Annotated in this window: 102 protein-coding genes, 3 tRNA genes and 1 pseudogene (2 of these 106 only partly in view); 59 read left to right on the plus strand and 47 right to left on the minus strand. The window is 71.5% G+C overall.

Translation table 11 applies throughout. The features are described from left to right. From rplI to rpsF, 4 genes are all read right to left on the minus strand, one after another. On the minus strand, positions 1-100 hold the start of the coding sequence (gene rplI / locus IG86_RS0100845; protein WP_030647419.1) for a 50S ribosomal protein L9. Its footprint begins 347 nt before the window's first position; the window shows 100 of its 447 coding nt (coding positions 1-100); it begins with the start codon at positions 98-100; its stop codon lies off the left edge, out of view. Positions 101-118: 18 nt separating this feature from the next. Next, on the minus strand, positions 119-355 hold the full coding sequence (rpsR, locus tag IG86_RS0100850; protein WP_005315025.1) for a 30S ribosomal protein S18: 237 nt from the start codon (positions 353-355) through the stop codon (positions 119-121). Between the two features lie 42 nt (positions 356-397). Continuing rightward, on the minus strand, positions 398-991 hold the full coding sequence (locus IG86_RS0100855; RefSeq protein ID WP_030817051.1) for a single-stranded DNA-binding protein: 594 nt from the start codon (positions 989-991) through the stop codon (positions 398-400). A 72-nt stretch (positions 992-1,063) separates the two neighbouring features. Then, positions 1,064-1,354 (minus strand): 30S ribosomal protein S6, encoded by a 291-nt coding sequence (gene rpsF, locus IG86_RS0100860; protein WP_004950685.1) that lies wholly within the window; start codon positions 1,352-1,354, stop codon positions 1,064-1,066. 250 nt (positions 1,355-1,604) lie between these two features. Here rpsF and IG86_RS0100865 point away from each other — a divergent pair, with 250 nt between their 5' ends. The 3 genes from IG86_RS0100865 (at position 1,605) to IG86_RS0100875 (ending at position 4,272) form a co-directional block, all read left to right on the plus strand. Beyond that, positions 1,605-1,907: a hypothetical protein gene (locus IG86_RS0100865; RefSeq protein WP_030817052.1), complete on the plus strand. Its 303-nt coding sequence runs from the start codon at positions 1,605-1,607 to the stop codon at positions 1,905-1,907. Between the two features lie 141 nt (positions 1,908-2,048). Beyond that, positions 2,049-3,167 (plus strand): lipid II:glycine glycyltransferase FemX, encoded by a 1,119-nt coding sequence (locus IG86_RS0100870; protein ID WP_030025757.1) that lies wholly within the window; start codon positions 2,049-2,051, stop codon positions 3,165-3,167. A gap of 73 nt (positions 3,168-3,240) precedes the next feature. After that, on the plus strand, positions 3,241-4,272 hold the full coding sequence (locus IG86_RS0100875; protein WP_030817053.1) for an alanine racemase: 1,032 nt from the start codon (positions 3,241-3,243) through the stop codon (positions 4,270-4,272). 10 nt (positions 4,273-4,282) lie between these two features. Here the strand turns inward: IG86_RS0100875 and IG86_RS0100880 are convergent, their stop codons facing one another. Next, positions 4,283-5,743, minus strand: coding sequence for a glycosyltransferase family 87 protein (locus tag IG86_RS0100880; protein ID WP_030817055.1), 1,461 nt, complete (start codon positions 5,741-5,743; stop codon positions 4,283-4,285). 94 nt (positions 5,744-5,837) lie between these two features. Then, positions 5,838-8,429: a transglycosylase domain-containing protein gene (locus IG86_RS0100885; RefSeq protein ID WP_078905758.1), complete on the minus strand. Its 2,592-nt coding sequence runs from the start codon at positions 8,427-8,429 to the stop codon at positions 5,838-5,840. A 275-nt stretch (positions 8,430-8,704) separates the two neighbouring features. Here IG86_RS0100885 and IG86_RS0100890 point away from each other — a divergent pair, with 275 nt between their 5' ends. From IG86_RS0100890 to IG86_RS0100900, 3 genes are all read left to right on the plus strand, one after another. After that, the gene (locus IG86_RS0100890; protein WP_030025751.1) at positions 8,705-9,307 is read left to right on the plus strand and encodes a PadR family transcriptional regulator; all 603 of its coding nucleotides are present in this window, start codon (positions 8,705-8,707) and stop codon (positions 9,305-9,307) included. Between the two features lie 49 nt (positions 9,308-9,356). Further along, positions 9,357-10,439 carry an inositol-3-phosphate synthase gene (locus tag IG86_RS0100895; RefSeq protein ID WP_030817058.1) on the plus strand — a complete coding sequence of 361 codons (1,083 nt, stop codon included), beginning with the start codon at positions 9,357-9,359 and terminating at the stop codon, positions 10,437-10,439. A gap of 105 nt (positions 10,440-10,544) precedes the next feature. After that, positions 10,545-11,813 (plus strand): MFS transporter, encoded by a 1,269-nt coding sequence (locus tag IG86_RS0100900; RefSeq protein WP_030817059.1) that lies wholly within the window; start codon positions 10,545-10,547, stop codon positions 11,811-11,813. Positions 11,814-11,881: 68 nt separating this feature from the next. Here the strand turns inward: IG86_RS0100900 and IG86_RS0100905 are convergent, their stop codons facing one another. Then, on the minus strand, positions 11,882-13,348 hold the full coding sequence (locus IG86_RS0100905) for a CCA tRNA nucleotidyltransferase (protein ID WP_030893984.1): 1,467 nt from the start codon (positions 13,346-13,348) through the stop codon (positions 11,882-11,884). A gap of 186 nt (positions 13,349-13,534) precedes the next feature. Between IG86_RS0100905 and IG86_RS0100910 the strand changes: the two genes are divergently transcribed. The 7 genes from IG86_RS0100910 to trxA all read left to right on the plus strand — a co-directional run bounded on the left by IG86_RS0100910 (position 13,535) and on the right by trxA (position 23,116). Beyond that, on the plus strand, positions 13,535-15,799 hold the full coding sequence (locus IG86_RS0100910) for a DUF6049 family protein (RefSeq protein ID WP_030817061.1): 2,265 nt from the start codon (positions 13,535-13,537) through the stop codon (positions 15,797-15,799). A 46-nt stretch (positions 15,800-15,845) separates the two neighbouring features. Further along, positions 15,846-18,020 carry a murein biosynthesis integral membrane protein MurJ gene (gene murJ, locus IG86_RS0100915; protein ID WP_030893986.1) on the plus strand — a complete coding sequence of 725 codons (2,175 nt, stop codon included), beginning with the start codon at positions 15,846-15,848 and terminating at the stop codon, positions 18,018-18,020. A 117-nt stretch (positions 18,021-18,137) separates the two neighbouring features. Further along, positions 18,138-19,871, plus strand: coding sequence for a protein kinase family protein (locus IG86_RS0100920; RefSeq protein WP_030893988.1), 1,734 nt, complete (start codon positions 18,138-18,140; stop codon positions 19,869-19,871). A 136-nt stretch (positions 19,872-20,007) separates the two neighbouring features. After that, positions 20,008-20,709, plus strand: a complete 702-nt coding sequence (gene sigM / locus IG86_RS0100925) for an RNA polymerase sigma factor SigM (protein ID WP_030893990.1) — start codon at positions 20,008-20,010, stop codon at positions 20,707-20,709. After that, a complete protein-coding gene (locus IG86_RS0100930; RefSeq protein ID WP_037941783.1) occupies positions 20,706-21,629 on the plus strand; it encodes a hypothetical protein in 924 nt (307 codons plus the stop codon). The genes sigM and IG86_RS0100930 overlap by 4 nt, the downstream gene beginning before the upstream one ends. 124 nt (positions 21,630-21,753) lie before the next feature. Beyond that, positions 21,754-22,716: a thioredoxin-disulfide reductase gene (gene trxB / locus IG86_RS0100935; protein ID WP_030647464.1), complete on the plus strand. Its 963-nt coding sequence runs from the start codon at positions 21,754-21,756 to the stop codon at positions 22,714-22,716. A 58-nt stretch (positions 22,717-22,774) separates the two neighbouring features. After that, a complete protein-coding gene (gene trxA / locus IG86_RS0100940) occupies positions 22,775-23,116 on the plus strand; it encodes a thioredoxin (protein WP_030817070.1) in 342 nt (113 codons plus the stop codon). A 69-nt stretch (positions 23,117-23,185) separates the two neighbouring features. Here trxA and IG86_RS0100945 read toward each other — a convergent pair whose 3' ends face one another. The 9 genes from IG86_RS0100945 to rpmH form a co-directional block, all read right to left on the minus strand. Next, on the minus strand, positions 23,186-23,803 hold the full coding sequence (locus tag IG86_RS0100945; protein WP_030647469.1) for a GNAT family N-acetyltransferase: 618 nt from the start codon (positions 23,801-23,803) through the stop codon (positions 23,186-23,188). Between the two features lie 101 nt (positions 23,804-23,904). Continuing rightward, on the minus strand, positions 23,905-25,011 hold the full coding sequence (locus tag IG86_RS0100950) for a ParB/RepB/Spo0J family partition protein (RefSeq protein WP_030893996.1): 1,107 nt from the start codon (positions 25,009-25,011) through the stop codon (positions 23,905-23,907). Continuing rightward, the gene (locus IG86_RS0100955; protein ID WP_078905759.1) at positions 25,008-26,096 is read right to left on the minus strand and encodes a ParA family protein; all 1,089 of its coding nucleotides are present in this window, start codon (positions 26,094-26,096) and stop codon (positions 25,008-25,010) included. Before IG86_RS0100955 ends, IG86_RS0100950 begins: the two co-directional genes overlap by 4 nt. A 265-nt stretch (positions 26,097-26,361) precedes the next feature. Continuing rightward, positions 26,362-27,078 carry a 16S rRNA (guanine(527)-N(7))-methyltransferase RsmG gene (rsmG, locus tag IG86_RS0100960; protein ID WP_030817076.1) on the minus strand — a complete coding sequence of 239 codons (717 nt, stop codon included), beginning with the start codon at positions 27,076-27,078 and terminating at the stop codon, positions 26,362-26,364. Positions 27,079-27,207: 129 nt separating this feature from the next. Then, positions 27,208-27,720: a Jag family protein gene (locus tag IG86_RS0100965; protein ID WP_030025736.1), complete on the minus strand. Its 513-nt coding sequence runs from the start codon at positions 27,718-27,720 to the stop codon at positions 27,208-27,210. A gap of 15 nt (positions 27,721-27,735) precedes the next feature. Next, positions 27,736-28,839, minus strand: a complete 1,104-nt coding sequence (yidC, locus tag IG86_RS0100970) for a membrane protein insertase YidC (protein ID WP_030647479.1) — start codon at positions 28,837-28,839, stop codon at positions 27,736-27,738. 3 nt (positions 28,840-28,842) lie between these two features. Then, positions 28,843-29,124: a membrane protein insertion efficiency factor YidD gene (yidD, locus tag IG86_RS40710; protein ID WP_076043740.1), complete on the minus strand. Its 282-nt coding sequence runs from the start codon at positions 29,122-29,124 to the stop codon at positions 28,843-28,845. Further along, the gene (rnpA, locus tag IG86_RS40715) at positions 29,121-29,495 is read right to left on the minus strand and encodes a ribonuclease P protein component (protein ID WP_078848045.1); all 375 of its coding nucleotides are present in this window, start codon (positions 29,493-29,495) and stop codon (positions 29,121-29,123) included. Before rnpA ends, yidD begins: the two co-directional genes overlap by 4 nt. 21 nt (positions 29,496-29,516) lie before the next feature. Further along, positions 29,517-29,654 carry a 50S ribosomal protein L34 gene (gene rpmH, locus IG86_RS0100975; protein WP_018547628.1) on the minus strand — a complete coding sequence of 46 codons (138 nt, stop codon included), beginning with the start codon at positions 29,652-29,654 and terminating at the stop codon, positions 29,517-29,519. A 355-nt stretch (positions 29,655-30,009) separates the two neighbouring features. Here rpmH and dnaA point away from each other — a divergent pair, with 355 nt between their 5' ends. The 11 genes from dnaA (at position 30,010) to IG86_RS0101030 (ending at position 44,184) form a co-directional block, all read left to right on the plus strand. Continuing rightward, positions 30,010-31,815 (plus strand): chromosomal replication initiator protein DnaA, encoded by a 1,806-nt coding sequence (gene dnaA / locus IG86_RS0100980; protein WP_078905760.1) that lies wholly within the window; start codon positions 30,010-30,012, stop codon positions 31,813-31,815. Between the two features lie 841 nt (positions 31,816-32,656). Beyond that, a complete protein-coding gene (dnaN, locus tag IG86_RS0100985; protein ID WP_030647489.1) occupies positions 32,657-33,787 on the plus strand; it encodes a DNA polymerase III subunit beta in 1,131 nt (376 codons plus the stop codon). Positions 33,788-34,033: 246 nt separating this feature from the next. Further along, positions 34,034-34,909, plus strand: a complete 876-nt coding sequence (gene gnd, locus IG86_RS0100990) for a phosphogluconate dehydrogenase (NAD(+)-dependent, decarboxylating) (protein ID WP_030817087.1) — start codon at positions 34,034-34,036, stop codon at positions 34,907-34,909. A gap of 57 nt (positions 34,910-34,966) precedes the next feature. Beyond that, positions 34,967-36,103, plus strand: a complete 1,137-nt coding sequence (recF, locus tag IG86_RS0100995) for a DNA replication/repair protein RecF (protein ID WP_030647495.1) — start codon at positions 34,967-34,969, stop codon at positions 36,101-36,103. Then, positions 36,100-36,654, plus strand: coding sequence for a DciA family protein (locus IG86_RS0101000; RefSeq protein ID WP_030894010.1), 555 nt, complete (start codon positions 36,100-36,102; stop codon positions 36,652-36,654). Before recF ends, IG86_RS0101000 begins: the two co-directional genes overlap by 4 nt. Before the next feature lie 305 nt (positions 36,655-36,959). After that, positions 36,960-38,981 carry a DNA topoisomerase (ATP-hydrolyzing) subunit B gene (gyrB, locus tag IG86_RS0101005; protein WP_030817092.1) on the plus strand — a complete coding sequence of 674 codons (2,022 nt, stop codon included), beginning with the start codon at positions 36,960-36,962 and terminating at the stop codon, positions 38,979-38,981. A 43-nt stretch (positions 38,982-39,024) separates the two neighbouring features. Continuing rightward, entirely contained in the window at positions 39,025-41,631 is a 2,607-nt protein-coding gene (gene gyrA / locus IG86_RS0101010) for a DNA gyrase subunit A (RefSeq protein ID WP_030647504.1), read from the plus strand. An 87-nt stretch (positions 41,632-41,718) separates the two neighbouring features. Beyond that, entirely contained in the window at positions 41,719-42,279 is a 561-nt protein-coding gene (locus tag IG86_RS0101015; protein ID WP_030894020.1) for a DUF3566 domain-containing protein, read from the plus strand. A 118-nt stretch (positions 42,280-42,397) separates the two neighbouring features. Continuing rightward, a tRNA-Ile gene (locus IG86_RS0101020) sits at positions 42,398-42,471 on the plus strand. A gap of 145 nt (positions 42,472-42,616) precedes the next feature. Continuing rightward, a complete protein-coding gene (locus IG86_RS43860) occupies positions 42,617-42,751 on the plus strand; it encodes a DLW-39 family protein (RefSeq protein WP_208809277.1) in 135 nt (44 codons plus the stop codon). A 122-nt stretch (positions 42,752-42,873) separates the two neighbouring features. Continuing rightward, complete coding sequence (locus IG86_RS0101030; RefSeq protein ID WP_030894022.1) at positions 42,874-44,184, plus strand: hypothetical protein; 1,311 nt, start codon at positions 42,874-42,876, stop codon at positions 44,182-44,184. On the opposite strand, the gene IG86_RS0101035 is transcribed toward IG86_RS0101030, so the two are convergent. Beyond that, a complete protein-coding gene (locus IG86_RS0101035) occupies positions 44,171-45,523 on the minus strand; it encodes a serine/threonine-protein kinase (protein WP_030894024.1) in 1,353 nt (450 codons plus the stop codon). The two genes, IG86_RS0101030 and IG86_RS0101035, sit on opposite strands and share 14 nt — an antisense overlap. A 44-nt stretch (positions 45,524-45,567) precedes the next feature. Continuing rightward, complete coding sequence (locus tag IG86_RS0101040; protein WP_030647515.1) at positions 45,568-46,116, minus strand: helix-turn-helix domain-containing protein; 549 nt, start codon at positions 46,114-46,116, stop codon at positions 45,568-45,570. Positions 46,117-46,278: 162 nt separating this feature from the next. On the opposite strand from IG86_RS0101040, the gene IG86_RS0101045 reads away from it, so the two are divergent. The 4 genes from IG86_RS0101045 to IG86_RS0101060 all read left to right on the plus strand — a co-directional run bounded on the left by IG86_RS0101045 (position 46,279) and on the right by IG86_RS0101060 (position 49,727). Beyond that, a tRNA-Ala gene (locus tag IG86_RS0101045) sits at positions 46,279-46,351 on the plus strand. A 427-nt stretch (positions 46,352-46,778) separates the two neighbouring features. Further along, positions 46,779-47,792 carry a ScbA/BarX family gamma-butyrolactone biosynthesis protein gene (locus tag IG86_RS0101050; RefSeq protein ID WP_030894026.1) on the plus strand — a complete coding sequence of 338 codons (1,014 nt, stop codon included), beginning with the start codon at positions 46,779-46,781 and terminating at the stop codon, positions 47,790-47,792. 42 nt (positions 47,793-47,834) lie between these two features. Continuing rightward, positions 47,835-48,491 carry an HAD family hydrolase gene (locus IG86_RS0101055; RefSeq protein ID WP_234308634.1) on the plus strand — a complete coding sequence of 219 codons (657 nt, stop codon included), beginning with the start codon at positions 47,835-47,837 and terminating at the stop codon, positions 48,489-48,491. Between the two features lie 27 nt (positions 48,492-48,518). Then, on the plus strand, positions 48,519-49,727 hold the full coding sequence (locus IG86_RS0101060; RefSeq protein ID WP_030817106.1) for a cytochrome P450: 1,209 nt from the start codon (positions 48,519-48,521) through the stop codon (positions 49,725-49,727). 89 nt (positions 49,728-49,816) lie between these two features. On the opposite strand, the gene IG86_RS0101065 is transcribed toward IG86_RS0101060, so the two are convergent. After that, positions 49,817-51,328, minus strand: coding sequence for an FAD-dependent monooxygenase (locus tag IG86_RS0101065; RefSeq protein WP_030817108.1), 1,512 nt, complete (start codon positions 51,326-51,328; stop codon positions 49,817-49,819). Positions 51,329-51,519: 191 nt separating this feature from the next. Next, entirely contained in the window at positions 51,520-53,085 is a 1,566-nt protein-coding gene (locus tag IG86_RS0101070) for an MFS transporter (RefSeq protein WP_030894029.1), read from the minus strand. Between the two features lie 119 nt (positions 53,086-53,204). Here IG86_RS0101070 and IG86_RS0101075 point away from each other — a divergent pair, with 119 nt between their 5' ends. The 7 genes from IG86_RS0101075 (at position 53,205) to IG86_RS0101105 (ending at position 61,492) form a co-directional block, all read left to right on the plus strand. Continuing rightward, entirely contained in the window at positions 53,205-53,516 is a 312-nt protein-coding gene (locus IG86_RS0101075) for an ArsR/SmtB family transcription factor (protein ID WP_030647533.1), read from the plus strand. Between the two features lie 168 nt (positions 53,517-53,684). Then, positions 53,685-56,534 (plus strand): non-ribosomal peptide synthetase, encoded by a 2,850-nt coding sequence (locus IG86_RS0101080; RefSeq protein WP_051784905.1) that lies wholly within the window; start codon positions 53,685-53,687, stop codon positions 56,532-56,534. Then, positions 56,528-57,454, plus strand: coding sequence for an NAD-dependent epimerase/dehydratase family protein (locus IG86_RS0101085; protein WP_030817117.1), 927 nt, complete (start codon positions 56,528-56,530; stop codon positions 57,452-57,454). The genes IG86_RS0101080 and IG86_RS0101085 overlap by 7 nt, the downstream gene beginning before the upstream one ends. Positions 57,455-57,471: 17 nt before the next feature. Beyond that, positions 57,472-58,518: a methyltransferase gene (locus IG86_RS0101090; RefSeq protein ID WP_107051799.1), complete on the plus strand. Its 1,047-nt coding sequence runs from the start codon at positions 57,472-57,474 to the stop codon at positions 58,516-58,518. Positions 58,519-58,548: 30 nt separating this feature from the next. Then, positions 58,549-59,988, plus strand: a complete 1,440-nt coding sequence (locus IG86_RS0101095) for an FAD-dependent monooxygenase (protein WP_030894033.1) — start codon at positions 58,549-58,551, stop codon at positions 59,986-59,988. Positions 59,989-60,159: 171 nt separating this feature from the next. Further along, positions 60,160-60,327, plus strand: a complete 168-nt coding sequence (locus tag IG86_RS42810; protein WP_157854746.1) for a hypothetical protein — start codon at positions 60,160-60,162, stop codon at positions 60,325-60,327. 1 nt (position 60,328) lies between these two features. Continuing rightward, a complete protein-coding gene (locus IG86_RS0101105) occupies positions 60,329-61,492 on the plus strand; it encodes an NAD(P)/FAD-dependent oxidoreductase (RefSeq protein WP_030894036.1) in 1,164 nt (387 codons plus the stop codon). A 261-nt stretch (positions 61,493-61,753) separates the two neighbouring features. On the opposite strand, the gene IG86_RS0101110 is transcribed toward IG86_RS0101105, so the two are convergent. After that, positions 61,754-63,223 (minus strand): dimerization domain-containing protein, encoded by a 1,470-nt coding sequence (locus IG86_RS0101110; RefSeq protein WP_030817128.1) that lies wholly within the window; start codon positions 63,221-63,223, stop codon positions 61,754-61,756. Positions 63,224-63,466: 243 nt separating this feature from the next. On the opposite strand from IG86_RS0101110, the gene IG86_RS0101115 reads away from it, so the two are divergent. Next, complete coding sequence (locus tag IG86_RS0101115) at positions 63,467-66,622, plus strand: AfsR/SARP family transcriptional regulator (protein ID WP_063761483.1); 3,156 nt, start codon at positions 63,467-63,469, stop codon at positions 66,620-66,622. A gap of 93 nt (positions 66,623-66,715) precedes the next feature. Here IG86_RS0101115 and IG86_RS42815 read toward each other — a convergent pair whose 3' ends face one another. Both IG86_RS42815 and IG86_RS0101125 read right to left on the minus strand, forming a co-directional pair. After that, a complete protein-coding gene (locus tag IG86_RS42815; RefSeq protein WP_157854747.1) occupies positions 66,716-66,877 on the minus strand; it encodes a hypothetical protein in 162 nt (53 codons plus the stop codon). A gap of 88 nt (positions 66,878-66,965) precedes the next feature. After that, positions 66,966-67,871: an ATP-grasp domain-containing protein gene (locus IG86_RS0101125; RefSeq protein ID WP_030894041.1), complete on the minus strand. Its 906-nt coding sequence runs from the start codon at positions 67,869-67,871 to the stop codon at positions 66,966-66,968. Positions 67,872-68,054: 183 nt separating this feature from the next. On the opposite strand from IG86_RS0101125, the gene IG86_RS44995 reads away from it, so the two are divergent. Further along, positions 68,055-68,579, plus strand: coding sequence for a LysM peptidoglycan-binding domain-containing protein (locus tag IG86_RS44995; RefSeq protein ID WP_030817132.1), 525 nt, complete (start codon positions 68,055-68,057; stop codon positions 68,577-68,579). 93 nt (positions 68,580-68,672) lie between these two features. On the opposite strand, the gene IG86_RS0101135 is transcribed toward IG86_RS44995, so the two are convergent. After that, positions 68,673-69,398 (minus strand): DUF5324 family protein, encoded by a 726-nt coding sequence (locus IG86_RS0101135; protein ID WP_107051793.1) that lies wholly within the window; start codon positions 69,396-69,398, stop codon positions 68,673-68,675. Positions 69,399-69,545: 147 nt separating this feature from the next. Between IG86_RS0101135 and IG86_RS0101140 the strand changes: the two genes are divergently transcribed. Beyond that, the gene (locus IG86_RS0101140; RefSeq protein ID WP_030817141.1) at positions 69,546-70,073 is read left to right on the plus strand and encodes a peptidylprolyl isomerase; all 528 of its coding nucleotides are present in this window, start codon (positions 69,546-69,548) and stop codon (positions 70,071-70,073) included. A 180-nt stretch (positions 70,074-70,253) separates the two neighbouring features. Beyond that, positions 70,254-71,129, plus strand: coding sequence for a rhomboid family intramembrane serine protease (locus IG86_RS0101145; protein WP_030817142.1), 876 nt, complete (start codon positions 70,254-70,256; stop codon positions 71,127-71,129). Between the two features lie 115 nt (positions 71,130-71,244). On the opposite strand, the gene crgA is transcribed toward IG86_RS0101145, so the two are convergent. After that, positions 71,245-71,499 (minus strand): cell division protein CrgA, encoded by a 255-nt coding sequence (crgA, locus tag IG86_RS0101150; protein WP_030031168.1) that lies wholly within the window; start codon positions 71,497-71,499, stop codon positions 71,245-71,247. A gap of 91 nt (positions 71,500-71,590) precedes the next feature. On the opposite strand from crgA, the gene IG86_RS0101155 reads away from it, so the two are divergent. The 6 genes and pseudogenes from IG86_RS0101155 to IG86_RS0101180 all read left to right on the plus strand — a co-directional run bounded on the left by IG86_RS0101155 (position 71,591) and on the right by IG86_RS0101180 (position 75,553). Beyond that, positions 71,591-72,364: a DUF881 domain-containing protein gene (locus IG86_RS0101155; protein ID WP_030817143.1), complete on the plus strand. Its 774-nt coding sequence runs from the start codon at positions 71,591-71,593 to the stop codon at positions 72,362-72,364. Continuing rightward, a complete protein-coding gene (locus IG86_RS0101160) occupies positions 72,336-73,094 on the plus strand; it encodes a class E sortase (RefSeq protein ID WP_078848050.1) in 759 nt (252 codons plus the stop codon). Before IG86_RS0101155 ends, IG86_RS0101160 begins: the two co-directional genes overlap by 29 nt. An 89-nt stretch (positions 73,095-73,183) precedes the next feature. Beyond that, on the plus strand, positions 73,184-73,360 hold the full coding sequence (locus IG86_RS43445; protein ID WP_030011120.1) for a hypothetical protein: 177 nt from the start codon (positions 73,184-73,186) through the stop codon (positions 73,358-73,360). Beyond that, the gene (locus IG86_RS0101170) at positions 73,357-73,995 is read left to right on the plus strand and encodes an aminodeoxychorismate/anthranilate synthase component II (protein ID WP_030817146.1); all 639 of its coding nucleotides are present in this window, start codon (positions 73,357-73,359) and stop codon (positions 73,993-73,995) included. Before IG86_RS43445 ends, IG86_RS0101170 begins: the two co-directional genes overlap by 4 nt. Continuing rightward, a pseudogene (locus IG86_RS0101175) lies at positions 73,977-74,813 on the plus strand (class E sortase); the annotation flags it as partial. The gene IG86_RS0101170 and the pseudogene IG86_RS0101175, both read left to right, overlap by 19 nt. A 14-nt stretch (positions 74,814-74,827) precedes the next feature. After that, a complete protein-coding gene (locus tag IG86_RS0101180; RefSeq protein ID WP_030894051.1) occupies positions 74,828-75,553 on the plus strand; it encodes a class E sortase in 726 nt (241 codons plus the stop codon). 196 nt (positions 75,554-75,749) lie between these two features. On the opposite strand, the gene pknB is transcribed toward IG86_RS0101180, so the two are convergent. The 6 genes from pknB to IG86_RS0101210 form a co-directional block, all read right to left on the minus strand. Continuing rightward, positions 75,750-77,789, minus strand: coding sequence for a Stk1 family PASTA domain-containing Ser/Thr kinase (gene pknB / locus IG86_RS0101185; RefSeq protein WP_030817150.1), 2,040 nt, complete (start codon positions 77,787-77,789; stop codon positions 75,750-75,752). A 195-nt stretch (positions 77,790-77,984) separates the two neighbouring features. Continuing rightward, positions 77,985-79,451: a peptidoglycan D,D-transpeptidase FtsI family protein gene (locus IG86_RS0101190; protein WP_030817154.1), complete on the minus strand. Its 1,467-nt coding sequence runs from the start codon at positions 79,449-79,451 to the stop codon at positions 77,985-77,987. Next, a complete protein-coding gene (locus IG86_RS0101195; RefSeq protein ID WP_030647599.1) occupies positions 79,448-80,872 on the minus strand; it encodes an FtsW/RodA/SpoVE family cell cycle protein in 1,425 nt (474 codons plus the stop codon). Before IG86_RS0101195 ends, IG86_RS0101190 begins: the two co-directional genes overlap by 4 nt. 28 nt (positions 80,873-80,900) lie before the next feature. Next, a complete protein-coding gene (locus tag IG86_RS0101200) occupies positions 80,901-82,358 on the minus strand; it encodes a PP2C family protein-serine/threonine phosphatase (protein WP_030817156.1) in 1,458 nt (485 codons plus the stop codon). A 147-nt stretch (positions 82,359-82,505) separates the two neighbouring features. Next, positions 82,506-83,006, minus strand: a complete 501-nt coding sequence (locus IG86_RS0101205; RefSeq protein WP_030647603.1) for an FHA domain-containing protein FhaB/FipA — start codon at positions 83,004-83,006, stop codon at positions 82,506-82,508. A gap of 10 nt (positions 83,007-83,016) precedes the next feature. Beyond that, positions 83,017-83,835 (minus strand): FhaA domain-containing protein, encoded by an 819-nt coding sequence (locus IG86_RS0101210; protein ID WP_030817157.1) that lies wholly within the window; start codon positions 83,833-83,835, stop codon positions 83,017-83,019. A gap of 293 nt (positions 83,836-84,128) precedes the next feature. Between IG86_RS0101210 and IG86_RS0101215 the strand changes: the two genes are divergently transcribed. The 6 genes from IG86_RS0101215 (at position 84,129) to IG86_RS0101240 (ending at position 89,733) form a co-directional block, all read left to right on the plus strand. Continuing rightward, a tRNA-Leu gene (locus IG86_RS0101215) sits at positions 84,129-84,211 on the plus strand. 258 nt (positions 84,212-84,469) lie between these two features. After that, positions 84,470-86,170: a sensor histidine kinase gene (locus IG86_RS0101220; protein WP_030817158.1), complete on the plus strand. Its 1,701-nt coding sequence runs from the start codon at positions 84,470-84,472 to the stop codon at positions 86,168-86,170. Positions 86,171-86,179: 9 nt separating this feature from the next. Further along, positions 86,180-86,839, plus strand: a complete 660-nt coding sequence (locus IG86_RS0101225) for a response regulator (protein ID WP_037941785.1) — start codon at positions 86,180-86,182, stop codon at positions 86,837-86,839. Between the two features lie 53 nt (positions 86,840-86,892). Continuing rightward, complete coding sequence (locus IG86_RS0101230; protein WP_030817159.1) at positions 86,893-88,293, plus strand: DUF2252 domain-containing protein; 1,401 nt, start codon at positions 86,893-86,895, stop codon at positions 88,291-88,293. Between the two features lie 174 nt (positions 88,294-88,467). Next, a complete protein-coding gene (locus tag IG86_RS0101235) occupies positions 88,468-89,229 on the plus strand; it encodes a J domain-containing protein (protein WP_234308643.1) in 762 nt (253 codons plus the stop codon). A 159-nt stretch (positions 89,230-89,388) separates the two neighbouring features. Next, positions 89,389-89,733 (plus strand): rhodanese-like domain-containing protein, encoded by a 345-nt coding sequence (locus tag IG86_RS0101240; protein ID WP_030817161.1) that lies wholly within the window; start codon positions 89,389-89,391, stop codon positions 89,731-89,733. A gap of 31 nt (positions 89,734-89,764) precedes the next feature. On the opposite strand, the gene IG86_RS0101245 is transcribed toward IG86_RS0101240, so the two are convergent. The 6 genes from IG86_RS0101245 to paaA all read right to left on the minus strand — a co-directional run bounded on the left by IG86_RS0101245 (position 89,765) and on the right by paaA (position 94,703). Then, a complete protein-coding gene (locus IG86_RS0101245) occupies positions 89,765-90,907 on the minus strand; it encodes an acyl-CoA dehydrogenase family protein (protein WP_030894059.1) in 1,143 nt (380 codons plus the stop codon). 121 nt (positions 90,908-91,028) lie between these two features. Beyond that, positions 91,029-92,135, minus strand: coding sequence for a 1,2-phenylacetyl-CoA epoxidase subunit PaaE (paaE, locus tag IG86_RS0101250; protein WP_030894062.1), 1,107 nt, complete (start codon positions 92,133-92,135; stop codon positions 91,029-91,031). Continuing rightward, entirely contained in the window at positions 92,136-92,645 is a 510-nt protein-coding gene (gene paaD, locus IG86_RS0101255) for a 1,2-phenylacetyl-CoA epoxidase subunit PaaD (RefSeq protein WP_030647628.1), read from the minus strand. Next, positions 92,639-93,376, minus strand: coding sequence for a 1,2-phenylacetyl-CoA epoxidase subunit PaaC (gene paaC / locus IG86_RS0101260; RefSeq protein ID WP_385871205.1), 738 nt, complete (start codon positions 93,374-93,376; stop codon positions 92,639-92,641). The genes paaD and paaC overlap by 7 nt, the downstream gene beginning before the upstream one ends. Then, complete coding sequence (gene paaB / locus IG86_RS0101265) at positions 93,373-93,657, minus strand: 1,2-phenylacetyl-CoA epoxidase subunit PaaB (protein WP_030817166.1); 285 nt, start codon at positions 93,655-93,657, stop codon at positions 93,373-93,375. The genes paaC and paaB overlap by 4 nt, the downstream gene beginning before the upstream one ends. Continuing rightward, the gene (gene paaA / locus IG86_RS0101270; RefSeq protein ID WP_030817168.1) at positions 93,654-94,703 is read right to left on the minus strand and encodes a 1,2-phenylacetyl-CoA epoxidase subunit PaaA; all 1,050 of its coding nucleotides are present in this window, start codon (positions 94,701-94,703) and stop codon (positions 93,654-93,656) included. The genes paaB and paaA overlap by 4 nt, the downstream gene beginning before the upstream one ends. A 143-nt stretch (positions 94,704-94,846) precedes the next feature. On the opposite strand from paaA, the gene IG86_RS0101275 reads away from it, so the two are divergent. The 3 genes from IG86_RS0101275 (at position 94,847) to IG86_RS0101285 (ending at position 97,680) form a co-directional block, all read left to right on the plus strand. Beyond that, positions 94,847-95,509 (plus strand): DUF5819 family protein, encoded by a 663-nt coding sequence (locus IG86_RS0101275; RefSeq protein ID WP_030894065.1) that lies wholly within the window; start codon positions 94,847-94,849, stop codon positions 95,507-95,509. Continuing rightward, positions 95,506-96,723, plus strand: a complete 1,218-nt coding sequence (locus tag IG86_RS0101280; protein ID WP_244305761.1) for an HTTM domain-containing protein — start codon at positions 95,506-95,508, stop codon at positions 96,721-96,723. Before IG86_RS0101275 ends, IG86_RS0101280 begins: the two co-directional genes overlap by 4 nt. Before the next feature lie 177 nt (positions 96,724-96,900). Then, positions 96,901-97,680, plus strand: a complete 780-nt coding sequence (locus tag IG86_RS0101285; protein ID WP_030894069.1) for a TrmH family RNA methyltransferase — start codon at positions 96,901-96,903, stop codon at positions 97,678-97,680. A gap of 31 nt (positions 97,681-97,711) precedes the next feature. On the opposite strand, the gene paaN is transcribed toward IG86_RS0101285, so the two are convergent. After that, entirely contained in the window at positions 97,712-99,394 is a 1,683-nt protein-coding gene (gene paaN / locus IG86_RS0101290) for a phenylacetic acid degradation protein PaaN (RefSeq protein WP_030817178.1), read from the minus strand. A gap of 124 nt (positions 99,395-99,518) precedes the next feature. On the opposite strand from paaN, the gene IG86_RS0101295 reads away from it, so the two are divergent. Further along, positions 99,519-101,030 (plus strand): 3-hydroxyacyl-CoA dehydrogenase, encoded by a 1,512-nt coding sequence (locus tag IG86_RS0101295; protein ID WP_030817180.1) that lies wholly within the window; start codon positions 99,519-99,521, stop codon positions 101,028-101,030. Next, the gene (locus tag IG86_RS0101300; RefSeq protein ID WP_030817182.1) at positions 101,027-101,614 is read left to right on the plus strand and encodes a TetR/AcrR family transcriptional regulator; all 588 of its coding nucleotides are present in this window, start codon (positions 101,027-101,029) and stop codon (positions 101,612-101,614) included. The genes IG86_RS0101295 and IG86_RS0101300 overlap by 4 nt, the downstream gene beginning before the upstream one ends. A gap of 108 nt (positions 101,615-101,722) precedes the next feature. Here the strand turns inward: IG86_RS0101300 and IG86_RS0101305 are convergent, their stop codons facing one another. Beyond that, a complete protein-coding gene (locus tag IG86_RS0101305) occupies positions 101,723-102,292 on the minus strand; it encodes an Lrp/AsnC family transcriptional regulator (protein WP_078848058.1) in 570 nt (189 codons plus the stop codon). Positions 102,293-102,470: 178 nt separating this feature from the next. Between IG86_RS0101305 and pdhA the strand changes: the two genes are divergently transcribed. The 3 genes from pdhA to IG86_RS0101320 are packed head-to-tail and all read left to right on the plus strand — an operon-like array spanning position 102,471 to position 105,963. Beyond that, the gene (gene pdhA / locus IG86_RS0101310; RefSeq protein WP_030817186.1) at positions 102,471-103,607 is read left to right on the plus strand and encodes a pyruvate dehydrogenase (acetyl-transferring) E1 component subunit alpha; all 1,137 of its coding nucleotides are present in this window, start codon (positions 102,471-102,473) and stop codon (positions 103,605-103,607) included. Positions 103,608-103,654: 47 nt separating this feature from the next. Beyond that, positions 103,655-104,623: an alpha-ketoacid dehydrogenase subunit beta gene (locus IG86_RS0101315; RefSeq protein ID WP_063781622.1), complete on the plus strand. Its 969-nt coding sequence runs from the start codon at positions 103,655-103,657 to the stop codon at positions 104,621-104,623. Continuing rightward, entirely contained in the window at positions 104,623-105,963 is a 1,341-nt protein-coding gene (locus IG86_RS0101320) for a dihydrolipoamide acetyltransferase family protein (protein ID WP_030817187.1), read from the plus strand. Before IG86_RS0101315 ends, IG86_RS0101320 begins: the two co-directional genes overlap by 1 nt. A gap of 91 nt (positions 105,964-106,054) precedes the next feature. On the opposite strand, the gene IG86_RS0101325 is transcribed toward IG86_RS0101320, so the two are convergent. From IG86_RS0101325 to IG86_RS0101360, 8 genes are all read right to left on the minus strand, one after another. After that, a complete protein-coding gene (locus IG86_RS0101325) occupies positions 106,055-107,032 on the minus strand; it encodes an NAD(P)H-quinone oxidoreductase (RefSeq protein WP_030817191.1) in 978 nt (325 codons plus the stop codon). A 26-nt stretch (positions 107,033-107,058) separates the two neighbouring features. Beyond that, positions 107,059-108,159, minus strand: coding sequence for a potassium channel family protein (locus tag IG86_RS0101330; RefSeq protein WP_037847081.1), 1,101 nt, complete (start codon positions 108,157-108,159; stop codon positions 107,059-107,061). Next, positions 108,147-109,439 (minus strand): molybdopterin molybdotransferase MoeA, encoded by a 1,293-nt coding sequence (locus IG86_RS0101335; protein ID WP_051784907.1) that lies wholly within the window; start codon positions 109,437-109,439, stop codon positions 108,147-108,149. The genes IG86_RS0101330 and IG86_RS0101335 overlap by 13 nt, the downstream gene beginning before the upstream one ends. After that, positions 109,436-110,311, minus strand: coding sequence for an NTP transferase domain-containing protein (locus IG86_RS43870; RefSeq protein ID WP_030817196.1), 876 nt, complete (start codon positions 110,309-110,311; stop codon positions 109,436-109,438). The genes IG86_RS0101335 and IG86_RS43870 overlap by 4 nt, the downstream gene beginning before the upstream one ends. Positions 110,312-110,525: 214 nt before the next feature. After that, a complete protein-coding gene (locus tag IG86_RS0101345; protein WP_030647672.1) occupies positions 110,526-111,065 on the minus strand; it encodes a bacterial proteasome activator family protein in 540 nt (179 codons plus the stop codon). Between the two features lie 82 nt (positions 111,066-111,147). Next, positions 111,148-113,910, minus strand: a complete 2,763-nt coding sequence (locus tag IG86_RS0101350; RefSeq protein ID WP_078848069.1) for an ABC transporter permease — start codon at positions 113,908-113,910, stop codon at positions 111,148-111,150. A 101-nt stretch (positions 113,911-114,011) separates the two neighbouring features. Then, positions 114,012-114,758: an ABC transporter ATP-binding protein gene (locus IG86_RS0101355; RefSeq protein WP_030817199.1), complete on the minus strand. Its 747-nt coding sequence runs from the start codon at positions 114,756-114,758 to the stop codon at positions 114,012-114,014. Positions 114,759-114,783: 25 nt separating this feature from the next. Further along, positions 114,784-115,343: the 3' portion of a PadR family transcriptional regulator gene (locus tag IG86_RS0101360; RefSeq protein WP_030817207.1), read on the minus strand. 91 nt of this gene lie beyond the right edge of the window; 560 of the gene's 651 nt are visible here — the last part of the coding sequence; its start codon lies off the right edge, out of view; it ends in the stop codon at positions 114,784-114,786.

A 115,343-nucleotide genomic window follows, 5' to 3' on the forward strand; every position in this document is an offset into this window, starting at 1 on the left:
CACGCGGGACCAGGTAGTTGCGAGCGTAGCCGTCCTTGACGTCGACGACATCGCCGGCGGCACCGAGGCCAGAGACCTCGTGGGTCAGGATGATCTTCATTAGTCGGTCACCCTTTCCTTATCGCGCGGTGGACGTGTAGGGCAGCAGCGCCATCTCACGGCTGTTCTTCACGGCCGTGGCGACGTCACGCTGGTGCTGCGTGCAGTTGCCGGTAACGCGGCGGGCACGGATCTTGCCGCGGTCGGAAATGAACTTCCGCAGCATGTTCGTGTCCTTGTAGTCCACGTAAGCGGTCTTGTCCTTGCAGAACGCGCAGACCTTCTTCTTAGGCTTGCGCACAGGCGGCTTCGCCATTGTGTCTCTCCTGTGTGATCAAGAAGTTTGGATGGAGCTGCCCTAGAAGGGCGGCTCGTCCGAGTAGCCACCGCCGGAGCCGCCGGAGCTTCCGCCCCAACCGCCCCCGCCGCCGCCCTGCTGCTGGCCACCGGCCGGCGCGCTGGACGCCCACGGGTCGTCGGAGGGAGCTCCGCCGCCCTGCTGGCCGCCGCCGCTGGGGGCTCCGCCCCAGCCACCGCCGCCACCCTGCTGCTGACCGCCGCCGCCGTATCCGCCCTGGCCACCGCGACCGGTGGTCTTGGCGACCTTGGCCGTGGCGTTCTTCAGGCTGGGGCCGACTTCCTCGACGTCCAGCTCGTAGACCGTGCGCTTGACACCCTCACGGTCCTCGTACGACCGCTGCCTCAGCCGGCCCTGCACGATGACGCGCATGCCTCGCTGGAGGGACTCGGCGACGTTCTCCGCCGCCTGCCGCCACACCGAGCAGGTCAGGAACAGGCTCTCGCCGTCCTTCCACTCATTGGTCTGACGGTCGAAGGTGCGGGGGGTGGACGCGACACGGAACTTCGCGACCGCCGCACCCGAGGGGGTGAAGCGCAGCTCGGGGTCGTCGACGAGATTGCCGACGACCGTGATGACGGTCTCGCCTGCCATGGATGAACCTCTCGGCGGGGATTGCTGCTGGGCTGCTGTGCTACTCGATCCCGATTACCGCTGAACCGAAGTTCAGTGGGTCTCGGGGCGAAGGACCTTGGTCCGGAGAACCGACTCGTTCAGGTTCATCTGTCGGTCAAGCTCCTTGACGACCGCAGGCTCGGCCTGAAGGTCGATGACCGAGTAGATGCCCTCGGGCTTCTTCTTGATCTCGTAAGCGAGACGACGACGGCCCCAGGTGTCGACCTTCTCGACCTTTCCGTTGCCCTCACGGACGACGGAGAGGAAGTTCTCGATCAGCGGGGAGACAGCGCGCTCCTCGAGATCGGGGTCGAGGATGACCATCACTTCGTAGTGACGCATGTGGAACCCACCTCCTTTGGACTCAGCGGCCACGGTCGTTCCGTGGCAGGAGGGTCGTGATGCGTGAGCACGGCGTCCGCAGAGCAGACACCGCGCAGCTGTACAGACTACCTGCTCGCGTCCTTCCGGTTGAAATCCGGCAGGAGAGGGCCACAATCTGTATCCATCGGGTGTGCTCGGTGCTATGCCCCCGGCCCCCTGCCGGAGGCAGCCCGCAGCACCGCCAGCTTCAGCCAGGAGGTGCCTTCCGATGGCACAGGCAATGCGGCCCCCTCAGATCTCCCTGCTCTCCACCGACGGAAAGCCCCACCCGCTGCAGGACACCCTGATGGCGGTCACTCTGACCCTCGGCGCCGTGGCGTTCATCACGGCCTTCTTCCACAACCTGCACCTGATCAGCTCGTGGGCCGGGCTGATCGGAATCCTGACGGGCGCGTACGGACAGTTCGTCTCCGTCACGACACGCGAGCGCTTCGCCCTGATCATCGGCCTTGGCGCGTCTGCCATCGGCTTCTACCTCGGCATGTTCCACGGCGGCCTCTTCGGGGGCTGACCGGGCTGCCCGGGACACCTCCTCGGCAGGGCGCCGGCCACACTCCGGCCCGGGCCCACGGCCCGTCCCCCAGAAGGGTGGCGCCCCTGTCGCAGTAGGCTTCGCGGCATAGCCAGCGAAGCCGCCGAGGAGACGCCCCGCATGAGCCTGTCCCTGAGGACCATCAGCCGAGAGCAGCATCTGGGATACCTCCAGAGCCTGCCCTCGGCGAGCCACTGCCAGGTCCCGGCGTGGGCCGACGTGAAGAACGAGTGGCGTTCCGAGAACCTCGGTTGGTTCAACGAGTCCGAGGAACTCGTCGGAGCGGCACTCGTGTTGTACCGGCAGCTGCCCAAGGTGAAGCGCTACCTCGCGTACCTCCCCGAGGGGCCGGTCATCAACTGGTACGCCCCGAACCTGGAGGAGTGGCTCCAGCCGATGCTGGCCCACCTCAAGCAGCAGGGCGCCTTCACGGTGAAGATGGGCCCGCCCGTCGTCATCCGCCGCTGGAACTCGGCCGCCATCAAGGCCGGCATCCAGGACCCGAACGTGAAGCGTCTGCGCGACGTGGAGGCCTCGGTCATCGAGCCGCGCGCCTTCGAGGTGTCCGACAAGCTGCGCCGCATGGGCTGGCAGCAGGCCGAGGACGGCGGCGCCGGCTTCGGCGACGTCCAGCCCCGCTACGTCTTCCAGGTCCCGCTGGCCAACCGCTCGCTGGACGACGTCCTCAAGGGCTTCAACCAGCTGTGGCGCCGCAACATCAAGAAGGCCGAGAAGGCCGGCGTCGAGGTCGTCCAAGGCGGCTACGACGACCTGCCGACCTGGCAGCACCTCTACGAGATCACGGCCGAGCGCGACAAGTTCCGCCCGCGCCCCCTCAGCTACTTCCAGCGCCAGTGGACGGCCCTCAACTCCGAGGACCCCAACCGGATGCGCCTGTACATCGCCACGCACGAGGGAGAGCCGCTGGCCGCCGCCACGATGCTCACCGTCGGCCAGCACGTCTGGTACTCCTACGGCGCCTCCGCGAACCACAAGCGTGAGGTCCGGCCCTCGAACGCGATGCAGTGGCGCATGCTGCGCGACGCGTACGCACTCGGTGCGAGCGTCTACGACCTGCGCGGAATTTCTGACACGCTGGACGAGAACGACCACCTGTTCGGTTTGATCCAGTTCAAGGTCGGTACGGGCGGCGAAGCCGTGGAGTACGTCGGCGAATGGGACTTCCCGCTGAACAAGGTGCTGCACAAGGCGCTCGACATCTACATGTCGCGGCGCTGACCCCGATCCACCCGCTTTCCCCCACACAGTTCCGCTGCCCCGCGCAGCTTCCCAGGAGAGGTCCCGGACGGGCATGGCGCTCACGCTCTACGTCGACACCGCGCGCTGGCGTGCGCACCAGAAGCAGGTCCAGGACCAGTTCCCCGGGATGATCCCGGTCTGCAAGGGCAACGGTTACGGCTTCGGCCACGAGCGGCTGTGCGAGGAGGCGACCCGGATGGGCGCCGACGTACTCGCCGTCGGCACGACGTACGAGGCCGCCAGCATCAAGGACCTGTTCGGCGGCGACCTGCTCGTCCTCACCCCGTTCCGCCGGGGCGAGGAGCCGGTGCCGCTGCCGGACCGGGTCATCCGCTCGGTTTCCTCGCTGGACGGGGTCCGCAGCCTGGTCGGCGCCCGTGTGGTCATCGAGTGCATGAGCTCGATGCGCCGCCACGGAATCTCCGAGCAGGACCTGGGCCAGCTGCACGGCGCGATCGAGGACGTACGGCTGGAGGGCTTCGCCCTGCACCTGCCGCTGGACCGGCCCGACGGCTCGGACGCCGTGGAGGAGGTCATCGGCTGGATGGACCGGCTGCGCGCGGCCCGGCTGCCGCTGCACACCATGTTCGTCAGCCACCTGCGGGCCGAGGAGCTGTCACGGCTCCAGCAGCAGTTCCCGCAGACCCGCTTCCGGGCCCGGATCGGCACCCGGCTGTGGCTGGGCGACCACGAGGCGACCCAGTACCGCGGCTCGGTGCTCGACGTCACGCGCGTGGCCAAGGGAGACCGCTTCGGGTACCGCCAGCAGAAGGCCGCGTCCGACGGCTGGCTGGTCGTGGTCGCCGGCGGTACCTCGCACGGTGTGGGCCTGGAGGCCCCGAAGGCGCTGCACGGTGTGATGCCGCGGGCCAAGGGCGTCGCCCGGGCGGGTCTGGCCACGGTCAACCGGAACCTGTCGCCGTTCGTGTGGGCGGGCAAGCAGCGCTGGTTCGCCGAGCCGCCGCACATGCAGGTCTCGATCCTGTTCGTGCCCGCCGACGCGACCGAGCCGAAGGTCGGCGACGAGCTGGTGGCGCACCTGCGCCACACCACCACGCAGTTCGACCGGGTACTCGACGCCTGAGCCGTCCCGGTCAGTCCCTGGGGCCGGCGCCCCAGTCGACCCGCTGTCCCTCCGAGGGCGTCGCGTACCGCGGCGCCCTCGCTGCGTCCGACAGCACGAACACGTCCTCGGCCCCGTCCAGGACGCCCCCGGAGGGGTCGTCCGAGCCGTCCTGGCGGACGACGTCGCGCTCCGGGAGGAGGATGTCGCGGACGATGACGGCGCACAGGTAGAGCGTGGTCAGCAGGTGGGCGGCGATCGCCAGCTGGTAGCCCTCCACGGGCAGGCCCTGGTGCTTGTCCCCGCTGTTGATGTAGGCGAGGTAGAACCAGATCCCGAGGAAGTAGGCGACCTCGCCGGCCTGCCAGATCAGGAAGTCCCGCCAGCGCGGCCGGGCCAGCGCGGCGAGCGGGATGAGCCACAGCACGTACTGCGGTGAGTAGACCTTGTTGCAGAGGATGAAGGCGGCGACGACCAGGAAGGCCAGCTGGGCGAAGCGGGGGCGGCGGGGGGCGGTCAGGGTGAGCAGCCCGATGGCCCCGCAGAGCAGGAGCGTCAGCCCGGTCGCGTAGGTGTTGGCGTCGTGCAGCGGGTTGCCCGAGCGCTGGGAGATCAGCAGCCATACGGAACCGAAGTCGATGGGCCGCTCCTGGCTGAAGGTGTAGAACTTCGTCCAGCCCTCCCAGGCGAAGAGCATCACGGGAAGGTTCACCGTGATCCAGGCCAGGGCCGCTCCCACGGTGGCCAGGCCGAATTCGCGCCACTTGCCGGCCCGCCAGCAGAGCACGAACAGGACCCCGAGCAGCAGCACGGGGTACAGCTTGGCGGCGGTGGCCAGGCCGATGAAGACGCCGAAGAGGACCGTGCGCCCACGGGACCACATGAGCATCCCGGCCGCGGTCAGGGCGATGGCCAGCAGGTCCCAGTTGATCGTCGCCGTCAGGGCGAAGGCGGGCGCCAGGGCGAAGAGCAGGGCGTCCCAGGGCCGGCGGCGGTGGGTGCGGGCGACGCACACGGCGATGACCGCCGCGCAGGCCATCAGCATGCCCGCGTTGACCATCCAGTACATCTGCTCGCGGTGCTGCATGGAGCCGCTGCCGGGGGTCAGCCAGGAGGCGATCTCCATGAAGAGCCCGGTGAGCACCGGGTACTCCAGGTACTCCATGTCGCCGGGCAGCCGGTCGAAGTAGGGCGTCAGGTTGTCGGCGAAGCCGCGGACCGCGTACAGGTGCGGGATGTCGGAGTAGCAGGCGTGGGTGTACTGCGAGGAAGCCCCGCGGAACCACGCCCAGTCGTAGCAGGGCAGCTTCTGCACCATGCCGAGGGCGAACATTCCGATGGCGATGAGGGCCACGACGCGCACCGGTCCCAGCCAGTGTCCGCCGAGCCGGGCGTAGCGGCCGAGCGGGCCGCCGATGAGCTCACTGCCGGCTGCGGCGACCTCGTCCTGCTGCGTGGGCAGTACGGGGCGGTCCTCGTGCACCTTCGTCATGGGGCTCATCCTGCCGTACGGGGCCGGGCACGGGGGAAGGCCGCCGCACAGTCCGTGCGACGGCCTTCCTGGGTCACGGGGGCGGTGGAGCGGGTCAGTCCGGCACGGTGCTGCCGGTGGTCCCTCCGGTCAGGCCGCCCGGGCGGCCCGGTCTGCCGCTGGGCGACGGGGACGGAGATCCGCTGGGCCCGCCGATGACGCCGGAGTTGGTGCCGGTGTTCGTGCCCTCGTTGGTGCCGCCGCGCGTGGTGTCCGGGTCGCAGTACAGCTCCCACGGCTTGCACGGCCGGCCGCCGCCCTTGGAGGGCGACGGGGACGGCGGCGGGGAGCTCGGCGGGATCGACGACGGGGACGGGGACGGCGTCACGGGTGCCACCGGGGTGGGGGAGGGGGCGCCGGCGGAGTCGGCCGTGACGCCGATGTCCTCGGCCTCGGGGAACTCGGTGACCGGCTTGCCCTTGAGGGCCTCGCCCATGTACTCGGTCCAGATCTCGGCCGGGATGTCACCACCGTGGAGGGAGGGGATGTCGCCCACGCCCTTCATGGAGATGAGCTTCTTCTCCGCCGAGTTGGGGTCGGTGCGGAAGAGGACCACGGAGGTGGACAGCTCCGGGGTGTAGCCGACGAACCACGCCGACTTGTTCTCGTCCGTGGTACCGGTCTTGCCCGCGGCGGGCCGGCCCAGCTTCTTGGCCTTCTTGCCGGTGCCGTTCTCGACGACGTTCTCCAGCACCTTGGTGATGTTGTCCGCGACCGCGTTGTCCATGGCCCGCTGGTCCTTGGGGGCCTCGAAGCCGGACAGCTTCTCTCCGTTCTTCTCGACCGCGATCACGGAGTACGGCTCGCGGTGCATGCCGGAGGCGGCGAAGGTCGCGTACGAGTCGGCCATGCGGATGGCGCTGGGGGTCGAGGTGCCCAGGGCGAAGGAGGCGTCGGTGTTCGGGTTGATCGACTCCTCGAGGATGCCCGTGGACTTCGCCACGTTGCGGACCTTCTCGTGGCCGACGTCGAAGACGAGCTGGGCGAACGGGACGTTGATGGACTTCTCCATCGCCTCGTTGAGGGTCACGTACCCGAAGGCCGTGGGGCTCTCGTTCTTCTGCCGGAAGGGGTTGCCCGAGGCGTCGCGCAGCGGCTTGCCCTCACGGTTGTTGATCACGGTGAGGTCGTTGGCCTGGTACTTGCTGTCGACCGAGATGCCCTTGCCGTTGGAGTTCTGGGTGCCGTACTCCATGGCCGCCGCCAGCACGTACGGCTTCCAGGTCGAGCCGACCGGCACGCCGCTGGTGTTGGCGTTGTTGCTGAAGTACTTCTGGTCCCAGCCGGGGCCGCCGTACAGGGCGACGAGCGCGCCGGTCTTGACGTCCACGGAGGCGGCGCCGAACTGTACGAAGGTGTCGGTCTCGGGGCGCTTCTTCTCGTCGATCAGCCCGGCTCGGATGTCCTCGACCGCCTTGGACATGGCGTCCACCTTCGGCTTCTCGAAGGTGGTCTTGATCCGGTAGCCGCCCAGGGCCATCTGCTCGGCGGTGATGCCCTTGGTCTTCATCACGTACGCCTTGGCCGTGTCGACCAGGTAGCCGATCTGGCCGGTCATACCGCGGGCCTGCTCCGACTCGACGCGCGCGGGGAAGTCCTTGTACTTCGCCCGCTCCGCCGCCTCCATGCGGCCCACCTCGACCTCGCGGTCCAGCACCCAGGCCCAGCGCTTCCTGGCGCGGTCCTCGTTGAGGGCGGGGGTGGCGGCGGCGCCGATGCCGCCGTCCGGGTTGTAGAGGTTGGGGCCCTTCAGCACGGCGGCCAGGAAGGCGCACTCGGAGGGGTTCAGGTCCTGGCTGTCCTTGCCGAAGTAGGCGCGGGCCGCGGCCTGGATGCCGTAGGCGTCCCGTCCGTAGTAGGCGGTGTTCAGGTACCCGGCGAGGACGGTGTCCTTCTCCTCGCTGACACCGAGCCTTATCGCGATGAACAGCTCGGTGACCTTCCGCTTGAGCGTCTGGTCGGAGTCAAGGTAGGTGTTCTTCACGTACTGCTGGGTGATGGTCGAGCCGCCCTGGGTGGATCCGCCCGTGCCCATGTTCCAGACGGCGCGGGCGATACCCATCGGGTCCACGCCCTTGTCCGTCTCGAAGGACTCGTTCTCCGCCGCGATCACGGCGTCCCTCATCGACCGGGGAATGCTGGAGATGGGGACGATCTGGCGGTTCATCGAACCGCCCGTCGCCACCATCTGGCTGCCGTCGGCCCAGTAGAAGACGTTGTTCTGCGCCTTGGCCGCCTTGTTCGGGTCCGGCGTGCTCACCATGGCGATGCCGATGCCGGCACCGGCGATGATGACCGCGAAGAATCCGAGGGCGGTGCCGGAGACCAGCTTCCAGGAAGGCACGAAGCGCTTCCAGCCGTCCCGGTCGGAGCGCGGGTAGTTGATGAGCCGCTTGTCCGGGCGGCTGGCGCCGCGCGCACTCCCCGCTGCGCCTCTGCCACGGCCCGCGGGCCCTCTCTGCGCCGCCCGGCGGGCGTCGGCGCGACTGCCCTGGCCGGGCTGCTGTGCGTACGGGCCGCTGTGTGACGCCGTGGGGACGTCACGTCCGGCCGGGGCACCCCTGCCGGGGCGCTGCTGGGCGGCGCGGCGGGCGGAGGCCCGCCCCCCGCCCTGGGGCTGCGGCGGTTTGCGGCGGTGCTCGCTCATCGAACGACTACTCCTCGGGCAGGCGAGTGGCCTGGAAGCGGCAGATGAATTCCGGTTCCCCCCGGTGTCATGGCGCACAGACTACGCACGGTCAAAACGCGCCCAGTGCCGAAGTTCACCCCAAATCAGGCAACCTGCCTGGTGCGAATCGGTGATGTGATGCCGGTCACCATGTCTCCCCTTGTCGATGAAGGCGGCCCGTTCTATCGTCTGGATGTATCGAGTCGATACATCAGCTCGACATAAAGACTCAGGGGTGGAGGAGAGGCGGGCGGATGAGCAGACGCTCAGGCATCCTCGAGTTCGCCGTCCTCGGCCTGCTCCGCGAATCCCCCATGCACGGCTATGAGCTGCGCAAGCGGCTCAACACCTCGCTGGGAGTGTTCAGAGCCTTCAGCTACGGGACGCTCTACCCCTGCCTCAAGACGCTCGTCGCCAACGGCTGGTTGATCGAAGAACCGGGCAACGCCCCGGAAGACGCTCTCGCCGCTTCACTCGCAGGGCGCCGCGCCAAGATCGTCTACCGGTTGACGGCCGCGGGTAAGGAGCACTTCGAGGAGCTCCTCTCCCACACGGGCCCCGAGACCTGGGAGGACGAGTCCTTCGCCGCCCGCTTCGCCTTCTTCGGCCAGACCGAACGAGACGTGCGGATGCGGGTACTGGAGGGCCGCCGCAGCCGGCTGGAGGAGCGCCTGGAGAAGATGCGCGCTTCACTCGCCCGAACGCGGGAGCGCCTCGACGACTACACGCTTGAGCTGCAGCGGCACGGCATGGAGTCCGTGGAGCGCGAAGTGCGCTGGCTGAACGAGCTCATCGAGAGTGAGCGGGCGGGACGGGATCGGAGACGATCAGGTCCGTCCGACGAAACCGAAAAATGAGGACTGCATCTTGCAGGCCTTGTCCGAGAACAAACAGGGAGCAACCGGAATGGGTTCGGTTCGCGTAGCCATCGTCGGCGTGGGCAACTGCGCCGCCTCGCTGGTGCAGGGCGTCGAGTACTACAAGGACGCCGACCCGGCGTCCAAGGTCCCCGGGCTGATGCACGTCCAGTTCGGCGACTACCACGTGCGTGACATCGAGTTCGTCGCCGCGTTCGACGTCGACGCGAAGAAGGTCGGCCTCGACCTTTCGGACGCCATCGGCGCCAGCGAGAACAACACCATCAAGATCTGCGACGTCCCGAACGCCGGTGTCACCGTTCAGCGCGGCCACACCTACGACGGTCTGGGCAAGTACTACCGCATGACGATCGAGGAGTCCGCCGAGGCTCCGGTCGACGTGGTCCAGATCCTCAAGGACCGCCAGGTCGACGTCCTGATCTGCTACCTCCCCGTCGGCTCCGAGGACGCTGCGAAGTTCTACGCGCAGTGCGCCATCGACGCCAAGGTCGCCTTCGTCAACGCCCTCCCGGTCTTCATCGCCGGCACCAAGGAGTGGGCCGACAAGTTCACCGAGGCCGGTGTCCCGATCGTCGGCGACGACATCAAGTCGCAGGTCGGCGCCACCATCACGCACCGCGTGATGGCGAAGCTGTTCGAGGACCGCGGTGTCCGTCTTGAGCGCACCATGCAGCTCAACGTCGGCGGCAACATGGACTTCAAGAACATGCTCGAGCGCGACCGCCTCGAGTCGAAGAAGATCTCCAAGACGCAGGCCGTCACCTCGCAGATCCCCGACCGTGAGCTCGGCGAGAAGAACGTCCACATCGGCCCGTCCGACTACGTCGCGTGGCTCGACGACCGCAAGTGGGCCTACGTCCGCCTTGAGGGCCGCGCGTTCGGCGACGTCCCGCTGAACCTCGAGTACAAGCTCGAGGTGTGGGACTCCCCGAACTCCGCCGGTGTCATCATCGACGCCCTGCGCGCCGCGAAGATCGCCAAGGACCGCGGTATCGGCGGCCCGATCCTGTCGGCGTCCAGCTACTTCATGAAGTCCCCGCCGGTCCAGTACTTCGACGACGAGGCCCTGGCCAACGTCGAGAAGTTCATCAAGGGCGAGGTCGAGCGCTAGTCGAAGCCACCGAGTCCGGTCGACACCTGGACTTCGGCTGTTCTTCCGCGGAGGGTCCCCGGGCAATGTGCCCGGGGACCCTCCGCGTATGTGACCCTTTCCCTCATGCCTGTCGTACGTGATCTGCGCGTACTCCTGCGCCTGAGGGACTTCCGCAACCTGCTCGCCGTACGGCTGCTCTCCCAGGCGGCGGACGGCGTGTACCAGGTCGCGCTCGCCACCTATGTCGTCTTCTCCCCCGAGAAACAGACCTCCCCGGCGGCCATCGCCTCGGCCATGGCGGTACTGCTGCTGCCCTACTCGGTGATCGGCCCCTTCGCCGGGGTACTGCTGGACCGCTGGCGCCGCCGTCAGGTCTTCCTCTACGGCAACCTGCTGCGGGCCTTCCTCGCCTGCATCACCGCCGTGCTGATCGTCGCGCACGTGCCCGACTGGCTGTTCTACGCCTCGGCGCTGTCCGTGACCGCGGTCAACCGCTTCGTACTGGCCGGCCTGGCCGCCTCACTGCCCCGCGTCGTCGGAGCCGATCAGCTGGTCACCGCGAACGCGCTCTCCCCCACCGCGGGCACTCTCGCGGCCGTGGCCGGCGGCGGGCTGGCCTTCCTCGTCCGGCTGCTCGCCTCCGGCTCCAACGCCCTCGTCGTGCTGCTCGGAGCCTGTCTCTACCTGTGCGCGGCTCTGGTCTCGCTACGCCTGGCCATCGGGCTGCTGGGCCCCGACCACTCCGCGGGACAGGTCCATCCCTCGCCGGCCGAAGGCATCGCCCTCACCGTGCGGGGCATGGCCGAAGGCCTCCGGCACCTCGCCGCCCGGCGCCGGGCGGCCCGGGCCCTCGCCGCGATGACCATGATGAGGTTCTGCTACGGGGCCCTGTTCGTCATGCTGCTGATGCTCTGCCGCTACGCCTGGTCGGACACCGAGGCCGAGGGACTCGCCCTCCTGGGCATCGCGGTCGGCGCCTCGGGGGCCGGATTCTTCGCGGCCGCCGTCGTGACCCCGTGGATGGTGGGCCGACTGGGCACCCTCGGCTGGATCACCGCCTGCGCCGCCGGCTCCGCCGTCCTCGTGCCCGCCCTGGGCTTGTTCTTCGCCCCGGGGCCGATGCTGGTCGCCGCGTTCGTCCTCGGCCTCGCCACTCAGGGCGCCAAGATCTCCACCGATACCGAAGTGCAGTCCCAGGTGGACGACGACTACCGCGGCCGGGTGTTCTCGGTCTACGACGTGCTCTTCAACGTCGCTTTCGTCGGGGCGGCGGCGGTGTCCGCCCTCATGCTCCCCGCCGACGGCCAGTCCGTGGTCCTGCTCGTCTGCGTGTCCGCCCTCTACGCCCTGACCGCCGTGCTGCTCGGCCGGCGCAGCCGATGTTTCACGTGAAACATCGCTCCTCCCCGGGCGGCGGGTGCCGATGTTTCACGTGAAACATCGGCACCCGCGCTCGCAGGTCAGGCCTGGGCCGCCCACCACTCCTTGAGGGCGATCACAGCGGCGTCGTGCCCCATCGGGCCGTTCTCGAGCCGCATCTCCAGCAGGAAGGCGTAGGCCCTGCCGATCACCGGCCCCGGGCCGACGTCCAGGACGCGCATGATCTCGTTGCCGTCCAGGTCGGGCCGGATCGCGTCCAGCTCCTCTTGCTCCTGCAGCTGTGCGATGCGCTGCTCAAGACCGTCGTAGGTGCGGGAGAGCGCGTTGGCCTTGCGCTTGTTGCGGGTGGTGCAGTCGGACCGGGTGAGCTTGTGCAGGCGGTCCAGCAGCGGCCCGGCGTCACGGACGTAGCGCCGCACCGCGGAGTCGGTCCATTCCCCGTCCCCGTAGCCGTGGAAGCGCAGGTGCAGCTCGACCAGCCGGGACACGTCCTTGATCATGTCGTTGGAGTACTTCAGCGCGGTCAGCCGCTTCTTGGTCATCTTCGCGCCCACCACCTCGTGGTGGTGGAAGGAGACCCGGCCGTCGCTCTCGAAGCGGCGGGTGCGGGGCTTGCCGATGTCGTGCAGCAGGGCGGCGAGCCGCAGCACGAGGTCCGGGCCGTCCTCCTCCAGCGCGATCGCCTGCTCCAGCACGATCAGCGAGTGGTCGTAGACGTCCTTGTGCCGGTGGTGCTCGTCACTCTCCAGGCGCAGCGCGGGCAGCTCGGGCAGCACCCGGTCGGCCAGCCCGGTGTCCACCAGCAGTCCCAGACCCCGGCGCGGGTTGGCGGAAAGGATCAGCTTGTTCAGCTCGCCCTGGACCCGCTCCGCGGAGACGATCTCGATCCGCTCGGACATCGCCTTCATCGCCGCCACGACCTCCGGGGCGACCTCGAAGTCCAGCTGCGCCGCGAAGCGCGCAGCACGCAGCATCCGCAGGGGATCGTCGGAGAAGGAGTCCTCGGGGGTTCCGGGGGTGCGCAGCACGCCGGCGGCCAGATCCTCCAGGCCACCGTGCGGGTCGATGAACTCCTGCTCGGGAAGGGCCAGGGCCATGGCGTTGACCGTGAAGTCACGGCGCACGAGGTCTTCGTCGATCGAGTCGCCGTAGGAGACCTCCGGCTTGCGCGACGTGCGGTCGTAGGCCTCCGAGCGGTAGGTCGTCACCTCGATCTGGAAGTTCCGGACGGCGCCTGCGACGCGCGCGTTCTTCTGGGCCCCCACGGTGCCGAAGGCGATGCCGACGTCCCAGACCGAGTCGGCCCACGGCCGGACGATCTTCAGAACGTCCTCGGGGCGGGCGTCGGTGGTGAAGTCGAGATCGTTGCCGAGACGCCCGAGCAGCGCATCGCGGACGGACCCGCCGACCAGGGCGAGGCGGAAGCCCGCCTCCTGGAACCGGCGGCCGAGCTCGTCGGCGACAGGAGCGACCTGCAGCAGTTCACTGACCGCGCGGCGCTGCACCTGACTCAGGGCACTGGGGTTGTCTTCGTTGGCGTTCGGCACAACTGAAAAGGGTACGTGCCCGGCCCACCAGGGACCGCCCCGTTTATCGGCGACCCCGGTACGCGGCCGCCGCGGGGCTGAGCCGATCATGTGGAGCAAGGTGCGGCACTCGCACACAGCGCACCTCGTTACCATTCGTGGACGCACAAAAGACGACCACTGACACTTCTAGGGACGGGCTAGCGCGTGGCCGAGGCGGCAGACATCCAAGGGGCGTCCCCCGCCCCTGTCCGGCGCCGATGGCTGCGGCGCGCGATCGTCCTGCTCGCCGGGACCCCCGTGCTGGCCGCGCTCGTCTATGCCCCCGCCCCGCAGGCCGAGGCCGCCCAGGCCTCCTCCGTCGACGTCCAGCTGGTCTCCATGGCACCCAGCGCCCCGGTGAAGGGCGACACCCTCACCATCGAGGGCACCGTGGTCAACACCGGCTCCGAGACGATCACCGATGCCCACGTCGGCCTGCGGGTCGGGCCCGCGCTCACGGACCGGTCGTCCATCGACGAGACGGCGGAACGCAACGGCTTCCGGGCCGGCACCGATCCCGGCGAGATCGACCCCGCGTACGCGGTGAAGATCGACTCCCTGCCGTCCAAGGTCACCCAGAACTTCACCCTCACCGTCCCGGTCAACAAGCTCGAACTCGACAAGGACGGGGTCTACCAGCTCGGTGTCTCGCTGTCCGGGGTCACCGACAGCCGGCCCTCCGAGCAGGTGCTCGGCATCAAGCGGACCTTCCTGCCCTGGCAGCCCGACGCCGCAGCCAAGCGCTCCCAGCTCACCTACGCCTGGCCGCTGATCTCCACCACCCGTGTCACGGCGGAGACCGGGTCCGACGAGCTCCAGACACCGGTCTTCCTCGACGACTCCCTCTACGAGGAGCTGAAGCCGGGCGGCCGCCTGGAGCAGATGGTCACCCTCGGCAAGGACCTGCCGATCACCTGGGTCATCGATCCCGACCTGCTCTACACGGTCGACGCGATGACCAAGGGCTACCGGGTCCGGGGCGCCAACGGCAAAACCGTCCAGGGCAAGAACAAGGCCGTCGCCGAGCAGTGGCTGAGCTCCCTGGAGGCGGCCGTCCAGGGCAAGAAGGTCGTGGCCCTGCCCTTCGCCGACCCCGACCTCGCCTCCCTCGCCCACCACGGCAAGGACGTCTCGGGCACCCTGGGGCAGCTGCGCCCGGCCACCGACAAGGCGAAGCAGGCCGTCGAGACGGTCCTGCACGTCCCCGCGTCCACCGACTTCTCCTGGCCCGTGAACGGCGCCATCGATCCCTCGATCGTGAACGTCGCCACCTCGGCCGGTGCCCACAACGTCCTGACCCGCAGCGACAGCCTCGTCGAGAGCGGCGCCCTCGGCTACACGCCGTCGGCCGCCCGCCCCATCGGAGCCGGCACCACCGCCGTCGTGGCGGACGCCGAGCTGTCCACGGCCTTCGAGGGCGACATGCTGAACGCCGGGAGCTCCACGCTCGCCGTGCAGCGGTTCCTCGCCCACAGCCTCGCCCTGAACCTGCAGAAGACCGACGAACCGCGCAGCTTCGTCGTGGCTCCCCAGCGGATGCCCACCGTCAGCCAGGCCCGGTCGATGGCCGCCGCCATACGCGGCCTCCAGGGGGGCCGCTGGACGCAGCCCGCGGACCTGGAAGCGGCGGCCGCCGCCAAGCCCGACCCGGGCGCCACCACCCAGGTGCCGGGCGCCGGCCAGTACCCCGAGGACCTGCGCAAGCAGGAGCTGCCGGTGTCGGCCTTCGAGAAGATCCGCACCACGCAGAACACGCTGGACCATTTCAAGGTGATCCTCGCCGCGCCCGACCGCGTGGAGATCCCCTTCGGCAACACCGTCAACCGGGAGATGTCGACCTCCTGGCGAGGACGTCCCGACGAGGCCCGCCTCTACCGGGACCAGGTGCAGGAATACCTGATCGGTCTCACCGAGAAGGTCAAGGTCATCCCCAAGTCCGACGCCACCCTGTCCGGACACAGCGCCACCATCCCGGTCAGCGTCCAGAACAGCCTCGTGCAGGACGTGCACGACCTGGTCCTGCGGGTGAAGTCCGCCAACCCGTCCCGCCTGATGTTCAACGGCAGCGGCCAGGCGGAACAGCAGGTCACCGTCCAGGGCGACCACACCCAGACCGTGAAGTTCCCCGCCAACGCCACCGCGAGCGGGCCCGTCGAAGTCACCGCGCAGCTCTTCACCAAGGACGGCATCCCCTACGGCAAGGAACGCCGGTTCACCGTGGAGGCCACCGAGATCACTCCCACCGTGATGCTCGTGATCGCCGGCGGTGTGCTCCTGCTGGTCCTGGCAGGCATCAAGATGTACGCCAGCCGCAAGCGTGTCGCGGCGCGTGCCGCCGCCGAGGAGAGCACGCAGCCGAGTGACGAGTCCCCGGACACCGAACCGCAAAGCACCGAGGGGTCCGGCACGAGTGAGACAGTGGACCGTTGAGCGATGCCGTGGCCGGTCGGCCTGGGGACGATGAGGTGGGGTTTCGATGAACGCGCCGTACGACGGTGACCGCGCGCAGGGCACTGGCGGGCCTGCGCCCTCCCAGGGCACTGCCCCGGGCACCCCGGTGCCCGGGCAGGTTCCCGCACCTGCGCCCGCGCCGGACCACGACCCGTATGTCCAGGATGCCTACGACTACGACCCGTACCGGTCCCAGGACCTGTCCGCCCAGGACCCCGTCGGCGAGGTCCTCTACGACCGTGCCGCGCACCCGCCGCCGCCCCCCGGTACCTTCCAGGAGCCCGGTCCGCTGTACGCGGCACCGGCCGCGCCCATGTACTCCCCCGACCCCCGCGTCTGGGCCCAGACCCCGCCGCCCGAGCCGGACGGCCCCTCCCGGCACCTGCCGTACGGCGACCACGCAACCACCACCGAATTCGTGGGCGTGGACTCCCTCGTCACCCGCGCCGCGGAGGAGCAGCCCGAGCCGGACGCCTTCGCGCACCTCTACCGGGACCAGGAGGCGGCTCCCCGCACGCCCGTCGAGGACGCCCCCGTCGCCGCACCGGCGCCGGCCAAGCCCGCCGGCCGTGCCGCGAGCCTGCTCAAGTCCAGTGCGCTCATGGCGGCGGGAACGATCGTCTCCCGCATCACGGGCTTCCTGAGAACCCTGGTCATCGCCGCGGCGATCGGCGTAGGCACCTTCAACGACACCTACCAGATCGCCAACACGCTGCCCACGATGATCTACGTGCTGGTCGGCGGTGGCGCCCTCAACGCCGTCTTCATCCCGCAGCTGGTCCGCGCGATGAAGAACGACGACGACGGGGGAGAGGCGTACGCCAACCGGCTGCTGACCCTCGTCGTGGTCCTCCTGGCCGGCATCACCACCATCTGCGTCCTGGCCGCACCGGTGTTCATCACGATGATGTCGCCGAAGATCGCCTCCGACCCGCAGCAGATGGACGTGGCCGTCGCGTTCGCGCGCTACTGCCTGCCGACCATGTTCTTCATGGGCGTCCACGTGGTGCTCGGTCAGATCCTGAACGCCCGCGGCCGCTTCGGCGCGATGATGTGGACCCCGGTCCTCAACAACATCGTGGTCATCGCCACCTTCGGCGCCTTCATCTGGGCCTTCGGCGGCTTCACCACCTCCGGGGTCAACGCCACCACCGTCACCCCCGAAGGCGTCCGCCTGCTGGGTCTGGGCACCCTGCTGGGCCTGACCGTCCAGGCCCTCGCGATGCTCCCCTACCTGCGCGACGCCGGCTTCAAGCCGCGCCTGCGCTTCGACTGGAAGGGCCACGGCCTCGGCAAGGCGGCCCGCCTGGCCAAGTGGACGTTCTTCTTCGTCCTCGCCAACCAGGTCGGCCTCGTCATCGTCACCCAGCTCGCCACCTGGGCCGGTTCGGTCGCCGAGAAGCAGGGCCACCCCGGTACCGGCATCACCGCCTACAACTACGCGCTGCTGCTGTGGCAGATGCCGCAGGCGATCATCACCGTCTCCGTCATGACGGCCGTCCTGCCCCGCATCTCCCGCTCCGCCCACGACGGGGACGCCGCCGCGGTCCGCGACGACATCTCCTACGGCCTGCGCACGTCCGCCGTCGCGATCGTGCCCTGCGCCTTCGCGTTCCTCGCGCTCGGCGTCCCGATGGCCACCCTGCTCTACGCGGGCTCCGGCTCCGGTGCCCAGAACATCGGCTACGTCCTGATGGCGTTCGGCCTGGGACTGATCCCGTACTCCGTCCAGTACGTCGTCCTGCGCGGCTTCTACGCCTACGAGGACACCCGCACGCCCTTCTACAACACCGTCATCGTCGCCGCCGTCAACGCAGCGGGCTCGGCGATCTCCTTCTTCGTACTCCCCGCCCGCTGGGCGGTCGTCGGTATGGCGGCCTCCTACGGTCTCGGCTACGCCGTGGGCGTCGGAGTGGCCTGGCGCCGCCTGCGCACCCGGCTCGGCGGCGACCTCGACGGCGCCCACGTCATGCGCACCTACGCCCGCCTCACCGGCGCCTGCGTCCCGGCCGCCGCCGTGGCCGGCGCGGCCGCGTTCGGGGTCACCCAGTGGCTGGGCAGCGGAGTCCTCGGTTCCGCCGCCGCCCTGGTCGCCGGCGGTATCGCCCTGGCAGCCGTGTTCCTCATCGCGGCCAAGCGGATGCGGATCGAAGAGCTCAACGCGATGGTCGGGATGGTCCGAGGACGTTTGGGGCGCTGATGCGCACAACCGTCGCCCCCTTTCGTGTGTCGTGCATAGCGTCGGACTGTGGGCACAATTGGCATGGCTTCGCAGACTGGCCTACAGCGCGCAACGGATGGGGAGGCAGGAACGACGGTGGCGGAACGTAGCACGGCTGCCGTCGACGTGGCCGACAACGACGGCGACGAGCCGTCTGCCGCTCAGGCGGCAAGGGCCACGTCCGACGGGGTGGACACCCAGAACGGACGAGCCGCGGACGGACCCATGCCCGAAAAGGACGGCGAACGCACGAACACGGCCTCCACGGCCGCACCCGAACTCCACAGCGGTCACAAGCTCGCCAGACGCTACCGGCTGGAAGAGTGCGTCACCCGTGTGGACGGATTCAGCAGTTGGCGCGCGATGGACGAGAAGCTGCGCCGCGCCGTGGGCGTGCACCTGATGCCCGCCGACCACTCACGGGCGCGCTCCGTCCTGGCCGCCGCCCGCTCGTCCGCCCTCCTCGGCGACCCGCGGTTCGTCCAGGTGCTCGATGCCGTGGAGGAGAACGACCTCGTCTACGTCGTCCACGAGTGGCTGCCGGACGCCACCGAACTCACCGCTCTGCTCGCCGTGGGGCCGCTGGAGGCCCATGAGGCCTACCAGCTCGTCAGCCAGGTCTCCCAGGCGATGGCCGCCGCGCACCGCGAAGGGCTCGCGCACCTGCGGCTTACGCCGAGCGCGATACTGCGCACGTCCACGGGTCAGTGGCGCATCCGCGGCCTCGCCGTGAACGCCGCGCTGCGCGGCATCACCAGCGAGACCCCGCAGCGCGCCGACACCGAAGCCATCGGCGCCCTGCTCTACGCCGCCCTGACGCAGCGCTGGCCGTACGAGAGCGACGCGTACGGCCTCGCCGGTCTGCCCAAGGGGGTCGGCCTGATCGCCCCCGACCAGGTCCGCGCCGGCGTCCACCGGGGCCTGGGCGAGCTCGCCATGCGTGCGCTCGCCAACGACGGGGCCACCGCCTCGCGTCAGGAACCGGCCTGCACCACCCCGGAGGAGCTGTCCAAGGCCGTTGCCGCGATGCCCCGCATCCGGCCGCCGGAGCCCGCCTTCACGGCGCCGCCGGAGTACCAGCACACCACCTACCAGCAGGGCAGCTACGGCCGTGCCACGCCCCCCGGCGTGACCACCGTCCAGAGCCTGCCCGTCGCGCCTCCGCCGCCGCCCCTGCAGAGCCGTACCGGCCGCGCGCTCAAGTGGGGTGTCGCCGCCCTGCTGATCGCCGCGCTCGGCCTGGGCAGCTGGCAGCTGGCCGACACCCTCCTGGAACGCGGCACCCAGAAGGGCAACAGCGGCACCAGCAACAACACCAAGCCCGGCACCGACGACAACCCGAAAGAGGCGGAGCGCACCCCTCTGTCCATCAAGGGCGCGGCGGAGTACTACCCGGACAACAAGGCCCAGGACCTCGACGGCGTCTCCAAGAGCTACGACGAGGACCCCAATTCGTTCTGGCGGACCTACCGGTACGACGACGGTCCTGACCTCGGGGCGTACAAGGAGGGGCTCGGACTCGTCTTCGACCTCGGCGAGGAGCAGGAGGTGAGTGCGGCCTCGATAGCGTTCAGGTACGACGGAGACCACACCACCGCGACGATCTACGCCGCGCCGAGCCTGTCGTCGTCCACTCCGATCAAGAACATGGAGCCGATCGCCAGCGGAACCACGAAGGACAACAAGCTGGAACTCGTCGCGGCCAAACCGGTCAAGACGCGCTACGTGGTGCTGTGGCTCACGGCCATGCCGAAGGCCGGAGCTTCGGAGTACAGCGGCGCCGGCTTCAAGCAGGGCATTTCGAACGTCGTCTTCTCCCGGACCTCCTAGCGCTTCTCGCGCTGTGCCCGGGGCATAGGGTCTGCGGGAACGGATTTCCCGCAGACCCGTGCGGCCCGGCCCTCTCGGGCCGGCTCCCGGACGAACCCGGTTCGACACGTTCTCGGCTTCCAACAGGAGGGGAACCATGGGGCCTGCCGCTGACGACCTCGCCCCCGCCTCGGACCAGGAGCTCCTGACCCGGCACGTCGCCGGCGATGCCGATGCCTTCGGGGAGCTCGTGCGGCGGCATCGGGACCGGTTGTGGGCCGTGGCGCTGCGGACGCTCGGGGACCGGGAGGAGGCCGCGGACGCCGTACAGGACGCCCTGGTGTCCGCGTACCGGGCCGCGCACACCTTCCGTGGGGACTCCGCCGTCACCACCTGGCTGCACCGGATCACCGTGAACGCCTGCCTCGACCGTGCCCGCAAGGCCGCCTCGCGAAGGACGGCGCCCCTGGACGACACCGAGCGCCTGGAGCGCCTTCTGGAGCCCCACGAGTCCGCCGAGGCGCCCGCGGAGCGCCAGGACCTCCACCGCCAGCTCCTGGCCGCTCTCAGGACCCTCCCGGACGAGCAGCGGGCCGCGCTGGTCCTCGTCGACATGCAGGGATACCCCGTCGCAGAAGCCGCCGACATCCTCGACGTGCCCACCGGCACCGTGAAGAGCCGGTGTGCCCGTGGCCGGGCGAAACTCCTGCCGCTCCTCACTCATCTGCGCACGAATGCCGGGGATAACACCACCGCCGAGCGGGGAAGGAACCGGACGCCGGGCCCGCCCGTCCCACCAGCGGCAGGACCCAGGCAACCAGACCCAGATGCTGTGAAGGGCGGAGGTGGACGACCGTGAGCCCTGCGACTGACACGCCCGGCACGACCGGCACGATCCGGCACCCGGACGTCTCGGAGATCTCCGACCTGACCGAAGGGCTGCTCTCCCCGTCCCGAACCGCGGAGATCCGCCGTCACCTCGACGACTGCGCCCTGTGCGCCGACGTCCACTCCTCCCTGGAGGAGATCCGCGGCCTTCTCGGCACCCTCCCCGGGCCTGCCCGTATGCCCGGCGACATCGCCGGGCGGATCGACGCGGCCCTCGCCGCCGAGGCCCTCCTCGACGCGACCCAGCCACGGGACAAGGCCGCACCGGCCCCCGGCCTGCGCCCGGCGCTCCGCGACGTTTCACGTGAAACATCGCCGGCCGGTCACCCGAGCGGCCCAACCGGTCCCGGGCGACGCCGCGCACGCCGTCGGATCGCCGTCCTCGGCGGCTTGGCCGGCGCAGCCGTCTGTGCTCTCGGCCTCTTCCTCTTCGTCGACTTCTCCGGCACCCCACACCCCAACACCGCCGCTTCGGACTCAGCCGCCCACCCGCCCGTCAGCGCGCCCGCAGGAGGCGCCTACACCGCGCAGGGCCTCCAGGACAGCGTCCAGCGGCTGATCCCTCCCGGAACGGCTGCCAAGACCGCCCCCGGCGAGCAGAACAACACCTTCGGAACGGACGACACCACCAGCGCTCCCGGTGTCGCCCCCGAGGGCAAGCGGGCGGCGCCGGAGGTCCCCTCCTGCGTCCAGGACGCGACCGGCCGATCCGATGCTCCGCTGGCCGCCGAACGCGGCAGCTACCAGGGCGCCGCCGTCTACCTCCTCGTCCTGCCGCACCCGCAGGACGCCTCACGCGTGGACGCCTACCTCGTCGACACCACGTGCGAGAGCACCGGCTCGGCCACCCCGGGAAAGGTCCTCCTGAAGAGCAGCTATCCGCGAAGCTGACACGTTCAGGTCCGCACTGCGACGGGTGGGGAATGCGGGCGCCGTAGGATCCGTTGGGTGGGGTGAGAGTCCGCACCGGCCCCCGGTAGGCAGCACGCAGTCCGCAGAGACGAGGAAGAAACCCGTGAGCGACGTTCGAAACGTGATCATCATCGGCTCCGGGCCGGCCGGTTACACCGCCGCCCTGTACACCGCACGCGCTTCGCTCAAGCCGCTGGTCTTCGAAGGTGCCGTCACCGCCGGTGGCGCCCTGATGAACACCACCGACGTGGAGAACTTCCCGGGCTTCCAGGACGGCATCATGGGCCCGGACCTCATGGACAACATGCGTGCCCAGGCCGAGCGCTTCGGCGCCGAACTGGTCCCGGACGACATCGTGTCCGTGGACCTCACCGGTGAGATCAAGACCGTCACCGACACCGCCGGCACGGTGCACCGCGCCAAGGCCGTCATCGTGACCACGGGCTCGCAGCACCGCAAGCTCGGCCTGCCCAACGAGGACGCGCTCTCGGGCCGCGGTGTCTCCTGGTGCGCCACCTGTGACGGGTTCTTCTTCAAGGACCACGACATCGCCGTCGTCGGCGGCGGAGACACCGCGATCGAGGAGGCCACCTTCCTCTCCCGGTTCGCCAAGTCCGTCACGATCGTCCACCGCCGTGACAGCCTGCGCGCCTCGAAGGCCATGCAGGACCGCGCCTTCGCCGACCCGAAGATCAAGTTTGCCTGGGACAGCGAGGTCGCCGAGATCCACGGCGAGCAGAAGCTCTCCGGGCTCACCCTGCGCAACACCAAGACCGGTGAGACCTCAGAGCTGCCCGTGACCGGCCTCTTCATCGCCGTCGGCCACGACCCGCGCACCGAGCTGTTCAAGGACCAGCTGGACCTCGACGACGAGGGCTACCTCAAGGTCGACGCTCCCTCGACCCGGACCAGCGTCACCGGTGTCTTCGGCGCCGGCGACGTCGTGGACCACACCTACCGTCAGGCCATCACCGCCGCCGGCACCGGCTGCTCGGCCGCACTCGACGCCGAGCGCTTCCTCGCCGCCCTCGCGGACGCCGAGAAGGCGGCCCACGCCGCGGTCTGAACGGTCTGATACCGCACCGCCCCACACCCCACCCCGCAGGAAGAACAAGGAGGCCGCTGTGGCCGGCACCCTCAAGAACGTGACCGACGAAGACTTCGACGCCGAGGTCCTCAGGAGCGCCAAGCCCGTACTGGTGGACTTCTGGGCCGCCTGGTGCGGACCGTGCCGTCAGATCGCGCCGTCCCTCGAGGCCATCGCCGCCGAGTACGGCGACCAGATCGAGATCGTCAAGCTCAACATCGACGAGAACCCGGCCACCGCCGCCAAGTACGGCGTCATGTCCATCCCGACGCTGAACGTCTACCAGGGCGGCGAGGTCGCCAAGACGATCGTCGGTGCGAAGCCGAAGGCCGCCATCCTGCGCGACCTCTCTGACTTCGTCGAGGTCAAGACCGCCTGACGGCGGCCGATGTTTCACGTGAAACGGGCCCGCCCCCTCGAAGGGGCGGGCCCGTTTTTCGTCTGATGCTCAGAGCGGCCGCAGCGCCGGCTCCTTGCGCGCCGCACCCAGCAGCCGATCCAGTGCCAGCTCGACGTCTTCCTTCCAGGACAGGGTCGACCGCAGTTCCAGTCGCAGCCGGGGATGGGCCGGATGCGGACGTACGGTCTTGAAGCCCACCGCCAGGAGATGGTCCGCGGGCAGCAGGCAGGCAGGCCCCTCCCACCGTGCGTCCCCGAAGGCTTCGATCGCCCGGAACCCCCTGCGCAGGAGGTCCTTTGCCACCGTCTGCACCATGACCCGGCCCAGCCCCTGGCCCTGATACCCGGGCATGATCCACGCGGTGATCAGCTGAACGGCGTCCGGGGAGACGGGACTCGTCGGGAAGGCAGTGGCCCGTGGGACGTAGGCCGGTGGTGCGTACAGCACGAAGCCCACCGGAACGTCGTCCACGTAGACCACACGGCCGCAGGACCCCCACTCCAGCAGGACAGCGGAGATCCAGGCCTCCTTCTCCGTCGCCGAAGTGCCCGCCTTCACGGCGGCCTCACCGGTGACCGGGTCCAGTTCCCAGAAGACGCAGGACCGGCAACGTCGGGGCAGATCCTGGAGGTTGTCCAGCGTGAGCGGTACCAGCCGACGACCCATGACCGCATCGTATCCACTGGTCCATCGTTCTTCGACAGCAAAGCGAAGGGGCGGACCACCGGTTCACACCGGCACGATCCGCCCCTCGGCCAATCCGGAGATCACTCGCCTGCGAGGCCCTGGTCCAGCACCCGGCCCTCGCCCGGTGCCAGCGTCCCCAGAATCCGCTCCAGATCCTCCATCGAGGCGAACTCGACGGTGATCTTGCCCTTCTTCTGGCCCAGGTCCACCTTCACCCGGGTCTCGAACCGGTCCGACAGCCGTGTCGCCAGCTCGTTGAGCGCCGGCGACACCCGGGCACCGGCACGCGGCCCCTTCGGCTTGACCGCACTCGACGGCTCCGAGGCCATCAGCGTCACGATCTCCTCGACCGCACGCACCGACAGACCCTCGGCCACGATGCGATGGGCCAGCCGGTCCTGCTCCGCGGAGTCCTCCACAGACAGCAGCGCCCTCGCATGACCCGCAGAGAGCACCCCGGCGGCCACCCGGCGCTGCACGGGCGGCGACAGCTTCAGCAGTCGCAGGGTGTTCGACACCTGGGGACGCGAACGACCGATCCGGTCGGCCAGCTGGTCATGCGTGCAGTTGAAGTCCTGCAGCAGCTGGTCGTAGGCCGCAGCCTCTTCCAGCGGGTTGAGCTGAGCCCGGTGCAGGTTCTCCAGCAGCGCGTCCAGCAGGAGCTTCTCGTCGTCGGTCGCACGGATGATCGCCGGAATGGCCTCCAGTCCGGCTTCCCGACAGGCCCGCCAGCGCCGCTCACCCATGATCAGCTCATAGCGGCCGGGTGCCGACTGGCGCACCACCACCGGCTGGAGCAGACCCACCTCCTGAATGGAGGTCACCAGCTCGGCGAGCGCGTCCTCGTCGAACACCTCGCGCGGCTGCCGCGGGTTCGGCGTGATCGTGTCCATCGGCAGCTCGGCGAACATCGCTCCCGCCACCACGTTCGCCTCGGGCTCCGGAGCCGGCTCAAGACCCGCCGTCGGCTCGTCCACCGTGACGACCGCCAGCGATGTTTCACGTGAAACATCGGCCTGCGCCAACGCCGCGAGCTTCGCCGCCGCGATCCCACGCTCGGACGTCAGCTCCGGTACCGCCGTCGGCGAGGTGGTACCGACACTGCTCGCCGGCAGCGTCTTCTCCTGCGGAGCCTGCGGGATCAGTGCAGCGAGCCCCCGTCCCAGCCCTCTACGTCGCTCACTCACTGGATCCCCTCCGCCACACTCTGCGTGCTGTTCATGCCTGCGCCCAGATGGGCGTGCTGGGACTCGTACTGCATACCGACCCCCCGATACGCGATCTCTCGCGCCGCCTCCAGATAGGAGAGGGAACCGCTGGAACCCGGGTCATACGTGAGCACCGTCTGCCCATAGCTCGGCGCTTCGGAAATACGCACCGATCGGGGGATGCTCGTGCGCAGCACCTCCTTGCCGAAGTGGCTGCGCACCTCCTCCGCCACCTGCGATGCCAGCCGGGTCCTGCCGTCGTACATCGTCAGCAGGATGGTCGACACGTGCAGGGCCGGGTTGAGGTGGGCGCGCACCAGATCGACATTGCGCAGCAGCTGGCCGAGGCCCTCCAGCGCGTAGTACTCGCACTGGATCGGAATCAGCACCTCGGCGCCCGCCACCAGGGCGTTCACCGTCAGCAGTCCGAGGGAGGGCGGGCAGTCGATCAGGATGTAGTCGAGAGGCTGGTCGTACGCCTGAATCGCCCGCTGGAGCCGGCTCTCCCTCGCCACCAGAGACACCAGCTCGATCTCCGCACCCGCCAGATCGATCGTGGCCGGAGCACAGAAGAGCCCCTCCACGTCCACGACCGGCTGGACGACCTCCAGGAGAGGCCTGCTGTCCACGAGCACGTGGTAGATGGACGGCACGTCGGCGTGGTGGTCGATGCCCAGGGCGGTGGACGCGTTCCCCTGAGGGTCGAGGTCGACCACGAGGACCCGCGCCCCGTTCAGAGCCAGCGAGGCCGCCAGATTCACGGTCGTCGTGGTCTTGCCCACGCCGCCCTTCTGGTTGGCGACCACGATGACGCGGGTCTGTTCCGGGCGCGGCATGGCCGCCCCGGAGCGCCCCATGGCCTCGACCGCCAGCTGGGCGGCTCGACCGATGGGGGTCTCGTTGTCTACAAGGGGTGGGGCCGATGTTTCACGTGAAACATCCTCACCCACCGGTTCTGAGCGGGGACCGGGGACCGGGTCGGCCATCGGCCCCGCGAGGTTGGCGTCGGACCGCACGGTGTCACTCTCCTCGACATCAGGCTCGCGATGAACAGAGCCTGCCATGTCACCGGGGTCGCGAACCAGCGGGGCCCGTACTCCTGTGGATGAATCCACCGATGTGGACAACTCCGTCCCCCTTGCTTCCTTGCGCTGGAGGGGGGACGCGGCCGCACGACCGCGGCTGATGATTCCGTGCAGCAGAGAGCGACGTTTCACGTGAAACACGATGCCCGGACGGAGTCTTCAGACCTCTACGACACTCCGAAATGCATACCTATAGGGCCCAACACAGACGAAATCTCCGCATGGGCCCCACACAGCCAGAGAATCAACGACGACGACGCGACCGGCCGACCCTGGCGGCCTTAGCCCGCTTGGCCGCGAACCTCACCCCACCGGGGCTTTCTCCGACCTCGACTCGGACCACCGTCGAGAGCGGGTCCACCAGACCCTCGCCCACCTGCAGCACTGAGGTCTTCACCACACCGAGCTTCGTCAGCGCCGTCTTGGCCGACACCAGCTCCTCCTCGGCGGTGTCGCCCTTGAGCGCCAGCATCTCCCCGTACGGGCGCAACAGGGGAACGCCCCAGCCGGCCAGCCGGTCCAGCGGAGCCACCGCACGCGCCGTCACCACGTGCACCGGCTGGAGCTTGCCGAGGACCTCCTCGGCACGCCCGCGCACCACCGTGACGTGGTCGAGCCCCAGCAGCTCCACGGCCTCCTGGAGGAAGGTCGTCCGCCGCAACAGCGGTTCGAGCAGCGTGATCTTGAGATCCCGTCGCACCAGTGCCAGCGGGATGCCGGGCAGACCCGCACCGGAGCCCACGTCGCACACCGTGACGCCCTGGGGCACCACTTCCGAGAGCACTGCGCAGTTCAGCAGGTGCCTCTCCCACAGCCGGGGCACCTCACGCGGGCCGATCAGGCCGCGCTTGACTCCCGCGTCCGCGAGCAGCTCCGCATACCGCACAGCTTCCGGGAAAAACTCACCGAACACCGCGCGCGCCTCTTCGGGCGCCTCGGGAAGCTCAGCTGCCTCCGTCACGGGGACCGTCCTTCCGTACCTCGTGGTCCCGAAGACCACGTATTCAAGATGCCGCGTCGTTCACATGCCAGGCTGACAAACATCGGCCCCGCCTGCGACACAGACGGGGCCGAACACTCATGCTGGCGGTCAGGCCGGGAGCACAACGACGAAGCGCTGGGGCTCCTCGCCCTCGGACTCGCTCCGCAGACCGGCGGCCGCCACGGCGTCGTGGACGACCTTCCGCTCGAACGGGGTCATCGGAGCCAGCTTCAGCGGCTCGCCCGACGCCTTCACGTCCGCCGCCGCCTTCGCGCCCAGGGCCGCCAGCTCCTCGCGCTTCTTCGCACGGAACCCGGCGATGTCGAGCATCAGCCGGCTGCGGTCCCCGGTCTCCCGGTGGACGGCCAGACGGGTCAGCTCCTGCAGGGCCTCCAGGACCTCACCGTCGCGGCCCACGAGCTTCTGCAGGTCGCGGCTGGCGGAGTCACTGACGATCGACACCGCGGCACGGTCGGCCTCGACGTCCATGTCGATGTCGCCGTCCAGGTCTGCGATGTCCAGCAGACCCTCGAGGTAGTCGGCCGCGATCTCACCCTCCTGCTCAAGGCGGGTCAGGGTGTCGCCACTCTCAGCGGCGGCGGTGGTGGTGCCTTCCGTCACGGGAGGGACTCCTTCTTACTTCTTGGGAGAGGGCTTGCTGGGCGTCTGGCGCTGCGACTTCGTCTGCCGCTTCGGCTGCTGCCGCTTCGCGGCACCGCCGCTGGCCGCATCCGAGTCCGCCGTGGTCTCGACACTCTTGATCACGGAACCGTCCGCCTGAGCGGCCAGACCCTGCTTCGACAGAGCCGTGATGAACTTCCGCTCGTTGTCGTTGCGGTCCGGACCCTTGGCCACGATGGCAGCGACGATCTTCTTCTTGCCCCGGCCCTTGACCTCACCGTGCGAGGTGGCGTGCTTGAGCAGCCGCGTCAGGTACTGGTCCTGCGCCTTGCTGCCCGGCGTCGGGTTCTGGTTGATCACGTACATCTGCTGACCCATGGTCCAGACGTTGGTGGTCAGCCAGTAGACGAGGACACCGACGGGGAAGTTGATACCCATGACCGCGAAGATCACCGGGAAGATGTACATCAGCATCTTCTGCTGCTGCATGAAGGGAGTCTTGACCGACAGGTCGACGTTCTTCTGCATCAGCTGACGCTGGGTGTAGAACTGCGACAGCGACATCATGATGATCATGACTGCGGTCACGATCCGGACGTCCGTCAGCGTGGCCCCCAGGGCCGCGACCTTCTCCGGGCTGTCCATGAACTTCGCCGCGATCGGCGCACCGAAGATCTTGGCCGCGCGGGCGCTGTCGACCAGCTGCTGGTCCATCGCGCCGACTGCCTTGCCATCGGCGATGTTCGACAGCACGTGGTACAGCGCGAAGAAGAACGGGGACTGCGCCAGGATGGGCAGGCACGAGGAGAGCGGGTTGGTGCCCGTCTCCTTGTACAGCTTCATCATCTCTTCGGACTGGCGCTGCTTGTCGTTCTTGTAGCGCTCCTGGATCGCCTTCATCTTCGGCTGGAGCGCCTGCATACCCCGCGTCGCCTTGATCTGCTTCACGAAGAGCGGGATCAGGCAGATACGGATCAAGATCACCAGGGACACGATGGACAGGCCCCAGGCCCACCCACTGGACTCACCGAAGATCGCCCCGTACATCGAATGGAACTGGACGATGATCCACGAGACGGGGTAAGTGATAAAGCTGAACAGACTGGCAATCGTGTCCACTAATCAGGCTCCTTGAGCATTGCGAGATCTACGCAACGCACTGCGCAGCTGCTCGTGCCAACGCGGGCGTTTACGGGGTGGGACATGGTCCACACCACCCGGGGACCACGGATTGCACCGCAGGATCCGCCAGGCAGTCAGCGCTGTCCCCTTCACCGCACCATGCCGGTCGATGGCCGTGTACCCGTAGTGCGAACACGACGGGTAGTAGCGGCACACCGGCCCGAGCAGCGGACTGATCGTCCACTGGTACAGCTTGATCAAAGCGAGCAGCGGGTACTTCATCGAGCCACGCCTCCCAGGAGCCGCACCAGAGCGGCATCCAGGTCCCGGGCCAGTTCGTCGGGGCCGGCATCACCCGCTCCGGGCAACGCTCGTACCACCACCAGGCTACCGGCGGGCAGCTGTGAGAGCCGCTCGCGGACCAGATGGCGAAGGCGCCGCTTCACCCGGTTCCGTATGACGGCGTTGCCTACGGCCTTGCTGACGACGAAACCCGCACGCGACGAGGGATCGATCTCCCCCGACTCGTGCGGGTCCGTTGCACCGCTTGTACGTAGGTGTACGACGAGGAGTGGGCGACCGGCCCGGCGTCCTCGGCGTACCGCGCTCGCGAAGTCCTCGCGCCGCCTCAGCCGATTCTCGGGAGACAGCACGACGTCACGACCTGCGCGTTGTTACGCGGAAAGGGCGGCGCGGCCCTTGGAACGGCGGTTCGCGAGGATCGCGCGACCGGCGCGGGTACGCATCCGCAGGCGGAAGCCGTGGGTCTTGGCACGACGGCGGTTGTTCGGCTGGAAGGTGCGCTTGCTCACTCGGGGGCTCCAGAGAATGAATCGTTGTGGCGGGACATCGCCTGGCTGTCACCGTGCGCCCACGAGGAAACTCGCGTGTTCGCCCGAGTGGCACCGCTAATTGATCACTATCAGTGACCTTCGCCCATCGGTAGGCAGGCGGCAGCAGCCATCGACAACTCGACCTCGTTACGGTACGCGCGGCTACGCCATCCGGTCAAACCGAGCCTGCCCGACCCCGCACTGTGCACAGGCTGTGGACAACGACTTGAACCGCAGCCTCTGGCCTGACTACCGTTGCCTGACCCCGGATTTTTTGTCCCGACCGTCCCAAAGAACCACACATTCGTGGGACCCCTGTGAGAGAGCGTGCTCTGTGGCTGACGTACCTGCCGATCTTGCCGCAGTGTGGCCAAGGGTGCTCGAAAAGCTCCTCGGGGAGGGACAGCCGGGCATCGAGCCCAAGGACAAGCAGTGGGTCGAGCGGTGCCAGCCCCTGGCACTCGTCGCCGACACCGCCCTCCTGGCCGTTCCCAACGAGTGGGGCAAGCGCGTCCTCGAAGGCCGCCTCGCCCCGCTGATCAGCGACGCGCTCAGCCGCGAGTGCGGCCGCCCGATCCGGATCGCCATCACCGTGGACGACTCCGCCGGCGAGCCCGCCCCCGCCGCCCCGCCCGGCCAGCAGCCCGGCGGCTACGAGCCGTACGGCGGCCAGCGCCCCGGCGGCGGCCCCTCGGAAGAGCAGCTCCCCACGGCCCGCCCGGCCTATCCGGACTACCAGCAGCCGCGCTCCGAGCCCGGCGCGTGGCCCCGCGGCGGCCAGCAGGACGACTACGGCTGGCAGCAGCCGCGCCTGGGCGGCTTCCCCGAGCGCGACCCCTACGCCTCCCCGCAGCCGGGCTACCTCCAGCAGGCCGAACCCTCGGGCTACGACCAGCAGCAGTACGACCAGGGCTCCTTCGACCAGCAGCAGTACGAGCAGCAGCAGTACGAGCAGTCTCCGTACGAGCAGCAGAAGTCGCACCAGCCCCATCAGCCGCATCAATACGAGCAGCAGTCCTACGAGCAGCCGGCGCCCCGCCAGGCTCCCGGCCGGCCCGCGGCGCCCCCTGCGCCGTCCGGCGGCTCCACCTCGGGCCCGCTGGAGCCGACCGCCCGGCTGAACCCCAAGTACCTCTTCGACACCTTCGTCATCGGCGCGTCCAACCGCTTCGCACACGCCGCCGCGGTGGCCGTGGCCGAAGCGCCGGCGAAGGCCTACAACCCGCTCTTCATCTACGGGGAGTCGGGCCTCGGCAAGACGCACCTGCTGCACGCCATCGGGCACTACGCGCGCAGCCTCTACCCCGGCACCCGCGTGCGGTACGTGAGCTCCGAGGAGTTCACGAACGAGTTCATCAACTCGATCCGCGACGGCAAGGGCGACGCGTTCCGCAAGCGCTACCGCGAGATGGACATCCTGCTCGTCGACGACATCCAGTTCCTCGCGAGCAAGGAGTCGACGCAGGAGGAGTTCTTCCACACCTTCAACACGCTCCACAACGCAAACAAGCAGATCGTCCTCTCCTCCGACCGGCCGCCCAAGCAGCTCGTCACCCTGGAGGACCGGCTCCGCAACCGCTTCGAGTGGGGCCTGATCACGGACGTCCAGCCCCCCGAGCTGGAGACCCGGATCGCGATCCTGCGCAAGAAGGCGGTCCAGGAGCAGCTCAACGCCCCGCCGGAGGTACTGGAGTTCATCGCCTCCCGCATCTCGCGCAACATCCGCGAGCTGGAGGGGGCGCTGATCCGGGTCACGGCCTTCGCGAGCCTCAACCGCCAGCCGGTCGACCTGGGTCTCACCGAGGACGTCCTCAAGAACCTGATCCCCGGCGGCGAGGACAGCGCGCCGGAGATCACGGCCTCCGACATCATGGCGGCCACCGCGGACTACTTCGGCCTGACCGTGGACGACCTGTGCGGCTCCTCGCGCAGCCGGGTCCTGGTCACCGCCCGGCAGATCGCCATGTACCTGTGCCGGGAGCTCACCGACCTGTCGCTGCCCAAGATCGGGGCGCAGTTCGGCGGCCGCGACCACACCACGGTCATGCACGCGGACCGCAAGATCCGCGCTCTGATGGCCGAGCGGCGCTCCATCTACAACCAGGTCACCGAGCTCACCAACCGCATCAAGAACGGCTGACAGGCCCCTTCAAACACATTCAGAGGGCGCTCCCGGTCCACAACGGGGGCGCCCTTCTTCGTGCGTGCGCCCCTGACCTGTTCGAATACGCCCCCCGCGGAGCAACTCATCCACAGATTCGGCGACTTTCTTCCGTCCACACCCTGGGGACCGCCCGCGTCACCCACAATCTGTCCACAGGGGTGGCTGGTGAGGATCCATCAGGCCAGGTCAGAACCCTGTGGATTTGTGCGCAAGCGTCATCCACAGGCTGTGGACGAAAATCTCGTCCACAGCTCTTTCCACGACGTTGTCCACCGCCACCCCACAGGTTCCCTCATGCTGTGCACAGGTTCTGCAGAGTTCTCCACACCCTTGTCCACTGTTCGGCAACCCGCCACCCCCTCTCACCGCCCGGAGTGAAAGCCGTCACACGGATGTAGACGTTTGGGCTGTGGAGTACCGGGGGAAAGCTGGGGACACACCTGTGGAGTAACCGGGGGTACCTGGGGACAGCCTGTGCAGAACTTTTCGTTCTCCACAGGGACACCGGGTTGTCCACCGGTGTCACCCACAGGGCCGGTGGATAAAAAACGCGGGCTGACCTGCGACGACGGGCTTATCCACCGTTTCCACAGGCCCTACTACTACCCCCATAGAGAGTTAGCCCGGTTTCGGTTTTCAAGCAGGTCCTGTGCACAACTCGTCGGTCGCCCGTCCCGACGCCTCGCTCCCGACTTGACCGCCAGCCGCACCGAGTGTCGGCGCCGTACGTCAGACTGGTCCCCGGCATCGGTCGAGGCATCGACGAGCCGACGACGAAGGCCGGCAGACGAGCGAGCAACAGCAGGAGGCGGTTCCGGTGAAGATCCGGGTGGAGCGCGACGTACTCGCGGAGGCGGTGGCCTGGGCGGCCCGCAGCCTCCCGGCCCGGCCGCCGGTGCCCGTCCTCGCGGGCCTGCTGCTCAAGGCCGAGGACGGCACCCTGAGCCTCTCCGGCTTCGACTACGAGGTCTCGGCCCGCGTCTCGGTCGAGGCGGACGTGGAGGAGGACGGCACCGTCCTGGTCTCCGGCCGGCTCCTCGCCGACATCTGCCGCGCCCTCCCCAACCGCCCTGTGGAGATTTCCACAGACGGTGTACGGGCGACCGTGGTCTGCGGCTCCTCGCGGTTCACACTCCACACCCTGCCTGTGGAGGAGTACCCGGCACTGCCGCAGATGCCGACCGCGACCGGCACCGTGCCCGGCGAGGTCTTCGCCGCCGCCGCCAAGCAGGTCGCCACGGCCGCGGGCCGCGACGACACCCTCCCGGTGCTGACCGGTGTGCGCATCGAGATCGAGGGCGACCGCGTCACCCTGGCCTCCACCGACCGCTACCGCTTCGCGGTCCGCGAGTTCCTGTGGAAGCCGGAGAACCCGGACGCGTCGGCGGTGGCCCTGGTGCCCGCCAAGACGCTCCAGGAGATCGCCAACTCGCTGACCAGCGGTGACACGGTCACTCTGGCGCTTTCCGGCTCCGGTGCGGGCGAAGGCCTGATCGGTTTCGAGGGCGCCGGCCGCCGCACCACCACCCGGCTCCTCGAGGGCGACCTGCCCAAGTACCGGACGCTCTTCCCGACCGAGTTCAACTCCGTCGCCGTGATCGAGACCGCGCCCTTCGTCGAGGCCGTCAAGCGCGTGGCCCTGGTGGCCGAGCGCAACACCCCGGTCCGCCTGAGCTTCGAGCAGGGCGTGCTGATCCTGGAGGCCGGTTCCTCCGACGACGCACAGGCTGTGGAAAGGGTCGACGCCCAGCTGGACGGCGACGACATCTCCATCGCCTTCAACCCGACTTTCCTGCTGGACGGCCTCAGCGCGATCGCGTCCCCGGTGGCCCAGCTCAGCTTCACCACGTCGACCAAGCCCGCGCTGCTCAGCGGCCGCCCGGCGGTCGACGCGGAGGCCGACGAGGCCTACAAGTACCTGATCATGCCGGTGCGCCTGTCCGGCTGACGCTCCACCCGTCGACGCCGGGCCCGGTCTCGCACGCTGCTGCGGACCGGGCCCGGCGTCGTCCACAGGCTGGGGAGGGCGCCGGGGAAACCCGGAAAGCCGGACCGGTCGCCATGGAGCGCCCGCGGGGCCCGTCGCCACGGCCCGGCGTAGGCTCGGATCCGGTGGGCGGCCCCCGCCCGTCCCACGCGGACACGGCCGGGGCAGCCCCGGCAAAGACGGCCACAACGCTTAAGGAACCACCTGATGGAGCTTGGTCTCGTCGGTCTCGGCAAGATGGGCGGCAACATGCGCGAGCGCATCCGCCGCGCAGGCCACACCGTCATCGGATACGACCGCAACCCGGACCTCGCGGATGTCCACAGCCTGCGGGAACTTGTGGACAGCCTGCAGGCCCCCCGCGTCGTGTGGGTGATGGTCCCCGCCGGCGCGGCGACGCAGTCCACCATCGACGAGCTGGGCGAGCTGCTCTCGATCGGCGACGTCGTCGTCGACGGCGGCAACTCCCGCTGGACGGACGACGAGAAGCACGCCGAGGAGCTGGCGGCCAAGGGCATCGGCTTCGTCGACTGCGGTGTCTCCGGCGGCGTGTGGGGCCTGGAGAACGGCTACGCGCTGATGTACGGCGGCGCCAAGGACCACGTCGCCCGCGTCCAGCCGGTCTTCGACGCCCTCAAGCCCGAGGGCGAGTTCGGCGCCGTGCACGCCGGCAAGGTCGGCGCGGGCCACTTCGCGAAGATGGTCCACAACGGCATCGAGTACGCCATGATGCAGGCCTACGCCGAGGGCTGGGAGCTCCTGGAGAAGGTGGACTCGGTCACCGACGTCCGCGAGGTCTTCCGCTCCTGGCAGGAAGGCACCGTCATCCGCTCGTGGCTGCTGGACCTGGCCGTGAACGCCCTCGACGAGGACGAGCACCTGGAGCGGCTGAAGGGCTTCGCGCAGGACTCGGGCGAGGGCCGCTGGACGGTGGAGGCGGCGATCGACAACGCCGTACCGCTGCCCGCGATCACGGCGTCGCTGTTCGCGCGGTTCGCCTCGCGGCAGGACGACTCCCCGCAGATGAAGATGATCGCCGCCCTGCGCAACCAGTTCGGCGGCCACGCGGTCGAGAAGAACTAGCAGCTCAGCAGCACAGCACCACAAGAGCAGTGGAAAGCCGGGGGAGGTCGGCGCCGTATGCATGTCTCGCATCTCTCATTGGCCGACTTCCGCTCGTACGCCCGGGCCGAGGTTCCCCTCGACCCGGGCGTCACCGCTTTCGTGGGTCCCAACGGCCAGGGCAAGACCAACCTCGTCGAGGCGGTCGGCTACCTGGCCACCCTGGGCAGCCACCGCGTCTCCTCGGACGCCCCGCTCGTACGGATGGGGGCGGAGCGCGCCGTGATCCGCGCGGCCGTCACCCAGGGCGAGCGCCGGCAGCTGGTCGAGCTGGAGCTGAACCCCGGCCGCGCCAACCGGGCCCGGATCAACCGGTCCTCGCAGGTCAGGCCGCGGGACGTGCTGGGGATCGTCCGGACGGTGCTCTTCGCGCCGGAGGACCTGGCCCTGGTCAAGGGCGATCCGGGCGAGCGGCGCAAGTTCCTCGACGAGCTGGTCACGGCGCGCTCGCCGCGGATGGCGGGGGTCCGCTCGGACTACGAGCGCGTGCTCAAGCAGCGCAACACCCTGCTGAAGTCCGCGGCGATGGCCCGCCGGCACGGCGGCCGCTCGATGGACCTGTCCACCCTCGACGTGTGGGACCAGCACCTCGCGCGCGCCGGCGCGGAGCTGCTGGCGCAGCGCCTCGACCTGATCGCGACGCTGCTGCCGCTGGCGGACAAGGCGTACGAGCAGCTCGCGCCCGGCGGCGGCCCGCTGGGGCTGGCGTACAAGTGCTCGGCCGGCGAGAGCGTCGACAGCGGCGCGGCGCGCACCCGCGAGGCCCTGTACGAGGTGCTCCTGGCCGCTCTCGGCGAGGTGCGCAAGCAGGAGATCGAGCGCGGCGTGACCCTGGTCGGCCCGCACCGCGACGACGTGGCCCTGCGGCTGGGGGAGCTGCCCGCCAAGGGCTACGCCAGTCACGGCGAGTCCTGGTCGTACGCGCTGGCGCTGCGGCTGGCCTCCTACGAGCTGCTGCGCTCGGAGGGCAGTGAGCCCGTGCTGATCCTGGACGACGTGTTCGCGGAACTGGACGCGCGGCGCCGGGAGCGGCTGGCGGAGCTGGTCGCGCCGGGCGAGCAGGTGCTGGTGACGGCGGCCGTGGACGACGACGTCCCGGGGGTGCTGGTGGGAGCCCGGTTCGGGGTGTCCGGCGGTGAGGTGACCCGGTTGTGAACGAGAACGGCAAGGATCCGCGGCACGGCAAGGAGCCCCAGCAGGGCCGCAAGGCTCCGGAGGCATCCGGGGTGGACCTGGCCCGCCAGGCCCTGGCGGCGGCGCGCGAGCAGGCGCGGGCCCGGGGCAACGCGGCGGGCGGCCGCAAGCGCCAGCAGCAGCCGGGGCTGCGGTCGGGCGCCCGCGCGGACGGCCGGGACCCGATGCCGCTGATGGCGGCGCTGGACCGGCTGCGCACCGAGCGCGGGTGGGAGATGCCGATGGCGGTGGCGGGCGTGATGGAGCGCTGGCCGGAGATCGTCGGCCCCGAGATCGCGGCGCACTGTGAACCGCAGCGGTACGAGAACCGTGAGCTGGTCGTGAGGTGCGACTCCTCGGCGTGGGCGGCGCAGCTGAAGCTGCTGGCCCCGCAGCTGGTGGCGCGGCTGAACGCGGATCTGGGCCAGGGCACGGTCCGGCTGATCAAGGTGCAGGGACCGGGCGGACGCCCGAAGGGGTACGGGCCCTGGCGGGCTCCGGGGAGCACCGGACCCGGTGACACCTACGGGTGAGTAGCACCCGCGGGCCGCTGTCGTGCCCGCGTCGGCGGGTGGCGTCCCTCACGGTAGCCGGAGGTTGACAGGCCGAAGCGCTGGGTGCCCGTGTGAGCCTCTTTGAGCCCCTCCCCGGATGTGGGGAGTCGGAGAGAGGAGGTTCAGGGCGGCACATGCGGACTCAGGTACCGGCAAACCCCCATTCATGTCCGTGGTACCGGTAGACTGAGGGAAATCCCGCCCATTTGCGGGATCACGCAGACAACGCAGATCGACGCGGCCGCTCCGCTGGCGCACTCGCTGGGTCCGGAGTACGGGCTGCGCTGTGCCAGAAAGGGCGCTTCGTGGCCGATTCCGGCGACTCCAACGAGAAGAATTACGACGCCAGTGCGATCCAGGTCCTCGAGGGCCTGGACGCGGTCCGCAAGCGGCCGGGTATGTACATCGGCTCGACGGGTGAGCGTGGTCTGCACCACCTCGTCTACGAGGTCGTCGACAACTCGGTCGACGAGGCGCTGGCCGGGCACGCGGACACCATCGACGTGACGATCCTCGCCGACGGCGGGGTGCGCGTCGTGGACAACGGCCGCGGTATCCCGGTCGGCATCGTTCCGTCCGAGGGGAAGCCGGCCCTCGAGGTCGTCCTGACGGTCCTGCACGCGGGCGGCAAGTTCGGCGGCGGCGGCTACGCCGTCTCCGGCGGTCTGCACGGTGTCGGCGTCTCCGTCGTGAACGCCCTGTCGACCAAGGTCGCGGTCGAGGTCAAGACGGACGGCCACCGCTGGACCCAGGACTACAAGCTGGGCGTTCCGACGGCCCCGCTGGCCAAGAACGAGGAGACGGCGGAGACCGGCACCTCGGTCACCTTCTGGGCCGACGGCGACATCTTCGAGACGACCGAGTACTCCTTCGAGACGCTGTCGCGGCGCTTCCAGGAGATGGCCTTCCTCAACAAGGGCCTGACCCTGTCGCTGACGGACGAGCGCGAGTCGGCGAAGGCGACGGCGGGCGCCGACGACCCGGACGCGGACACGGCCGAGCCCCAGGCGCGCACGGTGAAGTACTACTACGAGGGCGGCATCGTCGACTTCGTGAAGTACCTCAACTCGCGCAAGGGCGAGCTGATCCACCCCACCGTCATCGACGTGGAGGCCGAGGACAAGGAGCGCATGCTCTCGGTCGAGATCGCGATGCAGTGGAACTCGCAGTACACCGAGGGTGTCTACTCCTTCGCGAACACGATCCACACGCACGAGGGCGGTACCCACGAGGAGGGCTTCCGCGCGGCGCTGACCGGTCTGGTCAACCGCTACGCGCGTGACAAGAAGCTGCTCCGCGAGAAGGACGACAACCTCGCCGGCGAGGACATCCGCGAGGGTCTGACGGCGATCATCTCGGTCAAGCTGGGCGAGCCGCAGTTCGAGGGCCAGACGAAGACCAAGCTGGGCAACACGGAGGCCAAGACCTTCGTGCAGAAGGTCGTCCACGAGCACCTGAACGACTGGTTCGACCGCAACCCGGTCGAGGCCGCGGACATCGTCCGCAAGTCGATCCAGGCGGCCACGGCGCGCGTCGCGGCCCGCAAGGCCCGCGACCTCACCCGTCGCAAGGGCCTGCTGGAGAGCGCCTCGCTGCCGGGCAAGCTGTCCGACTGCCAGTCGAACGACCCGACCAAGTGCGAGATCTTCATCGTCGAGGGTGACTCCGCCGGCGGTTCGGCGAAGTCCGGCCGCAACCCGATGTACCAGGCCATCCTGCCGATCCGCGGCAAGATCCTGAACGTCGAGAAGGCGCGCATCGACAAGATCCTGCAGAACACCGAGGTCCAGGCGCTGATCAGCGCCTTCGGCACCGGTGTGCACGAGGACTTCGACATCGAGAAGCTCCGCTATCACAAGATCATCCTGATGGCGGACGCCGACGTCGACGGCCAGCACATCAACACCCTGCTGCTGACCTTCCTCTTCCGCTTCATGCGGCCGCTGGTCGAGGCCGGTCACGTGTACCTGTCCCGTCCGCCGCTCTACAAGATCAAGTGGGGCCGCGACGACTTCGAGTACGCGTACTCGGACCGCGAGCGCGACGCGCTGGTGGAGCTCGGCAAGCAGAACGGCAAGCGGATCAAGGAAGACTCGATCCAGCGCTTCAAGGGTCTGGGCGAGATGAACGCCGAGGAACTGCGCGTCACCACCATGGACGTGGACCACCGTGTCCTCGGCCAGGTCACCCTCGACGACGCGGCGCAGGCCGACGACCTGTTCTCGGTGCTGATGGGTGAGGACGTCGAGGCGCGGCGCTCCTTCATCCAGCGCAACGCCAAGGACGTCCGCTTCCTCGACATCTGAGTCGGCTCCGCTGACCGCCGCCTGAAAGGACTTCTGACCAGCAATGGCCGACGAAACCACCCCCACCGCAGAGAACCCCGCGGAGGAGCAGCCCGTGCTGCGCATCGAGCCCGTCGGGCTCGAGACGGAGATGCAGCGCTCCTACCTCGACTACGCGATGTCCGTCATCGTCTCGCGCGCCCTGCCGGACGTGCGCGACGGCCTCAAGCCGGTGCACCGCCGCGTGCTGTACGCGATGTACGACGGCGGCTACCGGCCCGAGAAGGGCTTCTACAAGTGCGCCCGCGTCGTCGGCGACGTCATGGGCACCTACCACCCGCACGGTGACAGCTCCATCTACGACGCCCTGGTCCGCCTGGCCCAGCCGTGGTCGATGCGCATGCCGCTGGTGGACTCCAACGGCAACTTCGGCTCCCCGGGCAACGACCCGGCGGCCGCGATGCGCTACACCGAGTGCAAGCTCATGCCGCTGGCCATGGAGATGCTCCGGGACATCGACGAGGAGACCGTCGACTTCCAGGACAACTACGACGGCCGCAACCAGGAGCCCACGGTCCTGCCGGCGCGCTTCCCGAACCTGCTGATCAACGGCAGCGCCGGCATCGCGGTCGGCATGGCCACCAACATCCCGCCGCACAACCTCCGCGAGGTCGCGGACGGCGCGCAGTGGTACCTGGCCAACCCGGAGGCCTCGCACGAGGAGCTCCAGGACGCGCTCATCGAGCGGATCAAGGGCCCGGACTTCCCGACCGGCGCCCTGGTCGTGGGCCGCAAGGGCATCGAGGAGGCGTACCGGACCGGTCGCGGCTCCATCACGATGCGCGCGGTGGTGGAGGTCGAGGAGATCCAGAACCGCCAGTGCCTGGTGGTCACGGAACTCCCGTACCAGACCAACCCCGACAACCTCGCGCAGAAGATCGCGGACCTGGTCAAGGACGGCAAGGTCGGCGGCATCGCCGACGTCCGTGACGAGACCTCCTCGCGGACCGGCCAGCGCCTGGTGATCGTCCTCAAGCGCGACGCCGTCGCCAAGGTCGTGCTGAACAACCTCTACAAGCACACCGACCTGCAGACGAACTTCGGCGCCAACATGCTGGCGCTGGTGGACGGCGTGCCGCGCACGCTGTCGATCGACGCCTTCATCCGCCACTGGGTGACGCACCAGATCGAGGTCATCGTCCGGCGCACGCGCTTCCGCCTGCGCAAGGCGGAGGAGCGCGCGCACATCCTGCGCGGTCTGCTGAAGGCGCTGGACGCGATCGACGAGGTCATCGCCCTGATCCGGCGCAGCAACACGGTCGAGATCGCGCGCGAGGGCCTGATGGGCCTCCTGGAGATCGACGAGATCCAGGCCAACGCGATCCTGGAGATGCAGCTCCGCCGCCTCGCGGCCCTGGAGCGCCAGAAGATCGTCGCCGAGCACGACGAACTCCAGGCCAAGATCAACGAGTACAACGCGATCCTGGCCTCGGAGGAGCGCCAGCGCTCGATCGTCAGCGAGGAACTGGCGGCGATCGTCGAGAAGTTCGGCGACGACCGGCGCTCGAAGCTGGTGCCCTTCGACGGCGACATGTCCATCGAGGACCTGATCGCCGAAGAGGACATCGTCGTCACGATCACGCACGGCGGCTACGTCAAGCGCACCAAGACCGAGGACTACCGTTCGCAGAAGCGCGGCGGCAAGGGCGTGCGCGGCACGAAGCTGAAGCAGGACGACCTGGTCGACCACTTCTTCGTCTCCACCACGCACCACTGGCTGCTGTTCTTCACGAACAAGGGCCGCGTCTACCGGTCCAAGGCGTACGAGCTGCCGGACGCCGGCCGTGACGCCCGCGGGCAGCACGTGGCGAACCTGCTGGCCTTCCAGCCGGACGAGAAGATCGCCCAGATCCTCGCGATCCGCGACTACGAGGCGGCGCCCTACCTGATCCTGGCCACCAAGGGCGGCCTGGTGAAGAAGACGGCGCTGAAGGACTACGACTCCCCCCGATCGGGTGGCGTGATCGCGATCAACCTCCGGGAGACCGAGGACGGCAGCGACGACGAGCTGATCGGCGCCGAGCTGGTGTCCGCCGAGGACGACCTGCTGCTGATCAGCAAGAAGGCGCAGTCGATCCGCTTCACGGCGACCGACGACGCGCTGCGCCCGATGGGCCGTGCGACGTCGGGTGTGAAGGGCATGAGTTTCCGTGAAGGAGACGAACTGCTCTCCATGAGCGTGGTCCGGCCCGGTACGTTCGTCTTCACCGCGACCGACGGCGGCTACGCCAAGCGGACGCCGGTCGACGAGTACCGCGTCCAGGGTCGTGGCGGTCTGGGCATCAAGGCCGCGAAGATCGTGGAGGACCGCGGGTCGCTCGTCGGGGCGCTCGTGGTGGACGAAACGGACGAGATTCTCGCCATCACGCTCAGCGGTGGTGTGATTCGTACGCGCGTCAATGAAGTCAGGGAGACCGGCCGTGACACCATGGGCGTCCAGCTGATCAACCTGGGCAAGCGCGATGCCGTGGTCGGCATCGCCCGTAACGCCGAGGCCGGTCAGGAAGCTGACGAGGTCGAGGTCGACGAGAACGAGACCGAGGCGGCCGACGCACCGGCCGCCGAGGCCGCCGAGGGCACGCAGCCTTCGGCCGGGGAGCACGAGGAGTAAGTCGTGAGTGGAGCCACGGGCGCCGGACCGGCCAAGACTGGAGCGAACGGTGCCCGTGGCCCCGCCGCGGACTCCCAGGGGGGAACCGTGACGGACACCCGAGGACCGAAGGCGCCGGACGAGACCGGGGCCGAGGCCGCCGCCGGCGCGGACAAGCCCGCGCAGCCGTACCAGCCGCCGCAGGCCTACACGGCGCCCGCGGGCCCGGGTGCGCCGCGCGGCGGCGGTGCGCCCGCCGGTCAGCGCAAGCCGCGTACGCCGGTCCGTACGACCCCCCGGACGCGCAAGGCGCGGCTGCGGGTGGCCAAGGCCGACCCGTGGTCGGTGATGAAGGTCAGCTTCCTGCTGTCGATCGCGCTGGGCATCTGCACGATCGTGGCGGCGGCGGTGCTGTGGATGGTCATGGACGCCATGGGCGTCTTCTCGACCGTCGGCGGCACCATCAGCGAGGCGACCGGATCGAACGAGGGCAACGGCTTCGACCTGCAGGCGTTCATGTCGCTGCCGCGCGTGCTGATCTTCACGTCGGTGATCGCGGTGATCGACGTGGTGCTGGCGACGGCGCTGGCGACGCTGGGCGCGTTCATCTACAACCTGTCGGCGGGATTCGTCGGCGGCGTCGAGCTCACCCTCGCCGAGGACGAGTAGGCCTCCCGGCGGAGCGCCTGCGAAGGGTCGGATGACCTGCGCAGACGCCCCCCGGGAACAGATTTTGGCCTGACCGGGTCTGTGCGCTAATCTTCAGGAGTCAGCGCGCAGCGCGGATGGGGCTATAGCTCAGTTGGTTAGAGCGCATCCCTGATAAGGATGAGGCCACAGGTTCAAATCCTGTTAGCCCCACAGTGTCGAAGACCCCCAGGCCCAAGGCCTGGGGGTCTTCTTCGTTGGGCCGGTTGGTGGGCCGCCAGGTCACCGATCGGTATCGGTCGGTGTGTATTGTTGGGCGCCAGAAGTCCCCTACGTCAACGAAAGACGAGGTCGCGCGGTGAAGAAGCTGCTCCTGGTCGCACTGGCCGCCATCGGCGGGCTCCTCGTGTACCGCCAGATCCAGGCGGACCGCGCCGAGCAGGACCTGTGGACGGAGGCAACCGACTCCGTGCCCTCTGGTTCCGGTGTGTGAGACCGAAGGCTGAGTTCATGAAGCCCCGGCTGCCGCTGCGGCCGGGGCTTTGTGCTGTTCTGTGACGAAAACTTGCGTTTTGCAAAGATTTGGCTTGCGGTAGCAAATTCGGGGTGGGCGTGATGGGTCGGGTACGGACGACGGTGTGGGCGGCGGCCCTCGGCATGGCGGTGGCCGGCGTGCCCGTGACCGCGTACGCCGACGGGAGCGCGCCCCAGCCCCTGCCGGCCTACCGGGCCGCCGACGGGGCCGGGCGGGTCGAGGGCAAGCCCTCCACGGCGGACGCCCCGCTCATCGAGGCCGGGAAGACCTACGAGGACACCATCGGGCCCGGGGACCGCCTCTACCGGCTCGTCCTGGAGAAGGACGGCTCCAACGTCTACGTCTCCGCCGTGGTCCGGCCGCCGGCGGGCGCCAAGGTCTCCGGCAGCGACGGCATCGAGGTGGAGCTCATGACCACCGCCGGGCGCTCCTGCCCGGCGAGCACGGGCCGGGCGACCTTCAACTACGACGCGGTGCCCCTGGCCGCCGCCGGGGTCCGCTGGGGGGCCGAGGACGCCGACTGCGCGCCCGCCGGCGTGTACTACGCGAAGGTCACCCGGACTTCGGCCAAGGACTCCGACCAGAGCCCCTGGCCGCTGGAGCTCAAGGTGCAGCGCGAACCCGGGCGGGGGGCGGGCGTTCCCACCACCGCGCCGAGCAACCTGCCCACCGGAGCCCCCGCGCTGCCCGGCACCGAGGCGGTGGGCCGCACCGGCGGCACCGGCTTCAACGACGCGCGGGCCCTGGGCGCGGGGGTTTGGCGCGACGAGATGCGGCCCGGGCAGACCCGCTGGTACCGCGTCCCGCTGGACTGGGGACAGCAGCTCGGCCTCGGGGCCGAGCTGTCCGCGGCCCGGGTGACCAAGAAGTTCACCTCCGCCTCGGGCGGACTGGCCGTCACCCTCTACAACCCCTACCGGGGCCAGGTCGCGGACGAGAACACCTCCTACGACGGGGTGCAGGCCGGCATCACCCTGGAGAAGACCCCGCCCGTCGGCTACGCGAACCGTTTCTCCAGTGACCGCGAGGTCCAGCCGGTGAGCGTCGCGGGCTGGTACTACGTCGCCGTGACGATGGGCGGGAAGGTCGCCGACTTCACCGAGGACGCGGTGCCCGTCCCGCTGACGCTGCGGCTGGAGGTGACCGGGACCCCGGCCAAGGCGCCCGCGTACCAGGGCGATCCGGCCGCGGGCGGCTTCGCGGTCGGGGCGGACGACCGGACGGCGGCCCGGGAGGGGCTCACCGCCCCGGAGGCCGCCGAGGCGGCCGGGACCCGCTCGCTGATGCGCGTCGTGGCGGGCGCCGGCTTCGGCACCGGTGCGGTGCTGCTGGCGGTGCTGGGCGGATGGGTCCTGCTCGGCCGGCGGGGGCGCGGCGCTACATCCGCGTGAGGGCCCAGACGCCGACCGCGAAGCACAGCAGCGCCGCGGCGAGCAGCGAGGCCACCGCCTTCGGCGGGGGCGGGGCGATGCCGCCGCGCGTACGGACCGGCGCGGACGCGGGAGCGGCCGGGACCGCCGCGGTGGCCGTTCCCGGGGCGCCGGGGGCGGCCGGCGGGGGCAGGTGGAAGCTGCCCGTCTCCGAAGGCCCGTACGAGGGCCCGTACGAGGGTGCGTACGGGGTCCCGTACGAGGGTGCGTGGACCTCGGCGGCGGCCTGCCGCGGGACGGGCGGCGCCGTGGCGGAGGCGCCGCGGGGGTCGGTACGGGTGGGCTCCGCGGCCACCGTCACGGCGGCGGATCCGCCCGGGGCGGAAGCGCCGGCGGTCGGCGGCTGCGGGGGCGGCGCCGACGCGGACCCGGTCGCGGGTGTGGACGCGGGTGTGGACGCGGGTGCCGACGATCCCGTGCCCGTCGGGCCGTCGGGGCCGAAACCGGGCGGAAGCGGGCCGAGTTGGTCGAACACCTCCACCGGATCCTCGTCCGGGGCGGGCGGGGGCAGCAGTTCCACGGCCTCGGCAAGGGCCTTGCGCGCCCCTGTGGCCGTCCGGAAGCGGTTCTGGGGGTCGGGCTGCAGGAGGTTCGCGATGACGTCCCAGAGCGCGGCGGGGACGTTCTGCGCTGCAGCCGGGGTCCCGTGGGCGAGGAAGTGGTCCACCAGCGCCTGGGAGTCGGGTTTGCTCCCCTGGAGGAGGTAGAGGGCGACCAGTCCCACGGCGAAGAGGTCCGCGGCGAAGTCGGGCTCCGCGCCCATCAGTTGCTCGGGTGCGAAGTAGCCCGGCGTGCCGACCACGTAGTTCGTCTCGGTCAGCCGGGGCTCGCCCTTGCGCATGGAGATGCCGAAGTCGGACAGCCGCAGGTGCGGCCGCCCGCTTCCGGTGGCCTCCAGCAGGATGTTGGCCGGTTTGATGTCGCGGTGCACCACGCCTTCCGCGTGCACCGCCGCCAGGCCCGACAGGAGCTGGTCGAGCAGCGTGCACACGAAGCGGGGCGGGAGGGCGCCGTAGTCCCCGATCACGTGGCCGAGGGAGCCGCCGCCGACCAGGTCCATGGTGAAGAGGACCTTGTCGTCGTCGGCGGCCCAGCTGGCGGGAGCCAGTACGTGCGGGTGGTCGATCCGCAGCGCCTGCTCCCGGACGAACCGCAGCAGCGTGTGGGCGTCGCTCTGCAGGAGCACCTTCGCGGCGACGTAGCGGCGACGGCGGTGGTCCCAGGCCCGCCACACGGCACCCGCGCCACCGCGCCCGATCGGATCGATCAGCTCGTACCGGCCGGCGAAGACCTCACCCATCGCTGCGCCCGTCCCCCGTCACCCGTTGTCCGCCGTCGTGCGTGTCAGTTCTGGTGCGCCTCGTAGTGGGCGACCGCGTCGGCGGTGCGGCCCGCTCCGTACACCCGGAGGAACTCTGCCAGTTCCGGGTGGCTGGGGGCGAGGCTGTTCGCCGCGTCGATGATGTCGCCGGCCGCGGAGACCGAGCGCAGCAGCGACTGGATCTCGCGGACCACGCGCTTGACGGTGGGTGCGCCGGAACCGGTGGTGGTCTGGCCGCTGCTGCTGAGGACGGATCCTCCCTGGGTCTTCTTGATCTCGTCCATCCGGTCGGTCGCCTCCGCCGCGCTGACGCTGCCGTCGGCCACCTGTCCGGCGAGGTCCTGGAGGGCCTGGACACGCTGGACCACGGCAGGGTTGCCGATCTTGGCGCGCTGGCCGCTCATCAGCTGGGACAGCATGGGCGCCGACAGCCCGAGTACGGCAGCGAGACGGGCCTGGTTCAGGCCGAGGTCGTCTATGAGCCGGCGGAAGAGCGCTCCCAGCGGCTCTCCGTACCAGCTGCGCTGAAGCTCTCTGGCTCTGGCCGTGGCCTCTTGCTGTACTGCGTCCACTCTTACTACTCCCCTTCGCTGGTGCGAACCTCGCGAGCATCTTACGGAGCGTGGTTGCAGGGCGGGAGTCCCTATCATTTTGCGAGATGAGGGGGTAAACCCGGTACTCTGTTCTGCGGAACGACCACATCCCTCACGCGGGACCGGTGCGTCCAGTTCCACGGGGCCTTAGCTCAGTTGGTAGAGCGCTGCCTTTGCAAGGCAGATGTCAGGAGTTCGAATCTCCTAGGCTCCACATCGAAATGCTCCCTGACCTGCGGAAACGTGGGTCAGGGAGCATTTTTTCATGCCGGTCGGCGGCTGCGTTCCCGGCCGTGCGGCGCGCGGTGGCTCCCGGGCCTCGAAGGTCTGCCCGGCCGTCCCTCCCCGAGGTGCCCCCGCAGGCCCGGGGCAAGGGGCCCGCGGTGCAGTGGGGGATATGTCGTTGCCGGGCCGGTGGCCGTCCGAAAGTATGGTGGATACATCTATCGGCCGGGGCCGCGCGTGCGGGCAACTCGACTTCGACCTCGATGCATTGGGTCGGCTGAAGTCTCGCTAAAGCGGCGGGTCGCGGTGGCGCCGGAGTGGCGTACGCCACGGTAGAGGGGCCGTCGATCAAGGTACGGTCGTATGCGTACCTCCGTTTGGAGACGTACCTGCATGCAATGAGGGGGAACTCAGCCATGTCCACGACCCTGGCCACCGAACTCAGTTACGCGAGCACCGTGACGCGGGCCCTTGTGCACCGAGCGGCCGTCTGCGAGGTGTTCCTCACGGACTCGGTCCGGGTGGCCGAGGACGAATACCTCATCGCCGCGCAACTTCCGCGCGTGCACAGCTACTACAACGACCAGATCACCTCGCCGGCCGTCTACGACCCGCTGCTCCTCGTCGAGGTCTTCCGCCAGGCGTCGATCTACGCGGCCCACACCTTCCTCGACGCCGCGATCGACGAGAAGTTCATCTTCAACGGCGGCGAGATGATCGTCACCGACATCACCGCCCTGCACATCGGCACACGGCCGGGTCACGCGCGGATCCACGCCCGGCAGGCGGGACTGAAGCACCGCGACGGCGTCGTCACCGGCAGCACGCTCGACATGGTCCTCACGGTGGACGGCCGTGAGGCCGCGACCATGCGCACCACCTGCCAGTGGATGCCGGGCCGGGCCTGGGACCGGATGCGGGAGAAGGGCCGGGCCTCGCTCCCGCTCAACACCGCCCGGCCGCACCACACCGGACGCCGCGTGCCCCCGGTGGCCGTGGGCCGCGTCTCCCCGCACAACGTCGTGCTGTCCGAGACCGAGGTCCGCGAGCACGAGGTGCTCACCCAGGTCATCGTCGACCAGGCCAACCCGGCTCTCTTCGACCACCCGCTCGACCACATCCCGGGCGCACTGATCTTCGAGGGCTTCCGCCAGTCCGCGGTGCACGCCGCGCACGAGCTGTTCGGTCTCTCGCCCCAGGGGCTGCTGCTCACGCGCGTGGAGACGGACTTCACCCGCTTCGGCGAGTTCGAGCTGCCCACGGACTGCCTGGTGCGGGTGGTGCAATCGCCGACCCCGGACACGGTGGCCTTCGAGATCACCATGACCCAGGAGGACCAGATCGCCCGGGCCAGGGTGCACCTCGCCCTGACCAGCCCCATCGGCGGGGCGCTGCTGAACCGGTTCTCCCACGCCACCGCCGGCGCCTGAGAGCCCGTACCCCGTACCCGGGCGACACAAGGAGACACCGCAGTGCCCCAGCCCATGATCTGGTTCGACTTCGGCGGCGTGCTCTCGCCGCCGCTCGACGAGCTCTTCGACTCGTACCACGCGCGTACGGGCATCACGCCACGTCAGATGAAGACCGCGCTGGCCGCGGTCGCGGCCGAGCTGGGCGTCGAGCCCCTGGCACCCCTCGAACTGGCCCTGCTCACCGAGGCCGAGTGGGGACGGTCGATGGTCCGCGTCCTGCGGCAGGCCGACCCCGGCATCGACCTGTCCCGTGCGCGCTTCGAGGAGTTCGGCCGGCAGTGGTTCGAGGGGGTCCGCGCCAACCCGGTGATGGTGGCCACGGCCCGGCACGCCAAGGAGCACGGCTACCGGGTCGGGATCCTCAGCAACAACGTCGTCGAGTGGGAGCCCTACTGGCGCGCGATCGTCGAGCCCGTCGGCGAGGTCGACTGCATCGTCGACTCCTGCGTGGTGGGCGTCCGCAAGCCCGACCCGGAGATCTTCCGGCGGGCCGAGAAGGAGGCGGGCGTGCCTGCCGCCGAGTGCGTGCTGATCGACGACCTCGCCGAGAACTGCGCCGCGGCCCGCTCCGTCGGCTGGCGCGCGGTGCACTTCCGCAACAACGCCCGGACCGTACGCGAGCTGGCGGGCCTCACCGGCCTGCCCGCGCTCGTCTGACGCACCCCTCTTCCCCACGGAGCACACATGACCACCACCGTCACGTCCGCGGCCGTCACCGTCACGGACATCCCCCACCTCGACCCCGTCCCGGCGTTCACCGTGCTCGACGAGCGCGGCCCGGGCGGCGTCCCGCTGATCCAGCTGCCGAGCGGCCACAAGGTCGCCCACCTGACCCGTTACGCCGACGTGCACAAGGTGCTCACCGACCCGGCGTCCGGTCGCACCGAGACCAACGTCGAGGACGGGCCGAGCTTCCTGCCGACCGTGATGCCGAAGGAGCTGCTGCTCAACCTGGACGCCCCGCACCACGCCCGGATCCGCGGCTTCGTCGCCACCGACTACAGCGCCGCGGGCACCGAGCGGCTGCGCCCGGTGATCGGCGAGGTGGTGGACGAGGGCATCCGGCGACTGCGCTCCAGCGCCTCCCCCGACCTCTTCACCGACCTCCTCGACCGGGTCCCGGTCACCGTCAACGCCCACTTCCTCGGCTTCCCGGTCGAGGACGTGCCGTACTTCCGGCCGTCGTCGCGGATCGTGCAGATCGCCTCGCACGAGGACGTCCCGGATCTGGTGCAGCACTTCTACCGGGTGTACGGATACGTCGAGGACCTGGTGACCGGCGTCCGGCCGGTGGTGCCCGGCGGGCTGATCGACCGCTTCCGCGCCGACCGGGACCGGGCCGAGCCGCCGCTGGACGACGCCGAGCTCACCGGCATCTTCTTCGGCTCGCTGCTCGGCGGCGACCAGAACGTCGTGTCCGTGCTGACCAAGTCGGTGTACGCGCTGCTCGCGGCGCCCGCGCTGTGGCGCCGGCTCGCCGACGATCCCGCGATCGCCCCGCGTCTCGCGGAGGAACTGATCCGTCTGATCCCGCTGGGGGCGATCTCCGCGTTCCCGCGGATCGCGGGCCGAGACCTGGAGACCACCGCGGGGGTCGTGGCGCAGGGCACCGTGGTCTACCCGGACGCCTTCGCCGCCAACCGGGACCCCGAGGCGTTCCCGGACCCGCTGACCGTCGACCCCGACCGCGCGCCGGCCAAGCGGCACCTGCAGTTCGGCTACGGAATGCACCACTGCATGGGTGCCGCGCTCGCCCGCATGGAGATCGTGACCGTACTGACGCGTCTGGCCCAGGAGTTCCCGAACCTGGCCCTGGCCGTCGACCCGGCCGAGGTGCCCTGGGACAACGGAACGGTGCTGCGGCGCCCGACATCGCTGCCGGTGCGGTGGTGAGCCGGTGGTGAGCCGGGGTACCGGCTGACGGGGCGGCGCCGGGACGGGGGCGGGCACGGGGTTTTCGTGCCCGCCCTTCGCCGCGCCCGTCAGCGGGGCTCGCCGAACCACTGGCGCAGCGTGTCGGCCAGCGGGCCCCCGTCCGGGGCCCACGCGACGTATCCGTCGGGTCGGACGAGGACGGCGTCCCAGGGCATCGGGACGGCGGTCGTCGCGGCGACCGTGCGCAGTACGTGGGCCCAGCGCCCGGCCTGTTCGAGGTGTACCCCGCCGTCCTCGCCGAGCAGGATCAGCACGGGACGGCCGGGCAGCAGCAGCCGGGTCAGGTCGGTGGGGCCGTCGTCCGTGGTGAGGGGCAGGTTCGGCAGGAAGCGGCCCTCCCATCGGGAGCCGGGCCCGCCCGACGGGGGGTACGCCGTCTCCTGGGCGCTGATCATGTGACCGAGGCGGCCCTTCACCTCGTCGAGTCCGAGCAGCTCGGTGACGAGGTCGCGCAGCGGGTCGAGGCCTGGGTCGGGCCGCATGAGGGCCAGCTGGGCCCGGGTGTTGTCGATGACGCGCGCTCCGGCGGGCCGCCGTTCGGCGTCGTAGGTGTCGAGCAGGTCCTTGCCCGCGGTGCCCGCGAGGGTGTGGGCGAGTTTCCAGGAGAGGTTAAGTGCGTCCTGCAGACCGAGGTTGAGGCCCTGCCCGCCCACGGGGAAGTGCACGTGGGCGGCGTCGCCGGCGAGGAACACCCGGCCCTGGCGGTAGTCGCGGACCAGGCGGGCGAAGTCGCTGAAGCGGGAGAAGAAGACCGGGTCGGCCATCGGCACGCTCCGGCCGAGGATGCGCTCACCCTCGCGGCGCAGCTCGTCGAGGGTGAGCGGGGAGTGCCGGTCGGGGTGCGGGCCGCGGAAGTCGATCGTGATGAACCGGCTGTGTCCGTACGGGTTGACGCCCGCCACCGTCCAGCCGCGCGGGGTGCGGTGCCAGCCGTACGGCACGTGGTCGGGGTCGGTCAGCCGCACCAGGCCGAGCAGGGCGGACACGGTCGCGGGGTGCGTGTCCTCGGGGAAGCCCAGCCGTTCGCGTACGGTGCTGCGGGCGCCGTCCGCGCCGATGACGTATTCGGCGGTGAAGCGCCGTACGCCGTCCGGCCCTTCGGCGCTCACCTCGACCGAGTCGGGTCCCTGGTGGATGTCGCTCACGCGGTGTCCGCGCAGCACGGTGACGCCCCGGGCGCGGGCCCGCTGTTCGAAGTCCCGCTCCAGGTCGGCCTGCGAGCGGCCGACGATGGGTCCGGGCTCGGTGGCGGGGGCGGTGATGACGAGCCCCGGCATGCCCGCGAAGTGGAAGGCGTCGGCGGAACTGCGCCGCAGCCGGTCCTCGGTGGCGGCGTGCGCGTGCAGATGACCGCGCCGGGCGAGGCCCTGCACGGTGCGGGCGTGCAGGGTGCCCGCCTTGGGCTGGTCGAGGGTCCGTGGTTCGGCTTCGAGCACGACGGTGGAGACGCCGTAGTGTCCCAGCTCGGCGGCTGCGAGCATCCCGACAGGTCCGCCCCCGACGACCAGGACCTGGGCGTGTACGGGGGCGGGGCGGATGTCGTGGAGGGCACGGTTCATGGGGGCGCGGGTCCTTTCCTGGTGCCGCCCCGCCGGTCGGACACGGTGTGCCGCGGCAAGCGCGGTGGCGGCGCGGGTGAACGCGGGAGGCCCGGCGCCTTGACGGGGGAATCGGGGCGCCGGGCCGGTCTCGGGGGTGTCGTGCGGAGCGGGGGGAGCGCGGTGCGCGCTCCCCCCTGCTCACCGGACGGTCACGCGGTGTTCTTGGCGGGGCCGCCGCGCAGCAGGGCGGCGACCACGGCGCAGAGCACGACGCAGACCGCGGCGAGTCCCCACAGGACGGTGTGGAACGCGGAGTCGTAGGACTGGGCGAGGAAGTGGGTGAAGCCCTCGGTGTCCACGGCACCCGAGACCTCGGTGGCGCGGGCGAAGTCACCGCCCGCAGCCTGGTCGGCGACCTGGTCGGCGTTCGCGGCGCCGGCGTAGTCGCCGATGCCGTCCTCGATGCGGGTGCCGAGGACGGTCGCGAGGACCGATCCGTAGACCGCCACGGCGATGGCCTCGCTGCCGAGGCGCAGCGTGTTGAGGAAGCCCGCGGCCATGCCGGCCTTCGCCGGGTCGATCAGCTCCAGCGCCTGGCCGTCGACGAGTCCGGCCGAAAGGCCCATGCCCGCACCGGTGACGAGCATCGGCAGGGCGACGACGAGGATCTTCACGTCCGGCGAGAAGAGCGTGAGCGCCAGATCGCCGACGACCAGGCAGGCGAGGCTGACGTAGATGAGGGTGAGCGCGGAGATCCCGCGGGTGACCAGCTTCGCGGCGAGCATCGGGCAGACCAGCACGGGCGCGGTGAGCAGCAGCATGATCAGGCCGGCGGCGCCGGTGTCACGGCCGGTGGCCGCGGTCAGGTAGCTCGGCAGGTAGGTGAGCATGGTGACGAAACCGAAGGACGCCGCGACGGGCACCAGGCACAGGCCGACGAAACGCCGGTTGCGCAGCACGCTCAGGTCGAGCATGGGGTGTTCCCTGCGGTTCTCGACCACCGCGAAGACCGCGAGGACCACGACGGCACCCGCGAACAGCGCCAGCACGCCGGTGCTGCCCCAGCCCCACTGCGAGCCCTGCACGATGGCGGTGGTCAGCAGCACCATGGCGACGACGAACAGCGCGCTGCCGGGGACGTCGATGCTCGCACCGCTGCCGCCGTCGGCCGGCATGGCCTTGGCGATGGCGGGCACCGCGAGCAGTACGAGGAGCAGGGCGACGGCGTGCACGGCGAACACCCAGCGCCAGCCGAGGCCTTGTACGAGTACGCCGGCCAGCGAGGGGCCGATGGCCACGCCGACGCCCGCGACGGTGCCGAACAGGGCGAACGCCTTGGCGCGTGCCGGGCCGTCGAACACGGTCGCGATGATCGCCGCGCCGCAGGAGAAGATCGCCGCGCCGCCGATGCCGGCGAGGGCGCGGGCGCCGTCCAGCCAGAGCACGTTGGTGGCGAGCGCGCTGGCGAGCGAGGCCACGGCGTAGACGGCGGCGCCGGCCGCGAAGGCCTTGACCCTGCCGACGATGTCGGCGACGGATCCCCAGACGAGGGTGAAGCAGGCGAAGGCGACGTTGAAGGCGTTCACCACCCACTGCAGGGGGGCGAGGCCGGCGTCGGTGTCGGCGCCGATGTCGGGCAGCGCGACGGCGGTTCCGGAGATCGACATGGGGACGACGAACACCGCGAGGAGCACCGCGGCCAGGGTGAGGGTGCGGCCCGGCTGCCCTTCCGCCTGCACAGGTGGCGCGGCCGACGACGTGGTCTGCGTACTCATGGGGGCACAACTCCAGGCTCGGCCCGGCCGGCGGCGCGACCAGGTACGGTTCGGATCGAACCTTAAGCTGACACAGAAGAGAGGTATGATGCAACCCGTACCTCAGGAAGGAGTATGCGATGCCCGATGAGGATGGCCACCCCTCGCTCGAGGAGATGAGCCTGCCGGCCGTACTGAGCGCGCTCGCCGACCCCCTGCGCTACGCGGTCGTCTCCGCCCTGTTGAAGGAGCCGGAAGGCACGGCGCGGACCTGCGCGTCCTTCAACCTCCCGGTCTCGAAGTCGACGATCACCCACCACTTCAAAGTCCTGCGCGAGGCGGGCCTGGTGGGACAGGTGGACCGCGGCAACAGCCGGGCGGCGACCCTGCGCCGGGCGGAACTGGACGAGCGCTTCCCCGGCCTGCTGGACCTGATCCGCGCCAACCACTGACCACTCGGCACGGCCGGCCGCCGTGAGCCGGCGAACCGGCGCGCCGTGCCCCCCCCCGCACGTCTGTGAGCCCTCGGGCACCGTGCCGCACGGACGGCGCTGTCGAACAGCGCCGCGCCGAGCGGCTCCCAGGCATGCCCCGGGCGGGCCACTTCAAGGAGGGACACCATGACGACAAGCAAGGGGTTACCGGCCGGTCGCGCCATCGCGGTCGAGGGTGGGGAAAGCGCCGACCTGGGCGGTCTGCTCGTCAGGGCCGCGGCGCGGTACCCGGAGCACGGGGTCCGCTACTGCTCGGGAGAGCGGCCCCTCGACCACACGCTCCGCACCTATCCGCAGCTCCTGGAGGACTCGCTGCGTCTGCTGGGTTCCTTACGGGAGGCGGGCGTTCGCCCCGGCCGGGTCGTGGCACTGCTGCTGGAGCGGCCCGAGGAGTTCGTCCCGGCGTTCTGGGCCTGCCTGCTCGGCGGGATCACCGTCTGCCCGCTGGTCCCCGTCCGGAACGACCCGCAGCGCTGGGCAGCGCAGTTGGGCCACGTCGACACCCTGCTCGACGGGCCGCTCCTGATCACCGACAGCCGGACCCGCGAGACGCTGCCCGCCGTCGAGGGTCTGGCGGTCGCCACGTTCGAGGACCTGGTCCTGGCGGGGGCCGGCACGGACGCGCGCACCGTGGCCGCGGCCGAGCCCGGCCCGGAGGAGGTGGCGCTGCTGGTCCTCACCTCCGGTTCCACCGGCGCCTCCAAGGCCGTCCGGCTCACCCACGCCAACCTCCTGGCCTCGATGGCCGCCAAGGCCGCGGCGCAGTCGCTCACCGCGCACGACGTGACGCTCAACTGGATCTCCTACGACCACGTCGCCGCACTGCTGGAGGCGCACCTCCTGCCGCTGTCCGTGGGAGCCGTCCAGCTGCAGGTCCCGCCCGAGCCGGTGCTGGCCGACCCGGTGCGCTTCCTGGAACTGATCGACGCCCACCGGGTGACGATGACCTTCACCCCCAACTTCCTGCTCGGGCTGATCAACAAGGCGCTCGACCAGTCGTCCACCCCGCCGCCCCTGGACCTCTCCTGCCTGCGGCACATCGTCTCGGGCGGTGAGGCCAACCCCGTCGTCACGGGCATCGGCTTCCTGGAGCGGCTCGCCCCGTACGGGCTGCACCGCGGCGCGCTCTGGCCCGCCTTCGGGATGACCGAGACCTGCGCCGGCAGCATCTACAACCGGGAGTTCCCCGACGCCGACCGCACAGCCGAGTTCGCGGCGGTCGGCCGGCCGGTCGACGGCCTGCGCATCAGGGTCGCGGAAGAGGACGGCGTCACGCCGCTCCCCGACGGCGAAGTCGGCGAGGTACAGCTCACGGGCCCGATGATCACCAGCGGCTACCGGAACGACAAGGACGCGACCCAGGCCGCGTTCACGGCGGACGGCTGGTTCCGGACCGGAGACCTCGGCCGGCTCTCCGGCGGGCGGCTGACCCTCGTGGGCCGGAGCAAGGACAGCGTCATCGTCAACGGCGTCAACTACTACAGCCACGACCTGGAGTCCGTGCTCGACGGCCTCGAAGGCGTCGAGAAGTCCTTCGTCGCCGCCTTCCCCACCCGCCCGCGGGGCAGCGACACCGAGCAGCTCGCGGTGGCGTTCGCGGCCGACCCGGACGTGGCCCGCGACGAGGCGGCGCTGCACCGCCTGCTCATCGCGATCAGGAACAGCGTGGTGCTGCACTGGGGCTTCCGCCCGGCGCTGCTCCTCCCGCTGCCCAAGGACGCCTTCCCCAAGACCAGCCTGGGCAAGATCCCCCGGTCCCTCATGCGCCGCCGGCTGGAGTCCGGCGACCTCGACGAGCACATCGCGTCGGTCGCGGAACTGGTGACCCGGCAGCTCGGCGGGCACGTCGCCCCCGAGGGCGCAGTCGAAACCACCCTCGCCGAGCTGTACGCCGAACTGTTCGAGGTGGAGCCGTCCGCGATCAGTGCCACGGCGGGCTTCTTCGACCTCGGCGGGACCTCGCTGGACATCCTGCGCCTCAAGAGCCTGGTCTCCCAGCGCTTCCCCGACGCCGACCTGCCCGTGCTCGCGATCCTCACCTCGCCCAGCGTCCGCGCGCTGGCCGCGCGCATCGAGGCGGGCCGGAGCGCGGAGCGGGCCCCCTACGATCCGGTCGTCGCGCTGCAGACCAGCGGCGACGGGACACCGCTCTTCTGCATCCACCCCGGAGTCGGCGAAGTGCTCGTCTTCGTCAACCTGGCCAAGTACTTCGTCCACGAACGGCCCTTCTACGCCCTGCGGGCCCGCGGCTTCAACCCCGGGGAGAAGCCGTTCGAGAGCTTCGAGGAGATGACGCGCACCTACGTGGACGCGATCCGCTCCAGGCAGCCGCACGGCCCCTACGCGATCGCCGGTTACTCCTTCGGCGCGGCGGTGGCCTTCGAAGTGGCCAAGCGGCTGGAGGCCGACGGCGAGCGCGTGGACTTCCTGGGCAGCTTCAACCTGCCGCCGCACATCAAGTACCGCATGGACGAACTCGACTTCGTCGAGACCGCCGTCAACCTGGCGATGTTCCTGGACCTGGTGTCCGCGGAGCAGGCCAGGACGCTGCCCGCCGAACTGCGCCCGCTGAGCAGGCAGGAGCAGCTCGGTCACCTCATGGCGATCGCACCCTCGCACCGGCTCGCCGAACTCGACCTGGACCTTGAGCGGTTCACCGCGTGGGCCGACCTCGCCGACGGCCTCACCGGCCTCGGCCGGACCTACCGGCCGTCCGGCAGCGTCGCCGCGATGAGCGTCTTCTACGCGATCCCGCTGCGCGGCAGCAAGCAGGACTGGCTGAACGGCGAACTCAGGCGCTGGGAGGACTTCACGCGCGGGACGCCCCGGTACATCGACGTGCCCGGCGAGCACTACACCCTCATGGGGCCGGAGCACGTGGCCGCCTTCCAGTCGATCCTGCGTGCGGAGCTCGACCGTGCCCTGACCGGACCTGCCGGCGCCGACGGCGCGGAAGGAGCGACCCCTCGATGCTGACCGGAAAGAAGATCCTGATCACCGGTGCCACCGGCCTGGTGGCGCGCTCCGTGGCCGAGACGCTCGCGGAGCACAACGAGGTGTGGTGTCTCGGACGCTTCTCCGATCCCGGGACGGCACGCCGGCTCGCCGAGCGGGGGGCGAGGACCTGGCGCTGGGACATGGCCGTGGACGCCCTGGACGGCGTCCCCGACGACTTCACCCACGTGCTGCACGCCGCGGTCGAACGCGGCAGCGGGGACTTCGAGGACGTCGTGGCGGTGAACTCCGTCGCCACCGGACGGCTGATGACCCACTGCCGCTCCGCCGAGGCCTTCCTGTTCGTCTCCACCAGCGCGCTCTACGCGCCGAGGGCACTGGACCACCTGTACACCGAGACCGACCCGCTGGGGACCGAGTCCCCGTGGCTGCCGACGTACCCCGTCGGAAAACTGGCCACCGAGGGCGCCGTGCGCGCGCTCGCCGTGACGCTCGGCCTGCCCACGACCATCGCGCGGCTCAACGTCGCCTACGGGCCGCACGGGCACGGCGGGCTCCCGACCATCTTCTTCCGGCAGATGCTGGCCGGGGAGCCGATCGCGGTGCCCCACCGGGGACAGCACTACTGCTCCCCCATCCACACCGACGACATCGCGCGCCACGTGCCACGGCTGTGGGCCGCGGCCGGGACGCCCGCCACCGTCGTGAACTGGGGCGGGGACGAGGTCGTCGGCGTACGGGACCTCATGACCCACGTCTCCGAGCTCACCGGGGTGCCCGTCGACTTCGTGCCGAGCGACGTCACCCGTGCCGTCGGCGCGTACGACGACACCCGCCGCAGGAGCATCGCCGGCCCCTGCGGGCGGACCTGGCGCGAAGGGGTCCGCCAGACCATCGAAGCCCACTTCCCCGGCGCCCTCGACACCACCTCCCGGATATGAGGAATTCCACCGTGACCATGGAACCCAACGCCGAACCCAACGCCGGACCGAACGCCGAACCGGACGTGCTGGGACTGCTGGAGCGCGCCCTGAGCGCCAGCTGCGCGGCCTCGCTGCGCGCCGCCGTGAAGCTCGGCCTCGCCGACGCCCTCGGCGACGCCCCCTCGACGGCCGAGGACCTCGCCGCGGCGGTGCGGGCCGACCCGGACGCGCTGCGCCGGCTGCTGCGCTCGCTCACCTGCTTCGAGGTCTTCGCCGAGGATCCCGAGGGCCGGTTCGTCCACACGGAGGTCTCGCGGCTGCTCCGCACGGACGCCGCGGACGCCCTCGACCAGCTCGTGCTGTGGATGACCGAACCGTGGACCTGGGAGCTGTGGGGCCGGCTCGACGAGTCGGTCCGCTCCGGGAAGGACGTGTTCGTCGGCCTCCACGGCAGGGAGTTCTTCGACCAGGTGCACGTCGCCTGGCCGGAGTCCGCCGCCGTGTTCGACCGCGCCATGACCCAGGCGAGCCGGCAGTCCGCAGCTGCCGTCGCCGCCGTCCTGCCGCTTGCCGGGGCGCGGACCGTCGCCGACATCGGCGGCGGGCAGGGCTTCCTGCTGGCCTCGCTCCTGGAGCACCACCCCGATGTGCACGGGGTCCTGTTCGACCGGCCCGACGTGGTGGCGGGCGCCGACGGGCGCCTGCGCGACGGCGGGCCGCTCGCCGAGCGGGTCCGGCTGGTGGCCGGCGACTGCCGCGAGGAGATCCCGGCCGACGTCGACACGTACGTCTTCAAGAACGTCCTGGGCATGAACGACGAGGACGCGGTCGTGGTCCTGGCCAACCTCGTGAAGGCAGCCCCCGCGGGCGCCGGCGTGGTCATCGTCGAGAACTTCGTCGACGACGGCCCGGGACAGAGGTTCAGCACCGCGATGGACCTGCGGATGCTGCTCACCGTCGGCGGCAGGAAGCACACCCGGGACGGCCTGCTGGGGCTCGTGGAACGGGCGGGACTCGTCGTCCACGACGTACGCCCGGTCAACTCCTACCAGCACATGATCGTGGCCGCGACCCCCGCGTAGCGGCGGACGGCGAGAGGAGGACGCAAGCCCATGACCGAGACCGCCGACGTACTGGTGGTGGGGGCGGGCCCCACCGGCCTGCTGCTGGCCGGGGACCTGGCCGCCGCCGGCGTGCGGGTCACCCTGCTGGAGCGGCGCGAGAGCGCGGACGCCCGGGCCGCGCGCGAAATGACCCGCTCCTTCGCGGTGCACGCCCGCACCCTGGAGGTGCTGGACGCACGGGGACTCGCCGACGAACTGGTCGCACGCGGCCGGACGGCGCCCGTGGTGGGGGTGTTCGGCAAGCTCGAACTGCACCTGCACCGCCTGCGCACCCGTTTCCCGTTCGCGCTGATCACCCCGCAGTACAACCTGGAGGAACTGCTGGAGGGGCGCGCCGTCGCCGCCGGGGTGCGGATCCTGCGGGGCGCCGAGGTGGTGGCCCTGCGCCGGCGGGAGGACGGCGTAGAGGTGGAGACGGCCGGAGCGGGCGTCTTCGACGCACGGTACGTGGTGGGCTGCGACGGGGTGCGCAGCACGGTTCGGCGGCTGACCGGCATCGACTTCCCCGGCCGGTCGGTGGTGCGCTCGGTGATGCTGGCCGACGTCCGGCTCAAGGAGGTGCCCGTGGACGCCGTGACCACCAACTCCAACGAGCACGGCTTCGCCTCCCTCGTGCCCTTCGGCGACGGCTGGTACCGGGCGATCGGCCGGATCGCCGGCGACGACAGGCCCGATGACGCACCGCTGGCGGTGGAGGAGCTGTCCGGACTGCTGCACCGGGTGCTCGGCACCGACTACGGCATGCACGACCCGCGCTGGATCTCGCGCTTCCACAGCGACGAGCGGCAGGCCGTGCGCTACCGCGAGGGCCGGGTGCTGCTGGCGGGCGACGCCGCGCACGTGCACTCGCCCGCCGGCGGCATGGGCATGAACACGGGCCTGCAGGACGCCGCCAACCTCAGCTGGAAGCTGGCGGCGGTGGCCCGCGGCCGGGCCGGGGAGCCGCTGCTCGACTCCTACGAGCGGGAGCGCCATCCCGTCGGGAAGCAGGCGCTGCGCGTCTCCGGGGCGATCACCCGGGGCGTCCTCGACGCTCCGCGGGGCGGCCCGGCGCGCCCCCTGCGCGCCCTGGCCCTGCCCGTCGTCTCCCGGCTGAGTTCGCTCACCGCCCTGGGGGAGCGTCTGCTGTCCGGCATCGGCATCTCCTACCCGGCGCCGCGCGGCAGCCACCCGCTCACCGGACGCCGGGTGCCCGATCTGCGGCTCGCGGGCGGAAGGCGGCTGTACGAGGTGCTGCGCGGCGGCGGTTTCGTGCTGGTCACCCGGGGGAGCCCGGTGCCGGAGACCGAGTGGCTGACGTCCGTCGCACCCGCCGGGTCGTTGCGCACCACGCTGCTGGTCCGCCCGGACGGCCACGTCGCCTGGGCCGCCGACGACCCGGACCCGGACGGGCTGCGCGCGGCGCTGGAGCGCTGGCCGGTGCGCTGACGGCCGCGAGCGGCTTTTGATTGTCCGGGGCCCGCAACGGTCGCGGGCAATCGGGCCGTACCGTGCAATCAGGGCGAGTGGTCCGGGCCGCCGATCCGGTTGTCGGGCCCTCGGCCGGCCGCCACCGGGCCGTGCCGGTCGACGTCCCCGGCCCGACTCCCAGGAGCCACTGTGTCCACGACCGCCCCGGCCCGGCCCCATCGGGCCGAACGGCTGCCCCTCTCCGCCCTCGTCGGCGTCACCGCCTCCGTGACCGTCCCGTCGCTGCGCGAGGACGACGGCGAGCACGACGGCGAGGCCGCCGCCGAGGCCGTGCGGCCGGTTCCGGCCGGGGCCTGAGATGCCGGCGAGGGTGACGGTCGTGGGCGGCGGGGTGATCGCCCTGCTCACCGCGGTCGAGTGCGTGCTCGACGGACACCGGGTCACGGTCGTGGACCAGGGTCCCGTCCCGGACGGCGGGGCCACCTCGCCGGGCCGCCGCCGCATCCTGCGGGCCCTGCGTCCCGCGGACCCGCGGACCACGGGGGCGGCGCTGCGCGCACAGCACCGCTGGGTCGAACTGGAAGAGCTGCTCCTGACGCGCTTCTACGAGCGGGTCGGAGCCCTCACCGTGCTGCCGCCCGCGGCGGCGGCGGACGGCGCGGCCCTGGTCGCGGCCGCCGGAGGCACCGCGAGGGAGCTGACCGCGGCCGGCCTGTCCGACCGCTATCCGCACCTGCACCTGGACGGCGCCCTCGGCGCGGTACTGGAGGAGGAGGCGGGCGTCCTGTTCGCCGGACGGGTCCTCGCCGCCTGCGCCGGCTGGCTGAAGTGGCAGCGGGGCGTCGAGCTGGTCGAGCACCGCGCCGTGAGCGCCGTCGACGGCGGGAGCGGCACCGTACGCCTGGCCGACGGGCGGGAGCTGCACGGTGACGCGGTGCTCGTGGCGGTGGACCCCCGATCGCGGAACCTGCTGCCCGAGGGCGTCGCCGAGCGGCTGACCCTCTACCGGCAGTCCCTCCTGCACTGCCGGGTGCCGCCGCACCAGGCGCGGGCGTGGGCGGCCACCCCGGCCATCGCCTCCCTCGGCACCCCGGGCGGAGGGAGGCTGGTCCCGCCGGTGGCCGGCAGGGGCCTCAAGCTCACCTCGGCCGCCGCCCGCCGGGTGGTGGACGAGGTCACCGACCACGCCACCGACCCGTACTGGCAGCGCACACTGGAGAGGGAGTTCGGCGACGTCCTGCCCGGCTTCGGGCCGGCCTGGGTGACCGCGGCCGAGGACGCCTACTACGCCACCTTCGCGCCGGCCGGCGGCCCGCCGCTGGCGGCCCTGGGCGGCGCGGGATACGCCTACGCGGCCTGCGGCGGGACATCCGTCGAGTTCGCGCCGCTCATCGCGCGGTCGCTCGCCGACCGGCTGGCCGGCAGCAGCCCGACCCCGACCGGTGTCGGCGCGCTGGACGGACCGCCGCCGGCCGGCCACGCCCCGCCGCTCGCGGGACTGCCGGCCGGCGGCCGGATGTGAAGGAGCGGGCAGTGGTCACGGTGGAGGACGTACGGCGGCTCGCGCTCTCCCGCGACGGGAGCGGACTGGGCTTCGCCCCCCCAGGACCTCCAGGAGCTGACGGAACTGGCCACCGAGGCCCGGCGGATGGTGGTCGCGGCCCGGCTCGCCCGCGAGCACCTGGAACCGGCCGCGCTGTCCGGGAGGCGGACCCGTGCGCCGGACTCGGCAGGCCCGGCACGTCACTGGCCAAGATCCTCGACGAACACCTCTACCTGACGATCACCCACGCGGCCCGGCAGGATCCGCAAGCCACGCCCCGGGCACGGGGGCCTCGGGGCGTGGCGCGACGGGCGGGGCCTCTTGCGTGGGGTCCGGCTGGGTCAGGGCGAACGCCCGGGCCATCGGCGTCAGCCCGTACTGCCCGGGCAGGTCCGAGTGGTCGAGCAGGCCGGCGTCCAGGAGCCGTTCGAGGAGGTCCTCGACCGGCTGGGCGGAGCGCTCGACCAGGGCGGCGAGCGCTTCGGCGGACCCGTACACGACGTCGTCCACCGAGGGCGGGTTCTCGGAGCCGGCGAACTGGCGCAGCATCAGGCGGGCCCACGGGGTCAGCTGCCGGTAGGCGTCGTCGAGGCGGGTGGCCAGGGCGTCGTCGCCCACCCTCAGCCGGCCGAGGAAGCGGGCGGGTTCCCGCCGCCGGTCGCCGATCAGGTCCGACACCGCGTGCTGGAGCATCCACTCCGGTCGGGCCGCGATGCGCCGGCCCGCCAGGTTCAGCGCCAGCGGCAGGTCACCACAGGCGTCGGCGAGGAGCAGACAGGCGCGCGGTTCGGCACCGACCCGGTCGCCGCCCAGCAGCCGGGCGAGCAGCGCCACGGACTCGTTCCGCTCCAGGGCGGGCACCCGCATCCGGCGCACCCCGTCCAGGCCGAGCAGCCGGGAGCGGCTGGTGATGAGGATGCGGCTCTCGGGCGCGGCCGTCAGCAGCTCCCGCACCTGGTGCTCGTGCCGCACGCCGTCGAGTACGACGAGCAGCCGGCGGCGCTTCAGCAGGGACCGGTACAACCCGATGCGCTGCCCGGGGTCGGCGGGGACGCGGTCGGCGGGGATGCCCAGCGCCTCCAGGAAACCGCCCGCGATCCCGGCGGCGTCGTCGTGCCCGCCGACGGCCGGGTCCAGGTTCGCGTAGAGCTGTCCGTCGGGCAGGTCCGCCGCCAGTTCGTGGGCCAGGCGCAGTGCGAAGGCCGACTTGCCCGCACCGACCTGCCCGCTGATCACCAGCGGTGCCACGGGCCGCTCCGCGCCGTGGGACCGGGCGGTCAGGGACCGGGCCTGCCGGAGCAGGGCGGACCGTCCCACCAGGGTGTGCGGTTCCATCGGGAGCTGGGCCGGCGGGGGGAGCACGGCACGCACGTCGGCGGCGCGCAGTTCGTTCTCCTGGTGCGTCTGCACGGCCTTGGCCGCGGGGCGGGGGGCGCCGTCGTCGCCTGCGGTGCGCGCCGCCTCGTGCCAGCGCCGCTCCCAGCCGGCGCGGTCGCCGCCGCACGCTTCGGCGAAGGCGAGGGCCACCTGGAGGGTCGGGAGGCGGTATCCGGCCGCCGCCTCGGAGAGGACGGACGCGGAGAACATGGCACGGGTCGCCATCTCGCGGTAACCGGGGCTGCCCGCCGCGGTCCGCAGCATGCGCAGCTCCCGGGCGAACGCGGTGACGGGTCCGGCGTCGGGGGCCAGTGGTCGCTCCAGTCTTCCCACACTCGTCTCCTTCGGCACTCGCTCTGTCCGCGGCCTTGTCGGGCCTGCCGGTGAACTGTCCGTGCGGGCCTTCCTGATCCGCTACCGGATGCTTACCGCGTGCTGGAGGGACGCCCTATGATCCCGTTGACACGGCCCTGGTCAGGGCCTGTGCTTACGGGGGGATGTCCGATGGCGGGGGCGGATAAGGAGACCTGGAAGAGAAGCACGAGGGGCCTTGAGGGGGACCTTCCGCGCTTCAACGTGCTCGGCTCGCTCGAGGGCTGGGCGGGCGGGGTACGGCTGCGGCTGGGGGGATCGATCCAGGAACGCGTCCTCTGCATGCTGCTCCTCGAAGCGGGCCGGGTGGTGCCCGTGGCCCGGCTGGTGGAGGCGACCTGGGAGAAGGACCCGCCGGCGACCGCCGCGCACCAGGTCCGCAAGGCCGTCGCCGACCTGCGCCGGCGCATTCCCACCGGGACGGCGGTGATCGCCACCGACGGGCCCGGCTACCGGGTGGTGGTGACGGACGGGCAGGTCGACCTGCTGGAGTTCGACGCGCTGTCCAGGGCTGCGGCGCAGGCCCTGCGGGAGGGCGACCGCCCGTCGGCCGCCGAGCACCTGCGGTCCGCGCTCGCGCTGTGGCGGGGATCGGTCCTGTCCGGCACGGGCGGGCCGGTGATCGAGGCCGCCGCGACGGCGCTGGAGGAGCGCCGGCTGGCCGCGGCCGAGCAGTTCTTCGATCTGTCCCTCGCGCTCGGCGAGAGCGGAGAGCTGGTCTCCGACCTGCGCGCACTGATCACGCAGCACCCCCTGCGGGAGACGCTGCGCGGGCAGCTGATGCTGGCCCTGTACCGCTCGGGACGGCAGGCGGAGGCGCTCAAGGAGTACGGGGAGGTCCGCGGGCTGCTCGTGGACGAGCTGGGGATCGATCCCGGGCCCCGGCTGGCCAAGCTGTACGAGGCGATCCTGCGGGACGGCCCGGAGCTGGCCGCACCCGAGCGGCCGGCCCCCGAGCCGATGGCCCCCGCGACGCCCGGGCCCGTACCGGCGCGGCCCGAACCGGAAGCGGCCGAACCGGCGGTCCCGGCGGGCCCGTTGCCCGAGGGGCCGATCCTCGCGGAGGCGGTCTCCGAGCAGCCGCCGCAACCGCCTTCGCAGCCGCAGCGGTTGCCGCCCGCGCAGGAGGGCGCCGCGTCGGACGACGCCCCGTGCACCCTGCCGTACGACCTGCCCGACTTCACCGGCCGAGCCCGCGAGCTCAGCCGGCTCTTCGACTACGCACAGGGCGCCTGCCGGGGCGGCGAGAGGTACTCCCGGATCGTGGCCATCGACGGCATGGGCGGCATGGGGAAGACCACCCTCGCCGTCCACGCCGCCCACCAGTTGGCCGGCCGCTACCCCGACGGGCAGCTCCACGTCGACCTTCGCGGCTTCACCCCGGGCGGCAGTCCCGTCTCACCCGCCGCCGCGCTCGACGGCCTGCTGCGCACCCTCGGCACGCCCGGCGACCGCATACCGGAGGACCTGGAGGGGCGCACCGCCCTGTGGCGGGCGAAGCTGGACGGCCGGCGGGTGCTGCTGCTGCTCGACAACGCGGTCGACGCCCCGCAGATCCGGCCGCTGCTGCCGGCCTCGCCGGGCTGCCTCGTACTGATCACGAGCCGCGGGCGGCTCCTCGACCTCGACGGTGTCGAGTGGGTGTCCATCGGGATGATGGAGCCCCAGGACAGCACCAGCCTGATGAGCGAGACGCTCGGCACGGCCAGGGTGACCGCGGAGCCGGAGGCCTCCGCCGAACTGGCTGAATTGTGCGGCCACTTGCCGCTGGCCCTGCGGATCGCGACGGCCCGGCTGCGCAACAGGCCGCGCTGGACCGTGCGTTATCTCGTCGAGCGGCTGCGTGACGAGACGCGCCGGATGGACGAGCTGAGTTCGGGGGAGCGCAGCGTCGCGGCGACCCTGCGCCTGTCGTACCTGGCGATGGACGAGGAGTACCGCACCGCGTTCCGCATCCTCAGCCTGTACCCGTGCGCCGGTACCGACGTGTACTCGGCGGCCGCGCTGCTCGGCACGGCCGTCCGGGACGCCGAGGACGCACTGGAGTTCCTGCTGGACGTCCATCTCGTACAGCAGCCGGACATCGGGCTCTACACCTTCCACGACCTGGTGCGCACCTTCGCGCAGAGCCTGCGGGGCCCGGCGACGGCGCAGGACGACGCGGTGGCGGTCGAGCGGCTCCTCGGCTACTACATGACGACCTCGGACGCGGCCTGCGAGGTGCTCTTCCCGCGCCGTGAGCAGCGGCCCACCGGGATCCCGCCCTACGGGGGCGAGCGGCCGTCCTTCCGCAACGCCGAGGAGGCCGTGAGCTGGTTCGACCGGGAACAGGCCGGGCTGCTGGCGGCGGTGTCGCTCGCCGAACGGTCCGGCCACGACCGGTACGCGGCGTGTCTGAGCCGCAACGTCGGCTTCCACCTGCACGCGCAGGGGCAGCTCGACGAGTTCTGGAGCGTCGGGCACCTGGCCGTCGCCGCGGCCCGCCGGCTCGGCGATCCGGCCCTGCTGGGGATCAGCCTGGCCAACCTGGGAGCCGCCTGCTGGAAGCTGGGCCGCTTCGAAGAGGGCCTGGACGTGGCCACGGAGGCGCGGGACACCGCGGTGAGCGCCGGGGACCGGCACACGGAGGCGCACGGCGACTCGACCATCGGGCTGCTGATGTCGATGCTGGGGAGGTACGCGGAGGCCCTGCCGCTGCTGGAGCGGTCGGTCGCGATGGCCCGGGACCTGGGCAACCCCCGGGCGGAGGCCGAGACCCTGAGCACGCTCAGCACGCTGTACGAGCGGTGGGGACGGTATCCCGAAGCGGCCGCCGCCGCCCGGCGGGCGATCGGGATCGGCCGCGAACTCGGCTACCGCAGCAACGTGATCGCGGCCCTGACCGACCTGGCCTTCGCCCAGGTGGGCCTGGCGGAGTACACGGACGCGGACGCCACGCTCAAGCGGGCCCGGGACCTGTGCGACGAGACGAAGTCGCCGGGGGACGTCGCCCTGGTGCTCGCGCTGTCCGCCCGGGTGGCCCAGGAGCGCGAGGACGGCGTGGCGGCGCGGGCGTTCGCCGAGCGGGCCCTGGTCCTGGGCCGCACGAGCGGTGCCCCGATCCGGCTCGCCAAGGTGGAGAACGTCCTGGGACGGCTCCACGCGGCATGGGGGGAACACGCGGCGGCGCTGGACCTGCACGCGCATGCCCACAAGATCGCGTCGCCCATGAGCTTCCGGGCCGAGGAGGCGGCGGCTCTGGTGGGCCTCGCCCACGCGACCGAGGCGCTCGGGGACCCGTCGGCGGCGGCCGGACACCGCACGGCGGCGGAGGCGTTGTTCGAGGTCATGGGGCTGCCGGAGCACCGCCGGGCCTACTGACCCCGCACGGGGAAGTGCCCCGTACCGCGGATCCGGTACGGGGCACTTCCCACGTCCTGCGCGGCAGCCGGCCGGGCCAGGGGACGGGGCGGGTCAGGGGACGGGGCGCGGGGAGGGGGCGCCCGGGCCCTTGTCGTCCGCGAGCACCTCGTATCCGGAGGGCTGACCGGCGTCCGCCGTCTGCGCCGTCACACCGGCTCCGGTCACCAGGGCCACCGCGAAGATCCCGATCAGTCCGACCAGCTTGCTGCGCATGTGCTGAACCCCCTGGTGTGTGCAACCGGTGCGCGGCTCCCGTGTGGTGGGGTGCCGCTTTCGACAGGACACAGACTGGCCCAGTCCCTTACCGGTCCGTTCCCCTCTCGCTACCGGTCGCCACGGCGGTGCGGGAAGGGCCGCCGCGGCGTCGTTCCCGGTCCGGCTCCACGGCGGCGGCGATGCGCGATCCCCGCGCGCCGACCAGCACGTCCGTCCGCGTGGCGCCGCACTCGTAGCCGACCAGGTCCAGCAGGGCCCGTACGGTCGCGCGGATCCCGGCCCGTTCCGCCTCGGGCAGCGGTGGCGCGTTGTCCTCGGGAGTGATCCCCGCGACCAGGTGCATGCCGTCGACGGTGAGGGTCTCGACGTGGAACTTCGCCCCCGTCAGGAGTTCCTCGACGAGGTAGGGGGCGCGGTGGCGCGCGCTCAGGGCCTGCTCGGCCCACCGGTCGAGTCCGGGCCGGTCGTGCACCGGTACGGTCCACCAGCAGCCGGACTCGTCGGCGGACTTGATGACCACGGGCAGTGGGAAGTCCTCGGCGAGCGCGCGGGCCTCGGCCACGGTCCGCGCTTCCTCGGCGCGTACGGCCGAGGTCCGGCTCTGGTTCAGGACGCGCCGTACCGCGACCGCGTCCGGCAGCCCGCCCGCGGGAGTCGGGCGGGACGCGGCGAGGTCCGCCAGCACGTCCTCGGCGGCCGCCGCCGCACCGCTGGCGAGGCCCTTTGCGAGATCGCTCGCGAGGTACAGGACGTGGCCGATCCCGTGCCGCAGGACCGTGTCGGCCAGCAGGGCCCGCAGCGCGGTGGCGTCGTCGAAGTCCGCCCGCAGGATCCGCTGCGGCGGCAGCTCGATGGGGAAAGGGGCGTCCGGGGGCCGTGCCGCCGCGTCCGACACGACCCAGACGTCCAGGCCCGCCACGAACGCGGCGTGCAGGAGCCCCGGCCCGGGCCTGACCAGAACCACGCGCTCGGCGGCCTGTCTGATGATCACAGTCTTCTCCTCCATCGTGTCCCACGATGCTCGGGCCAGGTCTTCCCGGTCGCTTCCCGGCGCGTTCCCGCGACCCGCGGGTCCCCCGGACGGCCCCGTCACTGGGCCGCCCGCCGCCCGGTGGCGGACAGTGGGGGAAGGGCATCGACACCAGGGGGGACCCTCAGGCGGAGGCGTACAGACATGGGAATCTTCGACTTCCTCAAGTCCGACAAGAAGAAGGCGCAGGAACAGGTGCCGCAGCGGGCGGACGAGGGGGCGGGCCCTTCCAGGAGTGCCGCGGCCGACGCCGCCTCGGCGACCAGGGCCGCCGCCGAGCGCATGGCGGCCGCCGCGCCGCCCAGGCCCGCACCCGCACCCGCGACCCCGACTCCCGGCTCCGCGGCGCACAAGGCCGTGCCCGCGGCGCCCAGGCCCACCGCGATGCCGAAGCCCGCGCGGCCGTCCACGCCGCCGGGGGCGGCGCACACGCCGACGCCCCACTCGGCCGCGCACAAGGCGGTGCCCGCGGCGCCCGTGGGCAAGCCGAAGCCCGCCGCGGAGAGGCGCACCTACACCGTCAGGCAGGGCGACACGCTCGCCGCGATCGCCGGCCGCGAGCTCGGCAACGAGGCACGCTGGCGCGAGCTCTACGCCATGAACAGGGGCGTCATCGGCGCCAACCCCGACCTCGTGCCGCCGGGTGCGGTCCTGACCCTGCCGGCCTGACCCGCACGCGGACGCGGAAGGGCCCGCACCCCCTGAGGGGGTGCGGGCCCTTCCCCGTGCTGTGGAACGTCCCGGTGGCCGCCCAGTCGCCGTCTAGTGACCGGAGCCCGCCTCCGGTCCCGAAGAACCGGCCTCGCGCTCCTTCTCCGCCAGCTCGTCGTCGAAGCTCGCCGGTGCGGCGTCGCGGTCCGACAGCTCGGTCGCCGCCGGCGGCTCGACGAGCCAGTCCGGGTTGGACTGCTGGTCCCACCACCGCCACGCCAGGTAGGCGCCGGCCGCGAGCAGGCCCACCAGGGCGGCCCCGCGCAGGACCCGGCCGCGGCGCTGCGCCCGCTCGTGCTTGCGCACGAGCTTCTGCACTTCCTTCGCCGTCACCTGCCCGCGCAGCGCCGCCAGTGCCGCGGCCGACCGCGCCGCGGCCTCCTCGGCCACGGGGGAGGCGGCCGCGAGGGCGCTCTCGATCTTCGGCTGTGTGTAGTCGGCCGCCTGACGGGCCGCCAGACGCGTCTGGTGGACCGCCTTGGTCGCAGCCCTGTCAACGGGTGGCGGCACGTGCGCCCGCGCCGCCTTCAGGCGCGGTTGCAGATGGCAGTCGTAGGTCATCCGGGCTTGGCGCGCGGCGCCGGTGGCAGCCTGGGACACCATCGGCGACAGCCGTTCATTGGCCTCGTGTGCGTAGTGCGCCGCAGCGTCCCTGGCGGATTCCGCGTACGGCGCCACCATTTCAGCCGCGTACCGCACGCTCTCCCTGGCGCTCTCGGCTGCCAGGCGCGCGCTGTCCTTGCCGGTCACGGGATCCTCCTCCTCGGTGGCGGACACAGTTCACCTTTCCACCCTTTGTCGGATCATGCCTGCCATAGCGACGACAGGCATGCGTGACAGGGCATACGGGTGGAGGATTTCAGTGCCGCGGAGCGCTCCGTGCGACCATCTGGACCGACAGTGATGACTATGGAAGGCAGATCCGTGGCCGAGAAGCTCTACGCCACCCTGAAGACCACCCACGGCGACATCGAGATCGAGCTGCTGGAGAACTTCGCTCCGAAGACCGTCCGGAACTTCGTCGAGCTCGCCACGGGCGCCCGCGAGTGGACCCGTCCCACGGACGGCCAGAAGACCACGGACCCCCTCTACGACGGCACCGTCTTCCACCGCGTCATCAGCGGCTTCATGATCCAGGGCGGTGACCCGCTCGGCAACGGCACCGGCGGTCCCGGCTACGCGTTCGCGGACGAGTTCCACCCCGACCTGGCCTTCACCAAGCCGTACCTGCTCGCCATGGCCAACGCCGGCCCGGGCACCAACGGCTCGCAGTTCTTCATCACCGTCGCCCCCACCGCCTGGCTGACGCGCAAGCACACCATCTTCGGCGAGGTCAACGACCCCGCGAGCCAGAAGGTCGTGGACGCCATCGCCGCCAGCGCCACCAACTCGCGCACCGAGCGGCCGCTGGAGGACGTGATCATCAAGTCCGTCGTCGTCGAGAAGCGCTGACGGACCGCCCCGCTCTCCGCCCAGCGCTCCGCCCGAGCCGCTCCGGGCCGTTCCCAGTCGCTCCGGGCCGCCCCGCTCCGCCCGGTCCGCCGCCGGGAACCTTTCCGCCCCGCCCGTCCGTACTGGATACGTACCGCACCGGCGGGGCGCACCCCCTGCCGCCGCCGACCGAGGGGACCGATGGACACCGACCGTCTGCCCGGCTGCTACCGCCACCCGGACCGCGACACGGGGATCACCTGCACGCGCTGCGAGCGCCCCATCTGCCCCGAGTGCATGATCAGCGCCTCGGTCGGCTTCCAGTGCCCCGAGTGCGTCCGCGGGGGCTCCGGGACCGGGCACCGCCCCACCGCCAACGCGGCGCGCACCATCGCGGGCGGAGTGGTCGCCGAGGATCCCCAGCTGGTCACCAAGATCCTCATCGGGATCAACGTCGCGGTCTTCTTCGCCGGCCTGCTGGCCCCGGGGCTGGTGGTGCAGCTGGGGCTGCTCGGCCGCTACGTCGAGTACTTCGGCGGCCCCGTCCAGGGCGTCTCCACGGGCGAGTACCACCGGCTGCTGACCTCGGTGTTCCTGCACGTCGAGTGGTGGCACATCATCAGCAACATGATCGCGCTGTGGGTCATCGGCGGCCCGCTGGAAGCGGCCCTCGGCCGGACCCGCTACCTCGCCGTCTACCTGCTCTCGGGCCTGGGCGCGAGCGCTCTCGTCTATCTCCTGAGCGCGCCGGACGCCCCGACCGTCGGCGCGTCCGGAGCGATCTTCGGTCTGCTCGGCGCGACGGTGGTGCTGGCGAGGCGGCTGCGGTACGAGATGCGGCCGGTGATCATCATGGTCGTGCTGATGCTGGTGCTGACCTTCGTACCGTTCGGCGGCGCCGTGCGCGTGTCGTGGCAGGCCCACGTCGGCGGTCTGATCACCGGTGCGCTGGTCGGGCTGGGCATGCTCACGCCGACCGCCGCGAAGCATCGCGCACTCGTCCAGTGGGGCACCTGTGCGGTGGTGTTCCTGCTGGCAGCGGGGCTGATCATGCTCCGTACGGCGGAACTCACCTGATCACACCGGCGTCAACTCTCCACAGAGTTATCCACAGATCTTCTGTCTTTTCCTCAGGTGTGGATGACGCTGTGGATAACTCATGGGGAGAGCTTCCGTCAGGGACTGCGGCGTGCTACTTCCACTGCGTGGAAACGCCGAATCCCGCCGCGATGAAGCCGAAGCCGACCACGATGTTCCAGTTGCCCAGGGCCTCGATCGGCAGCTGGGTCTCGGTCACGTAGAAGACGACGATCCACGCGAGACCGATCAGGAAGAACGCCAGCATGACCGGGGCGACCCAGCTGCGGTTGGTCAGCCGGATGTTCTGCGGCTGCCGCGTGGGCGGCGGCGTGTAGTCGTCCTTCTTGCGGATACGTGACTTCGGCACGAGGGGCTCTCCTGTCGATGCGCTGGGGACCTTGCCTGCCCCGGGCGTCCGTTAGCGTAGTGGACCTGTGGCGTTGAAGGAGAAGGGTACGTTGAGCAATTCAGACGACTCCTCCGCGGGTCCCCGTCGCCGGGCCAGGCCGGTCCGGTTGCTGACGGCCGCCGTCTTCGCCCTCGCCGGGCTGCTCTTCGTCACCAGTTTCAACACTTCCAAGGGTACGAACATCCGGACGGACGCCTCCCTCCTCAAGCTGTCGGACCTGATCAAGGAACGCAGCCAGGACAACGCCGAGCTGGAGGAGAGCACCGCGGTGGCCCGCGGCCGCGTGGACGCCCTCGCCGACCGCGACGACGGCAGCACCGGGGCGGAGGACGCGAAGCTGGCCGCCCTGCGCGCCGCCTCCGGTACCGAGGAGCTCTCCGGCAAGGGCCTGACCGTCACCCTCAACGACGCCCCGCCGAACGCCACCGCCCGCATCCCCAACGTGCCCGAGCCGCAGCCCAACGACCTCGTGATCCACCAGCAGGACCTCCAGGCCGTGGTGAACGCCCTGTGGCAGGGCGGCGCCGAGGGCATCCAGGTCATGGACCAGCGGCTCATCTCCACCAGCGCGGTGCGCTGCGTGGGCAACACCCTGATCCTCCAGGGCCGGGTCTACTCCCCCCCGTACAAGATCTCGGCGGTCGGCGACCCCGCCGCGCTGAGGAAGGCCCTCGCCGCCTCGCCCGCCCTGCAGAACTACCAGCTGTACGTGAACGCCTACGGCCTGGGCTGGAAAGTGGACGAGCACAAGGCGCTGACACTTCCCGCCTACTCCGGCACAGTGGACCTCCACTATGCGAAGCCGGTGGCCACCACCCCGTGACCGGGTCCGTCCCGACGTCGTACTGCGCCTGGCGGTGCGGACGGTCAGCGAGGTGTGCCTGACGGCCGGCACGCTGATCGTGCTCTTCGTCGCCTACGTCCTGCTGTGGACCGGGGTCAAGGCGGACCGGGCCGCGGACGGCGAGATGGCCCGGCTGCGTGACAGCTGGGCGGCCGCCGCGCCACAGGCGGCCCCGGCCGCCGCCCCCGGGGCCGCCGCGCCGCCGCCCGCGTCCGCCGCCCCGCGGGAACCGCGGTACGCCCCCGGCCGGGCCTTCGCCGAGATGTACGTCCCGCGCTTCGGCCCGGACTGGGTCCGGCCCGTCCTGGAGGGCACGGACGCCGAGCTGCTGAAGAAGGGCCTGGGCCACTACGCCTCCACCGCCCGCCTCGGGGCCGTCGGGAACTTCTCCGTGGCCGGCCACCGCCGCACCCACGGAGATCCCTTCAAGGACTTCCCGAAGCTGCGCCCGGGGGACGAGGTGATCCTCAAGGACGCGGCCACCTGGTACACGTACACGATCCGCGGCGGGCCACTGCGCACCCTGCCCACCGACGTCGGGGTGGTCGACCCGGTCCCGCGGAAGTCGCCCTTCACCGCACCGGGCCGGTACCTGACGCTGACCACCTGCGACCCGGAATGGGGGCACAGCCACCGGCTGGTGGTGTGGGGGGAACTGACCGGGACGCGCGCCGGCGGACAGGGCCGACCGGGGGGTTCGTCCAGGTGACCCCCTCCGCCGGGCCGCTGGCTTTAGTCTGTTCGCGTACCGCCCCCGCGGTGCGGTGAACGAATGTGGACGAAAAGGAATCAGGCGGCATGTACGGCTGGATCTGGCGGCATCTGCCGGGCAACGCGTGGGTACGCGCGCTGATCTCTCTCGTACTGGTCCTCGCCGTGGTCTTCGTGCTGTTCCAGTACGTCTTCCCCTGGGCCGAGCCGCTCCTTCCGTTCAACGACGTGACGGTGGACGAGGGATCGGGAGCCACTCCGTGAGCGCACGCATTCTGGTGGTAGACAACTACGACAGCTTCGTCTTCAACCTGGTCCAGTACCTGTACCAGCTCGGAGCCGAGTGCGAGGTGCTGCGCAACGACGAGGTCGCCCTCGCCCACGCGCAGGACGGCTTCGACGGCGTACTGCTCTCCCCCGGTCCGGGCACTCCGGAGGAGGCGGGGGTCTGCGTCGACATGGTCCGGCACTGCGCCGACACCGGTGTCCCCGTCTTCGGCGTCTGCCTCGGCATGCAGTCGATGGCGGTCGCCTACGGAGGCGTCGTGGGCCGGGCGCCCGAGCTGCTGCACGGCAAGACCTCCCCCGTGGAGCACGAGGGCCTGGGCGTGTTCGAGGGACTGCCCTCGCCGTTCACCGCGACCCGGTACCACTCCCTCGCGGCCGAGCCCGGGACCCTGCCCGACGTCCTGCAGGTCACGGCCCGGACCGAGGACGGGATCATCATGGGCCTGCGCCACCGGGAGCACGACGTCGAAGGCGTGCAGTTCCACCCCGAGTCGGTCCTGACCGAATGGGGCCACCGGATGCTCGCGAACTGGCTGGTGCGCTGCGGTGACGCGGGCGCGGTGGAACGCTCGGTGGGGCTGGCCCCGGTGGTGGGCAAGGCCGTCGCGTGACGACGGTCGCGCCGTCCGCGCCCACCGAGGGCCGGGCCGCGCGACGCAGGGCAGCTCAGGAGGCCGCGAAACGGGCCGCCAGGAACACCCGGAGGCGGGGCGGGCGGCGGCGCAAGCGGCCGGCGTCCGGCGGCCCGGCGGTCATCGCGAGCCGGCTGGGCGGGGAACTCTTCATCACGGTGGGCCTGGTGATGCTGCTGTTCGTCGCCTACCAGCTCTGGTACACGAACCTGCTGGCCGAGCGGACGGCGAACGGCGCCGCAGGCTCCCTGCGGCAGACCTGGGAGCGGCCGCCGGACGGTGGCGCCGCGGCACCGCCCGTGACGGCCTTCGAGCCGGGCCAGGGCTTCGCCATCCTCCACATCCCCAAGCTGGACGTGAAGGTCCCCGTCGCCGAGGGAATCAGCAAGCCGAAGGTGCTGGACAAGGGCATGGTCGGGCACTACGGCGAGGGCGCGCTGAAGACCGCGATGCCGGCCGACGAGCAGGGCAACTTCGCGGTGGCCGGACACCGCAACACCCACGGAGAGCCGTTCCGCTACATCAACCGGCTCGTCCCCGGGGATCCCGTCGTGGTCGAGACCCGGGACGCCTACTACACCTACGAGACGACCTCGTCGCTGGCGCAGACGCCGCCGACGAACGTCGGGGTGATCAAGCCCGTGCCGGAGGGGTCGGGGTTCACTTACCCGGGCCGGTACATCACGCTGACCACCTGCACCCCTGAGTTCACCAGCACCTACCGGATGATCGTATGGGGCAGGATGACCGAGGAACGCCCCCGCAGCCAGGGCCCGCCGCCCGCGCTGACCAGCTAAGGACGAATCAAGCAGTGTCTCGTGCCAGCCGCCGCCCCGCGGCCCCGCCCGTCGGCAGCCGCAGTGTGCTCGCAGGGTTCCTGAGCCTGCTGGGCGAGGTCCTGATCACGGTGGGCCTGGTGCTGGGCCTGTTCGTGGCCTATTCGCTGTGGTGGACGAACGTGCTCGCGGACCGGCAGGCCGCCGCGCGGGGCGACGAGATCCGCCGCCAGTGGCAGGACCCGGCCCCCGAGCAGGCCGGGCCCGGAGCGCTGGACACCCGGGGCGGGGTCGGCTTCCTGCACGTCCCGGCCATGAAGAACGGCGAGGTGCTCGTCAAGGCGGGCACGGCGCCGGACGTTCTCGACGACGGCGTCGCCGGCTACTACACGGAGCCCGTGAAGTCGGCGCTGCCGTGGGACGAGAAGGGGAACTTCTCGCTCGCCGCGCACCGGGACGGCCACGGGGCGAAGTTCCACAACATCGACAAGGTGAAGAACGGCGACGCGGTCGTCTTCGAGACCCGGGACACCTGGTACGTCTACAAGGTCTTCGCGGAGCTGCGCCAGACCTCGAAGTACAACACCGACGTGATCAACGCGGTCCCCAAGGAGTCGGGCAAGACCGCTCCGGGCCGCTACATCACGCTCACCACCTGCACGCCGGTCTACACCTCGAAGTACCGGTACATCGTGTGGGGCGAGCTGGTCCGCACGGAGAAGGTCGACGCGAAGCGCACACTCCCGGCCGAGCTGCGCTGAGGCGGGCCCGTCCGGGCCCCCAGGGGCCCTGAGAGCCGCTGCGGGAGCCCGGGGGCCACAGGAGACTCAGGCGCACCCTGCGGGGCCACAGGCGGCCTTCTGGCGGCGCCCGGGGCGCCGGCCGTACGAAAAGGTCCGGCCCCTCGCAGGCGAGAGGGGCCGGACCTTTGTCGCTGCGTCGGTGACGCGGCCGCTGCTAGCGGCGGCCTCCGCCACCGGTCAGGCCTCCGAAGAGACCGCCGTTGTTGTTCCCGCCGTCCTGCTGCCCGGCGACCGTGAACAGGTTCACGGCCTGACCCGAGGTGCCCGGGGTGCCGGGCTGCGGGTCGGTGCCGATCACGATCGCGTTGTCGTCCGACGGACCGGTGACGATGCCGACCCGCAGGTTGGCGCGCTTGAGGTCGTCCTTGTACTGGCCCACCGTCCGGCCGGCGAAGTTCGGGACGACCGTCGCCTGGGCGGCCTTGGCGATGGTGATGCCCACCGCCTTGTTCTGCTCCAGCTGCTGGCCCGCCGCGATCTGCTGGGCGATGACCGTGCCCGGAACGGCCCCGGGCTGCTGGTCGGACTCCGTGACGCTGCCGAGCCGCAGGTTGACGGCCTTGAGGGCCTTCTCCGCCTCGTCCTTGGTCTTGCCCTTGAGGTCGGGGACCTCGGCCTTGGACTGCTCCTTGGCGACCGTCAGCGTGATCACGCTGTTCTTCTCCGCCTCGGAGCCGGCCTTCGGGTTCTGCTCCAGGACGGTGCCCGGGGTGCGGTCGGACTCCTGGTTCTTGCGGTCGACCTGGAAGCCCTTCTCCCGCAGCGCCTTCTCCGCGTCCTCGAACTTCATGTTGAGGACGTCGAGGACGGACACCTTCGGGGCGCCCGAGGAGATGGTCACCGTGACGGTGGAGCCCTCCTCGGCCTTGGCGCCGGCCGCCGGGTCCTGCTTGCAGACGTTGCCCTTGGGCTGGTCGTCGCAGGGCTCGTCGGCGCCCTTGACCACCTTGAGCTTGGAGTTCACGCCGCTCTTCGTCGCCGCTTCCAGGGTCTGGCCGACGAGTTTGGGCACGGTGGGCCGGTTGTCGGCCGTGTCCCCGAAGAGGGAGCGGCCGATGAGGATCGCTCCGACGAGGACGAGGATGCCGGCCGCCACGAGCAGCACGGTGGACGCCCTGCTCTTCTTCTGGTTCTGGCGGCGGTTCGAGCCCTGGTCGTAGCCGCCGTGGCCCTGGTCGCCGTAGCCGTAGCCGCCTTCGCCCGGGGGCATGGGCGGCATCATCGACGTCTGGGCACCCGCGTCGGTGGTGCGCAGGGCCGTGGTCGGCTGGTCGTAGCCCTGCGGGCCGTAGCCGTGCCCCTGGTCCGGGTAGCCGTAGCCGGCCGCGCCCATGGCGGCGGTGGCGGCGACGGGCTGGCCGTCGAGGCAGGCCTCGATGTCGGCGCGCATCTCGTCCGCGGACTGGTAGCGGTAGTCGGGGTCCTTGACCAGCGCCTTGAGGACGATGGCGTCCATCTCGGGCGTGATCTCGGGGTCGAAGTTCGACGGGGGCTGCGGCTCTTCCCGTACGTGCTGGTACGCCACGGCCACCGGGGAGTCGCCGACGAACGGGGGCCGCACGCTGAGGAGCTCGTAGAGCAGGCAGCCCGCGGAGTAGAGGTCGGAGCGCGCGTCGACCTGCTCGCCCTTGGCCTGCTCCGGGGAGAGGTACTGGGCGGTGCCGATCACGGCGGCCGTCTGCGTCATGGTCATGCCGGAGTCGCCCATGGCGCGGGCGATGCCGAAGTCCATGACCTTGACCTGACCGGTGCGGGTCAGCATCACGTTGGCGGGCTTGATGTCGCGGTGCACGATGCCGGCGCGGTGCGAGTACTCCAGGGCCTGGAGAATGCCGATGCACATCTCCAGCGTGCGCTCGGGCAGCAGCTTGCGGCCCGAGTGCAGCAGCTCGCGCAGGGTGGAGCCGTCGACGTACTCCATCACGATGTACGGGATGGAGATGTTGTCGACGTAGTCCTCGCCGGTGTCGTAGACGGCGACGATCGCGGGGTGGTTCAGCGACGCGGCCGACTGGGCCTCGCGCCGGAACCGGGCCTGGAAGGACGGGTCGCGGGCGAGATCGGCACGCAGGGTCTTGACGGCGACGGTACGGCCGAGCCGGGTGTCGTGGGCGAGGTAGACCTCGGCCATGCCACCGCGGCCGAGCACGTGGCTCAGCTCGTACCGGCCGCCGAGGCGACGCGGCTCTTCCATAACGTTGCAGCCCTCTCCGTCAGTCCCGACCGCACCTGTGTGTGGTCCGGCGGTGTGCTGTTCGCGCAAAGGCTACCGGCCGATCGTCCGTGATCGGTTCGTGGCCACAGGCTGATACTGGACCGGTACCGTACGCTCGGATCCGGGTCGGAATCAGTGACCTGCGTCACGTATTCCGGCCTGTGACCCGCCTGTTCACCCCTGGCTTCCCAGCACCGCTTCCATGACCGCCTTGGCGACGGGAGCGGCGAGACCGCCACCGCTGATGTCGTCGCGGGCGGTGCCCTCGCTGTCCTCGATCACCACGGCGACGGCGACGGGCGAGGTGCCGTCCGCGTTCTCGGCGTAGGAGATGAACCAGGCGTACGGACGCTTCTTGTTGCCCTCGCCGTGCTGGGCGGTACCGGTCTTGCCGCCGACCGTCACGTTCTTGATCTTGGCCTTCTCGCCGGTGCCCTTCTCGACGACGTTGACCATCATCTGCTGGACCTTCTGCGCGTTGCCCGGGGAGAGCGGCCGGCTCATCTCCTGCGGCTCGTGCTTCTCGATGATGTCCAGGTTGGGGGCCGTGAGGTTGTCCACCATGTACGGCTTCATCAGCTTGCCGTCGTTGGCGATCGCCGCCGTGACCATGGCCATCTGCAGCGGGGTGGCGGCGGTGTTGAACTGCCCGATCGCGCTCTGGGCGTTGCCGTCCCTGCCCATCTTCTTGTCGTAGACGCTGGCGAAGGCGCGGACCGGAGTGTCGATCTTGTCGTTGTTGAAGCCGAACTTCTCGGCCGTCTCCACCATCTTGTCGCGGGTGACCTTGTCACCGAGGTTCGCGAAGACGGAGTTGCAGGAGATGCGCAGCGCCTCGTTGAGGCTGGCCTTCTCGCAACCGGTGTGGGAGTTGGGCAGCTGGGTCTTGGTGCCCGGGAGGATGTACGGCTCGGGGGTGTCCGTCGGGTCGTCGATCTTGTCGACCACGCCGTGTTCCAGGGCGGCCGCGGCGGTGACCACCTTGAAGGTGGAGCCGGGCGGGTAGGTCTCGCGCAGGGCGCGGTTGACGAGCTTCTTGTCCTCGCTGTCCTTCAGCTCGACCCAGGCCTTCTCGTCGCTCTTGGAGTTTCCGGCGAAGCTGGACGGGTCGTAGGAAGGCGTGGAGACCAGCGCGAGGATGGCACCGGTGCGCGGGTCGATCGCTGCGACCGCGCCCTTCTTGGTGCCGAGCTTCTCGAAGGCGGCCTGCTGCGCGGCGCGGTTGAGCGTGGTGACGACGTTGCCGCCCTGCTTCTTCTCGCCGGTGAACATGCCGATGGTGCGGTCGAAGAACAGCCGGTCGTCGTTGCCGGTGAGGATGCCGTCCTCCAGCGATTCGAGCTGGGTGGCGCCGAAGGCCTGCGAGGCGTACCCGGTCACCGGGGACCAGAGCGCCCCGTCCGTGTAGGTGCGCTTGTACTTGTAGTCGCTGCCGTCGGTGACCGCGGAACCGGTGATCGGCTCGCCCTGGACGATGATGTTGCCGCGCTCGGTGGCGTACTGGGCGATCTGGACCCGTCGGTTCTCCTTGCGCGTGCTGAGTTCCTCGGCCTGGACGTACTGCAGCCAGTTGGTCCGGATCAGCAGCGCGAGGACGAGCAGCCCGCAGAACAGCGAGATGCGGCGCAGGGGCTTGTTCATGACGGGCGGACCACCTGGGTCATCTCGGAGTCGGGGGACGGGGCCGGGGCCGGTGCCGGTCGGCGGGCGGTGTCGCTGATCCGGATGAGGACGGCGATGAGGATCCAGTTCGCGAGGACGGAGGAACCGCCGGACGCGAGGAAGGGCATCGTCATGCCGGTGAGGGGGATGAGTCCCATGACTCCGCCGGCGACGACGAAGATCTGGAGCGCGAAGGCGCCGGAGAGGCCGATGGCGAAGAGCTTGCCGAAGGGGTCGCGGGCGGCGAGGGCGGTGCGGACGCCCCGCTCGATGATGAGTCCGTAGACCAGGAGGAAGGCCATCACACCGGAGAGACCGAGCTCTTCGCCGACGGTGGAGAAGATGAAGTCGGAGTTGGCGGCGAAGCCGATGAGGTCGGAGTTGCCCTGGCCCCATCCGGCGCCGAGGACCCCGCCGGATCCGAAGCTCATGATCGACTGGCCGACCTGCTCGCAGGCGCCCGAGGTGGCGTAGCAGCCGAAGGGGTCGAGCCAGGCGTTGACGCGGGCCTGGACGTGGCTGGCGAAGGAGGCCACCACGACCGCGCCGCCGACCGACATCAGCAGACCGATGACGATCCAGCTGGTGCGCTCGGTGGCCACGTACAGCATGATCACGAACATGCCGAAGAAGAGCAGCGAGGTACCCAGGTCGTTCTCGAAGACCAGGACCAGCAGGCTCATCGCCCAGATCATCAGGATCGGGCCGAGGTCGCGGCCGCGCGGCAGGTAGAGGCCCATGAAGCGGCGGCTGGCCAGCGCGAGCGCGTCGCGCTTCACCATCAGGTAGCCGGCGAAGAAGATCGCGATGACGATCTTGGCGAACTCACCGGGCTGGATGGAGAAGCCGCCGACGCTGATCCAGATCTTGGCGCCGAAGACGTCGGCGCCCAGGCCCGGGACGACGGGCAGGATCAGCAGCACCAGCGCGCCGGCCATGGAGATGTACGTGAACCGCTGCAGGACGCGGTGGTCCTTGAGGATCAGCAGTACGGCGGCGAACAGGGCGATCGCCAGCGCGGTGTACATCATCTGGCGGGGCGCGGAGGGCGAGAAGTCGCCGAAGCTGCGCTTGGCGAGGTTCTGCAGCCGCTCGGACTGGTCCAGGCGCCAGATCAGGACGACGCCGAGGCCGTTGAGCAGGGTGGCGAGCGGCAGCAGCAGCGGGTCGGCGTACTTCGCGTACCGGCGTACGACGACGTGCGCTATGCCGGCGAGGACGGCGAAGCCGGCCCCGTAGGCGAACATGCCGGGGGGCAGCTCGCCGTGGATCGCCAGACCCACGTTGGCGTAGGCGAAGATCGGGATGACCACGGCGAAGGCGAGCAGCAGGAGCTCGGTGTTCCGCCGGCTCGGCAGCTCGATGGCGCCGATGGTGGTCGTATTGGTGACAACGCTCATGGTGTGGCAGGCCCCCTGTGCCCGCGGGCTACTTTCCGCACAGGCCGACCAGCTGCTGCTCCTCGGGAGTCAGGCTGGGGCCGGGTGTCTGGCTGTTCTGCGCCTCGGCGCCTCGGCGCTCTTCGTCCTTCTTGCACGCTGAGACCTGGACGCCGAGGTCGTCCAGCTTCTTGCGGGCACCGTCGAGGCTGCCCTCGCTGATGGTGGCCTCGACCAGCTTGCGCTTGAAGGGCGGCAGGTACTTCAGTTCGATGTCGGGGCGGTCGGTCTCCACCTTGGAGAGCTCCAGCGGTCCGAGCTTCGGGCTGATGCCGCGGAAGAGTGCGACGTGCTCGCCCTTCACGCCGACGTAGAACTGGGTCTGGGTCCAGCGCCAGCCGGCGTAGAGGCCGCCGCCGATGACACCGGCGACGACGAGCAGGGTCAGTGTGCGGGTGGTCCACTTGCGCCCTTTGCTGCGGCGCCTGCGGGGGTGGTCGTAGGTGTCGTCGTAGCCGGAGTCGGCGTCGTAGCCGTCGGCCCCGCCGAAGGAGCCGTAGCCGCCGCCCTGGCCCTGGTCGCCGTACCCGTAGCCGGGGGCGTCGCCGCTGCCGGGCGGGCCGAAGGAGCCCGCGGGCGGCGGGGCCTGGCGGCCGAGCCCGGCGGCACGGCCGGCCGCGGACTGCATGGCGTTGCCGCCGTCGAAGAGCTGGTGCTGGTTCTCGGCGACCGCGCCGACGACCACCGGGGTGTCGCTGACCTGGGCGGCGAGGGTGTCGCCGCTGTCGGTGTCGAGGACGTCGGCGACGATGCAGGTGATGTTGTCCGGCCCGCCGCCGCGCAGCGCGAGCTGGATCAGGGACTGCACGGTCTCGCGGGGGCCGTGGTAGTCGGCGAGGGTCTCCTCCAGGGTCTGGTGGGAGACGACGCCGGAGAGCCCGTCGGAGCAGATCAGGTAGCGGTCGCCGGCGCGGACCTCGCGGATGGAGAGGTCGGGCTCGACGATGTCGCCGCTGCCCAGCGCGCGCATCAGCAGGGAGCGCTGCGGGTGGGTCGTCGCCTCCTCCTCCGTGATCCGGCCCTCGTCCACCAGGCGCTGCACCCAGGTGTGGTCCTGGGTGATCTGCGTGAGGACGCCGTCGCGGAGCAGGTAGGCGCGGGAGTCGCCGACGTGGACGAGGCCGAGGCGCTGGCCGGTCCACAGCAGGGCGGTGAGGGTGGTGCCCATGCCCTCGAGCTGGGGGTCCTCCTCGACCATGACGCGCAGCTGGTCGTTGGCGCGCTGCACGGCGGTGGCGAGGGAGGTGAGGATGTCGGAGCCCGGGACGTCGTCGTCGAGCTGCACGAGGGTGGAGATCACCTCGGAGCTCGCGACCTCGCCGGCGGCCTGGCCTCCCATGCCGTCGGCGATCGCCAGGAGACGTGGGCCGGCGTAGCCGGAGTCCTCGTTCCCCTCGCGGATCATGCCCTTGTGGGATCCGGCGGCGAACCGCAGGGACAGACTCATGCGCACCTGCCCTGTCGACGAAGCTTCCTCCGGGTACAACCGGTCTCGAGCCACACTGCCCACCCTCCGGTCGGGAGCGCGCTCGTGTCCGTGTCCTCGGTGGCACGGATCACCGCCGCGCGCTCGCTCCGCTCGCTCATTCTCGTACTACTTCCGCAGCTCGATGACGGTCTTGCCGATGCGGATCGGTGCGCCCGGCGGAATGGGCGTCGGGGTGGTCAGCCGGGTCCGGTCGAGATACGTGCCGTTGGTGGACCCGAGATCCTCGACGATCCACTGGCCGTCACGGTCGGGGTAGATCCTGGCATGGCGGCTGGACGCGTAGTCGTCGTCCAGCACGATCGTGGAGTCGTGTGCGCGGCCCAGGGTGATCGTCTGTCCGGCCAGGGCCACGGTGGTTCCCGTGAGGATGCCCTCGGACACGACGAGCTTGGTGGGCGCACCGCGACGCTGGCGCTGCTGCGGCGGCGCGGCCTGGCGGCCGCCCTGCTGCGGGGCGCCGCCGGCGCCGCCGCGGCGGGAGGAACCGCGCTGGGTCACTCTCGTCCCGAAGAGATCGCTGCGGATGACCTGAACGGCCACGATGACGAACAGCCACAGAACGGCCAGGAAACCCAACCGCATGACCGTCAGGGTCAGCTCTGACATTGCCCCCGCTTCACCCTTCGGCTTGCCGGTAAATGATGGTGGTGCTGCCCACGACGATCCGCGAGCCGTCGCGGAGCGTAGCGCGGGTGGTGTGCTGCCCGTCCACCACGATGCCGTTGGTGGACCCGAGATCCTGGATCGTCGAGGGCGTTCCGGTCCGGATCTCACAGTGCCGGCGCGATACGCCGGGGTCGTCGATCCGCACGTCGGCTTCCGTGCTTCGGCCGAGTACGAGCGTGGGGCGCGAGATCTGGTGGCGGGTGCCGTTGATCTCGATCCAGTGCCGCCGCGGGCCGCCCGGTCCCGCCGGCGCCGCGGCGCCGGGACCGCCCGGGGCGGGCCTGCGGGCGCCGGGTCCGCCCGGGGGCGGGCCGGCGGGCATGGGCGGTGCGGCGACCGGCGGGTAGCCGTAGCCGCTCGCCGGTGACGGCGGCGCCCCCTGCGGCTGGGAGGTGCTGGAGGCCAGGGTGCGGCTGCGGACCCGGTAGAGCCCGGTGTCGAGGTCCTCGGCCTTCTCCAGGTGGACCTTGATGGGGCCCATGAAGCTGTACCGCTGCTGCTTGGCGTAGTCGCGGACCAGGCCCGCGAGCTCGTCGCCGAGCTGCCCGGAGTAGGGGCTCAGGCGGTCGTAGTCGCCGGCGCTGAGCTCCACGATGAAGTCGTTGGGGACGACGGTCCGCTCGCGGTTCCAGATGGTGGCGTTGTTGTCGCACTCCCGCTGGAGGGCTCCGGCGATCTCCACCGGCTGGACTTCGGACTTGAACACCTTGGCGAAGGTGCCGTTCACCAGACCTTCGAGTCGCTGCTCGAACCGCTTCAGAACTCCCATGGGGCACCTCCTCCGTCGTTGTCGCCCTGTACTGCTTACTGATCGTATCCACGCGTGGCGGATTCGGGTGGTTCCCCATCGCTCCTGTGAGGACGAGTGTTGGTCCTCACAAGGGATCGTAGGGGCGCTCCGGGAACAGTGTCCCGCACCGGGAGCGGAGTGCGGGAGGGGCTGTCCGCACGGGGGCGTATGCCCCGGAGGAAAGCGATGTGAATCCACCCCGTTCTACGTGCTAATGTTTCGACGTCGCCAGGGGAACGGCCCGAAAGGGAAGAGCCACTGGGACGCTGCTCGGGCGAGTGGCGGAACGGCAGACGCGCTGGCTTCAGGTGCCAGTGTCCTTCGGGACGTGGGGGTTCAAATCCCCCCTCGCCCACATCGACGAGACGGTCGTCACTGCGAAAGCGGTGGCGGCCGTTTCGCTTTGCCCCCGCGACGGCGTGTGCGCGTGATGCATGACATGTCGGCGGGTGGTGTCCGGTGTTCGGTGTGTGGCGTCGGTCACGACGCGGCCGGCCGGAGGGGCTCGCGGCTCCAACTGCTCCCGCCCGGTCCGACTTTCGTCGCGGCGGGCGAGACGAAAGAGGGCGGCCGGGGCCGGGGGCGGGTGTCTAGGGTCGGGCGCGTGGATGTGATGGCGAAGACACGTGCGGGCTGGGACTGGCTCAGGGGGCCCGAACCGTGGACGCGGCGGATGCTGGCCGGGGACCTCGCGCTCGCCGGTGTGCTGGCCATCCTCGGGCTGGGCGTGGAGGAACTCGACGGGGGGTCCGGGCAGCGGATGCTGCTGGGCGCCGTGGTCGTGGTGGCGCTGACCCTGCTGCGCAGGCGGTTGCCGGCGGCGACGCTCGTGGCCGGTTCGGCGCTCAGCTCGGCCCTGCCGGGGCTGTTCTTCGTCCTGCCGCTGCTGGGCTGGTCCTCCGGGCGGCGGATCGTCGGCGTGGGCCGGGCGCTGGGCTCGTTCACGCTGGCCTTCGTCGCGTCGCTCGCATTCGGCGTCCTGGACCAGTGGGCGCAGATGCGGCCGCTGCTGGTGGTCGTGTTCTCCACGCTGATGTTCCTGGCGGTCACCGTGATGCCGGGGCTGGCCAGCCGGTACTGGTCGCAGCGCCGCACCCTGCTGGCCGCGCTGCACGAGCGCAACGGCCAGCTGCTGCGCGAGCGGGCCATGGTCGCCGGGCAGGCGCGGCTGCGTGAGCGGCAGCGCATCGCCCAGGACATGCACGACAGCCTTGGCCACCAGCTGGCATTGATCTCCGTGCACACGGGTGCGCTGGAGGTGGATCCCGAGCTCACCGATCGTCAGCGGGAGGCCGTGGGCGTGCTGCGGCAGGCCTCGGTGTCCGCGATGCACGAACTGCGCGAGGTCGTCGGCATCCTGCGCGACGGCGTGGAGGCGCCCCCGCCGGTGGAGGAGGCACAGCCCGCGGCGCGCGGCGTGGCCGGGATCGCGGGGGTCGTGGAGGCCGCCCGGAAGGCCGGGACCGAGGTACGGATGACCACCTCGGGGCGGCCCAGGCCGCTGGTCGCGGCGTGCGACCACGCCGCGTACAGGATCGTGCAGGAGGCCTTGACGAACGCCTACAAGCACGCACCCGGGGCGCCGATCACGGTGGAGCTGCGCTACGAGGACGACTCACTGGTGGTGGAGATCGCCAACGGGCCGTCGGCCGGTCCGGGCGAGGACGTGGTGTCGGGCGGGCAGGGGCTGACGGGGCTGCGCGAGCGGGCCCGGCTGGTCGGCGGCATGGTGCACGCGGGCCCCGCCGAGGGCGGCGGGTTCCGGGTGGCCGGCGTGCTGCCGTACGGCGCGGAGCCGGCCGGCGCCCAGGACGTGGCCGACGACTTCGGGCAGCAGGCACAGGCGCAGAAGCTCACGCAGCCCCAGGGGCGGGGGCGGCGCGGCGAGCAGCAGCCGATGGACTGGGCGGCGGTCGACCGGGAGCTGGCCGTACGGGTGCCCAGCCGCAGCGGCGGCATCGCGGTGGGCTGCGGGATCGCCTTCGCGGCGGTGGTCGCGCTGGTGATCGTGATGGTCGCCGCGGCGGTGATGCTGATGGACTCGGCGGGCGACGCGATGATCGGCCGGGAGGAGTACGACGCCGTGCACGTCGGCGAGACCGAGGAGGCGGTCCGCGAGCGGCTGCCGAGCGGTGAGAGCTTCCTGACCGCGGGCGCCGACCGGAAGGGGCCGCCCCGGCCGGCGGGCTCGGAGTGCCTGGTGCTGCTGGCCAACGACCAGAGCGGCAACTCACTGTCCACGGACCTGGTTTTCCGGTTCTGCTTCAAGGACGGCAAGCTCGTGGACAAGCAGGCGTACGAGGTCAAGCAGTAGGAGCACGGGGTGACAGCCGAAGTGATCAGAGTGGTGATCGCCGACGACGAGCCGCTGATCCGGGCCGGGATCAGGATGATCCTGACGTCGGCGCCGGACATCGAGGTCGTCGCGGAGGCGGCGAACGGCCGGGAGGCGGTGGATCTGGCCCTCTCCCACGCCCCCGCGGTGATGCTGCTCGACATCCAGATGCCGGTGATGGACGGCCTGACCGCACTGGGCGAGCTGCGGCGGGCCGCCCCGGAGGTACGGGCCCTGATCCTGACCACCTTCGGCGAGAAGGAGAACGTGCTGCGGGCGCTGGGCCAGGGCGGGGCGGGGTTCCTGCTGAAGGACTCGGCGCCGGGCGACCTGATCGGGGCGGTCCGGGCGGCCGCGGCCGGGGACGCCTACCTCTCGCCGGGCGCCACCCGGCACGTGGTGGACCAGCTGGCGTCCGGGAGGGCCGCCGTGCGCGGTGAGGAGGCCCGCCGCCGGGTCGCCGAGCTGAGCGAGCGGGAGCGGGGCGTCCTGGCGCTGCTCGGGGAGGGCCTGTCCAACGCGGACGCGGGCCGGCGCCTGCACATGAGCGAGGCCACCGTGAAGACGTACGTGAGCCGGATCCTGGCGAAGCTGGGCTGCGAGAACCGGGTTCAGGCGGCACTGCTGGCCAGGGACGCCGGGCTGTAGATACGGTCAGCCCGTTCTCGAAGCGATCAAATGGACGGGTGGGGGCGGCGCCGATGGCGGCGACAGCGGGACAGCGGATTCCGGACGTGGCGGGGTTCGCGCCGCGCGTGGCGGCGGACTCTCCGAAGGAGGCGGGCAAGGCGCTGCGCGCCCGCCTGCCGAGGGCGGCGCACGCCGGCTTCCAGGTGCCGGCCGGGCGGCCGGACGCGGTGCGGGCGGTGGAGGAGTCCAACGCCGGGCGGGTGGCGGAGCTGACGCCGATACGGGTCGGCCGGATGGCAGCCAACCCCTTCGCGTTCCTGCGCGGGGCGGCCGGGCTGATGGCGCACGACCTGTCGGGCGGTCCGGTGACCGGCGTCGGCGCGCAGATCTGCGGCGACGCGCACGCGGCGAACTTCGGCCTGTACGGGGACGCCCGGGGCCGGCTCGTCATCGACCTGAACGACTTCGACGAGACCGTGTTCGGCCCGTGGGAGTGGGACGTGAAGCGGCTGGCAGCCTCGCTGGTGCTGGCCGGCCGGGTGGCCGGAGCGGACGAGGACACCTGCCGGGCGGCCGCTTTCGACGCCGTGGGCGCCTACCGGCGGACCATGCGGCTGCTGGCCAAGCTCCCCGCGCTCGACGCGTGGAACGCGATCGCCGACGAGGAGCTGGTCTCGCACGCCGACGCCCGCGATCTGCTGGGCACCCTGGAGCGGGTCTCGGAGAAGGCCCGCAACAACACCTCGGCCCGGTTCGCCACCAAGTCGACCGAGATCGGGCCGGACGGCGGCCGCCGCTTCATCGACGCACTGCCCGTGCTGCGCCGCGTCACGGACGCGGAGGCGGCGGCCGTGGCGGCCTCGCTCGGCCCCTACCTGCAGACCCTGCAGGGCGACCGGCGGCCGCTGCTGGCCCGGTACGCCATCCACGACGTGGCCTTCCGCGTGGTGGGCACCGGGAGCGTCGGCACCCGCTCGTACGTGGTCCTGCTGCTCGACCACCGGGGCGAACCGCTGGTCCTGCAGGTGAAGGAGGCACGGCCCTCGGTGCTGCTCCCGCACCTGCCCGGGCTGGGCTTCACCTCTGCGCCGGAGGAGCACGAGGGCCGCCGGGTGGTGGCCGGGCAGAAGCGGATGCAGGTGGTCTCCGACATCATGCTGGGCTGGACCACCGTGGAGGGGCGCCCGTACCAGGTCCGCCAGTTCCGCAACCGCAAGGGCAGCGTGGACCCGGCGGCGCTGGCCCCCGACCAGATCGACGACTACGGGCGGATGACCGGGGCCCTGCTGGCCCGGGCGCACGCGCACAGCGTCGACCCCCGCCTGCTCGCCGGCTACTGCGGCAAGAACGAGGAGCTCGACGAGGCGATGGCGGCCTTCGCGGTGGCCTACGCGAACCGGACCGAGGCCGACCACGCCGACCTCGTGGCCGCGGTGCGGGCAGGCCGGATCGCCGCAGAGAACGGGGTGTAGGTCGCGCGGTCACGCAGCCCGCTGTGCGACGGGCGATGTTTCACGTGAAACATCGCCCGCGCGGGCGGGCCGTACCCTGGCCGGGTGAGCGAGCAGACCGAGCACCCAGAGCAGACAGTCCCCGGTGGGTCCGGCGACTCCTCCGTCACCGGTGAGGAGCGCCCCGAGGCGCGCCTGGAGCGGGCCGTACGGGCCGCCGAGCAGGCGCTGATCGAGTTCGAGATCGCGGTGGAGACCTTCCGTGTGGAGGTGGAGAACTTCTCCCGCCTGCACCACCAGAAGCTCGGCCCGATGTACACGCGGCTCGACGAGCTGGACGCGCTGATCGCCGAGGCGAAGGCGGCGCGTACCGGTGATGCCGAGGACCTGCGGCGGGCCCGGGACGCGCGCTCGCTGGTCATGCCGATGCCCGGGGTGGACGAGCTGTTCCACGACTGGCTGGGCTCGGAGGGCATCTCCGACGACGCCGCCGCGATGCTCACCGACCGGCCCGTGCGGCCGCCGGAGCGGGTCCGGCCCTCGGAGGAGGTGCGCCGCCTCTACCGTGAGCTGGTCCGCCAGGCCCACCCCGACCTGGCCCAGGAGGAGGGCGAGCGGGAGCGCCGCGACGCGTTCATCGCGCGGGTCAACGCCGCCTACGGGCGGGGCGACGAGGGGCTGCTGCGCGAGCTGGCCGAGGAGTGGGCGGCGGGGCCGGTGCCCGAGGCCTCCGCGCCCGGCGAGAGCGATGAGCTGTACGCCCGGCTGGAGTGGCTGGCGCGCCGCAAGGAGCTGCTGGCGCTCGTGGCGAAGGAGCTGGAGGAGAGCGCGATCGGGTCGATGCTGCGGATGGCTCCCGACGACCCGGACCGGCTGCTGGAGGAGATCGCGGAGCAGCTGCTGGCGCAGGTTTCCGAGCGCGAGGCGCAGCTGGCGGCTGAACTCGCCGCCGAGTGAGAGCCGGGTGAGACCGGGTGCGTGCCGCGTGCGTGCCGCGTGCGTGCCGCGTGCGTGCCGGACGTTTCCCGGCTGGGCCGGGGCGGTCCGCGTAGACGTGGACGGGTCTGTGGGTCGGATAGGTTGGCAGCAGACCTGTGAAGAGAGAAGGCGACAGTTATGAACTTCGGACCGCTTCCCTCGGTGGACGCCGCCGCGGTGCCCTCCGAAGGCTTTGTCCTCGACGTCCGTGAGGACGACGAATGGGCGGCCGGGCACGTCGAGGGCGCTCTGCACATCCCGATGAGCGACTTCGTGGCCCGCTTCGGCGAGCTGACGGAGGCCGTCGAGGACGGCCGCCGCGTCTACGTGATGTGCCGGGTCGGCGGGCGTTCCGCGCAGGTCACCCAGTACCTGGTGCGCCAGGACATCGACGCCGTGAACGTCGACGGCGGGATGCAGGCCTGGGACGGCGCCGGGCGGCCGATGGTGACGGACAGCGGAAGCCCGGCCTTCGTCCTCTGATTCCGAGCTCCGCGCTCCGATCCCGCGCGGCTCAGGCGAGGGGGTGGGCGGCCAGCAGGTCGCCCAGGGCCTCCTCGTGCGCGGCCGCCGGGCCGAGCTGGAGCTCCAGCTGCTTGGCCCAGGCGTGGTAGCGGTGCAGCGGGTAGTCGGTGTCGGCGCCGAAGCCGCCGTGCAGGTGCTGGGCGGTCTGTACGACCCTGCGTACGCCCTCCGAGGCCCAGATCTTGGCGACCGCCACGTCACCTGCGCTCGGCAGCGGACCGCCGGCGCCGCCCGTGGCGGCGTCGAGCCGCCAGGCGGCCTGCCAGAGCGTGACCTCCATGGCGCGCAGGTCGATGTAGCGGTCGGCGGCCTGGACGGCGACCGCCTGGAAGGTGGCCACCGGGAAGCCGAACTGCTCGCGCTTGCTGGTGTACTGGCTCGTCATGCCGAGGACGCCCTCGCCCAGCCCCAGCGCCAGGGCGCAGGTGCCGGTGGTGAGGACCTGGTGGAGCCGCTCCCAGGCTCCCGGGGTGTCGATCAGGTGGGTCCGCTCCACCCGCACGCCGTCCAGGGCGAGTTCGGCGAACCGCTCCCCGCTGGTGGAGACCTGCTCGGCGAGGGCGAGGCCCCCTGCGGTGCGCGGGACCAGCGCGAGGACGGCGTCGCCCTCGCCGGTGTGGGCCGGTACGGCGATCCAGTCGGCGGTGTGCGCCCAGGGGACGGCGGTCTGGGTGCCCTCCAGGATCCACGCCTCGCCGTCGAGCCGTGCGGTGACGGCGAGTTCGGCCGGGTCGTGGCCGGAGCGGCCGTGGGCGGCGGCGGTCAGCACGAGCGTGCCGCGTCCGGCGCCGGGCAGCAGGGCGGTGGCCAGTTCGGGGCTGCCGTGCGCCTGTACGGCCATGGCGGTCGCGCAGTGCTCCAGCAGCGGGACCCGGGCCAGCACCCGGGCGGCCTCGCGCAGGACGAGGCACAGGGCGATGGTGTCCAGGCCCGCGCCGCCGTGCTCCTCGGCGAGGACGAGGCCGAGCAGGTCGGACGCGGCCAGCCTGGCCCACAGCGGGCGGTCGAAGTCGTCGGCGACGGCGCCCGGGGTGAGGGCGGGGCTGGGCACGCCGTCGGGCGCGACATCCGCGAACACGGCCCTGGCCGCCTCGACGGCGGCCCGCTGCTCCTCGGTGAAGGTGAAGTCCACTGCCTGTCCTCCCGTTCTGACCTGACGGTGCGTCAAGATAGAACACGTTCCTGAAAATGGACAGGGGAGGACAGCCGGGGACGGCCGGGGCAGCGGCCGGGCCGTGTCTTTCGGACACGACCTAGCGGTCGAAGTCGATCTCCACTTCCTCGGTGACGGGGTGCGACTGGCAGGCCAGGACGAAGCCGGCGTCCGTCTCCTCGGCCTCCAGGGCGAAGTTCCGGTCCATCCGGACCTCGCCGGACACCACGAACGCCCGGCAGGTGCCGCAGACGCCGCCCTTGCAGGCGTACGGGGCGTCGGCGCGGTTGCGCAGCACCGCGTCCAGCAGGGACTCCCCCTCCTGGACGGGCCAGGTGCCGGAACGGCCGTCGAGCCGTGCGGTGACCCGGCCGGCCGCGGCGGCCGCGGACGCCGCCGAGCGGACCGGCGCGGGGCTGGTGTCCTCGACGTGGAAGATCTCCTCGTGCACCCGGGTACGGGAGACACCGAGCGCGTGCAGGGTCCGCTCAGCGCCCTGCACCAGGCCGTAGGGCCCGCACAGGAACCAGCCGGTGACCTCGGCCACCGGCAGCAGCGCGGGCAGCAGGGACGTCAGCCGCTCCTCGTCCAGCCGGCCGGAGGGCAGCCCGGACTCCTGCTCCTCCCGGGAGAGGACCGTGACCAGCTGGAACCGCGACGGATAGCGGTCCTTGAGGTCGGCGACCTCCTCCAGGAACATCGTCGAGGCGGCCGTGCGGTCGCTGCGCACGAGGCAGAACCGGGCGTCGGGCCGCGCGGCCAGCAGGCTCGCGGCGATCGACAGCACGGGCGTGATCCCGCTGCCGCCGACGATCGCGGCGTAGTGCCCGGAGGCGGGGGCCGCCGCCGGATCCAGCACGAAGCGCCCGGCCGGGACCATGACGTCCAGCACGTCGCCGGCCGCGATCTCCTTGTGCGCGAAGGTGGAGAACTCCCCGCCCTCCACCAGCCGCACCCCGACCCGCAGGTGGGCGGGGCCCGGGCCGTCGGCCGTCGGGGCGGGCGAGCAGATCGAGTAGGTGCGGCGGACCTCGACACCGCCCTCGGGGGCGGTGCGGCGCAGCGTCAGGTGCTGGCCGGGGGCGTGCCGGTAGTCCTCGCGCAGCTCCTCAGGGACCCGGAGGGTCAGCGCCACCGAGTCGTCGGTGAGCCGGTCGACTTCCGCCACCGTCAGCGGGTGGAACGCGCCGTGGCGGGGGGCGGCCATCTACAGCTCCTTGAAGTGGTCGAACGGTTCGCGGCAGGAGGTGCAGCGGCGCAGCGCCTTGCACGCGGTGGAGGAGAAACGGCTGAGCAGCTCGGTGTCGGTCGATCCGCAGTTCGGGCAGCGGACGGACAGGGTCACCGGGACCGGCCCGCCGGCCGCGTGCGGCCGGGGCGGGGCGATGCCGAACTCGGCCAGCTTGCGGCGGCCCTCGGCGCTGATGTCGTCCGTGGACCAGGCCGGGGCCAGCACGGTGGTCACCCGCACCTCGGGGATGCCGTGGCCGGTCAGGGCCCGCTCGATGTCGGCCGACATGGCCTCGATGGCCGGGCAGCCGGTGTAGGTGGGGGTGAGGGTGACCTCGGCGTGGCCGTCGTCGTGCATCCGCACGCCGCGCACCACGCCCAGCTCGCCGAGGGTGAGCACGGGCAGCTCGGGGTCCGGGACGGATCCGGCCAGCTCGGCCAGCTCGGCCTCCAGGCGGGTCGTCGTGACGTCGGCGCCGGTCACCATGACGCCCCCGGGTGGCTGCGGTGCAGATGCTGCATCTCGGCCAGCATCCGGCCGAAGGACTCGGTGTGCAGGCCCTGGCGGCCGGCTCCGGCCGCCCAGGCGCCGGTGCGCGGTCCTTCGGGCAGGGTGAGCCCGGCCCGCTCCACGACGTCGGTCAGCGCGGCCAGCCAGCGCTCTTCGAGGGCGGCCCAGTCCACACCGTCGAGGCCCTCCACCGGCTGGAAGAGCTCCCCGGTGAACTTCCACAGCGCCGTCAGCGCGGCCCGCATCCGGGTCCGGCTCTCCTCGGTGCCGTCGCCGAGCCGCAGGGTCCACTGCTCGGCGTGGTCGCGGTGGTACGCCGTCTCCTTGACGGCCTTGGCCGCGAGCGGCGCGAACGGGCCGTCGCCGCGGGCGAGTTCCGCGTAGAGCTCGTGCTGGTGGACGGAGAAGTAGAGCTGGCGGGCGATGGTGTGGGCGAAGTCGCCGTTGGGCTGCTCGACCAGCTGGAGGTTGCGGAAGGACCGCTCCTCGCGCAGGAACGCCAGCTCGTCCTCGTCGCCCACCATGGACAGCAGGATGCGGGCCTGGCCGAGCAGGTCGAGGGCGATGTTGGCGAGCGCGACCTCCTCCTCCAGGACGGGGGCGTGCCCGGCCCACTCGCCGAGGCGGTGGGAGAGGATCAGCGCGTCGTCTCCGAGGGCGAGGGCCGCCGCGGTGGTGGTGCCGGCGCTGGTGTCGATGCCGCTCACAGGTGGCTCACTCCCTCCGGGATGTCGTAGAACGTGGGGTGCCGGTACGGCTTGTCGGCGGACGGGGCGAAGAAGGGGTCCCGCTCGTCCGGCGAGGAGGCGGTGATCTCGGTGGAGGGGACCACCCAGATCGAGATGCCCTCGTTGCGCCGGGTGTAGAGGTCGCGGGCGTTGCGCAGGGCCATCTCCGCGTCGGGGGCGTGCAGGCTTCCCGCGTGCGTGTGCGAGAGGCCGCGGCGCGAGCGCACGAACACCTCCCACAGGGGCCAGTTCTGCGTCATACCCGTGCCTCCTCGTTCTGTCCGGCGGGCTTCGCCGGCTGCTGTGCCGCCTGCTTGTGCGCGTACGCGGCGGCCGCGTCGCGCACCCAGGCGCCTTCCTCGTGGGCCTTGCGGCGCTGGCCGATCCGCTGCTCGTTGCAGGGGCCGTTGCCCTTGAGCACGTCCCAGAACTCGGCCCAGTCGATGGCGCCGAAGTCGTGGTGGCCGCGCTCCTCGTTCCACTTCAGGTCCGGGTCGGGCAGGGTCAGGCCGAGGGCCTCGGCCTGCGGGACGGCGATGTCCACGAACCGCTGGCGCAGCTCGTCGTTCGAGTGGCGCTTGATGCGCCAGGCCATCGACTGCGCCGAGTGCGCCGATTCGTCGTCGGGCGGGCCGAACATCATCAGCGAGGGCCACCACCAGCGGTCCACCGCGTCCTGCGCCATGGCGTGCTGCTCCTCGGTGCCCTTGGACAGGGCCATGAGGAGCTCGAAGCCCTGGCGCTGGTGGAAGGACTCCTCCTTGCAGATCCGGACCATGGCGCGGGCGTAGGGCCCGTAGGAGCAGCGGCAGATCGGCACCTGGTTGGTGATCGCCGCGCCGTCCACGAGCCAGCCGATGGCGCCGACGTCCGCCCAGGTCAGGGTGGGGTAGTTGAAGATCGAGGAGTACTTCTGCTTCCCCGAGTGGAGCTTGTCGAGGAGCTCGTCGCGGCTGGTGCCGAGCGTCTCGGCCGCGCTGTAGAGGTACAGGCCGTGGCCCGCCTCGTCCTGGACCTTTGCCATCAGGATGGCCTTGCGGCGCAGCGAGGGCGCGCGGGTGATCCAGTTGGCCTCGGGCTGCATGCCGATGATCTCGGAATGGGCGTGCTGCGCCATCTGCCGGACCAGGGAGGCGCGGTACTGCTCCGGCATCCAGTCGCGCGGCTCCACGCGCTCGTCCGCCGCCACGGCGGCGTCGAACGCCGCCGCGAGCTGTGCGCCCAGGTCAGCCGTCATGCCCGTCCCGTCCGTCTCGTCCGTCCCCAGGGCCGCGTCCGGGCCCGTTTCCGGGGTCACTGCCACCATTACGGCCCCTTGTCGGTGTTTGTCGGCCGTCCGTCCACCCGACCGACCGATCGTTCGGTTCATTCGCTTCAATGGTGAGACGGCGGCCCGTAGGGTGTCAACCTCTGTGGTCAACCCTGTGGAAGCCGGACGATCGGGGCGGGATGGATTCGAACGAGCACGAGCTCGCCGGAGAGGCCGCTCCGCCACCCCCGAGGGCGCCCGGAATCGCCGGTCTCTCCACCCCCTACCGGGTCGTGACGGCCCTGGCCCTGGGCGCCGTCGGCCTGGCCGCGTGCACGCACCTCGCCCTGGTCTTCCTGCACGTGGCCCCGTCCAACACGGTGAGCAAGCAGCACGCGGGGACGATCGACTCCTGGATCTACCCCGAGTTCGAACAGAACTGGAAGCTCTTCGCCCCCAACCCGCTCCAGCAGAACATCGCCGTGGAGGTGCGCGCCGAGGTGCGGACCGCCGGCGGCGAGCTGATCACCACCGGCTGGCGGGACCTGAGCGCCGAGGACGCGGCGGCGATCCGGCACAGCCTGCTGCCGAGCCACACGCAGCAGAACGAGCTGCGCCGGGCCTGGGACTTCTACACCGGCTCCCACGACGAGGACGACAAGCCCGTGGGCGAGCGCGGCGAGCTGTCCGAGGAGTACCTGCGGCGCATCGCGATGAACCGGCTCACCCCGCAGCACCGGGGCGGACACGTCCTGCGGATCCAGCTGCGCTCGGCGACGACGGCCCTGCCCGCCCCGAAGTGGAGCACCGAGACCACCGACACCCAGACCTACTACCGGGAGCTGCCGTGGTGGAAGGTGTGAGACGGGCCCGCGCCGCGCTGGCCCGGGCCGTCGCCACGGTGAGCGGGCAGGCGCTGGGCCCGTACCAGAGCGCCGTCGTGCGCATCGGCTTCGCCGGCACCTGGCTCTTCTTCCTGCTGCGGGAGTTCCCCCACCGCGCCGAGCTGTACGGTCCGGACGGCCCGTGGAGCCAGGACCTGGCGCAGCGGCTGCTCGACTCCAACGGCGCCTTCACGGTCCTGACGTGGTCCGGCTCCGCCCTGTGGTTCGAGACCGTCTACGCGGTGGCCGTGCTGGCGAGCGTCGGCCTGCTGCTGGGATGGCGGACGCGGGCGACGTCCGTGGTGTTCATGGTCGGCGTGCTCTCGCTGCAGAACCGCAGCGTGTTCATGGGCGACGGCGGGGACAACGTCATCCACCTCGCGGCGATCTACCTGGTGCTGACCCGGTGCGCGCAGGTGTGGTCGCTGGACGCGCGCAGGGCGCGTACGCGGGGCTCCGCCACGGCGGGGGCGGCCGGACCGGTGCTGTGGTGTGTGCTGGGGGCGGTCTTCGCGTACGGGGCGGCCACCGGGCGGTTCAGCCACGGCTGGCTCGCGGGGTTCGCGGCGGTGTGGGTGCTCTGCGGGCTGTGGTGGCTGGTCGACCGCTACGAGCCGGAGGGCGAGGGGCGGGCGGTCCTGGACGTCCTGGCGAACCTGCTGCACAACGCGGGCATGGTGGTGATCATGGCGGAGGTCTGCCTGATCTACGCGACGGCCGGCTGGTACAAGATCCAGGGCTCGCGGTGGCAGGACGGAACGGCGCTGTACTACCCCCTGGGGCTGGACTACTTCACCCCGTGGCCGGCGCTGTCCGCGTTGCTGGCGGGCAGCGGGACGCTGGTGATGCTGCTGTCGTACGGGACGGTGGCGGTGCAGGTGGCCTTCCCGTTCACGCTCTTCAACCGGCGGATCAAGAACGTGCTGCTGGTTCTGATGATGCTGGAGCACGCGGGGATCGCGGTGCTGCTGGGGCTGCCGTTCTTTTCGCTGGCGATGATCGCCGCCGATGCCGTTTTCCTGCCGACCGGGTTTCTGGTGTGGCTCGGCGCCGGGGCGTCCGCGTTGCGGTCCCGGTGGAGCCCTGCGGGGCTTTCCCCCGCCCCGCCCCTTCCCGAAACCGGGCTCTGCCCGGACCCGGACCCCGATCCGGACCCCGATCCGGACCCGGCCCTCGAACCCCGGACGGGCTGAAAGGCCGGGGGCTCCGCCCCCGGACCCCCGCGCCTCAAACGCCGGCGAGGCTGGGGTTGGGCCCCCTGCGCCTTGAACGTGGGCGGGGCTGGGGGCGGGCTCCTGCGCCTTGAGCGTGGGCGGGGCTGGGGGGCCGGTGAGGGTGGAGTTCGCGGGGGTGCGTCGTAGGGTCGGGGGATGAGTGAGCGGGCGGGCGGGGACGAGACGGTGCGGCAGTGGCGGGAGGGCGCCGGGCGGGCGGACCTCGTGCTCCTCGACGGGTTCCACGCGCTGAAGCACGCCCTGCGCTTCGGGGCCGACGTGCGCATGGTCGTCGCCGACGATCCCGGCGCCGTACGGGCACTGGCCCGGGAGCTGGCGCCGGACGTCGAGGCCGACGTGGGCCGCCTGGTGCGGCCGGCCGTCCTCAAGGAGCTGCTGCCCCGCGTCCACCCCACCGGGGTCGCGGCCCTCGCCGTACGGCCCGACCGTGCCGCGGGCCTCGCCGGCCTGCGGCGGACGCCCAGGCCCGCGCCCGTCGTCGTCCTCGACAACCCCCGCAACCTCGGCAACGTCGGAGCCGTCGTCCGCCTCGCCGCCGGTTTCGGAGCCACCGGCGTGGTGACCCGCGGCGACCTCGACCCCTGGCACCCGAACGTGGTCCGGGCCGGCGCCGGACTGCACTACGCCACCACCGTCGAACGCCTCGCCCTGGACGAGCTGCCGCCCGGGCCGCTCTACGCGCTGGACCCGGAGGGCGAGGACATCCGCGCCCTCACCCTCCCGGACGACGCGCTGCTGGCCTTCGGGTCGGAGCGGCACGGGATCTCCCCCGAGCTGCGCGCGCGGGCCGACCACCTCGTGTCACTGCCGATGCGCCCCCAGGTCTCCAGCTACAACCTCGCCACCAGCGTGGCCATGACCCTCTTCCACTGGGGCGGCCCCCCGGCCGCCGGTCAGGGCGGCCAGGGCGCCTAGGTCGTGTCCGCCTGAGCGGGGGGCCTGCGGGCTACGCCTGGCGGCGGACCTCCACCACGCGGAAGCGGTTCGAGACGAACGCGCCGTCGCACAGCGCGGCGTTGGCCGCGGGGTTGCCGCCGGAGCCGTGGAAGTCGGAGAAGGCCGCCGTCTGGTTGACGTAGACCCCGCCGGTCAGGTTCAGGGAGAGCTGCGCGGACTCCTCCAGGCAGACCTCCTCAAGGGCCCGCTCGGTGTCCGCGGAGGTGGTGTAGGCGCCCACGGTCATGGCGCCCTTCTCCCGCACGGTGCGGCGCAGCAGGTCCAGCGCGTCCGCCGTGGAGTCCACGGCCACCGCGAAGGAGACCGGGCCGAAGCACTCGGACAGGAAGGGCGCCTCCGGGTCCGGCTTGGCGGCGTCCAGCTTGACCATCACCGGCGTACGGACCACCGCGTCCGGGAACTCGGGGTTGGCGACCTCGCGGGAGGCCAGTGCGACCTCGCCGAGCCCGGCCGCCGCCTCCAGGCGGGTCTTGACGTCCGGGTTGACCAGCGCGCCGAGCAGCGCGTTGGCCCGGGCGTCGTCGCCGAGCAGGCCGCCGACCGAGGCCGCCAGGTCGGCCACGACCTCGTCGTAGGACTTGTGGCCGGCGTCGGTGGCGATGCCGTCGCGCGGGATCAGCAGGTTCTGCGGGGTGGTGCACATCTGGCCGCTGTAGAGCGACAGGGAGAAGGCCAGGTTGGCCAGCATCCCCTTGTAGTTGTCGGTGGAGTCCAGGACGACGGTGTTGACGCCCGCCTTCTCCGTGTAGACCTGCGCCTGGCGGGCGTTGGCCTCCAGCCAGTCGCCGAACTCCGTGGAGCCGGTGTAGTCGATCAGCTTGATCTCGGGGCGGACGGCGAGGTCCTTGGCGATGCCCTCGCCCGGCCGCTCGACCGCGAGCGCCACCAGGTTCGGGTCGAAGCCCGCCTCCGCGAGGACCTCCCGCGCCACCTGCACGGTCAGCGCGAGCGGCAGCACGGCCCGCGGGTGCGGCTTGACCAGCACCGGGTTGCCGGTGGCCAGCGAGGCGAACAGGCCCGGGTAGCCGTTCCACGTCGGGAAGGTGTTGCAGCCGATCATGAGGGCGATGCCGCGGGGGACCGCGGTGAAGGTCTTGCCGAGCTCCAGCGGGTCCTTCTTGCCCTGCGGCTTCGACCAGTCGGCCTGCCCCGGGACCCGGGTCTGCTCCTCGTACGCGTACGCCACGGCCTCCAGGCCGCGGTCCTGCGCGTGGGGGCCGCCCGCCTGGAACGCCATCATGAAGGCCTGGCCGCTGGTGTGCATGACCGCGTGCGCGAACTCGTGGGTGCGGGCCGAGATGCGGGCCAGGATCTCGATGCAGACCAGGGCGCGCGCCTCCGGTCCGGCGTCGCGCCAGGCGGCCATGCCGGCCTTCATCGCGGGCAGCAGCACGTCCGCGTCCACGTGCGGGTACTCGACGCCCAGCTCCGGGCCGTACGGGGACTTCTCGGCGCCCGTCCAGCCGTCGGTGCCGGGCTGGCCGAGGTCCAGCCGGGTCCCGCGGAGCGCCTCGAAGGCGGCCAGCCCGTCGGCCGGGGCGGTCTCGCCGTACGCCTTGGGGTGTTCGGGATGCGGGGACCAGTAGGCGCGGCTGCGGATCGCCGACAGGGCCTGGTCCAGAGTGGGCCGGTGCTTGGCGGACAGCTGGGGGACGGTGAGCTCGGCGGCCATCAGGGACCAACTCCTCGTTGAGCCGGGCGAAGGAGAGCAGACTGGAGTTAGAGTAACCGAACGATCGGTCGGGACAAGAGGGCCCGGCGGACCTGTGGATAAGTCGGTGCGGGAGGATCAGGACATGACAGCAATCGAGCGGTCCCGCACTGTGGCGGTCGTCGGAGCGGGCACCATGGGCCAGGGCATCGCCCAGGTCGCCCTTCTCGCAGGTCACCGCGTGCTGATCTACGACATCGACGCCGCCCTCGCCTCCGATGGCGTCGGCATCGTGCAGGACCGTGTCGAGCGGATGGCCGCGAAGGGCCGTCTGGACCGGGCCGAGGCCGAGGAGGCGGTCGGCCGGATCGCCGCCGCAGGCGCCCTCGCCGACCTCGCCGGGGCCGCCCTCGTCATCGAGGCGGTCGTCGAGAACGTCGGGATCAAGCAGACGCTCTTCGCCGCCCTCGAAGACGTGCTGGAGCCGGACGCGCTGCTCGCCACGAACACCTCCTCCCTCTCCGTCACCGAGCTGGCCGCCGGTCTCGCGCACCCCGGCCGCTTCCTCGGCCTGCACTTCTTCAACCCGGCCCCGCTGCTCCCGCTCGTCGAGGTGGTCAGCGGCTCCGCGACCGACCCGGACGCCGTCGAGCGCGCGTACCGCACGGTCCTCGGCTGGGGGAAGACGCCGGTCCGCTGCGCCGACACCCCCGGCTTCATCGTCAACCGGATCGCCCGGCCCTTCTACGCCGAGGCCTTCGCGGTGTACGAGGAGCAGGGCGCCGACCCGGCCACCATCGACGCCGTGCTCCGCGAGAGCGGCGGCTTCAAGATGGGGCCCTTCGCGCTGACCGACCTGATCGGCCAGGACGTCAACGAGGCCGTGACCCGCTCCGTGTGGGAGTCCTTCTTCCGCAGCCCCAAGTTCACCCCGTCCCTCGCGCAGCGCCGGCTGGTCCAGTCGGGCCGCCTGGGCCGCAAGTCGGGCCACGGCTGGTTCCCGTACGGCCCGGAGGCGGTCGCCGCGCAGCCGCACACCGCGGGGCCCGAGGAGGCCCCGGACAAGGTGACCGTCGTCGGCGACCTCGGCCCGGCCGCCGAGCTGGCCGACCTGCTGGAGGAGGCCGGGATCGCGGTCACGGCCACCGAGCAGGGCGGCCCGTACATCCAGCTGCCCGGGGAGGGGCAGCTGGTCCTCGCGGACGGGAAGACCTCCGTGGAGTTCGCGGACGTCGTCTACTTCGACCTCGCGCTCGACTACCGGGGCGCCACCCGGATCGCGCTGTCCGCCAGCGAGGACACCAGCGAGCGCACCCTCTCCGAGGCGATCGGCCTCTTCCAGAAGCTCGGCAAGCAGGTCTCCGTCATCGGCGACGTCCCCGGCATGATCGTCGCCCGGACCGTCGCGATGCTGATCGACCTCACAGCCGACGCCGTCGCCCGCGGGGTGGCCTCCGCCGAGGACATCGACACCGCGATGCGGCTCGGCGTCAACTACCCGCTGGGCCCGTCCGAATGGCACGAGCGGCTCGGCCAGGACTGGGCCTACGACCTGCTGCACCACCTCGACGAGCGCTGCCCCGGCGGCCGGTACGCGCCCTCGCTGGCGCTGTTCAAGCTGGGTTACGCGGCGGGCGACGAGGAGGACACCCGGTGACGACGGTCAAGCGCGACACCTACACCCCCGAGACGCTGCTGTCCGTGGCCGTCCAGGTCTTCAACGAGCGCGGCTACGACGGCACCTCGATGGAGCACCTGTCCAAGGCCGCGGGCATCTCGAAGTCCTCGATCTACCACCACGTCACGGGCAAGGAGGAGCTGCTGCGGCGCGCCGTCAGCCGCGCCCTCGACGGGCTCTTCGCGGTGCTGGAGGAGCCCGGGGCGGTCCGCGGCCGGGCCGTCGAGCGCGTCGAGTACGTCACGCGCCGCACGGTCGAGGTGCTGGTGTCCGAGCTGCCGTACGTGACGCTGCTGCTGCGGGTACGGGGCAACACCCGGACCGAGCGGTGGGCGCTGGAGCGCCGCCGGGAGTTCGACCACCAGGTCGCGGACCTGCTCAAGGCCGCCGCCGCGGACGGTGACCTGCGGGCGGACGTGGACATCCGCCTCGCCACCCGCCTCCTCTTCGGCATGGTGAACTCGCTGGTCGAGTGGTACCGCCCGCACCCGGGGACCGGATCGGAACAGCTCGCGGACGCGGTCGTCCACATGGCCTTCGGCGGCCTGCGCACCACCCGCTGACCCCCTGGGTCCCCACCGCCCCGACAGCGGCCGGAAACGGCCGCACCGGGGGCGTCGTCCTACCCGGACGGCCTGGTGGACGGCCTGGTGGACGGTCTCGTGGACGGCCTACTCCTCCGCGATCGCGGGGCCGCCGCCCGGGCCCGGGCCGGGCGCCAGGAGGTCCGTTTCCTCGAAAACCAGCAGGGTGCGCGTCGAGAGGACCTCCGGGATGGCCTGGAGGCGGGTCAGGACCAGCTCGCGCAGGGTCCGGTTGTCCGGGGTGTGCACCAGGAGCAGTACGTCGAAGTCCCCGCTGACCAGGGCGATGTGCGCGGCGCCCGGGAGCTCGCGCAGCTGCTCGCGCACCGTGCGCCAGGAGTTCTGGACGATCTTCAGGGTGATGTAGGCGGAGGCGCCCTGGCCCGCGCGCTCGTGGTTGACGCGGGCCGTGAACCCGCGGATCACCCCGTCGTCGATGAGCCGGTTGATCCGCGCGTACGCGTTCGCGCGCGAGACGTGCACCTGCTCGGCCACCGACCGGATGGAGGCCCGGCCGTCCGCCTGCAGCAGCCGCATGATCGACCGGTCGATCGGGTCCAGGGGCCGGGGTGCGACGGGCGGGACTGCGGAGGCTCCCGGTGCGGTCCCCGGCGCAGCCGGTGCGGAACCCGGTGCGGCCATTTGTTCATCCGGCATTGCCCGATGCCTCCCTCTCCTGGACGTCCTGCGTCCATCCCAGGGCCCCGGCGCCAGTTTGTCCACAGCCTGGAGCCGCCTGTAGCCAAATTGCGCAGACAACCGAACAATCGGTAGGTGAGGGGCCTCACACCCGGGGCCACCCCTGCCCGCTTCCCACGAGGAGGTGTACGCCGCCATGACGGTCCAAGAGCTGCCCGGTGCCGGTGCGTCCCACCGTTCCACCCCGCCGCCCGCCTGGAGGCCCCGTACGGACGCCGCCCCGCTGCTCCCGGACGCCGAGCCCTACCGGGTGCTGGGCACCGAGGCGGCCGACCGGCTCGACCCCGCGCTGATGCGCCGGTGCTACGCCGAGCTGGTGCGCGGCCGTCGCTACAACGCTCAGGCCACGGCGCTCACCAAGCAGGGCCGGCTCGCCGTGTACCCCTCCACCGTCGGCCAAGAGGCCTGCGAGATCGCGGCCGCGATGGTCCTGGAAGAGCAGGACTGGCTCTTCCCGAGCTACCGCGACACCCTGGCGGCCGTGGCGCGCGGACTGGACCCCGTACAGGCGCTGACCCTGCTGCGCGGCGACTGGCACACCGGCTACGACCCGCGTGAGCACCGCATAGCCCCGCTCTCGACCCCGCTCGCCACCCAGCTGCCGCACGCGGTGGGCCTGGCGCACGCGGCGCGGCTGCGCGGCGACGACGTCGTCGCCCTCGCCATGGTCGGCGACGGCGGCACCAGCGAGGGCGACTTCCACGAGGCGCTGAACTTCGCCGCCGTCTGGCAGGCACCGGTGGTCTTCCTCGTGCAGAACAACGGCTTCGCGATCTCCGTCCCGCTCGCCAAGCAGACCGCCGCCCCGACGCTGGCCCACAAGGGCGTCGGCTACGGCATGCCGGGCCGGCTGGTCGACGGCAACGACGTCGCGGCGATGCACGAGGTGCTGTCCGAGGCCGTCCGGCGGGCCCGGTCCGGCGGCGGCCCGACCCTGATCGAGGCCGTCACGTACCGCATGGAGGCGCACACCAACGCCGACGACGCGACGCGCTACCGCGGTGACGCCGAGGTCGAGGCGTGGAAGGCGCACGACCCGATCGACCTGCTGGAGCGCGAGCTGACCGCGCGCGGGATCCTCGACGAGGCGGGCATCAAGGCCGCGCGCGACGAGGCCGAGGCGATGGCGGCGTCCCTGCGCGACGGGATGAACGCCGATCCGGTGGTGGACCCGATGGACCTGTTCGCGCACGTGTACGCGGAGCAGACCGACCGCCTGCGCGAGCAGGCGGCCATGCTCCGTGCCGAGCTGGAAGCCGAGGACCAGGCGTGACGACGGTGGCGGCGAAGTCCGCGAAGACGGGGGCCAAGCCCGCGACGATGGCGCAGGCCCTGACGCGGGCGATGCGCGACGCGATGGCCGAGGACCCGACGGTCCACGTCATGGGCGAGGACGTCGGGACGCTGGGCGGGGTCTTCCGCATCACGGACGGCCTGGCGAAGGAGTTCGGCGAGGACCGCTGCACGGACACTCCCCTCGCGGAGGCCGGGATCCTGGGCACGGCCGTCGGCATGGCCATGTACGGGCTGCGGCCCGTGGTGGAGATGCAGTTCGACGCCTTCGCCTACCCGGCCTTCGAGCAGCTGATCTCGCACGTGGCGAAGATGCGCAACCGCACCCGCGGCGCCATGCCGCTGCCGATCACCATCCGCGTGCCGTACGGCGGCGGCATCGGCGGCGTGGAGCACCACTGCGACTCCTCCGAGGCGTACTACGTGGCCACGCCCGGCCTGACGGTGGTCACCCCGGCGACCGTGGAGGACGCGTACGGGCTGCTGCGCGCGTCGATCGCGAGCGACGACCCGGTGGTCTTCCTGGAGCCCAAGCGGCTGTACTGGTCGAAGGCCGACTGGTCGCCGGAGGCCCCCGCGGCCGTCCCGGGCATTGGCAAGGCCCTCGTCCGGCGGACCGGCACCAGCGCCACCCTGATCACCTACGGCCCGTCGCTGCCGGTCTGCCTGGAGGCGGCCGAGGCGGCCCGCGAGGAGGGCTGGGACCTGGAGGTCGTCGACCTGCGCTCCCTGGTCCCCTTCGACGAGGAGACGGTCGTGCAGTCCGTACGCCGCACCGGGCGCGCGGTCGTCGTGCACGAGGCCGGCGGCTTCGGCGGGCCGGGCGCGGAGATCGCCGCCCGTGTCACGGAGCGGTGCTTCCACCACCTGGAGGCCCCGGTGCTGCGGGTGACGGGCTTCGACATCCCGTACCCGCCGCCGATGCTGGAGAAGTACCACCTGCCCGGAGTCGAGCGGATCCTGGACGCCGTGGCCCGCCTGCAGTGGGAGAACTGATGCCGCAGGTCATGGAATTCAAGCTGCCGGACCTCGGTGAGGGTCTGACCGAGGCCGAGATCGTGCGGTGGCTGGTGGCGGTGGGCGACGTCGTCGCCATCGACCAGCCGGTCGTCGAGGTCGAGACGGCCAAGGCGATGGTGGAGGTGCCCTGCCCGTACGGCGGCGTGGTCACCGCCCGCTTCGGCGAGGAGGGCGAGGAGCTGCCCGTCGGCGCCCCGCTGATCACCGTGGCGGTGGGCGCGCAGTCGATGCCCGCCGGCGCCGACGAGTCCGCCGGGGCCGAAGCCTCCGGCGAGGCTCCGCGGCCGCTGATCGGCTACGGCTCGGACCACTCGCGCCCGGCGCGTCGGCGACGGGTGCGACCCGTCACCGCCGCGGTGTCGGCGTCGCCGGTCACGGCCCCGGTTCCCGTAGCGGTGGCTCCGGCCGCCCCGGCCGCCCCGGCCGCTCCGGCTGTTCCCGCCGGGCCGGTGCCCGTCATCTCACCGCTGGTGCGCAAGCTCGCCAAGGACCACGGGGTGGACCTGCGGGCGCTGCACGGCACCGGGCCGGAGGGCCTGATCCTGCGGGCCGACGTCGAGGCGGCCCTGGCCGCACTGCGGGAGCCGGCCCCGGCCGCCGCCACCGCGGCGGTCGCGGTGGCGGCGCAGGGCGAGCGGATCCCGCTCAAGGGGCTGCGGGGAGCGGTCGCCGAGAAGCTGTCGCGCAGCCGCCGGGAGATCCCGGACGCCACCTGCTGGGTCGACGCGGACGCCACCGAGCTGATGGCGGCCCGGGCCGCGATGAACGCGGTGGGCGGGCCCAAGATCTCGGTGCTCGCGCTGCTGGCACGGATCTGCACGGCCGCGCTGGCCAAGTACCCGGAGCTGAACTCCACCGTGGACCTCGCGGCCAAGGAGATCGTCCGGCTCCCGTCGGTGCACCTGGGCTTCGCCGCGCAGACCGAGCGGGGCCTGGTGGTCCCGGTCGTCCGGGACGCGCAGGGGCGCAACCCGGAGTCGCTGTCGGCGGAGTTCGCGCGGCTGACCGAGCTCGCCCGCTCGGGCAAGCTGGCTCCGGCCGACCTGACGGGCGGCACCTTCACCCTGAACAACTACGGGGTGTTCGGGGTCGACGGCTCCACGCCGATCGTCAACCACCCGGAAGCGGCGATGCTCGGCGTCGGCCGGATCATCGACAAGCCGTGGGTCCACGACGGGCAGCTGGCGGTGCGCAAGGTCGTCCAGCTGTCGCTGACCTTCGACCACCGGGTCTGCGACGGCGGCACGGCGGGCGGCTTCCTGCGCTACGTGGCGGACTGCGTGGAGTCCCCGGCGGTCCTCCTGCGCACGCTGTAGCCGTGCGGCGCGGGGACGGGGCTCGGAGACCGGGGCTCCGCCCCGGGCCCCGCGCCCCGAACGCCGGCGGGGCTGGATTTCCAGCCCGGCCTCACACCGTGAGCAGCAGTTTGCCCACGTGGGCACTGGATTCCAGCACCCTGTGCGCCTCGGCGGCATCCCGCATCGGGAAGGTGGCGTGGACCACCGGCCGCACCCGGCCGGCGGCCACCAGCGGCCATACGTGTTCCCGCACGGCGGCGACGATCGCCGCCTTCTCCTCCAGCGGCCGCGCCCGCAGCGACGTGGCGGTGATCGCCGCCCGCTTCGCCAGCAGCGCCCCGAGGTTCAGCTCGGCCTTCACCCCGCCCTGGAGCCCGATCACCGCGAGCCGGCCGTTCACGGCCAGGGCGTCCACGTTCCGGGAAAGGTACTTGGCGCCCATGATGTCCAGGATCACGTCCGCCCCGGCCCCGCCCGTCGCCTCCCGCACCGCCGCCACGAAGTCCTGCTCGCGGTAGTCGATGAGGACGTCCGCGCCCAGCTCCTTGCAGCGGGCCAGCTTCTCCGGGCCGCCGGCCGTGACGGCGACCGTCGCGCCCACCGCCTTGCCCAGCTGGATCGCCATCGTCCCGATGCCGCTGGCCCCGCCGTGCACCAGCAGGGTCTCGCCGGGGCGCAGTCCGGCCACCATGAACACGTTGGACCACACCGTCGTGACGACCTCGGGCAGGGCCGCCGCCGTCACCAGGTCCACGCCCGCCGGGACCGGCAGCAGCTGCCCGGCCGGCACGGCGACCCGCTGCGCGTAGCCGCCGCCGGCCAGCAGGGCGCAGACCTCGTCGCCCACCGACCAGCCGGAGACCCCCGCCCCGATCGCGGCGATCCGTCCGGAACACTCCAGCCCCGGATGGCGCGAGGCGCCGGGCGGCGGATCGTAGAAGCCCTGCCGCTGCAGGACGTCGGCGCGGTTCACGGCGCTCGCCGCGACCTCGACGAGGACCTCGCCCTCGCCCGGCACCGGATCGGGTACGTCGGCCCAGACGAGGGCCTCGGGGCCGCCGGGCTGCTCGATGGTGATCGCATGCATGGCCCGGAGGCTACGCCACGGCGCGGCTACTCGGCAGGACCCAGCGTCGTCTTCGGAGCGGTGGACGGCGCCGCCCGCACGATGGTGATGAGACGGTCCGTCAGCTGGAGCGGGCTCGCGTGCGGATCGTCGTACGGGAGCAGCCGGTGCCCGCGGAGCACGTTCACGACCAGGTCGTCGGTGTCGCGCACCGACTTGCCGACCTCGGCCTTGCGGACGGGCCGTTCGATGAGGTCCAGGCCGCTGCCCTGCTGGATCAGGTCCTCCATCACGGTGCCCGCGCTCGGGCTGAGCACCGAGAGGCCGAGCAGCCTGCCGGCGGCGCTCGCGCTGGTGATGACCGCGTCGGCCCCGGACTGGCGCAGCAGCGGGGCGTTCTCCTCCTCGCGCACCGCGGCGACGATCTTCGCCCCGCGGTTGAGCTGCCGGGCCGTCAGCGTGACCAGCACCGCCGTGTCGTCGCGTTGGGTGGCGATGACGACCTGACGGGCCTTCTGGAGCTCGGCGCGGAGCAGTACGTCCGAGCGGGTGGCGTCGCCGACGACGCCCGTGAACCCCTCGGCGTTGGCCATGTCGATGACCTTGGCGCTGGGGTCGACGACGACGACCTGTTCCTTGGAGAGGCCGGTGGCCAGCAGCGTCTGCAGGGCCGAGCGGCCCTTCGTGCCGAAGCCGACGACGACCGTGTGCTCGCGCAAGTTCTTCCTCCAGCGCTTCAGCCGCCACTCTTCCCTCGTCCGTTCCGTCAGGACTTCGAGGGTGGTACCGACGAGGATGATCAGGAACAGCACGCGCAGCGGCGTGATCAGCATGATGTTGATCAGTCGTGCGCTGTCGCTGTAGGGGACGATGTCGCCGTAGCCGGTCGTCGACAGCGTCACCGTGGCGTAGTAGAAGCAGTCGAGGAGATCGACCGTCTCGTTGGCGTTGTCGTGGTAGCCGTCGCGGTCCAGCCACACGATGAAGACCGTGAGGAAGAGGACGAACAAGGCCATCAGCAGGCGCTTGGCGACCTGCCGCAGCGGATGTTCGACGATGCGCTTGGGCAGCTTGATGCGGCGGGAGACGAGCTTCTCGTCGGCCCCGCGGGCCATGGCGTCCTGTCCGGGCAGTTTCACGTGAAACATCCTCCCGAAGCCCACGGCAGGTCGAGGACCTCCAGCTCCTGTCCGGACCGGGCGCCCTTGGGCGGCACGACGGCCAGCGCGTCCGCGGCCGCCACCCCGCGCAGCATCGCGGGGCCGTGGTAGCGCAGCGGTACGGCGTGCTCGTCGTCGAGCCGGACCGGAACCAGCCGGGTGTCGTACGGGTGGCCCGGTACGTCGCCCCGCACGGGCGCCGTGTAGCGCGGGCGCGGGCGGCGGCCCGCGAGGGCGCGCAGCAGCGGCTCGGCGAGGGTCAGCAGCCCGGAGACGGCGGCGAGGGGGTTGCCCGGCAGCCCGACCACGTGGCGCCCGTCGGCCCGGTCGCCGATCCGCGCGAGCAGCATCGGGTGCCCCGGACGGACCGCGACCCCGTCGACGAGCAGCCGGGCACCGGCCTTCTCCAGGACGGGGTGGACGTGGTCGACGGGACCGGAGGCGGTGCCGCCGGTGGTGACCACGACGTCGGCGGTGGACGTGGTGACGGCCTCCAGCAGGGCCGCGGCCCCCTCGGGGTCGTCGCCGAGCGTCCGGGTGCCGGTGACCTCGGCGCCCAGACGCGTGAGCCAGGGCTCCAGCATGGGGCTGAGGGCGTCGCGGATCAGCCCGTCGTGCGGGCGTCCCTCGGTGAGCAGTTCGTCGCCCAGCACCAGGATCTCCACGCGGGGGCGGGGCCTGGTGGTCAGCTCGTCGTAGCCCGCGGCGGCGGCGAGGCCGAGCACGGCGGGGGTGACGAGCGAACCCGCGGGCAGCAGCAGATCCCCCGAGCGGCACTCCTGACCGCGCGGGCGGATGTCCTGGCCGGTGACGACGGGCCGGCCGGCGAAGAGCTGCCCGCCCGCCTCGTCGCAGTGCTCGCTGCGGATGACGGCGGTGGTGTCGGCGGGGATCCGGGCGCCGGTGGCGATCCGGACGGCCTCGCCGTCGGCGAGGGGCTCCGGCAGGCCGGAGCCGGCCAGGACGCCACCGCCGGCCCGGACGTGCCACGGGCCGGGGCCGGCCACGGCCCAGCCGTCCATGGCGGAGGTGTCGAAGGACGGCAGGTCGGTCAGCGCGTCCAGGGAGGCGGCCAGCACCTCGCCGAGGGCGTCCGCGAGGGGCACGTCGTGGGTACGGGCCCGCACACCGGCCCCGGCGTGCGCGGCGACGTCCCGGGCCCGCGGCCAGGAGACGGCCCGGTGGCCGCCCGCGTCGCCCTCCGGCGAGCGGCTGACCAGGGCCAGGGCCTCGTCGAGGGCCTGCTCGGCGGAGTTCGTGGGGGTCATCCCGAGCCGTTCTCTCCGGCGGAGGCGTCGGCCTCCGCCTCGGCGGCCCAGCGCAGCGCCAGGTCGGCGGCCTTGCGGGAGGCCTCGGCCACGGCCCGGGCGGGGTCGGCGCCGGTGGCGGCGGCGTGGGCGGCCGCGTAACCGACCAGGAAGGTGGTCAGTGGTGCGGCGGGCCGGGCGACGCCGTGGGCGGCGTCCCGGGCGAGGTCGAGCAGGGTCTTGGTGTCGACGGCGAGGTCGATGCCCAGCTCGTTCTTGACGGCGGTGATCCATTGGTCCAGCACGGTTCCATGCTCCCTGATCCGGGCGCGGGCGACGGCGAGATCGTCCCAGGTGTCGCAGTCGAAGGCGGCGAGGGGCTGCGCCGCGACGGGAGCCAGCTCCAGTTCCGCGGTGAGCGCGCGCAGCGGGAGCCCGGCGAGGCCGCCGTGCTCGGTGGCGAGCAGCGCGATCTCACGGCGCAGGGGCTCGGCCCGGTAGGCGGCGACCAGCGGCTGGTCACGGCCGTCGGCATCCCGCAGCATCGCCCCGTCGGTGCGGTGCGCGTCGGGCGCGGCCAGCAGGGCCCGTACGGTGTCCCCGTCCAGGAACGGCAGGTCCGCGGAGAGCACGAGGACCAGTTCGGCGGTGGTGTCGCGCAGCCCGGCGTCCAGCGCGGCGACGGGGCCGCCCCCGGGCGGGTCCTCGCGGGTCCACCGCACGGGGCGCGCGGTGGGCCGGCGGCCGCCGACCACGACGGTGCGCAGGGCGTCCGGGCAGGCGTCGAGGACGCGGTCGAGGAGCGCCCGCCCGCCGACGCTCAGCGCGGGCTTGTCCGCCCCGCCGAGTCGCCGAGCGGCGCCGCCGGCCAGCACGATCGCGTCGTAGCTCATGCCCATGAGTATGCGCGGACCATGTCCCGGGCGATGACACCCATTCACCGGGGGGTTGTCCCGCGGGTGCGGCGCCACTGCCGGGGCTCCGCCCCGGACCCCGCGCCTCGATCGCCGGCGGGGCTGACGGACCGGCGGGGCTGAAAGCCGGCGGGCCCGGTCCCGCGCCCTGGGGCGCGGGACCGGGCCCGCTCGTTCTGCTGACCGCCGGAGGCTAGAGGTACGGGCCCGAGCGGATCGCGCCGTGGCCGCCGTCGTCCTCGTCGTCGTGGGGACCGCCCGGCGGCAGGGCGCGGCGCATCTGCTCCAACTGCGCCCGCGCGGCCATCTGCTGCGCGAACAGAGCGGTCTGGATGCCGTGGAAGAGGCCCTCCAGCCAGCCCACCAACTGGGCTTGCGCAATGCGCAGTTCGGCCTCGGAGGGGATGGCCTCCTCGGTGAACGGGAGGGACAGGCGCTCCAGTTCCTCCACCAGCTCGGGCGCCAGGCCGTCCTCCAGCTCCTTCACGGAGGCGGCGTGGATGTCCTTGAGCCTGACCCGGCTCGCCTCGTCGAGGGGCGCGGCGCGTACCTCTTCCAGGAGTTGCTTGATCATGCTGCCGATCCGCATGACCTTGGCGGGCTGTTCGACCATTTCCGTCACCGGGACCTCGCGCGACTCGTCATCGGCGTCGCCGACCGCCGTCCCGTCCTGTCCCACGATCAGGACGTGCGGGGGACTGTCCTGCGACCGTTCACTCCTCGGCATCTCCATGCCGTCATTCTCTCGCACACCTTCGCTCTCACTCGGTGTGCCCCCGTACAGGCGTGATCCACCCTGTACGGGGGCACCGGACTCAGCCCGCGGCCCGGCGGGCCAGCGCGCCGCTGGAGCGGGTGACCAGCGCCGCCAGCAGGGCCGCGCCCAGCGGGACCACCACGAGCAGCTCCGCGAGGGTGTCCCACGGCACGGAGATCGGCACGTAGGGCGCGGCCTCCTCCAGCGACATGTAGCCCTTCGCGACGGAGTGCTCGTACAGCGCCTCCAGCTCCCGGCGCTGCACCAGGCGCAGGCCGACCGCGGGCAGGATCCCGGCCGCCGTGCCCAGGACGACGCCCATCAGGGCGACCACCCCGCACTGGAAGCCGCTCAGCGTCCGCCGCACCCTCGGCGCCGCGCCCACGGCCGCGAGGGTCTTCAGATCGGCCTCGGCGTCGGCCTGGGCGAGCCCGGTGGCGATTCCGGCCGCGCCGATGGTGACCAGACCGGCGAAGACGGTCAGGGCGAGCAGGCCGAGGCTGTCGTTGCCCTCGTAGCCCGCCTCGATGCGCACGGTCGCCTCCACGCCCATGCGGTCGATCTCCCCGGCGATCCGCTGCCGCTGCTGGCTGGTCGCCGTCCCGTCGAGGGTGAAGTACGACCCGGACGGAGCGGTGGCCAGCCCTGCGGCCTTGGCCGCCGCGGGCGGCAGGATCAGGTCCAGGCCCCAGCCATCGGCCGACTCGGGTGCCAGGTGGACGGGCAGGACCTTGTCCTCACCGGGCGGATCCTGGCCCAGCGGGGGGAAGGAGTCGACCCCGTCCTTGGCCATGACGACCCGGAGGGTCAGCTTGCCGTCCTTGACCTGGCGCTTGTCGAAGGCGACGGCGCGGCCCTCCTTGAGGGCGGACACGGAACCCGGGTCGGTGACCGCGAGCACGCTCAGCAGCTTCTCGTCGGCGACGACCACCGGTTCCGCCGTGGAGCGCTCACCCTCCTTGCAGCGCCAGTCCTGACGCAGTTCCCGGGCCTGCGCCTCGGTGAAGTCGTCGGGGCCCCCGGGGCTGTCCTGGAGCGGGCAGCGCTGTTCCTTGGGCTTGATGACCTCGATTCGGCCGCAGCCGGGTTGCACGGAGAACGACTCGCAGCTCGGCATGCCGACGACCAGTCGGTCGACGTCCGCCCGCACCGCCACGGGAAGGTTCTTGGAGAGCGCGTCGCGCAGGGCGGGCACCTCCTTGTGGGCGGAGCTCTCCCTGGCTTCCAGCTGCCCGGTGCCGTGCGGCAGGTCGGCGACGTACTCGTGGCGCATCTGCACGTCCCGGCTGTGCTCGTACGTGGCCACCGCGACGGTGCCGGCGACGGCGGCCAGGACGGCGGCCACGGCGGGCGCCGTACGCCCCCGGTTGCGCACGGCGTCGCGCAGCGCGAGCCGCGGCGACAGCGGCATCCAGCGGCCGAGCCGGCCGAACAGGCCGACCAGGACCGGGGTGAGGGCGACGATGCCGAGCTCGGCGATGGCGCTGCCGCCGGCGACGACGGTGGAGCCCATGTTCGACGTGGTGCCGTAGAGGGCGATCGCGGCGCCGACGGCGACGGCGATCAGGCCCAGGACCGGCAGCACCCGGTTGGCGCGGCGCACCCCGCGGCGGCCGGTCAGCGAGGCCAGCACGGTCTGCCGGGACGCGGTGACCGCGGGGACGATCGCGGACAGCAGGCCGGTCACCACGGCGAGGACGGCGATGCCGGCCAGTTCCAGCGGGCGGAAGTCCAGGCCGCCGAACCGGTTGCCGAGCTGCTGCTCCAGGACCGGGCGGAGCGCGATGGTGAGCACCACGCCGACCACGGTGCCGATGACGGCGGACACGGCGCCGATGACCAGGCCGCCGGAGAGCACGATGGAGCGGATGTGGCGCCGGTCGCCGCCGTTGGCGCCGACCAGGCCGAGCTGGCGCCGCGAACGTCGGGCGCCGACGGCGAAGGCCGGTCCGGCGAGCAGGCAGATCTCCAGCATGGCGAGGCCCACGACGGTGGCCGCGACGGCGACTTCGGAGGTGCCGCCGGCGCCCTTCTGGTAACGCTCCTTGGGTTCCTGCTGGTAGAGCGGTACGTCAGCGTCGGCCGGCGGGTCGAGGCGGACGGTGCGGGAGAGGACCACCAGGGCCTTGCTGTTGGCGGCCTTCACCATGTTCCACGTGAAACCGTCGCCGCCGACCTTGACCAGATAGCTCACGTTGGGCCGGACGCCGCGGGAGCCGGAGGTCTGGAGAGCCTGGTGGAGCGGGGCGATCATGCTCCCGGGCGGGGCGATGACCTGGACTCTGGAGAGCTCGCTCGGCAGCTCGTACGCGCCGACGATCTTGTACGAGGTGGTCGCTCCGCGCGGGGTGACCGAGGAGCCGACGAAGAGGCCCGAGTTCTCCAGGAAGGCGGTGGTCGCGACGATTTCGCCGGCGCGCTCGGGCAGTCGGCCGCGGTCGACCGTGATCATGCCCGCCACGAGCGGGCTCTGCGTGTCGAGTTCGCGCAGCTCGGTGTCGAGCAGCCCGTGGCGGGTGCGGATCTTGCCCTGGCCCACGGCGTCCCTGACGGCCTGGGTCCCGGCGGGGAGCGCGGACGCGTCCAGCTCGTCGGACCTGTCCCGCGACGGCGACGGTGAGCCCGTCAGCTTGTCGTAGCCCCCGACGGGCGCATAGTTGGTCGCGTCGGGCAGCTGGTAGATGGGCACGTTCAGGTACGAGGGGGTCACCCGGGCGTCGGCCGCCCCGATCTCGCGTGACAGGGCCTGCTCGGGGGAGAGTTCGGCGCTGCGCAGGGTGAGGTCGGCGGCGCTCACGCCGACGATCGGCAGGGCGATCATCGCGAGGACCAGGGAGCTGCGGCCCTTGGCGCGCCAGGCGTCGCGGCGCGCGATGCGCAGGGCCGCGACCCAGGAGTGGTACCAGCCTTGGAGCGAGGAGGTCACTGGCCGCCCGCCTGCCCGGAGAGGAGGGAGTCGGCGTGGCTGCGCAGGGTCTCGTCGACCACGCTGCCGTCGCGCAGGAAAACCACGCGGTCGGCCCACGCGGCGAAGCGCGGCTCGTGGGTGACGAGGATCCCGGCGGCCCCCGCGTCGCAGCGGGAACGCAGCAGGGCGAGGACGGACTCGCCCGTCTCGGAGTCGAGGGCGCCGGTCGGCTCGTCGGCGAGGACCAGCCGGCGGTCTCCCACGAGGGCGCGGGCGATGGCCACGCGCTGCTGCTGCCCGCCGGACATCTCGTCGGGGAAGCGGTCGGCGAGTGCGCCCAGCCCCATCTCCTCCAGCGCGGCGAGCGCGGAGGCCCGGGCCTTGCGGGCGGAGGTCCCGTCGAGTTCGCGGGGCAGGGCCACGTTCTCGGCGGCGGTGAGGGCCGGGATGAGGTTGTAGTCCTGGAAGACGTAGCCGATGCTGCGGCGGCGCAGCGCGGCCAGCTGCTTGCGGCTCGCCGCGGTGATGTCGGTGCCCTCGACCAGCACCCTGCCGCTGCTGGGGGTGTCGAGGCCGCCCGCGAGGGTCAGCAGCGTGGACTTGCCGGAGCCGGAAGGGCCCATGACGGCGACGAGTTCGCCGGGGTGGACGGAGAGGTCGATCCCGCGCAGGGCGTGCACTTCGGTGGCGCCGCTGCCGTGGGTGCGGACGAGCCGCTCCAACTGCAGTACGGGTTGCCGGGACTGGCGCTGGTCGGACATGAGGGTTCCCCCCTGGAACGGTGGTTCAGGCGCGCCGCGTACGGGCGGTGCGGGGCCGGTCGGTGGTGGTCGGGGCCGTGGTCTCGGCGGCGGCCTGGGGTGGTTCGGGTGCCGCGGCTCTCCGGTCGGCCGGCAGGGAGAGCCGGACGAGCCGGGCTTCGCAGTGGTCGAGCCAGCGGGCCTCGGCCTCGGTCTGGAAGATCAGCTGTTCCAGGACGAGCAGCCAGGCGACGTCGTCGCGTTCGCGTGACTGCCCGCTCTCGACCGCCGCGAGCGCGGTGGCCTTGAGCCGGGTGTAGTCCTGCATCGCGCGGATCGTGGCGTGCCGCTGGGACTGGATGACGGCGCGGATGTCCACGCCGGGGGCGCCCACGGCCATGGCGAGCTTGATGGACAGCTCGTCGCGGGGCGGGTTGGCCCGGTCGACGGGGCGCTCGTACCACTCGCGCAGTTCGGTGCGTCCGGTGTCGGTGATGGCGTACAGCGTGTGTCCCGCGGCGTCTTCGCCGTCGGGTGCGACGAGGCCGTCGCGTTCGAGGCGGGCCAGGGTCGTGTAGACCTGCCCGACGTTGAGCGGCCAGGTGG

The organism is Streptomyces virginiae (genome assembly GCF_000720455.1).
Lineage (GTDB): Bacteria > Actinomycetota > Actinomycetes > Streptomycetales > Streptomycetaceae > Streptomyces > Streptomyces virginiae.

Coding starts and splice junctions, on each gene's coding strand:
- rpsR (WP_005315025.1), bottom strand. CDS start 355: ATGGCGAAGCCGCCTGTGCGCAAGCCTAAGAAGAAGGTCTGCGCGTTC.
- IG86_RS0100855 (WP_030817051.1), bottom strand. CDS start 991: ATGGCAGGCGAGACCGTCATCACGGTCGTCGGCAATCTCGTCGACGAC.
- rpsF (WP_004950685.1), bottom strand. CDS start 1,354: ATGCGTCACTACGAAGTGATGGTCATCCTCGACCCCGATCTCGAGGAG.
- IG86_RS0100865 (WP_030817052.1), top strand. CDS start 1,605: ATGGCACAGGCAATGCGGCCCCCTCAGATCTCCCTGCTCTCCACCGAC.
- IG86_RS0100870 (WP_030025757.1), top strand. CDS start 2,049: ATGAGCCTGTCCCTGAGGACCATCAGCCGAGAGCAGCATCTGGGATAC.
- IG86_RS0100875 (WP_030817053.1), top strand. CDS start 3,241: ATGGCGCTCACGCTCTACGTCGACACCGCGCGCTGGCGTGCGCACCAG.
- IG86_RS0100880 (WP_030817055.1), bottom strand. CDS start 5,743: ATGACGAAGGTGCACGAGGACCGCCCCGTACTGCCCACGCAGCAGGAC.
- IG86_RS0100885 (WP_078905758.1), bottom strand. CDS start 8,429: ATGAGCGAGCACCGCCGCAAACCGCCGCAGCCCCAGGGCGGGGGGCGG.
- IG86_RS0100890 (WP_030025751.1), top strand. CDS start 8,705: ATGAGCAGACGCTCAGGCATCCTCGAGTTCGCCGTCCTCGGCCTGCTC.
- IG86_RS0100895 (WP_030817058.1), top strand. CDS start 9,357: ATGGGTTCGGTTCGCGTAGCCATCGTCGGCGTGGGCAACTGCGCCGCC.
- IG86_RS0100900 (WP_030817059.1), top strand. CDS start 10,545: ATGCCTGTCGTACGTGATCTGCGCGTACTCCTGCGCCTGAGGGACTTC.
- murJ (WP_030893986.1), top strand. CDS start 15,846: ATGAACGCGCCGTACGACGGTGACCGCGCGCAGGGCACTGGCGGGCCT.
- sigM (WP_030893990.1), top strand. CDS start 20,008: ATGGGGCCTGCCGCTGACGACCTCGCCCCCGCCTCGGACCAGGAGCTC.
- IG86_RS0100945 (WP_030647469.1), bottom strand. CDS start 23,803: ATGGGTCGTCGGCTGGTACCGCTCACGCTGGACAACCTCCAGGATCTG.
- IG86_RS0100955 (WP_078905759.1), bottom strand. CDS start 26,096: ATGGCAGGCTCTGTTCATCGCGAGCCTGATGTCGAGGAGAGTGACACC.
- yidD (WP_076043740.1), bottom strand. CDS start 29,124: ATGAAGTACCCGCTGCTCGCTTTGATCAAGCTGTACCAGTGGACGATC.
- gnd (WP_030817087.1), top strand. CDS start 34,034: ATGGAGCTTGGTCTCGTCGGTCTCGGCAAGATGGGCGGCAACATGCGC.
- recF (WP_030647495.1), top strand. CDS start 34,967: ATGCATGTCTCGCATCTCTCATTGGCCGACTTCCGCTCGTACGCCCGG.
- gyrA (WP_030647504.1), top strand. CDS start 39,025: ATGGCCGACGAAACCACCCCCACCGCAGAGAACCCCGCGGAGGAGCAG.
- IG86_RS0101030 (WP_030894022.1), top strand. CDS start 42,874: ATGGGTCGGGTACGGACGACGGTGTGGGCGGCGGCCCTCGGCATGGCG.
- IG86_RS0101035 (WP_030894024.1), bottom strand. CDS start 45,523: ATGGGTGAGGTCTTCGCCGGCCGGTACGAGCTGATCGATCCGATCGGG.
- IG86_RS0101050 (WP_030894026.1), top strand. CDS start 46,779: ATGTCCACGACCCTGGCCACCGAACTCAGTTACGCGAGCACCGTGACG.
- IG86_RS0101060 (WP_030817106.1), top strand. CDS start 48,519: ATGACCACCACCGTCACGTCCGCGGCCGTCACCGTCACGGACATCCCC.
- IG86_RS0101065 (WP_030817108.1), bottom strand. CDS start 51,328: ATGAACCGTGCCCTCCACGACATCCGCCCCGCCCCCGTACACGCCCAG.
- IG86_RS0101070 (WP_030894029.1), bottom strand. CDS start 53,085: ATGAGTACGCAGACCACGTCGTCGGCCGCGCCACCTGTGCAGGCGGAA.
- IG86_RS0101075 (WP_030647533.1), top strand. CDS start 53,205: ATGCCCGATGAGGATGGCCACCCCTCGCTCGAGGAGATGAGCCTGCCG.
- IG86_RS0101080 (WP_051784905.1), top strand. CDS start 53,685: ATGACGACAAGCAAGGGGTTACCGGCCGGTCGCGCCATCGCGGTCGAG.
- IG86_RS0101085 (WP_030817117.1), top strand. CDS start 56,528: ATGCTGACCGGAAAGAAGATCCTGATCACCGGTGCCACCGGCCTGGTG.
- IG86_RS0101090 (WP_107051799.1), top strand. CDS start 57,472: ATGGAACCCAACGCCGAACCCAACGCCGGACCGAACGCCGAACCGGAC.
- IG86_RS0101095 (WP_030894033.1), top strand. CDS start 58,549: ATGACCGAGACCGCCGACGTACTGGTGGTGGGGGCGGGCCCCACCGGC.
- IG86_RS0101105 (WP_030894036.1), top strand. CDS start 60,329: ATGCCGGCGAGGGTGACGGTCGTGGGCGGCGGGGTGATCGCCCTGCTC.
- IG86_RS42815 (WP_157854747.1), bottom strand. CDS start 66,877: ATGCGCAGCAAGCTGGTCGGACTGATCGGGATCTTCGCGGTGGCCCTG.
- IG86_RS44995 (WP_030817132.1), top strand. CDS start 68,055: ATGGGAATCTTCGACTTCCTCAAGTCCGACAAGAAGAAGGCGCAGGAA.
- IG86_RS0101145 (WP_030817142.1), top strand. CDS start 70,254: ATGGACACCGACCGTCTGCCCGGCTGCTACCGCCACCCGGACCGCGAC.
- IG86_RS0101160 (WP_078848050.1), top strand. CDS start 72,336: ATGCGAAGCCGGTGGCCACCACCCCGTGACCGGGTCCGTCCCGACGTC.
- IG86_RS43445 (WP_030011120.1), top strand. CDS start 73,184: ATGTACGGCTGGATCTGGCGGCATCTGCCGGGCAACGCGTGGGTACGC.
- pknB (WP_030817150.1), bottom strand. CDS start 77,789: ATGGAAGAGCCGCGTCGCCTCGGCGGCCGGTACGAGCTGAGCCACGTG.
- IG86_RS0101190 (WP_030817154.1), bottom strand. CDS start 79,451: ATGAACAAGCCCCTGCGCCGCATCTCGCTGTTCTGCGGGCTGCTCGTC.
- IG86_RS0101195 (WP_030647599.1), bottom strand. CDS start 80,872: ATGAGCGTTGTCACCAATACGACCACCATCGGCGCCATCGAGCTGCCG.
- IG86_RS0101200 (WP_030817156.1), bottom strand. CDS start 82,358: ATGAGTCTGTCCCTGCGGTTCGCCGCCGGATCCCACAAGGGCATGATC.
- IG86_RS0101205 (WP_030647603.1), bottom strand. CDS start 83,006: ATGTCAGAGCTGACCCTGACGGTCATGCGGTTGGGTTTCCTGGCCGTT.
- IG86_RS0101210 (WP_030817157.1), bottom strand. CDS start 83,835: ATGGGAGTTCTGAAGCGGTTCGAGCAGCGACTCGAAGGTCTGGTGAAC.
- IG86_RS0101220 (WP_030817158.1), top strand. CDS start 84,470: ATGGCGAAGACACGTGCGGGCTGGGACTGGCTCAGGGGGCCCGAACCG.
- IG86_RS0101230 (WP_030817159.1), top strand. CDS start 86,893: ATGGCGGCGACAGCGGGACAGCGGATTCCGGACGTGGCGGGGTTCGCG.
- IG86_RS0101240 (WP_030817161.1), top strand. CDS start 89,389: ATGAACTTCGGACCGCTTCCCTCGGTGGACGCCGCCGCGGTGCCCTCC.
- paaE (WP_030894062.1), bottom strand. CDS start 92,135: ATGGCCGCCCCCCGCCACGGCGCGTTCCACCCGCTGACGGTGGCGGAA.
- paaD (WP_030647628.1), bottom strand. CDS start 92,645: ATGGTGACCGGCGCCGACGTCACGACGACCCGCCTGGAGGCCGAGCTG.
- paaB (WP_030817166.1), bottom strand. CDS start 93,657: ATGACGCAGAACTGGCCCCTGTGGGAGGTGTTCGTGCGCTCGCGCCGC.
- paaA (WP_030817168.1), bottom strand. CDS start 94,703: ATGGTGGCAGTGACCCCGGAAACGGGCCCGGACGCGGCCCTGGGGACG.
- IG86_RS0101275 (WP_030894065.1), top strand. CDS start 94,847: ATGGATTCGAACGAGCACGAGCTCGCCGGAGAGGCCGCTCCGCCACCC.
- IG86_RS0101285 (WP_030894069.1), top strand. CDS start 96,901: ATGAGTGAGCGGGCGGGCGGGGACGAGACGGTGCGGCAGTGGCGGGAG.
- paaN (WP_030817178.1), bottom strand. CDS start 99,394: ATGGCCGCCGAGCTCACCGTCCCCCAGCTGTCCGCCAAGCACCGGCCC.
- IG86_RS0101295 (WP_030817180.1), top strand. CDS start 99,519: ATGACAGCAATCGAGCGGTCCCGCACTGTGGCGGTCGTCGGAGCGGGC.
- IG86_RS0101305 (WP_078848058.1), bottom strand. CDS start 102,292: ATGCCGGATGAACAAATGGCCGCACCGGGTTCCGCACCGGCTGCGCCG.
- pdhA (WP_030817186.1), top strand. CDS start 102,471: ATGACGGTCCAAGAGCTGCCCGGTGCCGGTGCGTCCCACCGTTCCACC.
- IG86_RS0101315 (WP_063781622.1), top strand. CDS start 103,655: ATGGCGCAGGCCCTGACGCGGGCGATGCGCGACGCGATGGCCGAGGAC.
- IG86_RS0101320 (WP_030817187.1), top strand. CDS start 104,623: ATGCCGCAGGTCATGGAATTCAAGCTGCCGGACCTCGGTGAGGGTCTG.
- IG86_RS0101325 (WP_030817191.1), bottom strand. CDS start 107,032: ATGCATGCGATCACCATCGAGCAGCCCGGCGGCCCCGAGGCCCTCGTC.
- IG86_RS0101330 (WP_037847081.1), bottom strand. CDS start 108,159: ATGTTTCACGTGAAACTGCCCGGACAGGACGCCATGGCCCGCGGGGCC.
- IG86_RS0101335 (WP_051784907.1), bottom strand. CDS start 109,439: ATGACCCCCACGAACTCCGCCGAGCAGGCCCTCGACGAGGCCCTGGCC.
- IG86_RS43870 (WP_030817196.1), bottom strand. CDS start 110,311: ATGAGCTACGACGCGATCGTGCTGGCCGGCGGCGCCGCTCGGCGACTC.
- IG86_RS0101345 (WP_030647672.1), bottom strand. CDS start 111,065: ATGGAGATGCCGAGGAGTGAACGGTCGCAGGACAGTCCCCCGCACGTC.
- IG86_RS0101350 (WP_078848069.1), bottom strand. CDS start 113,910: ATGATCGCCCTGCCGATCGTCGGCGTGAGCGCCGCCGACCTCACCCTG.
- IG86_RS0101355 (WP_030817199.1), bottom strand. CDS start 114,758: ATGTCCGACCAGCGCCAGTCCCGGCAACCCGTACTGCAGTTGGAGCGG.